Below are 115343 nucleotides of genomic sequence, written 5' to 3'. Positions count from 1 at the left end.
ACACGGTAGAAGCGTTCGGTTAAACGGGGCAGGTGCTTAGGATCAATGCCGATACCAGTATCTTCCACAGTAAAATAAGCCTGCTCACCATTGTCATGCCAACCCATGGTCACCGTTCCGCCTTTCGGCGTGTATTTGATGGCATTGGTAATCAGATTACTAAAAGCGCTGGCCAACTCCATATCTGAACCGATTAAGTCACAGTGACTGTCGATATCGAGATTGAGCGTATGCCCATAATCAATATTATAGGCATGTGCATCGTCATAAAGTTGGTTCATTAAGCTAGGCATGTCAATGATTTGATTTTTAGCAATTTGCTTGTCATTTTCTAGGCGTGACAGTAACAACAAATCATTCACCAAGGCATTCATGCGTTTGGCTTGTGCCTGCATTTGGTCAAAGGCCCGCTTCCAACGTGGGTTGAGGTCTTCTTGGTCGGTAAAGGTCTCAATATAACCACTGAGTACTGTGAGTGGTGTGCGTAGTTCATGTGAAATGTTATCGACAAAGTCTTTACGCATTTGTTCGAGATTGTGCATGCGGGTCACGTCATAGGCGACTAGTAAGCGACTTTCACCACCAAATCGAGTCATTTTGACTTGAACATAATGTTCATCAAAACTGGATGACTTCATTTTTAAGCCATCTGGTGCAGCATCAATATTATTGTAATAATCCACAAAACTCGGTTGGCGTAATAAAGTCAAAATATTACGGCCACGGTCATTTTGTTCGATGCCTAATAACCGTTCTGCAGCAGGGTTCCACCATTCAATTTGTTGCATGTCATCGATCAGCACCACTGCTTCTTGCAAAGCGACCAAGGATGACTGCGCCCGATCAATCAACCCGACCATTTCCGCTTGTACAATACGTTCTTGGCGCTGTGCACGATAGACATTGAACAATAATGCTCCCCAAATGCCCCCAAGGTTGGGTGGAACTTCGTAGGGACGATTGGAAATCCAGTCATTGACTAAATACAAAGAGCGCATTTGCAGAATAAAAAAAACGGCAAAAGCAAAGGAAATACACGTCCAAAAATAACCGACGCCAAAGCCAATCAAGCTTGCAATCAGCAAGAAAAAGGCAAGGAGACGTAAGTCCTGTTTGGCAAAGCCCCATAAACTGCTGTATCGCGTTTTTTTATGCTCGCGTGCAAGTTCAGGGACCGGGTAGGGTTCATACATAAAACAAAATTAACCTAGGGCGATATCCGCACGTGTAGAGAATCGATAGCCTGTACCCCGAACTGTTTGCACAAAGCGATCTGCCGCATAAGGCTCAAGCACTTTACGTAAGCGGCGAATATGCACGTCGATGGTACGGTCTTCAATATACACGTTTCCGCCCCAGACTTGGTCAAGAAGTTGTGCACGGGTGTAGGCACGCTCAGGATGAGTCATGAAGAAGGCCAATAAACGATACTCGGTTGGCCCCATGTCGAGGAAATTATTGCCAAAGCTGACCCGTTGGCTGACAGGGTCTAAGATTAAGCCATTGGCATCAATCGATTTTTCACCACTGAGCGCGTTAGCGCGGCGTAAAACCGCTTTAATACGTGAAACCAATTCGCGGGTCGAAAACGGTTTAGTCATGTAGTCATCTGCACCAGCATCTAGACCTTGCACTTTATGGTCTTCTTCGCCACGTGCCGTGAGCATAATCACTGGAATTTCAGAGAGATTTTCATCGCGCTTGAGACGACGACATAAGTCTACACCACTGACGCCACCAGGCATCATCCAGTCGAGCAAGATCAAAGCAGGACGCTGATCCACAATCATTTGGTGGGCTTGTTTTGCATCTTCTGCTTGTAAGCATTGAAAGCCTGCCATATCCAACGAGGTGTGAATCATTTCTCGAATGGGAAGTTCATCATCGACGATTAAAATGTAGTCATCTTTCACAACGCAATATCCTATTGTAGGTAACGGCAGGCCGTTTTAATTTTATGACAGGCTTATTACAAAGATTAATTATGACAGTATCATTGCAAAAAACAGACGATTGATGAAATTTGCAAAAAAATGTGACAAAAAATCGTCATATTGGGATTCAAAATTAATGGAAGTTTAATCTAAATTGCATTCGGAAATGCTGACTGCATCCAAATGAAAAGTCTTAGACATCCAATTTTGCCCGTGTATTCGGGTCTGAAAAAGTTTCTAGAAGTGAAATAAACACAATACGGCTGGAGGTTAAAACTTCTTCAAAGGATTGTTTAAACCCACTGACCACCCAACGGATCGCAATTTGCGTAACATAGCCATTGAGGCCTGTGGCGACCAGCGAAATTTCTCGTTCGGAACGATTAATTTGCGGCATCATTAGCATCACAAAGGCTTGAATCATTCGGTCAAAACGGGTCATGGTTTCATGAATGGTGGCTTGGTTATGTAATTCTTGGACCAACATCGCATCGATATAAATAATACGCGCCATGCGGGGATTGTCTTTTAAGGTGGTAAGCAGGGCACGTAGTCCAGCATCAATCATTTTATGTGGATCTGAAGAGGCTTGCATGATGGCTTGCATGACATTGTGCTGTAACTCATCGATCAGCTTTAAAAAAATGGTTTGAAACAGTTGCTCACTTTTTTTAAATGACTCATAAAAATAACGTTCAGTAAGTTTGGCTTCATTACAAATATCTTTCACCGTCACGGCAAAAAAGCCGTGAGTGCCGTAGGCTTCAATGCCAGCTTCAATGAGTTTTTCACGACGCAGCTGTTTACGTTCAGAAAGCGATAAGCCCTTGAATTGTCTTTCTTTGGTTTTATTGTTATCGCTGTTTTGTTGTACTGGTTCAGATGCCGTCATCAGATTTCATCGCCCTATTTTAAAGCCAAGGTTTTGCATAGTTTAGCAATAAACCACGACTCTACCTATGCGTAGGCTTTAATCTCTAGCTGGTTTTCATGGACTTGACACTTTTGGCTATTAAATTTATGACAATTTATATTGTCAATTATAAAAAAAGCATCTACAGTCGATGTACAAAGATAAAGGACAACCACAATCTCATGAAGAATTTTAAAAATAAAGTTGCGGCAATTACAGGTGCAGGATCGGGTATTGGCCAACAATTGGCACTTTTATTGGCCAAGGCGGGCTGTCATGTGTCATTGAGTGATGTCAATGAACAAGGGTTGGCGAAAACGGTTGAACTGCTACAAGGCAGCAATGTACGTGTCACCACGAAAAAATTAGATGTTTCGGACCGTTTAGCGATGCAAGCGTGGGCTGAAGAAACTGTACAAAATCATGGTTCTGTGAATATGATTTTTAATAATGCTGGTGTTGCTTTGGGTTCAACCGTAGAAGGTGCATCCTATGAAGAGTTGGAATGGATCGTGGGAATTAATTTCTGGGGCGTGGTCTATGGCACCAAAGAGTTTTTGCCTTATATTAAGAAAACAGGCGATGGGCATATCATCAATATTTCCAGCTTATTTGGCCTAACCGCTCAACCGACTCAGTCTGCTTACAATGCCACTAAGTTTGCGGTGCGTGGCTTTACGGAGTCATTACGCCAAGAGTTAGATATGGAAAACTGTGGCGTGAGCGCATTGTGCGTGCATCCGGGTGGGATTCGAACCAATATTGCCAATGCAGCCAAAGTGAACGATAGCTTGCGTAGTATCGGGATGAACCCTGAGAAGTCTGCACAGACCTTTAATAAATTATTACGCTGTCCACCTGAAGAAGCAGCGCGTCAAATTTTAGAGGCGGTACAAAAAGATAAGCGTCGTTTATTGATTGGCAATGATGCGAAAACGTTAGATTTGATTCAGCGTATCCTACCAACGGGCTACCAAAAAGTGACGGCTTTTGCGACCAAATTAAGCCAAAGAAAGTCTTAATGTTGTGATGTAAAAAACCCGCTTTGGCGGGTTCTTTTATGCTTAATTTTAATGAGTGTCATGATCAAAAAACTGTTTTATTAAATATCCGTTTAACTTTAAATGAGCGTTTCAATGGTCTTTTTCTTCCAAACATATTGATAATAAAGCCCTTGCATGATGCATAAGCTGACAAAGGCTAGTGCATAAGCATACCAAATCCCTTGCAGTCCCCACCATTCACTAAATAAGTAGGCACAGGGCACTTCAATCGCAATAATCGCAACGATATTGATGATCATGGGCATGGTGACTGTACCACTGGCCCGCATAATGGAGGCAAAAATGGCACTGGCACCAAAGAATAAAATGGACCACAGCACAATAAATAACAGCTGCTGCCCCAGCTCAACCACCGCATGGTCCGTGATAAAGAGTGCCATGAGGTATTTGGAGAAAAGATAAGCCAAGACCACCAAGGAACCTGTAATGATGATGTTCATGCCGAGCGCGGTACGTGTGACTTTGGCCAACAGCTCAGACTTGCCTGCGCCAATGGCTTGTGCACCAAAAATCGATGCAGCAATGGCAATCGATAGAGCAGGGAATTGAATATAATTCAGAACCTGATTGACCGCACCATAAGCTGCGGTCGCATCGGCCCCGTGGCGGTTGACTAGGCCCACAATCACAAGACCCGCGACGGAGGTGGTGATCATTTGAATACCTGTTGGAACCCCTAAGCGCAGAATGATTTTACTCAGCTGGCGGTCAAAGCGAATATGACGTAGCAGTTGTGCATCGAGTCGGAGTGGGTGCTGTTTATAGTTCAAATAGAAATACAAAAAGGTCAGCACAGAAACAAAGCCTAAAATGGTCGCAATGGCAGGCGCAACAATCCCCAGTTTTGGAAAGCCAAAATAACCCGCAATCAGAACGGGTGTGACACAAAGCCCAATCAAGATGGTCATGCCAGAAGCAATTAGAGGTGTCGTGCTGTCTCCGACACCGCGTAAAATTGAGGTATAAATAATATATACAAACAGTAAAGGGCTACCTGCCAACATCCATTGCACATAAGGTAACGAGAGATGCATGACGTCTTCATCGATACCCAAAGCCGATAAAATTGGTCGCGCAAAAACTACCCCTAAAAATGCAATAAAGCTGCCACCAATGAGAGTCATAAAAATAGTGGAGCCGACCACCGCACGGACTTTTTCAATATTCTGTGCGCCCCATGCTTGACCAACCAAGACGGTCGATCCCGCGGATAGTCCAATTACGAAGGCCATTAAGCAAAACAGGATGGGGAAGAACACTGCAACCGCTGCAATCGCCTGCACACCCATCATCTGTCCGACAAAGATGGTATTAATCGTACCCGACAGATTTTGCAGAATATTGGTGGCAATCAAAGGCATCAGGAAAATAAAAAAGGCTTTCCATAGCTTTTGCTGTTGCACCAATGGGGTGTGTGCTGACATAAGTCATCCTGAGGTTATTTTTATTACATTTCTAAGGCTTACCCTAGCATAGTTCGGTGCTGAAAAGCCGATGTATTTCAGTAAGCGAAGCCTGTTCTTGTGCAAAAGCAAAGCTGAAAAAGATTTAAACGCTTTGCAAAATTTCTGCTGCCTGAGCCAAGGTTTGATCGGTCTTAGCAAAGCAAAAACGAATCATGCGCAAAGCCTCTGGCGCCTGCTGATAAAACACCGAAACAGGAATGCCAACAATGCCATGCTGCTCTGCTAGAAAGCGGCAAAATTCAACATCGTTTAAATCGGGACGAATGCGGCTGTAGTCGACATTTTGAAAGTAAGTGCCTTGCGAAGGCAGCCATTGAAAGTGTGAACCAGTTAAACCCTCAATAAAACGATCGCGTTTTGCTTGATAAAAGCCCGCTAAGTTTTGAATATGCTCAGGATGTTGCTGCATATAATTGGCCAAAGCCAGTTGTACAGGGGTGACTCCGCAGAAGTTGGCAAACTGATAGACCTGTCGGAACAGTTGCATCAGCGTAGGTGTAGCAACGCAGTATCCGGTTTTCCAACCGGTCACATGAAAGGTTTTGCCAAAGGAACCCACCACCACACTGCGTTCACGCAGTTCAGGAAAAGACAAAGCCGAATAGTGACGTTGACCATCAAATACCAGATGTTCATAGACTTCATCAGACAGGACTAAAATATTGCTGTCGCGAATCAGTTCAATCAGCGTCAACCAATCTTGCTTGCTCCAAATGGCACCACTCGGGTTATGTGGTGTGTTGATAATGATCAGTTTGGTTTTGGCCGTAATGGCTGATTTGACCTGCTCCCAATCGACTGAAAAATGTGGGGGTTGGAGCGCAATATGAATGGCTTTACCACCAACTAACGCAACACTTGGCGCATAGCTGTCATAACTGGGGTCAAAAATGAGGACTTCATCATCCGCATGGACTACGGCTTGAATAGTGGCAAAAAGGCCAATGGTTGCGCCCGGAGTGATGGTAATTTCAGTCATCGGGTCGAGCTGAATCTGATCGCGTTGTGCAAATTGCTGCGCCAGTTGCTCGCGTAATAACCAGACCCCATCGCCTGGAGCATACTGATTGAAACCACTTTGAGTGGCCTGTGCTAAAGCATCTAGCAGTTCAGCGGGGGCTTCGAAGTCTGGAAAACCTTGGGATAGATTTAGGGCATTTAAGCGCTGTGCCATGGCAGTCATGGTGCTGAAAATAGTGACGCCTTGTGCAGGCAGTTTAGATGAAGGCAACTGAATCATGAATGCTTAAAAGTGTCTAAATATCAGCCCAAAATAGCATATTCATCCCCTTTTACTTATGCAAATTTTGCATGTAGGGCAGGGGTAAAGCATACATTTTTGTGGATTGCTTTTATAAGAGCTGTTCAACTGCCGCGCGAATAATCCCCAGTGCTAAGCCAATAAATGCACCGACTACCACACCATTGACCCGAATCATATGCAAGTCGCCACCGACTTCATTTTCGATCTTATCAATCATCACACTGGAGTCCCATTCGTGAATACGTTCACTGATAAAACGAATGACTTTTTCACTGTATTGGTCGCTGAGATTGACCGCAATGCCGCTGAGGCGTTGATTAAGCAAGTCTCTGACGGCTTGATTGGAGATGATGTTTTCCCCGATTTGTTGAATGGATACACGGATGTTGTGAGCAATGCCAGAGTCTGGTTTTTGTAGGTCTTGTTTAATGGCATCACATAAAATGACCACTGCACCGCTAATAAAATTCAGCACTTGTGGGCTATCTAGCAGGGCATCTTTGGTTTGGTTTAAACGCTGGCTGGCTTTACTGTCTGTGTCTGCCAGTTCGAGCATGAGCGCGTGCCCTATCGCTTCAATCTTTTGACGCCACGGATGCTCAGGATCGGCCAACATTGACTCGACTCGTTGAATGAGTGAGTCGATGGTTCTTTGCTGCACATCGATGCCAATCCAACTGGCCCCTTTGGCCAGTTTCCAGACCCCGAGTTCTTTGAACAAGGTTCGGGTCAACTCACGACTTTGTTCAGGATGTTGGGTCATCCAGTCATGTGCCAAGTCGAGTCCGCGTTGTAATACATCTTGATGGAAATCATTTTCCAGTACTGCACGCAGCATTTCACTGGCCAAATGATTGACTTGAGTGTTGCGCACCCACTGCACGCTGTTACTTTGAATAAAGCGTCCGATTTGTTCTTGGCCCACAAATTCAAAGACTTTAGGCACCGTTTGTTGAATGACTTGGGTGACTTGCAGATTGTTTTGTGGGTTGGCAAGCCATTGGCCAACCGCCAAAGACAGGTCGGTACTTTGCAGGCTTTTTTCCACCACTTGTGGAGAAAGAAAGTTTTCTTGTACAAAGCGGCCCATAGACTCTGCAATACGGTCTTTGTTACGAGGAATAATTTCGGTGTGATCGCGTAAAAACTTTGGAATTGGCATTTTCCCAAAGGGATTACGGAACAGCACAGTAATGGCATACCAGTCAGCCAAGCCGCCGACCACACCTGCTTCGGCGGATAACATTAAAATATGAATGATCCAGACTTTGTCTGTGGGGACAAACTTGGCCACGACCATCAGCAGCAGCCATGTCACCACTGCCGTGATTAGGGCAATGGTGGCAAAACGTTTGCTGCGTTTCAGACTCGATGGGACGGCTTGAAGTTCATTCATAGGCAGGCTCTATGCTTTATTTACTGGTCGACGCGGGGCTGCTGGGTTCAGGCGGTGGGAGCACTTCACCGGTTGGGCTCAAACCGTATTTTCCACCCAGCGATTTTAAAATCAGCGTGGCATCAAAGGCATCGCTTGGTGCCGATTTTTGGTCTTTAAAGCATTGAATGCTGTATGACACTTGCACAGGATCAATGTCGACTACACGTGGGACATCGTAGAACGGGTCAGGCCAAAAGGCTGGATGGCGAGAATAATAACCATATGGGTAATAAGGCATTGGGTTTGAATACACCACGGCTTGTCGGGGCGGTTGGTTTTGGTTGCTCGGGTCATTCAGTACTTTAAAGAAACGATAACCATTTTGCACTGTGGTTTGCGCGGCTTTGACCAGGGTAATTTCTTCAGCCGTGCCATAGCTCATATTTGGGCGCGCTTGGAAACTGATGCGATAAGTCGAGGTGTTTAATGGCGTATTACTAAACCGACCTAACTGGTCGAAGGTTAAGGGCTTTGAGGGGGTAGAGGCACAGCCTACTAAACTCAGACCCGTCGCCAGTGCACAGGCGATTAAAATTTTCTTCATGAGATAGACTCCTTAGCACAGAGGGAGAAGCCGAACAGTTAAAAATGGCTGTTGGGCTGAGTCAAAAAATCCAGTTCTTCTTGGCTTGAGTTGCGGCCAAGGACTTGGTTCCGATGCGGATAGCGTCCAAAACGATCGATAATCACTTTGTGACGCTGTTCAAAATCGAGGTTAATCGGATTGCCTAAGTCTTGGAACAATTTTAAAGCATATTGATGAATAAGTTTCGATTCACTATGCATAAAGGGCATATATAAAAAACTGCGTTGTATGGGTGGCAGCGCTGCATCCAGTTGTAGCGTGATGGCTTCTTGCGCCAAAGCCAAGGCCAAAGCGTCCTGAGCAAAGGCCAAAGAACTGTTGCGATACAGGTTTCTCGACAGTTGGTCGAGCACAATAATTTCAGCCAAACGCCCTTCAGCACTACTGCGCCAAGACCATAGCTCAGCATGCGCCGCTTGTTGATGAATTGTCTTAAATTTTTCTTCGATGAGTGCATCGAACGCATCATTTTGGCTAAACCACCAGCTTTGGTTTTTGGGATCGAACCAAAAATCTAAAATTTCTTGATAATTCATAAAGTTTACAATTCTTTAGCATTTATTCTTCAATACAATCACACTTTTGACATGTCTAATAGCGTAACTTTGTGATAAATATTTTCCGAAAAAATAGAACAGATGGTTTACTTGAAAATAGGACTGGGTGTAATGTGCCGAATTAAAATCACGTTATACTGATATAAACTGATGATTTTATTTTATTCGTCGTTGTAATTGTTTCTTCCAAAAAGTGAGATTGTAATGGGTCAACCCGCATCTAAATCTACAGCTGTGTTACCGACTTGGGTCAATTCATCACTTTTGCAAGGGATGTTACGCGGGATTGAGCGCGAAAGTTTGCGCATGCAAAGTGATGGCTTTTTATCACAAGCCGATCATCCGCAAGCTTTGGGTTCAGCGCTGACTCATCCGCATATTACGACGGATTATTCGGAAGCTTTATTAGAATTTATTACACCACCCCAGCCCAGCATTACGGAGGCGTTGCATTATTTAAAAGACATTCATAGTGTGGCGCATCGTCATTTGGAACATGGTGAAAAGCTCTGGCCGCTGTCGATGCCATGTATGTTGGATGACAATGACGATAAAATTCGCTTAGCCCAATATGGCAGCTCAAATATCGGGAAGTTCAAGACCTTGTACCGTCATGGTTTAGGGGTACGTTATGGTCGCCGTATGCAAACCATTTCAGGTTTACACTATAACTTATCTTTTCCAGATCAACTGTTTGAACAATTACAACAACATGAAACAGATGAGGCACTAAAAGCCTTATCTGCACAAGACTATCGTAGTCACCGCTATTTTGGATTGATCCGCAATTTTATTCGCCTTACGCCGTTGGTCATGTTTTTGGTCGGGGCAAGCCCATCGGTCTGCCAGTGTTTTATGACAGGGCGTGAACATCATCTGTTGCCATTGCTGCGCGGGACCTTGTATTTACCCTATGCAACTGCTTTGCGCATGGGACGTTTTGGTTATCAAAACTCAGCACAAAAGCAGCTCGGGATTCATTACAACAATATCGATGGTTATCTCGAAGGCCTACAAAAGGCAGTCAAAACCGCTTATGCGCCGTTTAGTCGCTTAGGCCTCAACGATGCGCAGGGCGAACCGATTCAGATTAATGATCATGTCTTGCAAATTGAAAATGAGTACTACAGTTTGGTACGTCCAAAGCAAGTACCGCAAGCAGGTGAAACGCCATCACAAGCGCTGAGCAATCGTGGTGTCGGTTATGTAGAACTGCGTGCGGTGGATGTGAACCCATATAGCCCAATTGGGATCAATGAAGATACCGCAGGTTTCTTAGAAGTGTTGGCGCTGTATTGCTTACTGTTGGATAGTCCAGATTTATTAGCTGAAGAGCAAGATCAAATCGAGAAAAACCAAGCGGAAGTGGTCAATCGTGGTCGCGCACCGAATGCTGCAATTGCTGTAGGTGAGCAGTCATTCCCGATTGAAGAATGGAGTCAGTCTCATTTAGAGGCTATGCAAGAACTGGTTGTATTGTTAGATCAGTGCTATGACACCACACTGTATAGTAAAGCGATGACAGTCATGCAACAGAGAGTTGCTGAAGTTGATGATACTTTGTCGGCGCAGATGATCGAAGATACTCTGGAAGCGGGTGGGACATGGGGCTTTGGTAGCCAAATGGCTGCACAACATGCATCGAGTTATGAGCGTCATCAGTTGAGTGCAGAGACATGGGCTTATTTTGACGATTTAGCTACGCAATCACTGCAACAACAACAGCAATTAGAGCAAGACAGTCAACTGAGTTTTGAACAGTACCTTGCACAATTTAGATAAAAAACTAAGAGGATTGACCATGCAATGGAGTTATCGCTTCGTGAGTGGTGTTTTGGTTCTAGCCAGTATCATCGGGATGGCCTTTGCCTTGTATTTAGAGCACGGCCCGCTACAGTTAAACCCATGCCCACTCTGCGTGTTCCAACGTGTGGGGCTGATTGGACTGGGGATTATTTCGCTGATTGCCTTTTTGCATAACCCAGCATCGAATGGTTTTAAACGCGTTTATGCATTTTTAGGCAGCCTCTCGATCTTATGGTCCGCAGGTGTGGCAGCACGTCACGTGTGGTTACAGAGCTTACCGCCTGATCAAGTGCCGAGCTGTGGCCCAGGCTTGGATTATTGGTTAGACACGTTGCCGCTGCGTGCTGTGTTTGAGCAAGTCTTAACAGGTTCAGGTGAATGTGCACTGGTAGATTGGACTTTCTTAGGTCAGTCTTTACCTGTGTGGTCTTTGGTGTTTTTTGTGGCACTGGCGTTGATTAGTCTGTGGCAACTGTTGCGTAAATATCCAAGCCACGCACAGAAAAAATAATAAAGATAAAAAAAGCCAACGTCATGTTGGCTTTTTTATGAGGTGAATGAGGGGGGCCTAGGTGAGCGCAATGCCCTCTAAGTCATCCAACCCGATCATGTATTCATGCACTTGACCATATTCCGTTTCGGTTGGATTTGGATAGAACCAATTTACGATTTGTTCGGCAACACTGGCATGGGTGTGTAGCTCAAAATGGTTTAAGCCGTAGAAAATGGCTTTATGTGAATCGGGGACTTTCAGTTGAAAGCGCGGATTCATATGCTCGCCTAAGGCACTTTTCACACTGACCAAGTAATCCCCAATCACATTGAGCGCACGATATTTGCGATGTTCAAACTCAATGGTACCTGCCACTAAGAAGGTATTGATATGGGAGGGCAAAGGGGCTGGCTTACGGTTGTCATCAACATGACCAATACGCGCTTCATTATGTTCCCAGTCATCGTCCCGCACACTGCCATGACGTAAGTCTAAAATACCGTTGCTGCGAATGTTGACGATATGCCCAATAATTTTGACAAAAGGGAAACGTCCCAGTTTGTCCTGCAAATGAAAGCCAAAACGTTCTAAAGCCGCACCATGATGCGGAGAACCAATACAGACCATGTTTTCCACCACATGAATCCAGCTTTGCATATTTTGTTTGCCGTAGAACAGCGCACTGCGCGAAACCAGTCCACCCATACTGTGTCCAATCAGATCAATCGAGCTAATTCGTGGGTTGCGGTTGAGTAAGTCTTGTAGTGAGTTGGCAAAGCTACGCCCATTGGCTGAAATACGACGACCCGTGTTGTAGTTGAGATATAGCATGGTATTTTGTGCACGTTGCGCCAGCAGTTTTTCCCCTATACCGCCATAACGCGCCGTGCTCCAGTACAAATGGTTCATGCATAGACCATGGACCATAATCACCACGCGACCAGACAACTCGCCTTGCTGGATGGCACCATAATGATCATAAAACACCATCGGTAGTGCCACAGGGTTGTGATATTTCAGTAAATAGTCGCCCAAAACGCCGTTGATTGCACCGACTAAATAATGCATGGTTGGGGTTAAGGGTTTGCGATGCAAATTTGGAAATTTTTCAATGATATGACGCAAACTTGGCGCCAATAAATAGCTACCGTAGTTTTGCAAGGTATTGAAGGAAAATTGGTAAATTTTTTCAATTGACCGTGTCGACAGAAACTTCTTGGAACTGGTTTCATTCATTCCAAATAAACTGATTAAAATTTCACGCTGAATGGCCTGAATTAAATCGTGGACGACATCGCCTAAGCGGGTTGTCACCAACTGAGCAATCCCTTCAAGCAGGTCGGCTTGGCTGGGAGGAGTACGATCCCATTTACAATAGGTCTCGTGCAGAGGCGTTAAACTTGGCATTTTTTCTACCCTTGTGTTTCTGTGTCCAAAGGGACTTTATTTTTTTCAACGATCACGGTATAAATTCTTAGCACTCTAGCTTATCTAATTCATCTCGAACAACTTTTACAATAGCGATGAATACACAGATGACCTTATTTTTTTGTCTGACAATTTTTATATCCATACAAAATAATACAGTCGGCTGAAGCCATCTCTTTTGAGCTCAATAAAAATGATGTAGAAGAGTAAATGTACAGCATGAATATTATTTATTTACATGGCTTTCAAAGCAGTTCTTTATCGATTAAAGGTCAATTGCTGAAACGCTATTGCGAATCTCGTCCACAGTGGCATGTGCGTTTGCCAGACTTGAACATGCCGCCACATTTGGCCTTAGAAAAATTGGCCGCCTTGATTCAGGAGTTGGATCAGGTGGTGCTGGTGGGCAGTAGTTTAGGCGGGTTTTATGCGACACAACTGGTCGCGAAGTTGGCAGTACCGGCTGTGCTGATCAATCCGGCTATGCAACCATGGCATTTGTTCCGAGATCTATTTGGTGCGACGCAACTGCCCTATAAAGTCAATGAACATTGGACGCTCGATGATGCGCAATTGGACTATTTAGAACAGATTGAACTGCCATTTGTGCAAGATGCAGACAAAATTTTAGTGTTATTGCAACAAGGCGATGAAGTTTTGGATTATCGTGAAGCACAGCGCTATTATAATGGCGCAGCGCTCGTGATCTCGGAAACGCAAGGCAATCATGCGATGGAAGATTTCGCAGACAAAATACCGATGGCATTACAGTTTTTATCGGACTGCTTAAAATAAGGAAACAGTACAACGTGTCTCAATATACGGCTCAATCGCTTGAAGTATTATCTGGTTTAGATCCGGTACGTCGTCGTCCCGGCATGTATACCGATACCACACGCCCAAACCATTTGGCGCAAGAGGTTATTGATAATGCAGTCGATGAGGCACTGGCCGGTCATGCCAATAAAATTACCGTCACTGTTTATAAAGATGGTTCACTCTCAGTCGAAGACAATGGTCGCGGTATGCCTGTCGATATTCACCCCGAATACGGTCAAAGCGGGATCGAGATCATCCTGACCAAGCTACATGCTGGTGGTAAATTCAGTACCGACAACTACCAGTTCTCAGGTGGTTTGCATGGCGTAGGTATTTCTGTGGTAAATGCCTTATCTAGCCGAGTCGAAGTAGAAGTTCAGCGTCAAGGCAACCTTTACCAAATGGCGTTTGAGCAGGGTGAACCGACTGCGCCCTTGACGGTGCTAGAAGGCAAAGCTCCGAAGCGTGCCACAGGGACCACCGTTCACTTTTGGCCTGAAGCCAAATATTTTGATTCACCGAAATTTGCCCTGAAAGCGCTGAAGCACAACTTAAAAGCCAAAGCCGTTTTGGCGGCAGGTTTACAAATCAATTACGTCGACCAAATCAATGACGAAAAAATCGTTTGGCAGTTTGAAAATGGCCTCGTCGATTATTTGATGGATGAAATTGAAGATCGTGAGATTCTGCCTCATCCAGCCTTTGTGGCAACAGGAGATGCTGAGCGTGCCAGTGCGGAATTTGCCATTTGTTGGAATGTCGATGGCGGCGAGTTGGTCCAAGAAAGCTATGTGAACTTGATTCCAACGGCGCAAGGCGGAACTCATGTAAATGGCCTACGTTCAGGTGTGACCGATGCGATGCGTGAGTTTTGTGAACTGCGTAATTTGCTGCCACGCAATATGAAGCTGTCGGCTGAAGATGTTTGGGATGGTGTGAACTATATTTTGTCGTTGAAGTTCCAAGAGCCACAGTTTTCAGGCCAAACCAAAGAGCGTTTATCTAGCCGTGAAGCATCGGGCATTGTCCAGAACATTGCCAAAGATGCTTTTGCACTGTGGTTGAACCAAAACTCCGATATTGCCATGCAGTTGGCGGAAATGGCGATCTCGAAAGCAGGTCGTCGTCTGAAAGCTGCGAAAAAGGTTGAACGGAAGAAAATTGTGGCAGGGCCGACGTTACCCGGCAAACTGTCAGACTGCGTTGGACATACCTTAGAAGAGTCTGAACTGTTCATTGTGGAAGGGGATTCTGCGGGTGGTTCAGCCAAGCAGGCGCGTGATAAAAACTTCCAAGCGATCATGCCTATTCGTGGGAAAATCTTAAATACTTGGGAAGTCTCTTCTGATGAAGTCTTGGCTTCGCAAGAAGTGCATAACATTGCCATTGCGATCGGGGTCGATCCGGGGTCGGATGATTTATCCGAATTACGTTATGGCAAGATCTGTATTTTGGCCGATGCTGACTCGGATGGTCTACACATTGCGACGCTGCTGTGTGCTTTGTTTGTGAAACATTTTCCGATCTTGGTTGAAGAGGGACATCTGTATGTGGCGATGCCACCGCTGTATCGAATTGATGATGCAAAAGATGTGCACTATGCCTTGGACGATGACGAGCTCGAAAGCATGTTGAAAAAATGCAAAACCAAGAACCCACAAATTACTCGATTTAAAGGTTTAGGTGAAATGAATGCCAGTCAACTGCGTGAAACAACACTGGATCCAAACACCCGCCGTTTGGTGCAGTTAGATTTGGATGATAGTCACTTCACCGCAGGTTTATTGGACAAATTACTGGCAAAAAAACGCTCCAGTGACCGTAAAGAATGGTTAGAGCAGAAAGGTAACTTGGCCGAATTGGTGGTTTAAGTACCGCTAAGGATAAAATAAAAAGCCCGCACATTGCGGGCTTTTTGCTGCGCAGATGAGCAATAAAATTGCGCCTAATCTGTGCACAATTTTCCAGATCAATCGACTGAATTAGGCGAAATGAATTGATTTGGAACACATGATGTATACAAGTTTGTATGCAGAAAAGTAGCCATTTGAGCGCAAATCTACCTAAAATACAGTGCATTTAAAAATTAATAAATAATTGATAAATATTGAAATAATTAAAATTTTTACAATGATTTTCACATCATAAAACCCTGCTTGGCATAGAAATTGAATTGGCACTCATAGCGCGAATAACAATCATGCATTGCAAAATGCACCCTAAGTTTCAAGTTTGGAGAAAATCAAGATGTTCCAACAAAAATTACTCACTAAAACATTCCTTGCAACTGCAATGATGGGGACTATTGCTTTGACAGGTTGTTCAAAACCTGCGGAGAAAGCGGAAACAGCAACGTCTGAGCCAACAGCGGCAGTGAGCAGCGGTGACACCATCAAAGTCGGAATTTTGCACTCGCTATCAGGCACCATGGCAATTTCTGAAACCTCACTCAAAGATACGGCCTTGATGACTATCAATGAAATTAATGCCAATGGTGGGGTGCTGGGTAAAAAATTAGAACCTGTAGTGGTCGATCCAGCATCTGATTGGCCTTTATTTGCTGAAAAAGCACGACAACTCATTACCCAAGATAAAGTCGCGGTGATTTTTGGTTCATGGACATCGGTATCACGTAAGTCAGTGTTACCTGTGGTAGAAGAGTTGAATGGTTTATTGTTCTATCCAGTGCAGTATGAGGGGCAGGAACAGTCGAAAAATATTTTCTATACAGGCGCCGCACCGAACCAACAGGCGATTCCTGCGGTGGAATATTTGATGAGCGAAGAGGGCGGTAAAGCAGAGCGCTTTGTTCTACTCGGTACGGACTATGTCTACCCACGCACCACCAATAAAATTTTACGTGCGTTTTTGAAGTCCAAAGGTGTGGCCGATGCGGACATCATGGAAGAGTACACTCCCTTCGGTCATAGTAACTATCAAACCATTGTCGGTAATGTGAAGAAATTTGCTGCGGGTAAGAAAACCGCGGTCATTTCAACAATCAATGGCGATTCTAACGTACCGTTCTATCGAGAGCTGGGTAACCAAGGCATTAAAGCTTCAGATATTCCTGTCATGGCCTTCTCTGTGGGCGAAGAAGAACTCCGTGGTATTGATACCAAACCATTGGTTGGACATTTGGCTGCTTGGAACTATTTCATGTCGGTGAAAAACCCGACTAACACCGAATTTGTGAATAAAATGAAGCAGTATGCGGTGCAGTATAAGCTGCCGAATGCTGACAAAATCGTGACCAATGACCCGATGGAAGCTACTTATGTGGGCATCAATATGTGGAAGCAAGCGGTTGAAAAAGCAGGCAGTACCGATGTTGATAAAGTTCGCGTTGCGATGGCTGGTCAAGAATTCAAAGCACCTTCAGGCTATAACTTAAAAATGGATGCTGAAAATCATCATCTACAAAAACCTGTGATGATTGGTGAAATCCGTGGTGATGGTCAGTTTGATGTGGTCTATAAAACACCAAATGTGATTAAGGCGGAACCTTGGAGTCCGTACATTCCTAAATAATTTTCTTAAGCGTTGAGCCTGCTGCGATCGCTGTGGGCTTTTCAGTAAGCACATCCCGATGTGGGGTGTTTTAAACAAGCTTAAGGAAGTCATATTATGAATCTTAAATTTTTTTGTGCCGCACTGCTGTGCGCAATGGCACAGCTCGTGAGTAGCAGTATTTGGGCTGAAGAGGCTCAACTTTCTGCTCAGACCCAAAGCGTATCAGCATCGAATGATACGATTCAACGTTTTGTCAAAGCTGAGTTTGCTGAGCGCCGCGCCATGCTCAACCAATGGCCGGGGACGATTGAAGAATTTGATCGATTGGTGGCACTGATCGACAGTGATGAGCTGTATCGGGACAGTGTAGGCACGACGTATATTTTAAAAAATAATGAAAAATTATTACGTTATCCCGATGAGCAAGTAATTGAAACTTGGCCGGGGGATTTGTCTCAGGTGACTTTGGTCAACACTTTACGTAAAGCCTTAAATTTTGGGCAGGCACAGGCCAAATTAGAATCTGAAGAATCTGCCCAACGTTTAGCAGCCATTGATATTTTAGAAAATAATCTGTCTGAACTGAATGTTGCGCAGATTAATCAGCTCTATCTGTATGAACAAAATAATAAAGTTAAACAGCGCTTGGCACAGCTCAAAGCGCGCCTCGACTTTGAAAGTCCAGATGTTTTAGTCCAAATTCAGGCTGCTAAAGTCCTTACCGATTCCAACCGTCCCGAGGTGCTGGCACTGGTTGAGCAAGCTTTAATTCAATCAAACTTGAACCCAGAACTCAAAGCTGTTTTGGCGGATGCCAAAAGTCAGATTAAAACCCGCATCCAAGCCAGTGAATGGGCAGGGCATGTGTTTTCAGGTTTCAGTACAGCCAGCATTTTACTGCTAGCAGCACTCGGGTTGGCCATCACTTATGGTCTGCTTGGTGTGATTAATATGGCGCATGGTGAGTTGATTATGATTGGGGCTTATACCACCTATGTGGTGCAAAGCCTGTTTAAGACTTATGTAGGCAGTTATGTCGATTGGTATTTAATTGCTGCTATTCCTGCAGCCTTTTTGGTGAGCGCCTTAATTGGCATGTTGATTGAACGGACGGTGATTCGTCCACTGTACGGTCGTCAGCTTGAAACCTTGTTGGCCACTTTTGGGGTCAGTCTGATTTTGATGCAATTGGTGCGGATGATTTTTGGCGCGCAAAACGTTGAAGTCTCGAATATTTCTTGGTTATCGGGTGGGATTGCCTTAAGCCCAAGTTTAATGCTGCCGTATAACCGGATTGCCATTATTGTGTTTACGGTTGCGGTGCTACTGCTGTTGGTTTACCTGCTTAATAAAACTCGCTTTGGTCTGTTTGTTCGTGCCGTGACACAAAACCGTCAAATGGCACGTGCTGTTGGTATTCGCTCTAGCCGTATCGATATGTTGGCCTTTGGGCTGGGTTCTGGGCTGGCTGGTCTAGCGGGCTGTGCCTTAGCGCAAGTGGGTAATGTTGGGCCTGATTTGGGTCAGAATTATATTATCGATGCTTTCTTGGTTGTTGTGGTAGGTGGTGTCGGGCAAGTTTGGGGGGCGGTACTGGCAGCACTTGGTTTAGGGATCAGCGGTACGGTCCTTGAAATTGGGATGGGGGCTGTTCTTGCAAAAATTATTCTACTGGTTCTTGTGATTTTGTTTATTCAAAAACGTCCACAAGGTTTGTTTGCCATCAAAGGCCGTTTTGTGGAGTAAACGCATGAAAATCACTTCTTTATTTTCCGATAAACCTTATAGTGCGTTCGCTATTGCGGTCTGCTTTACGGTGATGTTGATCCTGCCTTGGTTACATTTGCTACCGGCAGATTCTGCCTTTCATCTCTCTGCGTATTGGGTCACCTTGATTGGCAAAATCATGTGTTTGGCTCTGGTGGCTTTGGCGCTGGACTTGGTTTGGGGTTATGCAGGCATTTTAAGCCTAGGCCATGGCTTGTACTTTGCCCTTGGTGGTTATGCCTTCGGCATGTATCTGATGCGTCAGACAGCGGGTGACAGCCTGCCTGACTTTATGCGGTTTTTAAGTTGGACTGAACTGCCGTGGTATTGGGTGGGCAGCAATCATTTCTTATGGGCTTTGGCTTTGGTGGTGTTGGTTCCTGGTGTGGTGGCCTTCATCTTTGGTTTCTTTGCCTTTCGCTCCAAAATTAAAGGCGTGTATTTCTCGATTATTACGCAGGCCATGACATTTGCTGCGGCACTGTTATTTTTCCGCAATGAAACAGGTTTTGGCGGAAACAATGGATTTACTGGCTTTAAGACTATTTTAGGCATGGACATCACGTCTGCGCCCATGCGTGCCACCTTATGTTCTTTAACGGCTTTGGTGTTGATGCTTTGCTTTGTGGGGTTGCGTCATCTCATGAATAAACCCTACGGTCGTGTGCTGGGGGCGATTCGGGACAGTGAAAACCGCTTGCAGTACTTGGGCTATCGTACGCTGTGGTACAAGCTTTCTGCATGGGTACTGTCCGCAGTGATTGCAGGTATCGCAGGAGCTTTGTATGTGCCTCAGGCTGGCATTATTAACCCGAGTGAAATGAACCCTGTCAATTCGATTGAAATGGCGGTATGGGTGGCTGCAGGTGGGCGTGGCACCTTGATTGGCCCAATTTTGGGTGCAGGGTTAATTAATGGCGTGAAAACCTATTTCACCGTGGCTTATCCAGAAGCATGGTTATTGATCTTGGGTGCTCTATTTATTGTGGTCACCATTTTTTTACCCAAAGGTGTCATTGGTCTGTTTGACCGTTTTAAAAAGGAGCGTAGCGAATGAGTGAGCTAATACAACCTCATGGTGGCCATGCTTCAGACGGCTATGGACGTCCCAAAGAACAAGGCGCCGACTTCAGTCATGGGATTGCACTGTACTTGGAAAAAGTTAGTGTTTGGTTTGATGCTTTTCGTGCCTTAAATGATTTATCGCTATACATCCAAGAGGGGGAGCTACGCTGCATCATTGGGCCCAATGGGGCAGGTAAAACCACACTAATGGATGTGATTACGGGCAAAACCCGACCGACCGAAGGCTCCGCCTTTTTTGGGCAAAACTATGATTTGGCCAAGATGAGTACCGAGCAAATTGCGGAAGCAGGCATTGGCCGTAAATTTCAAAAACCAACGGTATTTGAAAACTTTACAGTGATGGAAAACCTACTACTAGCTGCACCAAAAGATAAGCGGGTGAAGAAAAGCTTTTTTTGCAAACTAGATCCAGATGCACAGCTGGCTTTGGACGAATCCTTAGCGCAAATTCGCCTAGAAGAATGGGTACACAAACCTGCGGGGCTGTTGTCACATGGACAAAAGCAATGGTTGGAAATCGGTATGTTGCTTATGCAACGTCCTAAGCTGATCCTACTCGATGAACCTGTGGCCGGTATGACCGATGCCGAAACGGAACGAACCGCTGAGCTATGTTTAGAGTTGAAGAAAAATCACACCTTGGTGGTGGTTGAACATGACATGAGTTTTATCGACACCATCAGTGAAAAAGTGACGGTACTGGCTCAAGGGGCGATCTTAGCCGAAGGTACATTGGCTGAGGTACAGGCCAATGAGGATGTGATTGAGAAATATTTAGGACGTTAAGGAGCCGACCATGTTAGAAGTCAAAGACGTCAATCAGTTTTACGGTGGCAGTCATATTTTAAGAGATGTTTCATTTCAAGCACCTGTGGGAGAGTGCTCCGTGGTGCTTGGGCGGAATGGCGTTGGGAAAACCACCTTACTGAAATGTTTAATGGGGATTTTACCGATTAAGTCCGGACAGATTTTACTTGATGGTCAGGACATCTCAAAAATGAGCCCCGAGCAACGCGTGTGTGCGGGTTTGGCTTATGTGCCGCAAGGCCGTGATATTTTTTCAACCTTAACCGTTGAAGAAAATATCCTGATTGGCATGGCCAAGTTTAAGGGGGCGAAAACTCGAAAAGTGCCTGAGCATTTGTATGAAATTTTCCCAATTTTAGATGAAATGAAGCACCGCCGCGGCGGGGATTTATCAGGGGGGCAGCAGCAGCAACTGGCGATTGCGCGTGCTTTAGCATCAGAGCCTCGGGTGTTAATTTTGGATGAGCCTACAGAAGGCATTCAACCTTCTATTATCAAAGACATTGGCCGAGTGATTCGTAAACTGGCGGATGGCGGCGACATGGCGGTGGTTTTGGTCGAGCAGTTTTATGATTTTGCCGAGGAGCTGGCCGATGCATATACCGTCATGGCCCGTGGACAAGTGATTGCGCAAGGTGCAGGTTATGAAATGCCTGCAAAAGGTATTCGAGAATTGGTAGCGATTTAATTCTTCACTTCTTCCCACTCCTTTTGGGAGAGGGGAAGCCTCCCTTTTAAAAGGGAGGTTTGGAGGGATTTATTGTTTTTAAATCTCAGTATTTTCATCCCATAAAAAATAAATACCATACTGACCAGTTCGGAACTCACCACCAATAGCTTTTCCCGAATCGGTAAGAAAATGTTTTCCATTTTCTGTAAGGTTTAAATAGCCTTTATTGACTAATTTTTCTAATAAGTCTGGGGTTTTAATTCCAACTTTTGCTGCGAGTTTTGCAGTTGTTAATTTGGTAAAAATTATTTCTTCTTCGCTTTCTTTCATCTCTGAAACTGGAGAAGCTTCAGCTTTTACTTCATCTAGAGTAATACGTACTTCATCACTAATACGGATAATCCGTTGAGCTTCCTCATAAGCATCTTTGAAGACTTCATTATCTTCATACTTACGGACTAAGATTCCCATTTCATTGTTATTGACTTGGCTGAACTCATAAAGGTTTAGACTTGAAATAATACATTCACTTTCATTGATATAGCATTTTGCATGTAAGTTTTTGCAAAAGCTAACGCGAACATAATCCAATTTTTGCATCCATTTAATTTCGTCTGGGTGTAAATCACTTTTTCCATAAACAATACGGATATCAATTTTTAGGCGATCTTTATCTTCTAAAAGTTCTTTGATTCGGTCATTTAAACGTAGATAAGGACTAATTAAAATGAGGCGTTCTTTGGCATTTTTGATGAGTTCTTCAAGAAAAAAATTAGTACCACTCGTATTTAAAAATTTTGCCATTTATCCCTCTGATTATTTTGAATAATTAAATGAGATATTAACGCATAAATACTTGGTTAGGGATGATCTAGACGTGTAATTTGAATTTTTTCATCAAGCTGAAAAATATCACAATGATGTTCTGTCCTCATCCAATCAAAACCGAAAACTCCCTTGAGGGATTCGATTGTTTGAGTCTCAATATATACATCTGCTAAGAGTGGTAAGTTGTAGTCTGTGTTGGTTGGCCTTTTGTTTTGAAGGAAAGGTTGGTCGTCTTTCACTTTGTAAGAAAAATTACTCATACAAATTGTTTGAGCAGTGTGCTTTTAGACGCGTTAAGCTAATGCAAAGCAACAACAATAAGAGCAGCCATATGGACACATTATTATTAAGTATTCCGCCCAATGCTTTGGAAACGTTGATTTTAGAATCTATTTCTGTCGACGATGTGCTGAATTCGGAGCACATCGAGTCACATCTGCTTTTAGGTAAAAACTGGAAAATCTTACAGACCTTATTACAAGGCAGTTTTAAGTCTGGCACTTCATTACTGGCTTTGAGTGTACAAGCCGAGCATCACTTGGCAGAGCGCCAAAAACAACTTACAGAGGTACGTTATAACACCGCGGTGCGTGTGGTTGAAGTCCAGGAAGCTTTAGAAAAACTGGATATCGAAGACTTTAAAAAGCATATGCAAACCAATTGTTTGAAACGCTTAGAACAGGAACATGGCATCCAGACCGAATCGATTGAATTGCAATTTGCCGAGTTGAGTTTAGTCTTTGCTCAGCTCAGAAACTTTTATGAACATGCGGCCAAGCATACATATGCCGTGATCAGCGTCACCAGTGACAATTTAGTCCCGACCTCACTGATTTAACAGCAGTTGCATCAACACCAGATCACGCCATTGCCCAAACTTTTGTCCGACTTGGGGCATATAGCCAGTTTGTACAAAGCCAAACTTTTCATGTAAAGCAATTGAAGCTAGATTGGCATGGTCAATCCCTGCAACCATGACATGCATGTGCTGCATTTTTGCTTGTTCAATCAAATACGCTAAAAGCTGTTGACCTAAGCCCTGACGGGCATAGTTGGGTGAAATATAAATCGAGTGCTCAACGGTATAACGATAGCCTGAAAAATTACGGAAGGTGGCATAGTCTGCAAAGCCTGCAATGGCCTGCGTTTCTTGGTCTTCCACCACGCAAAATGGAAATTGGTTTTGTTGAAAGTGTAGTAGTTGTTTTTGGAAATGCGCTAAATCATAGGCATGTTCATTCCAAGTGGCCATGCCATGTAAGACTTCTGCATTATAAATATTTTGGATCGCGGGCAGATCGTGTTCAGTCGCTGGACGAATGAGAAAAGACATGAAGGCAAGGTTGTATGCGTTGGGGGCTTTATCATGCTGCTTTTGCATAAAAAAAAGCAAGACAGAAGTCTTGCTTTTGGATATTCACAAAAGTGAATTAGAAGTGGTATTTGATTAATGCACTTACGTCATTTTGGTCTAAACCTTTGATGGCGTATTTGTTGTTCCAAACTGAGTGCTCAACACCCACATAAAGACGTGTATCTGGAGAAATGTGTTTACCCACATTCCATTTCCATTGAGTTGTCCAGTTTAACTCACTTGCATGATTTGCATTTTCACCTGTTGACCAGTCAAGGAAGCCGTCAATAAGAAAATCTTCTGAACCAAGTTTAACTGGGATACCGTAGGCAGCAGTCATTTGGTAGTCATCAGTCATCCCTTTTTCATTGTCTGCTTTGTAGAAGTTAAGCTGAGCATATTGGAAATAAGGAATAGCAAGATCAAAACCAATACCATAGAGGTAGTTATTGAAGTCTGCACCTGGGTAGTTAGAGCTGTTCGCTTCCCATGTTCCTGCAATTAAAATATCTTTGATCGGACCAGCTTCTAATTTAGTCCCTGTCACTGCGCTTAAGCTTAAACGAGGAGAAAGCTCGAAATATGTGCTGTTTTCAAAGTCATTGTGAGCACGGTCAGCAAAGCCGAAAAAATCACCATATTTTAACTTAGCAGTATATTCTACAGTTGCAGTCGTTTGCTGGTTGTTGTCATCCATATTTACAGGATGAGCATAGTTTTCACCATATAAACCAGTGATGCTAAAGTCTTGCCAAATCGGCGCAGCTTGAGAAATTGCCGCAGCAGAAGATAATGCTACGAAAGCAGCAATTTGAGTCAGTTTCATGAATATTTCCCCAAAAAATCGGATACAGGATACCGATTATTAAGCAAAAATAAAGCCAAATTTGACGAACGTCATGGAAAATAGATATCAAAATGAGCCATTTTTTATACTTTTTTTACCAAATGGTTTAATGTTGCCTTTCAGGCATGACACTTAATTTGATATGGACCTTCTTGGAAAAAATGTTAGGTGATTGAATAATAAATTTAGCAATATCGACATGATACAGCTCGGGAAAATCCTAGAATGGAACAGGGTTTGCACTTATTTGGGGATGTTTGCAAAGAATGAATGATCGATGTTTGCAGTCATTCCTGCCGTAATTGAAGTTGTCATAATTATTAGATTTTTTTGTTCATTCTAGCCAATGAGGTCACGTGAATAGTAAGAAGATGGAATCAAATCCATCTGTTTTTAGCCATGCAAGTAAGGGCTTGTCACAATAAGTATCCTTTTCATATTTTTTTAAAAATATCACTTGCATAATTTTCAGTTAGGCCCGATATTCAAAGGAGAAGGACACAGATCTGCAGACTCAAAAGTGTTCATCATTCAATCGATGGAGGTTACATTCCAAAGCAATTGAAGATGGTCGAATACTGTTAAAACAGTAAGTTACAAGTGTGCCAAGAGATAAAAATCTTCGTACAAAAAAAAGAGTCGAATAAAGAAAGAGAGAGGATGTTATTTTATGAACATAGAAATCCGTACAGATAAAAACATTCAAAATAGTGACCGTTTAATTAGTTATATACGCGAAGAGCTGAATCAAGAATTTCAACGTCACAGTGAGCGCATTACTCATTTTTCAGTGCATCTAAGTGATGCCAATAGCCATAAAGGCGGAGATGACGACATTCAATGTATGATTGAAGCGCGTCCAGCAGGTTTAAAACCCGTGGTTGTAAATCATAAAGGTCATAATGTCGATACCGCGATTCATGGCGCGATCGATCGCCTTAAACGTAGTTTAGAACATACCTTTGAAAAAAATGATAAACCACGTGCTGGCCAACCTGTATATGCAGATCAGGATGATGGCCTAGTTGATGATGAGGAAGATTAAACCTCACCGAATTTAAAAAAAGCCCCTCAATTAGGGGCTTTTTTAATGCTGGGCACTCACTTTTATCCAACATTACGGATAACAAATGTCCCGTTTATTCGGCATAATAGAATAAACTGAATTGAAGAGCGTCATCTCCATGTTAACCGCGCAACAACAAGCTTTCGTGCAAGCACTTGAAGAATTAGATCTTCAACAAGTTCAACGTCTATTGACCGATGGGTTAAGTCTCAATTTTATCGATCCTGAAAAAGGACCTGTGATTTCTGTCTGGTCAGATGGCTTATTCAAATGGTGGGAAGCGATTTGCGAAGCGTATGAAGCAGGCGCACCGCTGTCAGAACAAGAAAAACAACAGACTCTAGCGGTACATTTAGACATTTTAGAACAACTGATTCATGGCAAAGCAAACTTGCATTTGTGGGATACAGAAGAAATTTATGGCCCACTTTGGGATGCTGCAAGTGCTGCATGTGCGCCCGCGGTCAAACGTTTATTGGATGAAAAAGTTGATCCAAACACCAAAGATGAAGATGGCTTAACTATTTTATCTTCAATTAGCGATTTATTCTTTGATTGTGAATTTGACGAAATTAATTGGGCCGAAGCATTGGCTGAAGAAAAGCAAACTTTAGAGTTGCTTCGTCAGCATGGTGCAAAAATGACAAAAGAATTAGCTTAAACAGCGAGATCATCATGATGCAATTAAAACATTTAGGTTTATGTGTAGCCGCTGGGTTCAGTATGAATGCGATGGCTGCAGATTTTTCCTTTGACCGCCCAGGTTCGGGCATAGGGACAGGGATTACGCCTGTGGGACAGTTGGCTTGGGAGCAGGGCTTGGCCAATGCGCACTATGCTGAATCGACCACGGCTGATGGTGAAAAAGTCAAAACCACCAGCTTAAATGCAGATATGTTATTGCGCACAGGTTTAGCTGAAAACATCGAATTGCAATTGGGTTGGGCTGGGCCCTCTTGGCAACAAATGAAAGTGGCAGGCAATAAGTCTGAAACAGATGGTTTGGGGGATGTCAGTGTGGGTGTGAAAGCGGCGATTCCTTTGGATGATGAACGCTTGAGTATGGCGGTACTGGCTGAAGCGATTATTGCCACAGGTAATGATGGTTTCACCAATGAAGATGATATTTATAGTCTGTCATCTGTGGTTGCATACGATTATAGCGACCTCGTGTCGACATCCATCACTATGCGTTATGAAGTGCAAAATAGTGATTGGGCCATTTCTGCAATTCCGACTTTAGAATATCAATTTACCGATAAACTCAGCGGTTTTTCTGAATTGGTTTATCGTAAAGCAGAAAGTCAAGACAATGAATATGCGCTCGGTACAGGTGTCATGTATGCGGTGAATAATCGGATGCAGTTGGACGCAAGTGTTGGTGTCGACTTAAATGGTGCAGATAAAAGTTATTATTCAGGCCTTGGCGTTTCATACTTATTTTAATTAGAAAAAAGAACATATTATGAAAAAGCATCTTCATCTGAAACAGGGGATGAGCGGCAAAACGTGGTATCTGGCGCTGTCAGTATTGATCATCAATCTGTGTATCTGGGCCAGTATCCTAAACGTTCATGCAGAAACTCCACTTCTTTCAGCTGAAGATGCTTTTCCATTTACAGTGGAATCCACGACTGAGCATACCGCTCAACTGCACTGGAATATCCCTGAACAGTATTATCTGTATCAGCACAAATTTGAAGTACAGCAGGCGGGTCAGCCCCTTAAGCTTGAGCTGCCGCCTGCGCATGATTTGTATGATGAAAACTATGGACACACCCAAGTTTATTATCAACAAGTGCAATTTGACTTAGACACACAGGCTTCACAAACTTATAAGGTGACTTGGCAAGGCTGTGCCAAAGATCGCATTTGCTACCCACCGCAAAGTATTGAGTTTAAAACCGATGTCAACGGTTTGGTCAGTCTACAAGACCAAGCAGGTGGCTCAAAACGACTGTTAGATTTAGCCGCGCAGTCGAATCCGCAATTTGAGCCGATCAATCCAACGGTCACTGCTGAACCCGTCGTAACAGCTTCCGATGCGATGGCTGCGCAAGATCAAATTTGGTCTGAAGAGTTAGCCAAAAGCTCATTGGCTTATGGTTTATTGCTGTTCTTTGGCCTCGGGATATTACTTGCGTTTACGCCGTGTTCTTTGCCGATGTTGCCGATTTTAACCTCATTAATTATTCGCGATAGCAAAGGCCTCAAAGCATGGATGATTGCCTTGGTCTTTGTGTGCAGTATGGCCATGGTCTATGCCATTTTGGGCTTGGTGGCCTCATCTGCAGGTTTGAACTTCCAGCGTTGGTTACAACAGCCATCCACCCTGATTGCTTTTAGCATTCTTTTTGTTTTATTCGCGCTCAATCTATTTGGTTTGTTTGAACTTAAACTGCCGCAAGCCGTGGTGAATAAACTTGATCATATCCAGTCTATGCAAAAGGGTGGAAGCCTGATCAGTGCTGCGATTATGGGCATGATCTCTGCGCTGTTGGTTGGACCGTGTATGACTGCGCCTTTGGCAGGCGCTTTACTGTTTATTTCACAGACACAAAGCCAGTGGCAAGGGGCCATTTTGTTGTTCACCTTAGGGTTTGGTATGGGTACACCGCTGTTAGTGGCAAGCGTACTGGGTGCTAAGGTATTGCCTCGTGCTGGGCTGTGGATGAATCAGGTTCGGGTATTCTTTGCTTTCATCATGTTGGCTTTAGCGCTGTATTTTGTACGTCCTTTGCTTTCTGAAACATGGATGCAAGCACTGAGTCTGCTGCTAGGCTTGAGCTTTATTATTTATGTGTTGTATCGTTTGATGTGGCATAAAACTCAGTTGCGTATGCTGTACATCGTGGCTCTAGTCATTGGCGGGACGTACATTGCCTATAGCCAATATCAGCAGAGTCAGCGTTTCTTTGAAGCGCCAGTGGCTGCATCTGCGCGTTGGCATGTGGCAGCGACGGCAGCGGAGTTTAAGCAGCTCTTGGCACAAGCACCAAAAGGTCAAAAGATCATTATCGATGTCTATGCTGATTGGTGTGTCGCCTGTCAGCCGATTGAACACCGTATATTAAAGTCTGCAACGGTACAGCAAGCGCTTGTGCCGTATTATTTGATTAAATTGGATTTGAGCCATTACGATGCAACCCATCAAGTGCTTTTAAACCAGTGGGATATTTTGGGACCACCGACCTATTTATTCTTAGATGCCTCACAACAAGAAATTCGTGGTTTACGTTTAACCGGTGCATTTACTGAGGCTGAACTTTTAGCTCAATTACAACGTTTTTAAACCTGAGGGAGAAGGGTGATGCAACGTTTATATATTGCCAATAAAAATTACTCCAGTTGGTCGATGCGAGCGTGGTTGGTCTTGACTGCATTTGATCTGGATTTTGAAGAGGTACTGGTTCGCTTTGATGCGACAAACCCCAGTTTTAAAGAGCAACTGTCCCACATTCATGCTAATGCTAAAGTGCCCGTATTGGATGTGGGTGAATTTAAAATTTGGGATTCTTTAGCCATCTGTGAATATTTGGCCGAGCAAAATCCAGATTTAGCCCTGTGGCCCAAGCTTGACTATTTGAGAGCAGAAGCACGGAGTATCAGTGGTGAGATGCACAGTAGTTTTATGGCACTACGCCAATTATGCCCCATGAATATTCAGGCGCAGTACAGCATAGCTGAGGGGCTAGCTTTGTGTGCGCAGCATGCTGAATTAAGAGCAGATGTCGAACGAATTGAACAAATTTGGGCACAGCGTTCGGATGAGCATACCTTTTTATTTGGTGATTTTTCTATAGCCGATGCCTTCTATGCCCCTGTAGTGATGCGTTTCAAGAGTTATGCACTACCTGTATCTGAGCGCAGCCAGCAGTATATGCAACACATTATGCAGCATCCTGCGGTCATACAATGGGTCGACGCGGCACGGGCAGAAGCCGTTTAGTTAGGTGAAATGTGCTGTGTGTCACCACATGCAGCGCTATATTTGAGTTCACCGGGATTGATTTCTAAATAGCATTTGATTTGATTACGTCCACTGGCTTTAGCGGCATAGAGTGCTTTGTCTGCTTGACTCAAAACTTGCTGAGGTCTGAGTCCATGGTGAGATTGTGCAATACCAAAACTAGCTGTGACATGGATAGATTGGCCTTCATCATTGTTAATGACTAAAGCCTCGATGGCTGAACGACAACGTTCCGCAATTTGATGGGCTTTAGAGAGTGAAGCATGTTTTAAAATAAGGATAAACTCCTCTCCGCCAAAGCGCCCCACTAGGTCATGGTCTTGTATCTGGTTATTTAATTGTTGGCTCACAGCGATGAGCACGTTATCTCCGATATGATGTCCAAATTGGTCATTGATGCTTTTAAAATGATCGAGATCTAAGAGGATAACCGCATAGGGATTCTGCGGATCTTGCTGATGCAAATACTCCAAACTTTGGCTAATACGACGACGGTTAAATGTATTGGTTAGTGGGTCGATCTGACTTAAATGTTGAATGAGTCGTTCACGATGTCGCCATTGGCTAAGTAAAATTTCAAATAAAATTAGACAAGTGATTAGAATGGGAATAACGAAATACAGCATCGATAGGAGCCAAAACCCATTGAGAAAGAGTTGGCCATCAATCTGAAAAATTGGAGCATAAGGAATCACATCAATAAAACTGAGGCAGCCTGAGACGGTTAAGAAGCCTGTCGCAGGAATTAGCATCGCATACACGATCTTTCGCTCAAACAATACCAAACCGACAGCGATCAGACAAATATAGACCACCATAGTGACAGGGCTAAACACCCCAATCATATAACCGTTATAGCAAAGTGAGATGATTAAAATTCCAATCGCAATATAAGGGAGGAATCGTTGTACCCAAGCTTGTTTTTGTAGGGCATAGCAAGGGTAAATCAAACCCAATAACGTGATGAAAAAAATGGAATTAATAACCAATTTATGGCGCAAAAGCTGAACATTAACGACATGCCAATATTCTGAGTTGAACAGTACAAAAGTCTCCCAAACTAACCAGATCATATTGACACAACAGCCGAGAACAAGGATTAAAATACACTTTTTCAAGGTATCCCAGTTCATAATCACTTCCTCTTCAAGTAGATAATGAGAAAGTTTGCTGTTGCTTAGCTGTTTAGATATTGAGAACCATGAACTCATTCAATCGTTTCATCCTTGATATATCCGCTTTATTTTTTAAATAATGTGATTGATTTCTTATACATTGCTTTCAACATATCACAATCTTATAAAAAGACGGTATCAAAGGTGACGAACTGAGTATGTAGCTCAGAAGGGAAAGACCATTCTATTTTTAGAACATAGTGTTTTGAATAGGCCTATTATTCTAAGGATAATCTTATTTTAAAATGCAACTATTCAATAAAGATTATGTTGGAACATCCCATGAAAGTTTTACATATTGATTCAAGTATTATGGCGGATGCTTCTGTGTCTCGTCAGTTGAGCCAAGCGATTGTTTCGCAACTCAGCGAAAAGCATGCGCAAGTTGAGGTTGAATATTTGGATTTGGCAACGCAACCGATTCCACATTTAGACGCAGAAATTTTAATGGGTCAAAATGCAGAACAATCGGCTCTGGGCGAACGTATTATTCAACAGTACTTAGATGCGGACGTTGTGGTGATTGGTGCAGCGATGTATAACTTCGGGATTACTTCGACTTTAAAAGCATGGATTGACCGCATTAGTGTTGCAGGTCGTACTTTCAAATATACTGAAAATGGCCCGGTCGGTTTGGCTGGTGACAAGAAAGCCTATATTGCCAGTAGTCGCGGTGGTGTCTATGGTGAAAATAGTCCTGTTGACTTCCAAGAAGGCTTCTTAAAAACCGTCTTTAATTTTACCGGTGTGACCGATGTTGAAATCATTCGTGCTGAAGGCGTGAATATGGGGCCAGAGCTGAAAGATAAAGCCATTGCAGCAGCTTTAGCACAGGTGCAAGCGATTTAAACAATAACTGTAGTTCCATGATTCCTCATTTGGTCAGCGTTAAGCTGACCTTTTTTTATGCAGGATGTGTCTAGTCTTGGTCGAGCGCTTGAGCAAACGTTGCGATATCATCCAATGCCATTTTAGCTTCTGGAAACCATGCATTAAACATTTGAAAGTTATGCCACATGCCTGTGTATAGTTTAAATGTTACGTCTACGCCGGCCTTGGTTGCTTTATCTCTAAACCGCTGGGCATCGTCCAAGAGAATTTCTTTCGAACCGACTTGTACAAGGGTCGGTGGGAGGTCTGCTAAATCATCAAATAAAGGTGAAACAAGTGGGTCGGCGGGGTCGATTTGTTCTGGAACATAATAGTCGATGCCTGTTTCAAGGGCTTCGATGGATAACAGTGCATCGAGCTTGCTGTTATAGCGAATAGATTCACTGGTTAAGCTTAAATCCAAAAATGGCGAAAGCAGAATCAGCCCACTGACTTGAGGGCGTTGCTCATCACGAATGCGCAGCGCCAAGGCTAGCGCTAAATTTGCACCACATGAATCTCCCGATAAAATAATATCTTTGGCTTGTATCCCTTGCTCCAATAACAGCAGATAAACATCAAACAGCGCATCAATGGCTTCAGGATAGGGGTGTTCGGGTGACAACGGATAGTCAAGGTGAATGACTTGCATTTGTGTACTGGCTGCAAGGTCTGAGACAAACGCACGGTGGGTATTCATTGAACCTAAAAAGAAAGCTCCACCATGAATATGCAAAATGAGCTGAGTGGCTTCAGTTTCAGGTTTTAACTCTTCCGCACGCAGGCCTGCAAGACGTAGAGGACGAATCTGGATCGACTTATTGAGCGGAAATGCACGACACATTTGTTCAAGAAGAAAACGCTGACTACTGGGTGGGAGACTAAAGCGACTTGGGGTTCGAATCGTGGTTTTTAAAAACTGCTCTGTAATGATTTGTTTCCATGGATCGGCAATCTTCATAGTTATTCCATTTTGTTATTTGTTTTACCTTGAGTTTGTGTATTTACCAACATAATTTACAAGGTTACACTAATTGGTCACATTGAAAAATTGAAAAATTGTTGTGACTTTTTAATAATGATAGTCGTCTATACTAGACTAGGGAAATGACAAAAATGAAAAAAATTGCACTTGCGTTAAGCGTACTAGGATTAACCGCTCTAGCTCATGCAGCAGATCCGCTGAATGGCACTGTTTGGAAAACGATTGATGACAAAACTAAACAAGCGAAAGCCTTGGTTAAATTCACTGAGCAAAAAAATGGAACTTTAACTGCGAGTATTCAAGGTATTTTGACGCCAGGTGAAGAAAATGCATGTACCAAGTGTGAAGGCCCGTATAAAAATAAATCTTTGAAAGGTTTAACGATTGTACATGGTCTGAAAAATGTGGGTGGTACAAGCTATGACGGTGGATCAATTTTAGATCCGCAAACTGGTAAAACCTATAAATTAAAAGGCAACATTGCTGCTGGTGGTAAAAAACTAGAGCTTCGTGGTTATATTGGCGTGGCTGCATTAGGCCGTAACCAAACTTGGATTCGCGCGAACTAATCCCATCCAACAAAAAAAGCCGAGCAATTGCTCGGCTTTTTTGTTTTGTTATGCTTTTAGGGCACGAATTGCATCTTCATTGAAACCCACAATAAAACCTTTCGGGGTTGCAATTACGGGACGCTTAATGAGACTGTTATGTGTGGTGAGGGCATCAATTAGTCCTTGCTCTGAAGCTAAAGCAGTGTCTTGTTCTGTTTCAGTCAACTTACGCCAAGTGGTACCTTTTTTATTCAGGACCACATCTGCCCCAATCTGATCGAGCCATGTTTTGACAGTCGCAGCATCAATGCCTTGTTTTTTATAATCATGAAACTCATACGCTAAACCTAACTCATTCAGTAGGTCGAATGCTTTTTTCATTGAATTACAATTTTTAATGCCATACACGTTTAACATGGAAAACCCTTCTGAATTTTAAGCTGGGTTTAGAGTAACGGAAAAAACAGAGGAGCTCTAGTGTGTCGATCTAAGCTTAAAGCGTCATCGTCTTGTCATAAAAGCGATTTAGAATCAAATCAAAGAAAAATAGAATCTAAAAAGAAGAAGCATTAAAAAAGGCAGAGACTAAAAAAGAGAAAACCCGCATTTAATCATCCTGATCATGCGGGTCTCATTACAACGTCCATTGTCACATCCTTGAAAACCAACTATTTCCATAGTTCGTTTTAATTTCATCCTACGGCGTCCTGTCCTTGTGCTGTCATCCTGACATCGTCCCTTTGCCGTGGAAACATAATGCACTGATTGATTGATCAGAAAAAGACTCAAAAAACGGCAGATAATGTAGGTTAAAAACTCATATTCAGTAAACAGTTGTTCACTTAATATGAGCTAAATACTTAAATTTTTCTAGATTTTGTAGTCAATAATGACAGGTGCATGGTCGCTAAACCATGTTTCTTTATAGACCCAAGCATTGACTGTACGGGCTTTCCAGTCAGGTGAGCACGCTTGATAGTCAATGCGCCAGCCTACGTTCTTCGCACGAGCTTGTCCTCGGTTTGACCACCAAGAATAAAGCTCAGCTTCTGGACGCACTTCACGGAAAGTATCGACATAGCCGAGTTCATCATAAATATGATCGAGCCAAGCGCGTTCGTGTGGTAAGCAGCCTGAGGCTTTTTGGTTGCCTGACCAGTTTTTAATGTCGATGCGTTTATGCACGATGTTGTAGTCACCACAGACAATCACGGATTTATTTTCATCACGCCATTGTTTCAAAATTTGTTTGTATTCTTCTAAGAAGTGGTCTTTACGTACTTGTGCCTCTTCACCAGAAGAACCCGATGGTAAATAGAGTGAACAAATATGCACGTTTTGGTCTAAGCCTAAGTCAAACTCAGCCGAAATAAAGCGGCCTTGAGAATCGGCCAATTCAAAACCAAGTCCATCCGTGACTGAAACAAACGGTAAACGGCTATAAATAGCAGTGCCAGCATACCCTGGACGTTCAGCAGGGAACAGGTGAGTATGCCAACCTTCAGGTTTAAATTTATCGGTCCATTGTTCGTGGGTGATGCGAGATTCTTGCATGCAAATCACATCAGCATCTGATGTGGCAATCCAATCAAAAATCCCTTTTTTTTCTGCAGAACGTAGACCATTTACGTTAATTGAAACTACACGTAAAATTTTTTGATCACTTGGATAGCTACTCTTTGGTATCATGCGCAAGTCTTACCTCAATTTGAAAATACGGAGCACCGCATGACAACGCAAGCGACATTTAACCCTCAAGCTTTTATCGAACTCGCATTATCACGTGGCGTGCTTAAATTTGGTGAGTTTACTTTAAAATCGGGTCGTGTGAGTCCTTATTTTTTTAATGCAGGTCTACTCAATGACGGTGAAGCCTTGTCATTACTGGCGTCTGGCTATGCAGCCAAACTGACAGAATGCAACAATGTTGAGGTCATCTTTGGTCCTGCGTACAAAGGGATTCCTTTTGTTGCTGCAACAGCTGTGGCTTTGTCACAAAATCATGGGGTGAGTGTACCTTGGGGGTTTAACCGTAAAGAAGCCAAAGATCATGGTGAAGGCGGGGTTTTGGTTGGTGCATCCGTTACAGGCAAAAAAGTCTGGATTATTGATGATGTGATTACTGCGGGGACAGCGATCCGTGAAGTAGTCACCATTTTGAAAAATGCAGGTGCGCAGATTGCAGGTGTGTTGGTGGCATTAGACCGCCAAGAAAAAGGTCAAGGTGAACTGTCTGCGATTCAAGAAGTCCAAAAAGAATTGGAAATTCCTGTGCATGCATTGGTGACCATGAAAGATTTGATGAATTATTTAGAGGCTAAAGGTGAGACAGAGGCTTTAGCAAAAATGGAAGCCTATCGCGTGAAATATGGCGTTTAAGCGTTGAAACAAAAAAGGGAAGCTTCGGCTTCCTTTTTTATTCGCTCTCTCTTTCGGTTGGCGTTTGGCTATGCGCACCTTCCCAACCAATCATCGCGGTTTTACGTGTCGTCCCCCACATATAGCCGCCACGTTGTCCTGAAGACTGAATGACCCGATGGCATGGGATTAAAAAGGCAACGGGATTACTGCCAATTGCTGTTCCGACTGCTCGTGAGGCACGCTCTTGCCCAATCTCTTGGGCAATATGCGCATAACTGCTGAGCTGCCCCATGGGAATTTTAAGCAGACTTTGCCACACCTTGAGCTGAAAGTCGGTGCCTTTCAGATGCAGTTTAATCTCTGATAGGCTGTTTTGATCGTGCTGAAAAATTGCGAGCGCTTTGCGTTGTAATTCATCCTGATCTTCAATAAATGTCGCACGTGGGAACTGTTTTTTCAGATAGACCAATGCATCCCGATCTACTTCGGTAAAGGCCATATGACAAATCCCTTTAGGGGTCGAGGCAATAATGACGGAGCCAAAAATGGTTTCGGCAAAACTATAGTGAATGTGGAGTGCTTCACCGCCCTGTTTATATTCTGCGGGCGTCATACCTTCGATTTGGACAAATAAATCATGCAATCGGCTGGTACTGGAAAGGCCAGTGTCAAAAGTTGCTGCAAAAATATTATTTTCTGTGTGATTTTTCAAAACCGACTTTGCATATTCCACACTAATATATTGTAGAAATTTCTTCGGGCTAATGCCTGCCCATTCGCTAAAGATACGCTGAAAATGTGTAGGACTTAAATGAACGTGTTCTGCAATCTCAGCCAAACTGGGTTGCTGTTTGAAGTTTTGTTCAATGTATTCAATTGCCTTTGCCACACGTGCGTAATTGCTATGTTCTGTCATGATTACTCGCGGAAATCATTTAACTTAAGAAAACACTAACAAATCCAGCGAGGCCTGAAAATCCGTTTCTTGCGCTTTATAACAAAAGGCTCAAAGCATTTATTGATTGGCATAGTCGGCCCTTGGTAAGCAGAAAAAAGCGGAACAGTGACCTGTTCCGCTTGAGATGGTGTTTTAACTAAAGGGGGTTTAGAACTGGTAGTTCAAACGTATGAGGAAGCTACGTGGTGTGCCTGGCATGGAGTCCGAACGCCAGTATTCTTTATTGGTCAAGTTGCTGACAGCTAAAGTCACGTTCCATGGATCAGCACTATAACCAATGGCTGCATCGACACGATTGAAACCATCCATCTTGGTCAAGTTATTGATGTTTGGATAGTAAGAGCCGACATAAGTTACGCCAACTTCACCGTAGAGTTTTTCTGTAGGTAAGTAGCGCACAAACAGGTTGCCTGTGTTTTTAGAGGCATTTGCTAATGCATTCCCTACATTCTCTGGTTTTTCCTTATCCTTTTTCACTTCAGTATCGGTATAACCATAACCACCACGGACAAATACGTTGTCCAGTACACGACCGATGAAGCTGAACTCTAAACCTTTGGCTTGATGTTCACCACCTACGGACCAAAGGAAAGGTTGTTCTTTTGAATCAGGTTGATAACGAATATTCTTTTTACGAATGTCATAAACAGAAAGTTGTGTGTTTAAGCGTTGGTCTAACCAATCACTCTTAACCCCAATTTCATATTGTTCATTGTATTGAGGTTCAGCATCATAGTATTTAGGATCAGTATTAACATCAACAGAAATATTGCCACGACCTCCATAAGGGGCGAAGCTTTTATTGTATGAAGTATAAAAACTGTGTTGTTCTGATGGTTGCCATACAAAGCCAATATTAGGGCTGAAGGTCGTATCATCATATTGTTTTGAAAGGTTCTGGATATGATTGGTCGATTTGAAATTGTACTGATCATAGCGCATACCTAACATCATTTTAAGTTTAGGTGTCAGGCTAATTAAATCTTGAGCAAAGAACCCCATTGACTCACCTACGTGATGATTATCAGAGGTTACAGGGAGACGTTCTGAGCTTGGTAACGTATTATATTGGTCTGCTGGATTGTAAGGGTTAATAAAACCATAGTAGCGAGGAACACCTGTACCACTTGAGTAATTTCCTAGTTTTGGTGAACGGTCTTCACGGCTGACATCTGCACCGACGAGGAGTTGATGTTCTATAGCTCCAGTTTTGAATGAGCCAGAAATATCAAAAGTATTGGTAATGGTCTTATTCATGGTTTCTTGCCATGCATAGCTTTGACGTATGTAACCATTCCAAGTACATGCTTTTGGTGTTGCTTCTAAAGTGAGATTGTTATTGCAATAGGTACCACCAAAGAAGTTGTCAAAGTTCTGATAAGCTTGGCGATAACTGAGCGCCCAGTGGAAATTCCAATTTGGCGCATATTGATATTTCACATCAGTACGAATAACTTGTAATTCATCTTCAATAAAATCGCCTTCTTGAGCAAAGCCAGTCTTGATTGAAACACCCGCGGGTAAGTTACTATAAGAAGGCCCGCGGTCAGGGGTTCGATTTAATTTGTCATAAGTATATTGTGTGGTCCACGTGAGGGTTTCATCATCATTTTTATAAGTGAAACTTGGCGAGATCATTTCAATTTTACTATCAATGCCTGAACGGAAACTATCCGCTTCACCGTATTCACCTGTTAAACGGACAGCCCAATTGTCATTCAACACTTGGTTAATATCTGCTGTTGCACCGTAGTTATCATATGAGCCTACGTAAGTACCGACGGAACTTTTCGAGTCAAAGTTGGCGTATTTACTCACCATATTGATCACACCACCGCCAGCACTACGACCGTAAAGTACCGAGGCAGGGCCTTTTAAAATTTCGATCCGTTCAATGTTGGATGTGCTGCGACGTACTTGGCCACTTTCACGAATACCATCACGGTAAATATCACCCGAGTCGGCAGAGAAACCACGGAGGGTGATGCCATCACCACGCGTATCGTAGCTGGTGGATACTCCCGGTGTGCCTTGTAGCATCACACTGAGGTCGTTAGAGCCATAGATTTTATATTTCTGTACATCGATGGTATCGATGGTTTGAGGAATATCTTTTTTCTTTAACCCATTTCGTGTGACATTGGCCTGATCATAATCGACATAGCTTTTGATTGGATCAAGTTCACTCATTGCCTCAATTTTCAAGGTAGGCAGAACTGCTGTTGTGTTCGATTTGTTTGTCGTCGCTTGAGAGGAGGGGTTCTCATTATTTTGTAGTGTCGCTTCATCCGCATAGGCTGCATGCGCATTTAAAATCATAAAGCTGAGAAGGCTATATTTGAATAGGTTAGAACCACAAAGCGGCTGTGGTGAAAATTTCATCATGATTTAAGGCTCGGAGAGAGTGAATTGCCAATAAAAATGAGAAGTATAATCATTTACCAAAAATGAACAAGACTTACGGTAATATTCATTTTTTTTACATAGTTTTACTGGGTTGAAAAGTACAGCTGTACAGGCTTTTTAATTTTTCTAAAAAATTGATAAATAAGCATTAAAATTTGAAGAAAATGTAAAAGAATTATTTTTGTGCATTTTCCATGCATTTTTTACAGCTTAAAAGAATGCCTATTTTTTCTTGGCGTCCTTGCTCAGTTTGTACCCAAGGGCGGTTTTGCCACGGTGGAGTATGGCGGACATGTTGTGTGTGGCCACAGGCAAGCTCCGCCACCCAATGATGTTCTGCATCGAGATGAAAACCGACAATCGCTTGTTGCACTTAAGTATCTCGACTGACGTGTTGAGGCTGTTCTAAGCCGTTTAAAAAACGCTGACACAGTTGATGGATGGCTACCAAATCATCGGGATCTAGACCTAAATAACACGCCAGCTCAAATGGAATGGCCATAATTTTATCTTTGGCTAAGAGTGCTTTTTCCAGCAGAACGACTTTTTTCATACGTTCATCTTCTTTGACAGCAACACGCTTTAAAAACTGTTTTTCTTCTAGTTTTTTAATAATCGGGGTTAAGGTGCCTGAGTCAAAAAAAGTTTTTTGTCCAATCTCGGTCAGCGTCACATTGTCCTGCTCGTATAAAGCCAACAAAACAATAAATTGCGGATAGGTCAGATCGTAAACCTGTAAGCGTGGACGGTATTGACGAACCATGGCATTCGTTGCGGAATACATGGCAAAACACACGCGGTTTTCTAAAAGTGGGGTGTCCGCCATATTGCATGTCCTTGGGTGTTAATGTCTGTAAAGCAGTATAAATGAAATAGGGATGAAAGTATATTGCGCATAATAATATTGTGCACAAGTTAATTGTGTGCGATATTATTTTTCGGATGAAGTCGGTTCAGTGCTTGAAGCGACTTTAATTAATGACATTTTGATAAATGGAAGAGATGTAATGAACACAATTTATGATTTTCAGGCTGAACTGTTAGAAGGCGAGCAAAAAAATCTGGCCGATTATCAGGGCAAGGTTTTATTGGTGGTGAATACCGCCAGCCAATGTGGTTTAACCCCGCAATTTGAAGGCTTGGAAAAGTTATATCAGGACTATCAACAGCAAGGTCTGTTGGTTTTAGGCTTTCCCTGCAACCAATTTGCGCAGCAAGACCCTGCGAGTAATGAAGAGATCGGCAGCTTTTGTCAGCGTAACTATGGAGTCTCTTTCCCAATGTTTGCCAAAGTTGACGTGAATGGGCCTACAGCGCATCCGCTGTATCAGTATTTAACCACTGAAGCTAAAGGCATTTTAGGTAGCCAAAGCATCAAATGGAATTTCACTAAGTTTCTCATTAACCAAAAAGGGCAGGTGGTGAAACGCTATGCGCCAATTGTTAAACCTGAAAAAATTGCTAAGGATATTCAACGTCTTTTGGCTTAATAGAGAAGGTGTGGAAAGGAGCTGCCGTGTGGTAATAGGCGCATACTTCCTTTGTTGTATCGAGCAGTTAGCATCTGATTTATTACTGTAATGTGTTGTAGTTATTTGAATAAAATAGATTTTTTGATCTTTAATTATTACACAACTTGTTGCACCCAAACCTGAAAACTTCGTTATACTTTTTGCCAAGTTTAAAAAATATGAGCGTGAGAATTATGCGTGTACTGGTAGTGATGGACCCGATTGAAACGGTGAATCTGAAAAAAGATTCCACCATGGCCATGTTATGGGCCGCAAGCCGTCGCGGACATGAGTTGGGTTATGCATTACAACACGATTTATATATTGATCAAGGCAAAGCCTTTGGTTTGATTTCTCCCTTAAAAGTGTTTGAAGACTACGATCATTATTTTGAGTTGGGCGAACAGCAAAAAGAGTCCTTGGCTGATTACGATGTGATCTTGATGCGTAAAGATCCACCGTTCGACATGAACTTTGTCTACACCACCTATATTTTGGAACAAGCGGAACGTGAAGGTGCGTGGATTATCAACAAACCACAGTCCTTACGTGATTGTAATGAAAAACTGTTTGCCACGCAGTTCCCCGAACTCCAAGTGCCTACATTGGTGACTTCACAACAAAGCCTCATTCGTGAATTTATCAAAGAACATGGTGATGTGATTGTGAAGCCGCTTGATGGTATGGGGGGTATGGGAATTTTCCGTTTATATCAAGATGGTGTGAACATTGGCTCAACTTTGGAAATGTTGACGGAGATGGGCACACGTCCGATTATGGCGCAGCGTTATATTCCTGAAATTGTGGAAGGGGATAAGCGTATTTTGCTGGTCAATGGTGAACCGATTCCGTATTGCTTGGCGCGTATTCCACAAAACGGTGAAGTGCGTGGGAATTTGGCCGCAGGTGGTTTGGGTCAAGCACGTCCTTTGACTGAGAATGACAAGGCCATTGCTGCAAAAGTGGGACCCTTCTTACGTGAAAAAGGTTTGGTTTTTGTCGGACTTGATGTGATTGGCAATTATGTGACCGAGATTAATGTCACCAGTCCAACCTGTATTCGTGAGATTGATGCGCAATTTGGTACCTCGATTGCCGATGATTTATTTGATGTCTTGGAAGCAGGCAAAGCTAGCTAAAACGACAGAAAAGGAACCTGAAATGGTTCCTTTTTTACTTCATGGAGGTGGTCGGTTTTGACATAGAAGTGTACTTTGCTGCAAAGTGTATAAATTTGGTTGAAAATAAAGCGGATTATGTTGCTAGACACTACAAATTTTCATCCTACTCAAATGTATGCACTCAGATTGTATTTCTAGGTGCTAAAATGAAGCGGATTGGGCTTTGGAATGATGTTAAATAATTGATTCGAATCAGCTTCATTGTTTTATTTTTAAATATAGCCAATTGCGCTGTCGAGCCTGATTGTGTGCTGTAGTTTGAGTAAAAATGCACATCTGATAACAAATCTAGTTTAAACTTGAAAATCAGTAGAAAAAAACAATCAAATGCCTGTTGAAAAAAAGTAAATAATCTTTCGCGGTTATGCGTTTGTGATTACAATTGATCGCTTAAAATTGAATTTTGTTTCCATATTTTTAGAATTGAAGAATTAGACTGTGACCGAAGCAACACAAACAAAGCCGAAACATGTAATGATGATGGCTGCCGGAACGGGCGGGCATGTTTTTCCAGCACTTGCTGTGGCTAAGGAATTACAGCAACAAGGCTGCCAAGTCTCGTGGCTTGCTACGCCTACAGGTATGGAAAATCGCCTGCTTAAAAATCATGATATCCCAATTTATCAAATTGATATTCAAGGTGTGCGCGGCAATGGCTTAGTCCGCAAAGTATTGGCACCCTTTAAAATTTTAAAAGCCACTTTAAGTGCAATGCGTTACATGAGGAAGCTCAAAATCGATGCCGTCGCGGGCTTTGGGGGTTATGTCGCTGGGCCAGGTGGATTGGCTGCGCGCGCACTGGGTATTCCTGTGATTATTCATGAGCAGAATGCGATTGCTGGATTTACCAATACGCAGTTATCACGTATTGCCAAAACAGTGTGTCAGGCTTTTCCAAACACCTTTGTGGCACAAGATAAAATTGTGACCACGGGTAATCCCGTCCGCAAAGAGATTACGGAAATTTTAAATCCGTCTTGGCGTTATCAAGAACGTGAAAAAGCTGGAGCTACGCTTCGAGTTTTAATTGTGGGTGGCTCGTTGGGTGCACAAGCGTTAAATGAGCGTGTTCCTGAAGCATTGAAGCAATTGAATGTGCCGTTAAGCGTTTATCATCAGTGTGGTCAAAACCATGCAGATGCGACCCAAGCGCGTTATGCCAATGCCCCTGAACAGCTTCAGGTTGAAGTCCACCCTTTTATTGAAGATATGGCCCAAGCTTATAGCGATGCCGATTTAATTATTTGCCGTGCTGGGGCGTTAACCGTGACCGAGATTGCGACTGCGGGTGTGGCTGCGGTTTTTGTTCCACTGCCAAGTGCAGTAGATGATCACCAAACGGCCAATGCAAGGTTTTTAGCCAATATTGGTGCAGCCAAAATTTGCCCGCAAGCAAGCATGACGCCCGAGAGTTTAAAAGCATTATTATTACCCTTGATGAACCGTCAGTTATTGTCTGAAATGGCAGTGAAAGCACGTCAGCAAGCACAACCCGATGCAACCCAACATGTGGTTCGTTTAATTCAAGCATTGTAAACCGAGTATTTTATGTCGCCATCTACGCCTGCTGATCAAGCAAAAAAGTTAATTAAAGTGCCAGAAATGCGCCGTATTAAGCACATCCATTTTATTGGGATTGGTGGTGCAGGTATGTGTGGTATTGCCGAAGTGTTAAAGAACCAAGGTTACAAAGTCTCAGGTTCAGATATCAAGGCATCAAAAACCACGGCTCAGCTTGAAGAAAACGGCATCAAAGTCTATATCGGGCATACGGCTGAAAATATTCAAGGGGCAAACGTGATTGTGGTGTCGACTGCAATTGATGCAGAAAACCCAGAAATTAAAGCGGCTATTGAAACGCGTACACCTGTGGTGCGCCGTGCAGAAATGCTCGGTGAGCTGATGCGCTACCGTCATGGGATTGCAGTTGCGGGAACACATGGTAAAACCACGACCACAAGTCTAGTCACGTGCATGTTGGCAGAAGAAAATCTCGATCCAACTTATGTGATTGGTGGGTTGCTGAACCGTACCGGTGTGAATGCTGCGCTGGGTGCGAGTCGTTTTATCGTGGCAGAGGCAGATGAGTCAGATGCATCATTCCTGCATTTGCAACCGATGGCTACCATCGTGACCAATATTGATGCAGACCATATGGACACCTATGGTGGTAGTTTCGATGTCTTAAAAGATACCTTTGTGCAGTTCTTACAAAAACTACCATTTTACGGCTTGGCTGTGGTATGTGGAGATGATGCTAACATTCGTGAAATCATGCCGCGCATTGGTCGTCCATTGATCACGTATGGTTTTAACGAAGACAATGACATTCGTGCAGTGGATATTGAACAAGAAGGTATGCAGTCGCACTTTACCGTATTGCGTAAAGATCGTGAGCCTTTGCGTTTAACCATTAATTTGCCGGGTTTGCATAATATTTTAAATGCACTTGCAGCGATCGGTATTGCAACTGATGAAGGTGTGTCTGATGCTGCGATTGCACGTGCGTTGGAAAGTTTCAGCGGTGTAGGTCGTCGTTTCCAAGTCCAAGGTGAATTTGACATCGAAGGCGGCAATGTAAAATTGGTGGATGACTATGGTCACCATCCTAAAGAAGTTGAAGCGACCATTAAAGCTGCACGTGCAAGCCATCCAGACCGTCGTTTAGTGATGATGTTTCAGCCGCACCGTTTTAGCCGTACCCGTGACTGTTTCGATGACTTTGTGGATGTATTGTCACATGTCGATCAGTTGTTGCTGCTTGAAGTCTATCCTGCGGGCGAAAAGCCGATTGTGGGTGCAGACAGCCGTTCATTGGCGCGTAGTATTCGTTTACGTGGCGATGTAGAGCCGATTTTGATCGATCCGGTCGAAGGTAATTTGCAGCATGCGTTGAAAAAAGTGTTACAAGCGGATGACTTGTTATTGACGCAAGGCGCAGGTAATGTGGGGGCTATCTCGGTTGAGCTTGCAAGCAATCATTTATATTTAAAATAATCACGTTTTGTGATTACTCAATGAATAAAACAGTCATAAAGTTTAAGGATATCAACGTGTCAAATGCTTCAAAATTCGGCAAAGTAGCGGTGTTGCTTGGTGGTAAGTCTGCTGAGCGTGAGGTTTCTCTAGATAGTGGTGCAGCTGTACTTGAAGCATTGGTTCGTTCGGGTGTAAATGCAGAAGCTTTTGACCCGCAAGAGCGTAGTGTGACGGAATTGGTCGGTTATGACCGTGCGTTTATTGTGTTACATGGTCGCGGTGGGGAAGATGGTCAAATCCAAGGGGTCTTAGAGTGGCTCAATATCCCGTATACCGGAACAGGCGTACAGGGTTCTGCTATTGGGATGGATAAAGTTAAAACCAAGCAAGTTTGGCAGGGTTCAGACTTACCGACAGCACCCTATCGCATCATTAGCCAAGAGTCAGATTTAGCTGAAGTGGTGGCGAATTTGGGTCTTCCACTGATTATCAAGCCGGTACACGAAGGTTCAAGTGTCGGCATGAGTAAAGTCGAAAAAGCAGAAGACTTGGCAGCGGCAATTGCCAAAGCGACCCAACACGATGCTGTGGTAATGGCTGAAAAATGGATTACGGGACGTGAATTCACGATTTCATTTTTAAATGGTCAACCGCTACCTGTGATTCGCCTACAACCGCCTGCAGATGTGGCTTTTTATGATTATGAAGCGAAATATCAACGTAATGATGTGGAATACGGAATTCCGTGTGGCTTAAGCGCTGAAGAAGAGCAAAAGTTGCAAGCGCTTTGCCTCCGTGCATTCCAAGCGGTGGGTGCAAGTGGTTGGGGCCGTATAGATGCGATGCAAGATGAGCAAGGCAATTTCTGGTTGCTAGAGGTGAACACCGTACCTGGGATGACCAGTCACTCTTTGGTACCAAAAGCAGCAAATGCAGTGGGTTATAGCTTTGATGCGCTTTGTGTCCAAATTTTAGAGCAAACACTGACAGGTGCGGCTCACTAAATGGCGCAATTACCCGCTTCTATGCGCCGTAAACGCGCAGCGATTACTTCGATACATGATAAACCACCGACGCGTAAGGAAAAGCTTGCCAACTTCGGTGGTTGGGTGATGTTGGTCGTTGCTGTGGCGGTGCTGTTGGTTGGTATTTATGGCTTATATCAAGTCATGACAGATGCACGTGTGGCCGAACTTGATGTGGTAGGTGTACGTTCTGAGGCGGAAAAAAATCAGGTGATGGAACATGTTTCACCAGCCATTGCTCATAATTATTTCACCTCAGATTTAGAAGAAATTCGTGATCGTACTTTAGAGCTGGCTTGGGTCGATCGTGTGGTGGTTTCGCGGGCATGGCCGAATGCGATTCGCGTTCGCGTCATGCCTCGGCATGCAATTGCACGTTGGGGGACAGGGCGTCTCTTAAGTGACAGTGGTGACGTATTTAGCGAAGTGACACCGAAAAATAATCAGAATTTGCCTTTATTACACGGCCCAATCAGTCAGTCTAAAATGATGATGCGCCGTTATAATGAAATTAATCAATTATTCCAGCCAGTCAATCTCCGTTTAAAAGAATTATATTTAACGGAGCGTATGACTTGGTTTATGCAGTTCGATTCAGGTTTACGTGTTATCGTAGATCAGGATCAAACCATGAGTAAGCTGCAACGTTTGAGTTATTTGGCTCAAAGTGATTTGAAGCCAGTTTGGGCCAAAGTATCTGCCATTGATTTGCGTTATCGAAATGGCTTGGCCATCCAATGGAAGAATGCTGCCGCACCAAAGATAGCAAATGGTCATTTTGTTGTAACGATTGATGACACAAGCATTGCAGGTGGAGCAGCAGCAAAGCCATAATACTTGGCTTTAAAACAGAGGCATAAAGCCATAAATTAAACAAACATGTGATGGTAGTAGTAAATAATGAATGAAGCGGTTCCCTCAGTTGTTGCGATTGACATTGGGACGCACAAAGTTTCAGTTTTGATTGGTAAGGTACATGCGCCAGACAATATCCAAGTGATAGGAATGGCAACTGCTCGTAACCGAGGCATGAATAAAGGAAAAATTGTAAGTCTTGATAAAGTCATTACAGCGATAAAAAATGCCGTGCAAGAAGCAGAAGATATGGCTGAATGCCGTGTCCATTCCGCGTGGGTCTCAATCCCAAGTGCCGAGTTAAAAAGCTTTTATGCATCTGGACGAACGCCAGTTGAGAATACTGACCATACAATTACAACAAGTGAAGTGGTTCGTGCATTAGAGTTGGCCAAAGCCAGCCACATGACCTCGGATCATTATTTGGTTAGTGCTGTTCCACTGGGCTTTGAGTTGGATGACTCCACTGAGTGGGTACAAAACCCAATACGGATGTCTGCACACAGCATGATTGGTCATTATCAGTTGATGATGTTACCAATTAGTACCATGCAAAACCTTGATCGGGCCTTAAAAGGCGCGAACATCGGGGTGGAGAAACTGGTGGTGTCTTGTCTGGCAACGGCAGAAGCGAGCCTACTCAAAGATGAAAAAGAGTATGGCGTCTGTTTAGTCGATATTGGTGCAGGTACCACCAACATTGCGGTGTATTTGGATGGTCGTTTGGCGTTGACACATACTTTGCAGCGTGGTGGCGAGCATGTCACCCGTGATATTGCTGCTGTGTTACAAACCACCACTGAAGAAGCGGAACGAATTAAATTACTCTATGGGTGTGTCGACATTAAGTCGGTTAAACCGGACCATATGATTCAGATCCAAGGGATTGATGGTCCGCAAACGATTAGTCGTATTGAGCTGACTGAAATCGTGATTGCGCGTTATGAAGAAATCTTAGGCCAAGTTCGCCAAGAGCTAGAGCGTAATGGTGCGATTCATGGTTTGTATCATGGTGTGGTGTTAACTGGTGATGCCAGTCAAATCGAAGGTATGGTGACGCTGACTCGTCGTATGTTGGGTGTGTCTGCACATTTGGGTAATCCACCTGTGCAAGTGACAGCAGATGAGCAAAATATTGCCGCACTGCGTCGCTCTCAGTATGCCACTGCTGCAGGTTTGTTGATGTTTAGTCAGAGCGAAACACAAGAAACCATAGTGGAACCAGAAGATACAGAAAAACTGTCTCTGATTAAACGCGTTGGACGTGCTTGGTCTGGACTCAATGAAAAGCTGAAATCTGTTTTTTAAGTTGAATTTTTTTGGAATATTGTTAAGAAGTTGTACAACGCATCGCTTAAACTTGACAAGCTATGGCTTGCACAGCATGCTTAAAAGCAATTTTGTTTATTAAGATCAAGGCAGTATACGGGCTTAAGTGACTGCCAATAACGAATTAGGAAATCTATAGGTCATGGCCTCATTTGAATTTTTAGAAGATGATCAAACCGATAGCAACGGTCAAGCCCGTTTTACTGTGTTTGGTGTTGGTGGTGCAGGTGGTAACGCCGTACAACACATGCTTGAGTCAGATATTCAAGGTGTAAAATTTGTATGTGCCAATACGGACAAGCAAGCGCTAGACCGTATGAATGCACAATTCAAAATCCAGTTGGGTGAGCAAAGTACCCGTGGCTTGGGTGCGGGCGCCAATCCAAATGTAGGTCAAGCAGCGGCTGAAGAAAGTCGTGACTTGATTCGTCAGCACCTTGAAGGTACTGACATGGTGTTTGTCACTGCTGGTATGGGCGGTGGTACAGGTACAGGTGCTGCGCCAGTGGTTGCTGAAATTGCCAAAGAAATGGGCATTTTAACCGTAGGCGTAGTAACGACACCGTTTAACTTTGAAGGTAAACGTCGTCTTCAGTCTGCTGAGCAAGGCATTGAAGCATTAGAAGCGCATGTAGATTCTTTAATCATCATTCCAAACCAACGTTTGTTAAAAGTTTTCCGTGACATCTCAATGAAAGATGCTTACAAAAAAGCGGATGATGTCTTATTAAATGCGGTCCGTAGTATCTTTGATTTGGTGGTGCGCCCAGGTCATATTAACCTTGACTTTGCTGACTTGAAAACTGCGATGAGCACACGTGGTTATGCCATGATGGGTGCGGGTTTAGGTCGTGGTGAAAACCGTGCACGCCAAGCGGCTGAGCAAGCGATCCGTAGTCCATTGCTGGATAACGTCACCATTATGAATGCCAAAGGGATTCTGATTAATGTGACGGGTGGTGATGACGTTACGTTTGGTGAAATCGAAGAAATTACCGACGTTGTGAACCAAATTGTCGATCTAGATGAAGGCCAAGTCTTCTATGGCACCGTATTTGATCCAGATGCGCGCGATGAAATCAGTGTCACTGTCATTGCAACAGGTTTGACTCGAAATTCAGCAGATTCTGCTGAGCCAGTGAAGCGTCCAAATACACATGTGCAGGTAGCACAACATGGGCATGCAACGCAAGCGGTTGTTGAAGATGATGATGTGCCTGCAATCCAGCGTCAGAACCAAGACGTGGCTGCTGCAGCAAGCTCTGCATCGACAGTGAGTGCTGCACGTCCAACACCAATGAGTATTCAAGATTACTTGAAAAATCAACAACGTAAGTAGTATTTGTCTATGTGGTTAAGCCACATGTGATGAAGAAAAGGTAGTCTATGACTACCTTTTTGTTTTTTATCAATGGCTAAATATGCTAACGTATAGCGGTTTAGTGGTGAGATGATATGAAACATGTTGAAACAAAGAACTCTACAACGTGTCGTAAAAGCAAGCGGCATTGGTTTGCATAGTGGTCAAAAAGTCTTAATTAACTTTGTGCCACATCATGCGGACGGAGGAATTGTGTTTCGTCGTATCGATCTCAATCCACCCGTCGACATTCGTGCAAATGCGATGTTGATCCAAGAAGCCTTCATGTGTTCCAACCTAGTTCAAGAAGATGCCAAAGTCGGTACGATTGAACATGTTATGAGTGCAATTGCAGGTCTAGGTATTGATAACTTGATCATTGAAGTGTCTGCCTCTGAAGTCCCAATTATGGATGGCAGTGCAGGTCCGTTTATTTACTTACTGATGCAAGGTGGCCTCAAAGAATTGGATGCCCCTAAAAAATTTATAAAAATACTCAAACCTGTAGAAGCTCTCATCGACGACAAACGCGCCATTTTCCGCCCGCATGAAGGTTTTCAACTCAATTTCACCATTGACTTCGATCATCCTGCTTTTAAGAAAGAATATCAGTCTGCCACGATCGATTTTTCAACCGAAACCTTTGTTTATGAAGTCAGCGAAGCCCGTACTTTTGGTTTTATGAAAGATTTGGACTACCTCAAAGCCAATAATCTCGCTTTGGGGGCAAGTTTAGACAATGCCATTGGCGTCGATGAAACCGGTGTGGTGAATGAAGAAGGTTTACGCTTCTCAGATGAATTTGTTCGTCACAAAATATTAGATGCGGTGGGGGATCTTTACTTGCTCGGTCACCAAATTATTGCCAAATTTGATGGATATAAGTCTGGGCATGCTTTGAATAATCAATTATTGCGCAATGTCCAAAGTGATCCAAGCAGCTATGAAATTGTAACATTTAATGACGAAGATCAGTGTCCAATTCCTTATGTGAGTGTGACTTAAGTCATTGTCTTTATTATGTGATGTTATATTGTAACAATAATAAATGTGATGAATTTATCATTTTAAAAACGCAATTCTGAAGCGGGTCGAGACGAGGTTACTTTTTTTTGCTTGCCAAACGGCGCATTGCTTGGCTAAGCTTAGGGTCGCTCACAAAGTCAGCAGCACCTCGAATTAAGTCTTGAGTTTCTGTGCTTAACGATCTTGAAATAGATTGTATCTTTGCGGGTGTTTGAGAGGGGATTCTCAAACGAACTTGGAGTTTTTGTAGGTCTTTAAACTCATCAAGTTCCGATAGTTGTGCAATATATTGTTTTTGAAGGTAACCAAGTTGACTAATCATCGCTTGATTTTCGCCGGTAATCGTCAAAATACCATATTGATAACAAACAACTTGCCACTGCTCTGGTTGCGGTAGGATAGGTTGAATCAGTTTTGTAAGTTTCTGCCATGCAGTCACTTGCTTTGAGAGAAACGTTAAGTTTCCTGTTTTTATGTGTTTTCTGGTTTGTTGAAAGAGATTCACTGGTTCGGACATACATATTTCCTTCATGTTAATGTCTTAATCTTATGCGCTTCTTTCGGTAGATATCAAGGACGAGATCACGCAAGAAACATTCGTAAGAACAGTTTTAAGAGGTTTTTTATGCATATGCGACGTATTTTGTTGGCTTTTTCTTTTGCGGCATCGGCTGCTTCAGTAGCCTTCGCTGATTTGGTAGAACTCAATACAAATAATGCTTCTTCGGATCGAATTGAGCAATTGACACGCACTTTATCGGAAGGCGCTTATACCGAATCGAATGATATTGATATCCCTGCCGAAACGAAAATGTCCGTGAAACTACGTGAGAAAACGGTTGAGCTCAACAACGCTTCACTGGCGAAAAAATACGGTTCGGAATCCTCTGCAAAAAGTTTTTCAAATAATCCATATTCGTGGTTAGTGACACACCCGCTTCCAAGTGCACGTGTTAGCTCAAGTTACGGTGGCCGTACAATGAATGGTCGTGCTGAGCGCCACTCAGGTCTAGATCTTGCTGCGCCAAGCGGTACACCGATTTATGCGACAGGCCCAGGGATTGTGACCAAGTCAGGTTGGGGTACGGGCTATGGTCAATATGTTGAAATTAACCATGGCAATGGTTATATCACGCGCTATGCTCATGCATCACGTTTAATCGCTCGTGTTGGCGACCGTGTAGACGCGGGTGAACATATTGCTAATGTTGGTTGTACAGGTCGTTGTACTGGCCCACATTTACACTATGAAGTAGTTAAAGATGGTCAACGCAAAAACCCATCGACTTATCTAGCCATGTTGCCTTAATCCCGATTTGATCGATGATCCGAACTTACCGTTGGTCTGATGCTTGAAAAAGGAATACAGCTCTGACGAAATCTAAGTTAGCATCAAAAAATAGCATTAAATGTATAAAAAACCGCCTAAATTGGCGGTTTTTTGTTATCTTGGGTAACGAATGGTCAATGACTATTTAGTTGCTAAATAGTATGGCTCAGCCATATTCAGCTGTGGCGATACTCTTATAGGACGAAAGTATGATACATATTAACGTATAAGATTAGGATATCGAAATAGGTGAATTATGGCGTTTTATGGTGATACTGACGCGCAAGAAACGCAAGAATGGCAAGATGCGTTTGACTCCGTTTTACAACACATGGGGACTGAGCGTGCAGCTTTTCTATTGGAAAAACTGTATCAACAAGCCATCGCTAAACATGTCCCTATTCAGCGTTTAAACACGCCTTATTTAAATACAATTTCAGTGGCTGAAGAACCTGCAATGCCAGGCGATCAAGACATGGAGCGTCGTATCCGTGCATTGATTCGTTGGAATGCGCTAGCGATGGTACTTCGTGCCAATAAAACGGGTGATGATTTAGGTGGTCACTTGGCCAGCTTTGCATCTTCAGCAACTTTATATGATGTTGGCTTTAACCACTTTTTCCGTGCCAATAACGACAATTTTGGCGGGGATATGATCTATTATCAAGGTCACTGTGCACCGGGCATCTATGCACGTTCATTCCTTGAAGGTCGTTTAACTGAAGAGCATTTGAATAACTTCCGCCGCGAAGTCGGGGGGATTGGTTTACCTTCGTATCCGCACCCGTATTTAATGCCTGACTATTGGCAGTTCCCGACCGTATCGATGGGTCTAGGGCCAATCATGTCGATTTATCAAGCACATATTCAAAAGTATTTGATGAACCGTGGTTTGATTAAAGAAGAAGACCGTAAAGTCTGGGCGTATCTAGGCGATGGTGAGATGGACGAGCCTGAAAGTACAGGTGCAATCTCACTGGCTGGACGTGAAAAACTCGATAACTTGATCTGGGTGGTGAACTGTAACTTACAACGTCTGGATGGCCCAGTACGTGGTAACGGCAAAATCATTCAAGAATTAGAATCTCTATTCCGTGGTGCAGGCTGGCGTGTCATTAAAGTGGTATGGGGTCGTCATTGGGATCCACTACTAGCTAAAGATAGCACTGGCGCTTTAAAAGCAGTAATGGAAGAAGCGGTGGATGGTGATTACCAACGCTACCAAGTGAAAGGCGGTGCGTACACGCGTGAGAAATTCTTTGGTAAATATCCTGAAGCGAAAGAATTAATCAAAGACCTTAGTGATGAGGATATTGATAACCTAAACCGTGGTGGTCATGACCCGTATAAAGTCTTTGCAGCCTATGCGGAAGCCATGAAAGCCAAAGGTCAGCCGACGGTCATCCTTGCGAAAACAGTCAAAGGTTATGGCTTATCTGAAGAAATTGAAGCGGTCAACAAAACGCATCAAATCAAGAAAATGCAAATTGATTCGTTGAAGTATGTGCGTAACCGTTTCAACTTGCCGTTTACCGATGCGCAACTTGAAGAAGTTCCATTCTATCGTCCAAGTGAAAACTCGCCAGAATTGAAATACATGAAGGCGCGTCGCGAGGCTTTGGGTGGTTACTTGCCTGCACGTCGTAAAGAAAGCGAGCAGCTGGCGATTCCTGAGTTATCGGTATTCGATGCGGTACTCAAAGGTTCTGCAGGTAAAGAGCAATCGACCACCATGGTCATGGTGCGTTTAATTTCTTCGTTATTGAAAGAAAAAGCGATTAAAGACCGTGTGGTGCCAATTGTTCCTGATGAAGCGCGTACGTTTGGTTTAGAAGGTATGTTCCGTCAGTTGGGTATTTATGCTGCGCATGGTCAGAAATATACCCCAGAAGACCAAGAACAATTGATGCATTACCGTGAAGCCAAAGACGGTCACATGTTACAAGAAGGGATTAACGAAGCTGGTGCGATGAGCGCATGGGCAGCGTTGGCAACCAGTTATTCAACCAATAACTTGCCAATGATTCCAATGTACATGTACTACTCGATGTTTGGTTTCCAACGTATTGGTGATATTGCATGGGCAGCAGGTGATGCTCAAGCGCAGGGCTTCTTGCTAGGTGCAACTGCTGGTCGTACCACACTGAACGGTGAAGGCTTACAACACCAAGACGGCCACTCACACATCCTTGCGAACACCATTCCAAACTGCGTGTCTTATGACCCATGTTTCGGTTATGAATTGGCGGTGATCGTGCATGACGGTTTACAACGTATGTATGTGAACCAAGAGCGTGTGTTCTATTACTTAACCGTAATGAACGAAAACTATGAGCACCCTGAAATGCCAGTAGGCGCTGAGGAAGGCATCAAACGTGGTATGTATCTGTTCCAAGAAGATGAAAAAGCTACTGTTCAGCTGTTGGGTTCAGGTGTAATTCTGCGTGAAGTGATTAAAGCTGCGAAAATTTTACGTGATGAATACCAAATTCACTCAAACGTGTGGAGCGTGACTAGCTTTAACGAATTAGCACGTGATGGTATGGCATGTGAAGAATACAACCGCTTACACCCTGTAACTGAAGATGTGAAAGAAGCTTGGGTATCTCAGCAGTTGCGTAGCAAAGCTGGTATTGTTGTTTCTGCAACAGATCATATGCGTGCTTATAGCGAACAAATCCGTGCGTATCTGCCAGATGGTCGCCCATTTGTTGCATTGGGTACAGATGGTTATGGTCGCTCAGATACTCGTGCCAACCTGCGTAGTTACTTCGGTGTTGATGCTGCACATATTGTGGTTGCAACCTTGAAAAAATTAGCAGATGAAGGTGAAGTGGATGCACGCTTAGTCAAAGATGCCATTTCTAATTTTGAATTAGATACCGATCGTCCTGTGGCGTGGGCACCGCAAGCAACACCTGAAGTGCATGCTGTTGCAGACTACAAAGAGGAGAAATAATCATGCAAATTACGACTCCTGATATTGGTGTAGATAAGGCGACCGTCGCTGAAATCTTAGTAAAAGTCGGTGATCGCATTAGTGTCGATGACAGCATTATTTTACTTGAATCCGACAAAGCTTCTGTTGAAGTGCCAAGCACTTCAGCTGGGGTGGTGAAAAGTATTTTGGTGAGCTTGGGTGACTCGGTTGCCGAAGGTGCAGCGCTCATTGAGCTAGAAGCTGAGGGGCAAACTGAAGCGTCAGCGGCACAAGTACAGGCTGAAGCTGTTCAAGTTGAAGAAAAGCCTGCATCCGCTGCTGTTGCTGAAACGGTTGCACCCGCTGCGACTACAGCATCACAAGTGATTGATGTGCAAGTGCCAGATATTGGTGTGGAAAAAGCAACCGTTGGTGAAATTTTGGTGTCAGTTGGCGATCAAATTGACGTTGATCAAAGCATCCTTGTGGTTGAGTCAGACAAAGCGACTGTGGAAGTCCCGAGTACGATTTCAGGCACAGTGGAATCGATTAGCGTTCACGTCGGCGACAGTGTTAAAGAAGGCGTAGTGATCCTTACTGTAAAAACAGCAGTGTCAGTTGCACCAGTGACTGCTGAGCCTACGCCAGTTGCAGCACCTCAAGCCATTGAAGCTCAGCCTGCTGAAGCGGCGCCACAAGCCGCTGCTGCGCCTGCAGGTGCAGTTGAAATTGCAGTGCCTGACTTGGGCGTAGACAAAGCGGCTGTTGCTGAAATTTTAGTGTCAGTAGGTGATACGGTTGAAAAAGACCAAAGTATCATCGTGGTTGAATCAGACAAAGCAACGGTTGAAGTTCCAAGTACAACAGCGGGTGTGATTAAAGCCATTCATGTTGCATTGGGACAAAATGTATCGGAAGGTGTGGCTTTGGTGACCATTGAAGCGGAGGGTCAAGCCCCTGCACCAACGACTCAAGCTGTTGCTCAGACACCAACGAAACCTACAGCGGCTCCAGCTGTAACTACACCAGTGGTGGCATCTACTGTACCAGCAGTTCAAGGTGCAGATAAGCTGACCAAAGAGCAAAATGCAGCCAATGCTAAAGTCTACGCGGGTCCTGCGGTACGTAAACTGGCGCGTGAATTGGGCGTGGTGCTGGCAGAAGTAAAAGCCTCTGGGCCGCATGCACGTTTAATGAAAGATGACATTTTTGCTTATGTGAAAGGTCGCTTAACAGCACCGCAAACTGCATCTGCTGCGACGGTTGTTGCTGCCGCGGGCTTACCGAAACTGCCTGACTTTAGTGCGTTTGGTGGTGTAGAAGAGAAAGTGCTGACACGTCTGCAACAAGTCTCTATTCCGCAGTTATCTTTAAACAACTATATTCCACAAGTGACTCAGTTCGATTCGGCTGATATTACTGAGCTTGAAGCATGGCGTAATGACCTGAAAGGCAACTTTAAGAAAGAAGGCATCAGTCTGACGATTATGGCGTTCATCATCAAAGCGGTTGCGCACTTGTTGAAAGAAGAGCGTGAGTTTGCAGGTCACCTGTCGGACGATGGTAAGTCAGTACTGTTACGTAATGAAATCCATATGGGGATTGCTGTGGCAACCCCTGATGGCTTGACGGTTCCAGTGTTACGTAACCCAGATCAGAAAACCATTAAGCAAATTGCGGTGGAATTGGGTGTGTTGGGTCAAAAAGCCCGTGATAAGAAACTTTCACCGAAAGACTTGCAAGGTGCGAATTTCACGATTACGAGCTTAGGCAGTATTGGTGGTACAGCGTTCACGCCATTGGTAAACTGGCCTCAGGTGGCCATTTTAGGTATTTCACCAGCAACCATGCAGCCAGTATGGAATGGTCAAGGTTTTGATCCACGTCTGATGTTGCCGTTGTCTTTGTCTTATGACCACCGTGTGATTAATGGGGCTGATGCAGCGCGCTTTACCAATAAGCTGACCAAGTTGTTGAAAGACATCCGTACTTTGCTGATCTGATGATCTAGCTTTTAGCCCTGCTATTCTCTCTTCTCACAAGAGAAAAATAGCGGCTGGAAGCACTGCAAAAATACCTCAATAAAGACCCTGCTTCGGCAGGGTCTTTTGTATTTATAGATTGCCAAAAAACATATTTTCGCCTAACATGGTGTTACTTCATTGGGGAGTAGCCGCTGTTCCTAAGAACAGGTGATGATCAACATATTTGCTCTAAAACGAGCATGGTCATCATAGCAAAGAACCAAATGAGCTTCTAAAGAGCTTTCTTTTGTTGGCAAGACCTTTGATTTACCACTCTGCAGATTTTTGGCTAGCAGGAGCGGTGAGTCATTGGTATTTGTTATGCTAGCCAGAGAAAGACATCATGTATGAATTCCTCCTCTCCACAGCCATCGTGGCTTTAGCTGAAATGGGCGATAAGACCCAACTGCTTGCATTGTTACTTGCTGCACGTTTCCGTAAACCCGTCCCAATTCTATTGGCTATTTTGCTGGCGACCATTATTAACCATGGTGTCTCTGCTGTTTTAGGCCAATGGATCACCACAGTTTTAAGCCCTGATGCGCTGATCTGGATTCTCTCGATTGGTTTCATTGCTATGGCAGGTTGGATGTTGATTCCTGATCAGTTGGATGATGAGTCAGGCAGCATTAAGAAATGGCAGAAACTAGGGGTATTTGGCGCAACGTTTGTGTTGTTCTTTTTGGCCGAAATTGGTGATAAAACCCAAATTGCGACAGTGGCTTTAGCGGCACGTTTTGACAGTATAGTTTGGGTGATGTTGGGTACGACTTTAGGGATGATGTTGGCTAATGCGCCAGCGGTCTTTATTGGCGATAAGTTGGCGACCAGGTTGCCAATTGCCTTAATTCATAAAATTGGTGCGGCCATTTTCTTGGTCATTGGTATTGCGACACTTGTACAGCATTATTTCTTCTAATTTACCGTAGAAAATAAGAATCCCGACTTAAAAAATCGGGATTTTTTATTGAAAAATGATCTTCAATTTATTGATATATCAAATGATATTGGTCGCAAATGCATTGTAAGTTTGTGTAAATCCATATATGTTGTAGGTATTAAAAAGTCTTTTAAGAAAAACAGCATTTTGAGGGGATGGGCATGGCATTTGACCGCACAACGTCACAGGTTTTATATGATGATGGCACACACAAGTGTATTAGCTTTACCAGCTTGGTCAAAGGCGAGGGTGTACAGGCAAATCAGTTTTTAATTATTGACCATGAGCGTGCTGCGGTCTTAGATCCGGGTGGTGATTTAACCTATGTGCCGCTGACCATGGAGTTGAATAAATATACGCGTTTGACCAATCTTGATTTTGTGATGGCCTCACACCAAGACCCCGACATTATTACCTCAATGCCGCGTTGGTTGGTCTATACCGAAGCGAAAGTGGTGGCTTCTAAACTTTGGGCACGCTTTTTACCTCACTTGAACTCTGCCTTTATGAGTGAGCGGATGAAAGGTAACTGGCTGGATCGTTTAGTGGAGCTACCAGACCACGGTCAGGTGATTACGTTGGGGCAGTCTTCGATTATTGCTGTGCCTGCCCATTTTCTACATTCGGTAGGTAATTTTCAGTTTTATGACCCGATTGCCAAGATTCTATTTTCAGGCGATATGGGGGCATCGATGGTGGATGATGCCTCAAAACCTTTGGAAAACTTTGCTGCGCATATTCCTAAAATGAAAGGGTTTCATCAGCGCTATATGTGCAATAACAAAGTGATTCGTTTATGGGTCAATATGGTCCGCACCATGGATGTTGAAATGATTGTACCGCAGCATGGGACACCGTTTATTGGGCACGAGCAGATTCATCAATTTTTAGATTGGATTGAGACTTTGGAGTGCGGTACAGACTTGATGGATGAGAGTGTTTTTACCTGTCCAACTTAAGTGACAAAATAGTCGTAAATTTTGCTTGTTTGGCAACCACAATTTTTTTAATATTTTCTTCCAAAAAAGTTTTTGAAAATGAGAATATAAAGGATGTTGTCTCAAGTTCCAACGGAAGATGCCTGTTTAAGCTGCGGGGCATGTTGTGCCTTTTTTAGAGTCTCATTTTACTGGGCTGAAGGCATCTCCATGCCTGAACATTACACAGAGCCAGTGACGGCTGTGTATTCATGTATGGTTGGAACCAATCAAGCCAGCCCACGCTGTATCGCACTGCAAGGCACCATTGGTGAGCAGGTGAGTTGTGGGATGTATGAACAACGTAGCTCTTCATGTAAAGAAGTGCAAATCGCTGATGATCAATGCAACAAAGCGCGACGTGCGCACAATATGATTCCATTTGTGCAATTGGAAGCGAGCATTGCCGTCAACGATGAAGGTTTTGATCAAGTCTGTTAATCGTTAGAAGCAGAGTTAAGGCTCTGCTTTTTTGAGTTTTTTTAAAGTAAATAAAATCCATCTCAAAACAAGAAATAAAAAAATAAAGGTGAAAATGAAGAGTTCAAATAAAATATAGGTTTTATCACTTTATTTTCTAAGATAAAAAAATAAATTTTCAATTGAAATGAAATTTAAGTTCATATTTGTTTATAATAGCGCACGGAAATTACCAGTGAGACTGCCATGTTGACCATCGTTCAAGACGCGTTAACTTTTGATGATGTCCTATTACTCCCTGCCTATTCTACTGTTCTCCCAAAAGATGTCTCATTAAAGACACGATTCACGCGCGGCATTAATTTAAATATCCCCCTTGTTTCAGCAGCAATGGATACGGTGACTGAATCACGTATGGCGATTGCGATGGCGCAAAACGGTGGTATTGGTATTTTGCACAAGAACATGGATATTGCTGCACAAGCTGCAGAAGTCCGTCGTGTGAAAAAATTTGAAGCAGGGATGGTGAAAGATCCAATCACTGTGACACCTGAAACCACAGTACGCGAATTGATCTCGATTACTCAAGCCAACAACATCAGCGGTGTGCCTGTTGTGAAAGATGGCAAAGTGGTCGGTATTGTCACAGGTCGCGATACACGCTTTGAAACGAACCTTGAGCAACCTGTAAGCAACATCATGACTGGTCAAGACCGCCTTGTGACTGTTCGTGAAGGTGAATCGAAAGAAAATATTCAAGCTTTACTGCAAAAGCACCGCATTGAAAAAGTTTTGGTCGTTGGAGAACACAACGAACTTAAAGGCTTAATTACAGTCACTGATTTTCGTAAAGCGGAAAGCTATCCAAGTAGCTGTAAAGATGACCTTGGTCGCTTACGCGTAGGTGCTGCAGTCGGTACAGGTGTAGAAACACCAAGCCGTGTAGAAGCTTTGGTTGATGCGGGTGTAGATGCGATTGTCGTAGATACGGCGCATGGTCACTCTGCGGGTGTGATCGAGCGTGTGCGTTGGGTGAAAGCGAATTACCCACAAGTCCAAGTGATTGGCGGTAATATTGCAACTGGGGATGCTGCATTGGCACTTCTTGATGCAGGTGCAGATGCGGTCAAAGTCGGTATCGGCCCAGGTTCAATTTGTACCACGCGTATTGTGGCGGGTATTGGTATGCCGCAGATTTCTGCAATTGATAGCGTTGCCAATGCACTGAAAGATCAAATTCCATTGATCGCCGATGGTGGTATTCGTTTCTCTGGTGACATGGCGAAAGCGATTGGCGCGGGTGCGAGTACGATTATGGTTGGTTCACTCCTTGCTGGGACTGAAGAAGCGCCAGGTGAAGTGGAATTCTTCCAAGGTCGTTACTATAAAGCGTATCGTGGTATGGGTTCATTGGGCGCGATGGCAGGAGCAACAGGTTCTGCGGATCGTTATTTCCAAGACTCTAAAGCAGGTGCTGAGAAACTTGTTCCTGAAGGGATCGAAGGTCGTGTGCCATACAAAGGGCCAATGGGTAACATCGTGCACCAAATGATGGGCGGTTTACGTTCTTCTATGGGTTATACGGGTTCATCTGTGATTGAAGATCTTCGTCAAAATGCGAAGTTTGTGAAAATTACTTCGGCAGGTATGTCTGAGTCACATGTTCATGACGTAACGATTACCAAAGAAGCACCAAACTATCGCGTTGGCTAATAAAGTTATACGAATTGTTGAATGTAAAAGCCGTCATTTTTATGACGGCTTTTTCGTTTTGGTGTAAAGTGTCGTGAGTAAAAAAGTGATGATTTAGATCACCATTAAGAAGTGAGTAGAACATGAGTTATTTTGGTACCGATGGTATTCGCGGTAAGTTTGGCGTCCTCCCTATTACCCCTGAATTTGCCCTTAAATTAGGCTTTGCCGCAGGGAAAGTTTTAAAGCGCCACAGTAAAAAATCAAAACCATTGGTAGTACTCGGAAAAGATACACGTTTATCCGGTTATATTTTAGAGTCGGCATTGCAAGCAGGTTTAAATGCGGCAGGGGTTTATGTACATTTATTGGGCCCATTACCAACCCCAGCGATTGCACATTTGACCCGTGCTTTACATGCAAGTTTGGGCATTGTGATTTCAGCATCACATAATCCTTATTTTGATAATGGGATCAAGTTCTTTTCCAGTGAAGGTAAGAAACTACCAGATGCTATTCAAGAAGAAATTAATCAAGAACTTGAAAAAGAATTAGTGATTGAAGACACGGCAAACTTGGGTAAAAGTGTTCGCGTAAAAGATGCCAATGGTCGCTATATTGAATTTTGTAAATCCACATTTCCATACCATTTAGACTTGAACGATTTAACCATTGTGGTGGATTGTGCCAATGGTGCTGCATATAACGTGGGCCCATCGGTCTTTCGTGAGCTTGGCGCCAAAGTCATTGCCATTCATAATGAGCCTAACGGTGTAAATATCAATGAGCAATGTGGTTCGACCCATCCTGAGCATTTGCAGCAACTCGTACTGAAACACAAAGCTGATCTGGGGATTGCCTTTGATGGGGATGCAGACCGCGTTATTTTAGTAGATAAAAATGGCAAGCTGATTGATGGTGACCATATTTTATATATCTTGGCGACACAGAGCGCTAAAAAGCCTGCTGGAATAGTGGGTACCTTGATGTCAAACATGGCTTTAGAGTTGGCTTTGGAAAGAGCCGGTGTAGCGTTATTACGTGCGAATGTGGGTGATCGCTATGTCCTACAAGGCCTAGAAGAAAAAGGCTGGGTCATTGGTGGTGAGCCATCAGGGCATATTTTAACCTTGGATAAAAGTACCACAGGTGATGCCATTATTGCCGCCCTACAAGTCCTTACCGTGATGATCGAGCAGAAGAAAGCACTTCATGAATTGGTTGCTGACTTTAAGCTTCTACCGAATGTGCTGGTGAATGTACGTTTAGAGGCGATGTTTGACCCTTATGCGGTGCCTGCTTTGGTGGCTGAATTTGATAAAGCCGAGCAACAACTCAAAGGTCGTGGTCGTTTGTTGATTCGTAAATCAGGTACTGAACCTGTGATTCGTGTCATGGTGGAAGGGGATGACCTCGATGAAGTCAACACTTTAGCCAATACATTGGCTGATGCTGTACGTGCGAATGCAGCTTAATAAGGAGTGAAAAATGAGTGATTTAATTAAAGATCTCAGCGAGCTTCGTTTAAGTTATCAAAAAGGCGAGCTGCGAGAAGATCGTGTAGAAACCCATCCACATGCTCAGTTCTTGCTTTGGTTTAATCATGCTTTAGAAGCACAACTGCACGAACCCTATGCTATGTCACTGGCGACAGCAAGTGTCCAGGGTCGTCCGCATGTACGAACGGTATTGCTGCGCGGTGCAACTGAAGCAGGTTATGATTTTTATACCAATTATGACAGTCAAAAAGGCAATGATTTGGCTGAAAACCCATATGCAGAGTTACTGTTTTATTGGCAAGAGCAGGAACGTCAGATTCGCATTGGTGGTAAAGTGGTTAAAATTTCTGAAGCAGAATCGACGGACTACTATCATAAGCGCCCACGAGATAGCCAAATTGCGGCACATATCAGTACACCACAAAGTGGCGTGATTGAAAGCCGTGAAGTCTTGCAACAACGTTTTGAGCAATTGCAGAACCAAGTTGAAGGTAAATCAGAACTCAATAAACCCCTCTTTTGGGGTGGCTACCGTCTCGAGCCCGACTACTATGAGTTTTGGCAAGGGCGTCCGAACCGTTTACATGACCGTTTAAGTTATGAAAAACAGCAAGATGTCTGGATGCTGAAACGTTTGATGCCATAAATGTCAGCCATTCAAATTAAGCAAAGACCCTTTATTACCTGTCCTGAATTATTTCAGGACATTCCTGCGTTTATTGCAGAAATTTTAGCCCGCCGTGGGGTGGCGTCAACGCAGGAGCTGGAGTTAAAGCTCAAGCATTTACTGGCCCCTAGTCTGAAAGGCTTAAATGAAGCGGTTCAGTTGATGGATGCTGCAATTGATCAGCAACACAAAATTGTCATTGTGGGTGATTATGATGCAGATGGTGCAACCAGCACCGCTTTAATGATCTTGGCTTTGCGAGAAATGGGGGCGCAGGTAGAGTATCTGGTTCCAGATCGCTTTAAATATGGTTATGGCTTAACGCCTGCGATTGCGGATTTAGCATTTACCAGCTTTACACCTGATTTATTGATTACCGTTGATAATGGTATTTCCAGTCATGACGGCGTGAAACAAGCGCAAGATCATGGTATGCAGGTGATTATTACCGATCACCATTTGACCACCAAACCGACTCCCAGTGCCCAAGCGGTAGTGAATCCGAACCAGTTGGGGTGTGATTTTCCAAGTAAAGCCTTAGCTGGGGTGGGTGTGGCCTTTTATGTCTTGGCTAACTTATCGACCTATCGTAAAAAACTAAATAAGTCTTCGACACTCATGAGTCAGTATTTGGATTTGGTGGCCTTGGGGACTTATGCCGATGTTGCCAGTCTTGACTATAACAATCGCATCTTGGTCGATGTTGGCCTGAAGCGCATTCAACAGCATTTATGCCGCCCTGGTATCAGTGCTCTACTGGAGATTGCAGGTCGAGAGGCTGCAACTTTAAAAGCGCAAGATTTGGGGTTTGTACTGGGACCACGTATTAATGCGGCAGGTCGCATGGAAACCATGGATATCGGGATTGAATGTCTATTAGCACAGGACTTTGCCTCTGCCTATCCATTGGCAGAACAACTGAATCAGTTGAATGTGGAACGTCGTCAAGTTGAAACCACGATGAAACAAGAGGCCTTAATAGCCTTGGATCAAATTCAACTAGATGATACGGTCTTACCCGCGGCTTTAATTATGTTCGAGCCGCATTGGCATCAAGGGGTGATTGGCATTGTTGCAGGGCGCTTAAAAGAACAGTTTCATCGTCCGAGTATTGTGTTTGCTGCAGATGAAGATGGGATACATATCAAAGGTTCAGCACGCTCGATTGAAGGAGTGCATATTCGCGATGCCATTGAGTGTGTTGCTGAGCAACATCCACATTTGATCAGCCACTTTGGTGGGCATGCTGCGGCAGCGGGTTTAACCATTCAAAAAGTCCATTTTGAAGATTTTAAGCAGGCCTTTGAAGTACTGATGGCAGCTCAGGATGAAGGTTTATTTACGGCGACTTTATGGACCGATGGCGAGTTAGCTGCACAGAATATTCAAGTTGAAACGGTCGATCTTCTGCAGCAGATTAGCCCATGGGGGCAAAAGTTTCCAGCGCCTATTTTTGAAGGAAATTTTCAAATTTTAGATTTTCGCTGGCTGAAAGAAGTGCATTTAAAATTACGTGTTGCTTTAGACAATGGACAGGTCGTGGATGCCATTGCTTTTAATGCGGCGGACAAATACCAGTTCAATGAGATGAACCATCAAATTCGTTTGGTCTATGAGCTGGATAAAAATGAATTTCGTGGCAATGTCAGCGTACAACTTCGCATTTTGCATTTAGAACAACACTAAAAAACCGCTCTATAGAGCGGTTTTTTTAATACATTTTAGTTGCAATTAGAAGCGGTAAGCACCACGTAGGCCAAACACATTGCCATCATCAGCAAAGTCAATTGCACCTTCTACGCTGACTTGTTGCGTGAAGAACTTTTTCGCGCGGATGGTAAATACATCAGCATCTTTCCCATCTGTATCAGAGAAACCAAGACCCAAACTTAGGGTTTTATCTAAATATAGGTCAGCTCCAAAGCTGTAGGCATCAATATCACCAAAAGATGCACCACCTTCAAAGTTCATGTCATAAGCACCGACTTGAGTGACATATTTAGCACGTAAGGTTGGATCGACATCATCACCATAATCATTATCGTAACCAAGTAGGCCCGCCGCAATCAATAAACCAGGGACAGGTAGGTAACCTACTTCAGCAGAATAAATGGTGGTATCTAGGTCTTCAACACCGTCCGCTTCATGTTTAGTTTGCCCAATATTACCGTTCAGGTAAAAATCAGAATTTGGAATAAAATACTCAAGTCCAACATTAAATGCAGTGACTTCGTATACGTCATAATCAATATATGAAACTTCGCCATTGAGATTACTTGAGCGGTTTAAGAACGCAGCCTCATTCAGCGGATTATTTTTGACTTGAACAGGATTGAAATAATATGTGCCATCTAAGGCAAAACCTGTTGAAGTATCCCCATGATCAGGATCAGCCACAGCAATGGTGCCACCAATTTCCGCTTGGTAAGCATGTGCAGTCCCGAAGCTTGCGATTAGTGCTGTGGTCAGCGCAATTTTTTTAAGCATTTTAGAGGTTCTCTCTTTGTTATAAAAATATGACTGTTCTATGACAGTTGTAACGAAGTGTACAAAAAAGTAGCAGGGAGTCAATCTTTATTTATAACAATGCTTTATGAGAGGGCAAAAAGCCCATTCGAAAATGGGCTTTTTGTATGTAAGGTTTTATTGACTGGTCTTAGAAACGGTATTTCGCAGCTACACCGAATTTGTTGTAGTCGTTGTTGCCAACTTCACCAAAGCCAACACGGCCTTCAAGGCTGACTTGTGGAGTAAAGAATTTACGGGCATTGATACCAAATTCGCTAGTATCACTTAAGTCATTGCTGTAATAGTCAGCACCTAAGCTTAAAGTTTTATCGATGAAGTAATCGCCTTTAAGATTGTATTCATCAAGATCACCAAAAGCTGCGCCTGCTTCTAAGTTAATGTCTTTACCATTGCTCAGTGTGGTCACATATTTAGCACGTAAAGTTGGATCGACACCGTCGTTATAGTCGTTGTCATAACCTTTTAAACCCGCAGCAATTAATAAGCCTGGTGCAGGTAAATAACCGACTTCAGCGCTATAAACGGTGGTATCAAAGTCACCGCCATTGTCAAAAGAATAATCATCACGACCCACTTTACCACCTAGGTAAAAGTCTGAGTTCGGGATGAAAACTTCAGCACCGACACCATATTGATGACGCTCATCATCACCGACTTCGTCGTATTGGTATTTTGCGTTAACGTTACTTGCACGGTCTAAGAAAGCTGCTTCTGCAAGTGGCGCATTACGTGTTTGAACTGGATTGAAATAGTATGTGCCATCTACGCCAAAAGAGCCACTTGAACTACCGTTGTCTGGATCAATTAGGCCAGCTGAAGCACCCACCTCTGCTTGGTATGCATGTGCAGTACCTGTGATCGCTAGAGCGGAAAGTAATGCTGAAGCAATTGCTAATTTTTTCATGGTATGTACCCCTCGTAAGTGGAACTGTATTTCATTAATTTTTTGTTACAACTTCAGTCTAGGGCAAAATAAAAAAGCGTCAACCAAAGGAAAGTTAATGCTCTGTATCTACGGTTACATCGTGTAATTTTTTAAATTTAAATGATTGATAATAAATTATAAATTTATAATGTTTTGTTTTATTAAAATTGTGTAGATTCTGTGGATTTCATAATTTTTGACGCTATTTTAATCAATTTTAACTCAAAATGTTTAGTCCGTTTGTCTGTTGAGATCACTTCTCCGGTATGTATTTTATGGGATGGTTCGCATTTATATGCAGCTTGATTGCGGTTCAAGAGAATGCTTTTTTGGAGGCTAAACAGTTTTAATCTCTAGAAAGAAGGGTGTGTTTTTGTCGAATTTGAGATGAATAATCCTAGCCGTCGACTGTGATATAATCAGCGGCTATTTTTCGCTTTATATTGATTGAGAGTAATTCACGTGGAAATTAATCCGTATCTAAACCAATTAAAAGACTTAAACGACCGTGGTCTCACATTACGGGGGTATCTTTGACTACGATCTGAAAAAAGAGCGTTTAGAAGAGGTTCTCCGTGAATTAGAAGACCCAGCGATTTGGAATGATCAAAACCGTGCACAAGCCATGGCCAAAGAAAAAGGCGAACTTGAAAACGTCTTAAATGTGTTAGATGGTTTGGCAACGCAGCTTGAAGATGCGCAAGCGATGCTTGATTTGGCAGTCGAAGCCGATGATGAAAGTCTGTTGGCTGATGTCCAAGCTGAATTGACCTCTGCAGAAGAAGAGTTAGCGAAGCTTGAATTCCGCCGTATGTTCAGTAATCCAATGGACCCAAATCCATGTTATGTGGAAATTCAAGCTGGTTCAGGTGGTACAGAAGCGCAGGATTGGGCGTCAATGCTACTGCGTATGTATATGCGTTGGATTGAACGTCACGGATTTAAAGCTGAATTGATGGAAGAATCAGACGGCGACGTGGCTGGGATTAAGTCAGCAACGATTCGTGTTGAAGGTGAATATGCCTATGGTTGGTTGCGTACCGAATCGGGCGTGCATCGCTTAGTACGTAAATCGCCATTTGACTCGGGTAACCGCCGTCATACGTCGTTCTCTGCTGTGTTTGTCTCGCCAGAAGTCGATGACAACATTGAAATTGATATCAACCCATCTGACGTGCGTACCGATACCTATCGTGCTTCGGGTGCAGGTGGTCAGCACATTAACAAAACAGACTCTGCGGTACGTTTAACCCACGCGCCAACAGGCATTGTGGTGGCGTGTCAGAACCAACGTTCACAACATGCCAACCGTGACCATGCGTGGAAACAGTTACGTGCGAAGTTGTATGAGTTGGAAATGAGCAAACGTAACGAAGCGGCTCAAGCACTTGAAGATTCGAAGTCGGATATTGGTTGGGGCAGTCAGATTCGTTCTTATGTATTGGATGACTCGCGTATTAAAGACTTACGTACAGGTGTTGAAAACTCCAACACAGGTGCAGTACTAGATGGTGACCTTGATAAGTTTATTGAAGCAAGCTTAAAACAAGGTTTGTAATTTAAATGATGAATGAAAGCAAAGTGTTATCAGTTATTTCACAATATATCTAAAAAAATCGATATTAAAATCGAAAAAATGCGATATATTAGGTAAAACAAGCTGACAACGCTTTGCTGCCCATTAAACGTGTCTTGAGTATGGATATAGATTTAATTTTTAAAGCCTTGGCTAATCCAACGCGTCGCCAAATTTTGGAATGGTTAAAAAAACCGGAACAATTTTTATCGAGTGACGAATGTGGTGACTTTAGACGCGGCGTATGTGCAGGTCATATCGAACGGTTGGGAAATGTATCGCAATCGACGATGTCGAATCATTTGTCTGTGCTACAGCAGGCTGGTTTAATTCAAGTGGAAAAATATGGACAATGGTCTTATTTTTCGCGCAATGAAGCGTTGATTCAGCAATATATCGAACATTTGCAACGTTCACTTTAATTGAAAAAAGTGACGATCGAGGCGACTATGGCTGAACTGAATACTCCTTTAACTTTAGGTGATCTACACTTAAAAAACCGTGTCATTATGGCTCCTTTAACACGAAGTCGTGCAACGGCAGACCGTGTGCCAACAGCCATGATGGCGGAGTATTATGCACAGCGTGCAAGTGCAGGTTTGATCATTTCTGAAGCGACCGTGATTTCTGAAGAAGCCAATGGCTATTTGAATACCCCGGGGCTATTTAATGAAGCTCAAGTTGAAGGCTGGAAACAAGTCACTCAAGCTGTACATGACCAAGCGGGCTTAATTGTGGCGCAGTTGTGGCATGTTGGTCGTGTATCGCATCCTGATTTATTGGATGGTGAAACCCCAGTTTCAGCAAGTCGTGTACAACAAAAAGGCTATGTCAGCTTATTGCGTCCGAAACGTGAATATGTGGTGCCTCGTGCATTAGAGGTTGCTGAAATTCAGAGCATTGTTGAACAGTATAAACAGGCTGCGATTCATGCCAAAGCTGCGGGCTTTGATGGGGTTGAATTGCACGCAGCCAATGGCTATTTGATTGACCAGTTCTTGCAAAGTTCAACTAACTTACGTGATGACCAATATGGTGGCAGCGTAGAAAATCGTGCACGTTTGTTGTTAGAAGTGGTCGATGCACTGATTGAAGTGTGGGGTGCAGGTCGTGTTGGTGTGCATTTGGCACCACGCGGTGATGAGCATGACATGGGCGATGATGATCCACGTGAAACCTTTGGTTATGCACTGGAGCAACTGGGTCAACGTCAGATTGCGTTCTTCTTTACCCGTGAATATTTGGCAGACGACAGTATCAGTACTTACCTGAAACAACGTTCGGGTGGTGTGCCATTGATTGCCAATATGCGTTTAAGCCGTGAAGATGCGATTGATCTATTGGAATCGGGTCAGGCTGATGCAGTGTCTTGGGGTAAGGATTATATTGCCAATCCAGACCTGTATGAGCGTCTACTACAAGATGCGCCACTGAATGAATTGAAACTGGAAAACATGATTGGAACAGATGTCGCGGCAGGCTATGTGGACTATCCGACTTTAGCTGAAATGGAAACTGCTGCGGTTTAAATTGCTTTTCCGTTAAATTCGCGACAAGATAACAGCGCAATTCATGGGATAATATGAGTTGCGCTGTTTTATTTTTGCATTGATTTTTGGAGCACGTATTTGGCTACTCCTTTTTGGTATAACGCAGCACTTGCGCTGATCAAACCGCTGTATAAGTCTAAAATAAAAAAACGTGCAGAGACTACAGAACAATTTCAACAAGAATGTCTCGAACGTTTCGGGCCGTTTCAACCGGTTAAAAATCGCCAAGCGATTTGGTTCCATGTGGTGTCGGTGGGTGAAACCAATGCAGCGCAGCCTCTCATCGAGCATTATTTAAAAGCGGGTCATCCAGTCTTGGTGACCAATACCACCAAAACGGGTCAGGCGCGGGCCAAATCACTATTTTTAAAAGCACCTTATCTAGATCTGTTCCAAGCTGTATATTTACCTGCGGATCAAAAACCTTTAGTTCGCCAGTTTTTCGCATTGTATCAGCCCAAACTTTTGGCTTTGGTTGAAACTGAACTCTGGCCGAATTTAATTGCCCAAGCGGGGCAGAGTCAGGTGCCATGTATCTTGATTAATGCACGTCTTTCTGAAAAATCAGCCAAAGGCTATGCCAAAGTGTCTAGCCTGACGCAGCCGATGTTACACGGAATAGATCAGCTCTTGGCACAAGATCAGGCAGCTGCAGAGCGCTTTATTCAGCTCGGTGCAGCGCCATCGGTAACACAGGTGGTGGGGAGTATTAAGTTTGATATTCATGCGCCAGAATCTTTTGTCAAACAAGCAGTTCAGCTCAAGAAAGAATGGTCGCTCGTTGGGCGTAAGATCATTACTATTGCCAGTACTCATGCACCTGAAGAACAAAAACTGTTAAGTGCGCTTAAGCCATATTTGGATACACAGCCTGAAATGTTGTGTATTGCTGTGCCGCGTCACCCAGAGCGTTTTGATGAGGTCTTTAACATCACGCAAAGTTTAAATTTAAACACCACTCGCAGAAGTACGGGACAAAGAATAGAGGCGGAAACCCAAGTCTATTTAGCCGATTCGATGGGGGAGATGTGGTTATGGTATGCCTTATCGAACGCTTGTTTTGTCGGGGGATCACTAAATGAACCGGGTGGCGGACATAATATTTTAGAGCCAATTGCGTTACATGTGCCGACGGTTTTGGGCAAAAACTATTTTAATTTCCAAACTATTGTCGATGAATTTGTACAAGCCAATGCAGTGAAAGTTGTTGAGGATGCTGAACAAGCTGCCGTGGTGTTGATGACACTGTTAGAGGATGCCGAGCAGGCCAATACACTGAATCAATCTGCACAAAAGATTATGCAGTTAAATACGGGCTCTTTGAAAAAGCATATTCAAGTGATTGATGCTTATTTATAGACTATTCACAATAAATAGGAACGGTGAGGTGGCAGGGATGCCACCGTTAGGCTGTGGTATAGGGATGTACTATCAGCCTAACAAAGAGTTTTGCCTACTTTTGCTCTTTCAAAAGTAGGGTCATGCCTACACAGGGGCTTTAAATTTATATTGTTATTTGTGGCTATGAGTGATTAAGCTGCTGAATATCACGAGTTCGCACAGTTTAAAGTAGTTTTTTCAAATTATGAATATCGTTCTCTTAGACCCGCGACAAACTGAATCTGAACTCTGGTCCATTAGTGCCAAGCGCCAGCTTGAACATTTGCATCGTCATTTAGAGCTGAAAGCCGGTGATACGTTAAAAGTCGGGATACAAAACGGAAAGCGTCATCTTACGCAAGTGGTTGAGGTTTCCGAAACAGCTGTACGCATAAAACCCTTATATGAAGAACCTGTACCAGCCAAACTACCCGTGACTTTAATTGTCGCGATGCCACGCCCTAAAGTTCTGCGTCGTTTGATTATGGATGCGGTGACTTTAGGGGTTGAAAAAATCATTTTGCTGCACAGCTATCGGGTCGATAAAAGTTATTGGCAAACCCCGTTCTTACAACAGTTGGACCAATATGTGACTTTGGGGCTAGAGCAGGCAGGTGATACGGTTGCACCCAAAATTGAAATTTATAAACGCTTTAAGCCTTTTGTTGAAGATCAATTGCCAAGTCTGATTTCAGCCGATTGTCCTGCTTATGTGGCACATCCTTATAGCGATGCCAAAATGCCTTTTGCGATTCAGCATCCCTGTACGGTTGTGATCGGACCGGAAGGTGGATTTATCCCTTACGAAGTTGACCTACTTGTAAAAAACGGCTGCCAAGTGATGAGCTTAGGCAACCGTATTATTCGGACTGAAACCGTGATCCCTTATGTTTTAGGACGCTTATTTAGCGGTTGAGGCTTCTGTTGGGTAGCTGTCATTTTTTGCGACGCGAACTTCTTGGACTGGGTATGGAATAGAAATTCCTTGCTCAGCAAAGGCCTGAACCACATATTCTTGTACCGAACTGATCGAGCCAGATACCGTAGTTTCTGTGGTGTTGACCCACCATTGGACTTTGAGATTCACCGAAAAATCTGCAAGTGCAGCGACGTTCACGCTAAAACCTGGTTGACTTAAAATAGTCGTGTCTCGGTCTAAAATGCCTAAAATAATATCTTTGGCTTTTTTGATGTCATCTTCATAACCAATACCGACCAAGAATTCGCAGCGACGACGTGGATAGGCAGTGTTGACAGTGACTGCACTGGTATACACAGTCGCATTCGGAATCACGATACGGCGACCATCTGGCGCACGTAAGTAAGTGGCACGAATTTGAATATCTTCAACGTTGCCTTCCATACCCGAGACGATGATGTCATCGCCAATCTTAAACGGTTCACCCAGTAAAATCAGGATCCCTGAAAGAAGGTTTTGGAAGATATCTTTAAATGCAAAACCAATGGCAACAGAACCAATCCCCAAAGCACTCATCAACTGACCGGGTGTGAAACCTGGAATTGCAATCACCATGGCAATCAGGAAGCCAATAAAGACGATGGCTGAACTGCCGACACGATTCAGGACTAGAACAAGGTTTTGCTTGGTATAAGAACGATCAGACAGTGCTTTACGAACAAAAAGCTTAAACAGTTTGGAGAGCAAATAAAAAATGACGAAGGTAATCAGTGCAATACAAAAATAAGGCATACGCTCCCAAAAACCATCGATAAATTTGTCGATGGTGGAATAGGCATCATTATATTTTGCAGTATGTGCAATCACACTTTGCGTGGTTTTTGCTGTCGCGTCATGTAGCATCTCTGACGTACCTTGAGCAACCTCGCTCAAGCTATGATTTTGTTCTGACACTGGTGCTCCAATCGCTGAAAATTTGGCATATTTTGCCTGAAAAATGTGTGCGTTTAATAGAGAAATACGTATGAAATTATCGCATTCTGGGTGATTGATAGACGGATAAAAACCCATATTTATGTTTTTTAAACGCTTTAGTTTTGAATTGAAGGCACTAAGTCATGCTCCTTGTGCATGAAATAGTACCGACTGAAGTGTAACAATATGCTTAAAAAAGCCTAGCTGGAGCGACTTTACTGAGTTCAGCTTTGTTCATGTTACGGATTAAACACAGGATCTCCTTGAATGATCACTATAAAATGTGTTTTAAATTGTAGAAATAATATACGACCAAAGCCGTGTTGATCTGTTTAAAAAACAATCGTCATACTGTGGTTATGCAGTCCAATAATAAACTAATAACTGTGGCATGAACTCTCGCGATGAGAGTCAGAATATAAGGAAGTATGATATGAAAGAAGTCTATCCTGTACCTGCTGAATTTGAAAAAACTGCGCGCACCAATGAACAAGAATATTTTGAACGTTATCAAAAATCGATAGAACAACCTGATGAATATTGGGCTGAACAAGCTTTGAAGCTAGATTGGATCAAGCCTTTTAGCCAAGTTAAAAACACCAGTTATGACAAAGATAATTTTAAAATTGAATGGTTTGCCGATGGGCAGTTAAACCTAAGTGCTAACTGCCTTGATCGCCACTTAAAAGAGCATCCGTATAAACCTGCCATTATTTGGGAAGGTGACCATCCGTCACGCCATAAAATCATTTCCTTTGCTGAACTGTATGACGAAGTGTGTCGTTTTGCCAATGTCCTAAAAAAGCATGGTGTGGTGAAAGGCGATCGTGTGGTGCTGTATATGCCCATGATTTCAGAAGCAGCCATTTCGATGTTGGCCTGTGCCCGAATCGGTGCCGTGCATTGTGTGGTGTTTGGTGGTTTCTCGCCTGATTCATTGGCAAGCCGAATTGATGACAGTCAAGCCAAAATTGTGATTACCGCAGACTCTGGAATGCGCGGGGGGAAACCGATTCCGCTGAAAGAAAATGTAGATGCAGCATTGAATCTACCCGGGACAGACTCAGTACAGAACGTGATTGTGGTGCACCGTACAGGCAATCCAATCACGCTTAAAGAAGAGCGTGATTTGTGGTATCACATGGAGATCATGACCGTCAACGAGATTTGTCCACCTGAACCGATGAATGCCGAAGATCCCCTATTTATTTTATATACCTCAGGTTCAACGGGTAAGCCCAAAGGGGTGCTGCATACCACAGGCGGTTATTTAACTTATGTGAATAGTACCTTCCGTGAAGTGTTCGACTTAAAACAAGATGATGTTTTTTGGTGTACCGCCGATGTGGGCTGGATTACAGGGCACTCTTATGTGCTGTATGGCCCCTTGTCGAATGGAACCACAACGGTGATGTTTGAAGGAATCCCACAGTATCCAAGTTGGGCACGTACAGGGCATATTGTCGACAAACACAATGTGACGATTTTATACACGGCACCGACAGCGATCCGCGCCATGATGCGTGAAGGGGATGCCTTTGTCCGTGAGAGTGATCGTAGCAGTTTGCGTTTAATTGGTTCCGTCGGAGAGCCGATCAACCCTGAAGCATGGAATTGGTACTACACAGTGGTGGGGGAAAGCCGTTGCCCAGTGGTGGATACTTGGTGGCAAACTGAAACAGGCGGAATTTTAATTTCTCCACTTCCGGGTGCGACACCACTTAAACCAGGCTCTGCAACGCGTCCTTTATTTGGGATTCAACCCGCTTTGGTTGATGCTGAAGGCAAAGAGTTAGAAGGTGAGGCCGAAGGCAATCTGGTGATTAAGGATTCATGGCCGGGACAAATGCGAACCATTTGGGGGGATCCTGAGCGGTTTATCGAAGCGTATTTTGCAACTTATCCGGGAACGTATTTCACGGGCGATGGTGCACGCCGTGATAAAGATGGTTACTACTGGATCACAGGTCGAGTCGATGATGTACTAAATGTGTCAGGGCACCGCTTAGGCACGGCCGAAGTGGAAAGTGCTTTGGTGGCACATGAGGCGGTGGCTGAGGCTGCCGTAGTAGGAATGCCACATGACATCAAAGGGCAAGGAATTTGTTCCTTTGTCACTTTACAAGCGGGCACTGCACAAACGGAAGAACTCCGTGCAGAGCTGATTCAGTGGGTACGAAAGGTACTCGGTCCTGTGGCGACACCAGATGCCTTACATTGGGCACCATCTTTACCGAAAACACGTTCAGGTAAAATTATGCGCCGTATTTTAAGAAAAATTGCGGCGAACGAGTTAGATAGTTTGGGCGATACATCGACGCTGGCTGAACCACAAGTGGTCGAAGTGTTGATTAAAGAAGTTTATCCAAACGGATAAATGTTGGCTGAAGCCAAAAAGCCCATGTCTTAAATTTCAGACATGGGTTTTGTCTTTGTGGACGAACAGCTATTCAAGTATTTAGTTTTTATGTTTGGAGAATTTATAGCCTTGATCGCAAAAAGCAGTTACGACCACAAATAAACCTGCTAGCGCTAAAATTAGAATCACGCCTGTCGTGGAATGGGTTGGTGAAGCGGCTACCAATGACAAGGCACCTAAAGGTGCTAAGCCCCCTGCAATTGCTGTTCCAATTTCGCGGCCTGTACTTACTCCAGTAGAACGGTTCTCCACGGCAAACTGACGACTGAGGAAAGATCCCTGTGGTGCGAACATCATTGGAGCAAGAATACCTGTCCCAATCGCTAAAGCGATGTAGATTGAAGTGTTGTTTCCTGTTTCCAGTAATTTCATAAATGGATAGGCAAACAGGATTGAGAGAAAACCACCTAAGATCAGAACATTTCTACTGTTCCATTTGTCACACAACCAACCGAAGAATGGTACAGTGAAGATGGCGACCAAACTTGCAATGGTCACGGATAATGAAGTGACATGTGCCGTAACACCTTGGAATTGAGTTAAATAAGCCAAAGAGAAGGTTTTAAAAATATAGCTCAAGGCGTTATAGCCAATTGCAATCAGAAAGACCACGCTTAGACCTTTCATATTGGTTTTTAAGATCTGTTTAAATGGATTTTCAGTCGATTTTTCGACGTGTGCTTCAGCATAATCAGGCGTTTCAGGCAAACTCTTACGTACCCATAAACCAATAATCACCAGCACAAAACTGAGAATAAATGGAATACGCCAACCACCATTAATTAAGAACTCATCACCATTTAAGGTTAATAAAAAGACCGTAAGTGAAGAGAGTAGGAGTCCTAGGTTTAGACCTAGGGCAGGCCATGCACCTTGACTACCGCGTTTATCTTCAGAGGCATGTTCATACGAGGTAATCGCAGCCCCTGCAAATTCAGCCCCTGCACCGAGACCCTGAATAATACGGAAGGTCACCAACAACACTGCTGCCCAGATACCGATGGATTCATAGGTAGGAATTAGACCAATGGCCGTGGTACATAATCCCATCAACAAGAAGGTGACAAACAGCATCTTCTTACGACCATATTTATCGCCAAAATAGCCAAAGAACAGCCCCCCTAGAGGGCGTGCGATAAAGCCAATCGCGAAAGTAGCAAAGGCTTTCAGACTGGCACTACCTGGGTCTGAAGTGTCAAAAAACACTTTAGCAAAGACAATCGAGGCCATGGTGGCATACAGATAGAAGTCATACCACTCTAACATGGAGCCGACAATGGTTGCGGTTGCTACTTTTTTGAGTCGCTTCTTTTTTTCTAATTCTGTTTCATGAGTATTGCTCATTTGATATTCCTTTATGAGAGTCAGTTTTTTATTAGTGGTGAGACATGACTTCGCGCACAATATATTCGGCAATCGCTAAAGAGGAGGTCGCACCCGGAGACGGGGCATTACGAATATGGGTGATATTGCCTTGTTTGCGAATGACAAAGTCATCGACCAATGAGCCATCAGCTTCCATAGCTTGAGCTCGAATGCCACGTGTTGCAGGTTCAACAGAGACGTCAGCAAGAGATGGCACATATTTGGCTGCTTCTGCGACAAAATTGGTTTGGCTGAGCACCGTTCTCAGCTCTCGTACCGCTGCTGGCATGTTTTTAGATGAGAATTTCCAGAAACCTTTGTAAGTGAGGAAGTCGTAAATATCGGTGAGGTTAAATTTATTACCTGTATAGTTTTCACGGCCAAACGAAATAAACGCATTTGGTCCAATGGTCATCTGACCATCAATTCGTTTGGTGAAATGCACCCCTAAAAATGGATATTTAGGATCGGGTACAGGATAAATCAGACCTTTGACATGATTTTTGAATTGTTCATCAATCACATAGTATTGACCAAAGAATGGGACAATTTTTGGCGTGGCAATATCGCCTGAATTGCTCGCAAGTCGGTCAGACTGTAAACCTGCACAGGTTACGACGTAGTCAAACTGGGTTGGATAGACCTCATGATCATCAAAATGTATGCTGACTTTATTATTTTTTTCCGTCAAATTAATGACTTTTCGACCCAATACCAAGGTGCCATTTTTCTGTTTAATTTCTTCTGCAATTTTTTTGGCAATTGCACCGTAGCTGACAATTGCGGTACGTGGGGAATAGAGGGCTTTGGTCCCAATACAATTCGGCTCGACGTCTTGAATTTCGCCAGCTTGCAGAATACGGACATCAGGAACTTGGTTGGCCATTGATTTTTTGTAGATTGCGTCGAGACGGCCTTCTTCATCTTTAGAGAGTGCAACCACGACTTTGCCACATTCATCATAGGGAATTTGGTTTTCAGTACAGTATTGTTGAACCAGTGTCGCACCACGACGGCATAAGCGGGCTTTTAAGCCACCTGGTTCATAATATAGTCCAGCATGTACTACACCTGAATTATGGCTAGATTGATGCATGGCAACATCAGTTTCTTTTTCAAATACCGTGACACGGGCATCTGGATAGTCCAACAGAAGTTGGCGGGCAACAGCCAATCCATTGATTCCCCCCCCGATGATGGCATAATGTTTATTCAGCATATTGATTCCCTTTGTAAAACCTCATGAAACTGATCCAAAAACCAAAAACATTAACTGAAGAAGCTTTTGAAATTTTGCAGGATGCAATTATCAATAATCACTTACAGTTCAATGTCTTGTACTCAGCAACAGAATTGGGTCAGATGCTTGGCGGCATTTCACGCACACCTGTACGTGAAGCAGCACAAATGCTTGAAAAGATTGGTATTGTGAAAATTGAGAAAAATAAAGGGATACGTATTATTCCGACAACATTCACCACAATGATTGAATCCTTTCAAATCCGATTGATGCTGGAGGTTCCTCTGGTCTACCGTGCAACTAAGGTCAGAACAGAGCAAGATATTGAACATTTGAATGCTATTTTTGAGGAGTTCAAACTGAAGGCGGCCTCAAATGACATTACAGGGACTCTAAAAGCTGACCGGGATTACCATTTAGCGTTGTTACAAATTGTGGGCAATCAGAAAGCGATTGATATTATTAGCAATACCCGTAACCAAGTGTTAATCGCGGGTTCTGCAACCATTCCGCATTCGCGAAATTGTATACAGACCTTTGATGACCATTTAAAGTTACATCATGCATTTGTGAGTGGAGATGCTCAACAAGCCGCTAACTTGATGAAAGCTCACATAATCAATACCGCTACGCTACTGATAAACCAAGAATCGGAAAAACGTGAAAACTGGTCAGATTACAGTACCAATGACTATCTCAACTGGATCTAAAATTGATAGTAGCATGTTGCATGCAACATGTAAATTTTGAACAATCTCTCCTGTGCGGAAATTTTATACGACTTTAGTCGTAGTTTTTGGCAGCGATTATTGATGTGAAATATGAAGCTCAACCCTTAGAGATTTGAACTGAGAAGAGTCGAAAAGGGGGATGAGTATCGGTAAGTTGATTGATGCTTAATATTGAAATTATACGTATATCATTTTGATAAATAACATTTTTAAAATACAGAAAACGCCTGAGTTAGGCGCTTTTGTACAGCTGTAATGTCAAAAAACGCAGTTTAACGCTGATGGATGCTTTCTAAGGTATCCACCATCGTCCGTGTCATCTGATCAATTTCATAATTGACTGCATCGCCGATTTGTACCGATGCCCACGTGGTTAGACGCAAGGTTTCAGGAATCAAATCAACTGAAATTTCATGGTTGTTACGATCAACATGGTTGACGGTGAGGCTACAACCATTCAGACCAATAAAACCTTTTAAGAAAAAGTATTTAATATTGCCTTCTGGAATGTGAAGATCCAAATGCAGAGTCTCGCCGTGACGGCTCAGCTGCTTTACTGTAGCCGTTCCTTCGATATGTCCATACAAGTTATGCCCCCCATTTTCCATTCCGACTTTGGCTGAACGTTCAATATTCACCTCATCACCTGCCTGTAAAGTGCCTAAAGTGGTCAGGCGTCGAGTCAAATCTGAGACATCAAAATGGACTTGATTGGCGGTCAGATCGATGTGCGTTGCAGTTAAGCAGGTGCCATTGATAGCTACACTTGCACCGATGAAGACATCGTGAAAAAAGTTGTGTGTATTTGAAACGACAAGGGTGCTAAAACCGTCGCCTTGACGGACATCTAGAATTTTCTCTAAGCCTTGTACAATACCTGTGTACATCAGAAGTCTTCCTAATTCGGGGGTTATGTTTAATGTAAATGATCTACAACTTGATGTGGTATTATTTTGAGTTGAGATGCGCTAAAGCTGTATCTTTAATGGGATTTCGACGCCAATAATAGGGCCGCAAAAATCGGAGCAACAGCCGTAAGGGCGTCATCCATACGATTCGAGTATGGCGACGTTTATTCTCTAAAATACGTTGGGCCAAATAGCGGCAGACCACCTCAGGAGGATCGATAATAAACAAAAAAAGCCGTTTCATTTTGTTCCAGTGCTGAACATTGCCATTTTGCCAAGAGGATACCAGTAGGTCAGTTGCTACCATTCCGGGACTGAGTGTACCGACTTGAATGTGGGTCTGTTTGGTTTCTTTAAACAGGGCTTGACTAAAGTACCCTATGGCACGTTTGGTGGTGGCATAGGCGGTCATGCCTGCACTCCATTCGCCTCGAGTACCCCAACCTTCCATATTGAAAATTTGACCATAGCCTTGTGCCAGCATGCCGTTTAAGGCCACTTGTGAGCCGAACATACTGCCTAGAATATTGGTTTGCACCACTGTCTGTATTTCTGCTGCTGCGAGATCTTTAAAGTCTAGTGTCGCAGTACAACTGCCTGCATTATTAATCCAAATCTGAACAGCACCAAATTGTTGAATGGCTTCATCCCAAAGCATTTGTACTTCATGGATCTGCGTGACATCACAAGTGACAGCATGAATCAGCGCAGCGGGAAAACGATGCCGTAGCTGTTGCAGGGTGCGCTGTAAATCTGTGCTATTTCGCCCAGAAATCACAACGGCTTGTTGCTGTTCCAAGAAGGCTTGAGCTAAACCCAAGCCGATACCTTTAGAACTGCCTGTAATGACGATGCAACCTGATTTTGAATTCATATGAATCCTTTACTTTGTGAACTAAAGGAAGTCGCTTGTTGACTGTGAAGCATACAATAACAAATGGATAGACTGATCATTGCAAGGTTCATGACCACAGGATTAAAAGCACGAATGAGACTGTCTGGTATTAGAAAAGCGACCAGTGCGAATAAAAACACTAAGCTAAAGATACTGAGGTAATGCAGATATTTACTGGAATTAAAGAGGAACAATAAAGCAAAAACACACTCAAGCACACCTGAGCCCTGACCTGCCAGTTGGGCCTGTGTGTAGGAAAGCCCAAAAGTTTGCCAAATGGCAATCTCATCGGGATTGATAAAAAGGATTTTAGGAACTAAACCTTGATAGCCCCATAAAAAGGCCAAAGAAAGATTAATGAATTTAGAGGGTTGGCTGTTGTTCATATAAAATGGTTATTTTTTACTTTGTGCGGATTATACACCAATAAAAAAACCCTCAAGCCGAGCCCTGAGGGAAGAATAGAGTCACCTATCATTATTATTTTTTAGTTCGTGTCTGTTGCTTACCGAGCTAAGCAGATTTGGCAGTCTCAACGGATTGCTGTTGAGCTTCCAACTCACGAACCAATGGCAACACTTTGGCACCGAAGTATTCAACCTCTTCGATAAAATGTAAAAAACCTGAAAGGATTAAATCTACACCGACGGCTTTTAATTCCACAATACGTTCCGCAATTTGGCGTGGTGTACCAATCAAATTGGTTTTAAAGCCATCATTGTATTGAACCAAATCTTCAAAGCTCGATTTGGCCCAGTTGCCTTCACCTTCCAGTGTTGCTGCACCCGCTTCACGGGTGGCCTCGCCAAAGGCGTGTACTGCTTGAATATTGGCTTTATCAATAATTTCTTGCAGAACCGTTTTCGCTTCTTCCTCGGTATCTCGGGCAATGATAAAAGCATTTACCCCAATTTTGACCTGATGGCCATTCTGTTGGGCTTTTACACGAATATCATCAATCTGTTTTTTGAGTTCATCAGGGGTATTGCCATTGGTAAAATACCAGTCTGAAACTCGTGCAGCCATATCCCGTGCAGCACGAGAGCTGCCGCCTTGGAAAATTTCAATATGCGGCTTTTGCATAGGTTTGGGGGACAAGGTGTAGTCTTTGAACTGGTAGTATTTTCCATCAAAACTATAGTTGTCTTGGGTCCAAACACCTTTTAATGCACGAATAAATTCTTCTGAGCGAGCATAGCGTTGGTCATGTTCAGGCCATACTTCACCAATAGCATCAAATTCGCCACGGAACCAACCACTAACCACATTAATCGCAATACGCCCTTGGGTTAAGTGGTCGATGGTTGCAAGCTGTTTTGCGGCAAGTACGGGTTTCCACGGGCCAGGTAAAATAGCGGCAATGACTTTGAGTTTGCTGGTTTTGGCTAAAATACCGTGACTAAAACTGACCGACTCATGTTGGTTTTCTGCGTTATAACCCGCAGTAAAACGAATCTGAGTCAGGGCATAGTCAAAGCCATTTTTTTCCGCAGCCTGCGCTAAACGGACGTTATAGTCATAACTCCAGTCTGTGCGCTGCTCAATATTACTCACCACTAAGCCACCGCTGACATTGGGAACCCAATAAGCAAACGTAATATTTTTATTCTGTTGTGACATGTGAAAACCCTCTCAATGCTTTTTGCGTTAAGCGACCTGTGGTTTGGCTTTTTTCTGATGCAAGCGAGACTCGGCTGCATCTAAATTCGGAACTGCGGCTGAAGGCAGTACATCGTCTTGTTCGATTTGTGTGTTGATACCCAAGTTCTGATTGGCAAGTTGGGTTTTTTCTTTCACCACTTCTGCACGCTGACCTTTGGCAGGTGCCCATTCTAGAATGGGTAAAGCACGGGCCACAGCAAGGGTGATGCGATCTCGTAATAATTCACTGTGGATGGTATACGCTGGGGTAAAGTCTTTGTCTGTGGCATAGACTCCAATAGGTAAAGTTTGCGCTTGGAAGAAACTAAATAGTGGGCGAAGTTGATGCTCCAGTACCAACGCATGACGCTCACTGCCGCCTGAAGCTGCAAGCAGTACTGGTACATCGACCAGCGCCGTTTGCTCAACAAAGTCGAAAAAGTGTTTGAATAAACCAGTAAATGAAGCACGGTAAACTGGTGTTCCAACAATCAACGCATCGGCAGCTTCGACCGCGGCTAAGTCATCTTGCACACGTTGTGGCAGTTGGTTGCGGTAAATCGCACCACCGAGTAAATGGCCAATTTCGCTGAATTTAATGAAATGTACATGGATTGGGGTTGCATCGCCCAGTTCATTTAATATTTCTTGTACCAATGCCTCAGTTTTAGACGGAGTATTTAAACCGCCTGACACAGCGACAATATTGAGTGGTTTTTGCAGTAAAGTAGACATAAGGACAGCCCTAAAGTGTTGTATCTCGGAATGGGCTTATTTATCTAATATCTGCATTTGGTCTGTAAAATAAAGAAATAGCGTTAAGTTATCTGATTTTCAGATATATCTGTTGATGCCGAAAAAGACTATCTAAATTTTTATTAAATGGTTGTATTTTTTATATATATTTAAATTAAATAACCTTTTTCAATGTGCTGATAAATTTTATATCAAAATGTGATTAGTTATTTATATTTCAATATCGACTTGGAATTGAGGCTATTTTCCTGCTGAAAGCGTGATAAAGTGAAAAAAAGTTAGACTTTGCATATCCTTATCGGCACTTGTATGGTTAGAATAGTCAAGACTAGTGCACTCGAAATCTCTCGTTGCTTATGAATATATTAATCGTTGATGACCATCCGCTGTTTCGCCATGCGTTAATCCAAGCTGTTCGTTATAGCTTACCGCAAGCTCAAATTCATGAAACAGCCGCAGTAAACGAGTTTTATGAACGCCTTGAAAAAGGTCCTGAACCTGATTTGGTGCTATTGGACTTAAACTTACCAGGTGCTTCGGGTTTTTCTGCATTGGTACACGTTCGTGCCCAGTATCCATCATTACCGATTATCGTGGTTTCAGCGCATGAAGAGACGTCGATCATTCAGCGTTCAATTGCGCATGGTGCGATGGGGTATATTCCAAAGTCGGCACATCCAAGTCATATTGGCGAAGCAATTCGCGAAGTCTTAGATGGTGAAATTTGGTTGCCGCCAAATTTACCTGCTAACATGAACTTTGACCCACGTGCTGCCGATGAAACTGCACTGGCTGAGCGAATTCAATCCTTAACACCACAGCAGTTCCGTGTTTTGATGATGGTGGCAGAAGGTTTGCTGAATAAGCAGATTGCCTATGAACTCGATGTTTCAGAAGCGACGATTAAAGCGCACGTGACTGCGATTTTCCGTAAGCTCGGGGTACAAAACCGAACTCAAGCGGTCCTCGCGATCAATGCTTTAAATATTGAAGAAAAACGAATGTAAGCTGATCTATTGAATTAAAAAGCGCTGAATCATCAGCGCTTTTTTTCGGTTTTGAGTTTAAGCCAGGCAGTTTTGTTTGCTGGTGACATCGGTACAAAATAAAGGATTTAAAGCACATTGTAAGTCATCAATTTGCTCTTCAGAGACATAGCCCTGTTGTTTCAAATAAGCGGCAACACGGTCATCACGCAGACTTAAAAAGGCCGCATCATACACGCCAAGATCGACAAATAAAGCCGCCGTTTCCAAGCTGTTGAAACGGTCTAAGTAGATTTCGTTGTCATACATGAGGAAAATATGGTCTTGTGTTCCTTGCGCATCAATACTTAAGCGATCCGCCAAGACTTGCGGTGGTGTTTTAATAAAGAGCAGATCCGACAATTGGTCAAACTGGGTGGTGTCGAGTTGATCCTGATCGGTTTTGACTTTACCGAGCCATGCTTTAAACACCAAAACTGCACCGCCGCGAAGGAGCATGCTCCAAATTTGATGGCGCACATCTGCACTGAGTCCGCTGGATTCGGCTTCCAATGCCAGCAAGAACGGGTCTTCTTGTTGCTGAAGTTTTTCAAATAGACCTAAACCTTGCGGTTGGTAAGCCGCGGGGCGAAACACATCAAAGTCGAGTTGTTCAAACACTTGTAATGCGAGGGGAATAGCGGTGTGATACAGCGTATCTAAGGCCTGAACATGAGTCTCATTGAGTCTACTTTGTTTAAAGAGTTCGACCCAGTCAATACTGGGTAAAAAGGCATTGGCACTATACTGGCGCAAAAATTGTTGTGATTGATCTGAGCCATGTGGCATTGCTTTAGAAATGTTCATCATAAAACTCCAAGAGAAGGATGATCAGTTTCTTCAGCGAAGGAAGAGGTATATAGGTAGAAAAACTGATCTTTTCTTAGTCCTAGTTATCTGCCAATCCCCTGTGGAGATGAATACGACTAAAGTCGTAGTTTGTGTTTTTATACATATTTAGTTTAAATAAAACAAATACTTGAAAAATTGTAACTAAGTATACAAGTGTTCACTAATGTAAGTGGTGTATTTTGCCATAGTAAAAATGGATGTGTAATTTTTAGTCAATATTATTGGGCTTCAACGTGCTGAAAATGAGCACTTTGGTCGAAATCCTTAAAACTTTAGTCAGTTTGCCGTATATACAGGGCCTAAACAGGACAAAACCCAAGTCAGATGACTTGGGTTTTGTGAGCGAATGTAGTGAATTTATTCAGGATTTGAAATTTTTAAACCCGATAACCATGCCCGCAAAGAAGCAGGTTTTAAAGGCTTTTTCAACAGCACGATATTCATATCTTTGACCCGTTGTGGCAGTTCAGGATCTGAGTCTGCGGTAATCAAAGCGACCGGGACATTTTCTTGACGATTGGCCAAAATAAAGTCCAAACCAATTTTGTCATGATTTAAGTGCTGATCGACTAACCAGACCTGAATGTTTTCTTGTTGAATCATCTCAAAAGCTTGCTCAGGCTCGGTTGCCTTAAACACTTGATAGCCCCATTTGGTGAGTAAAGTCGACATCCCTTCTAAAATGGTTTCGTCATTGTCCAAGCACAAAATCTTATAGGCTTTGGTTTTGAGTGGTACCGCTTGTACAGGCGCTGCTACGACTTTTGGTGGGGCAATGATTGGTACTTCAATCATAAAGCATGACCCTTTGCCATACTCTGAATAGACATGCACTGGGTAGTCGAGCAGGCTGGTCATCCGCTGTACGATGGCCAAGCCCAAGCCAAGCCCTTGCTCACCCCATGGTGAGGTATGACCACAGCGCTCAAACTCTTGGAATAGTTTAATCCGTTGTTCTTCTGCAATCCCGGGTCCTGTATCCCACACTCCAATTCGAATATGGCGTGGTTTGTCCGTGGAGCGGAGTACACCCACCACCACTTTGCCTTTGGCGGTATAGCGTAGGGCATTACTGACAAAGTTTTGAATAATACGGCGAATCCATTGTGGGTCGGTATCTATCCAGAACTGAGCATCATGTACGCTGAAACGAATACCGCGCTGTGCTGCAATGGATTTAAACTGCAATTCGAGGTCACTGAGTAAATCATGCAGCGGATAAGCCTGACGGTTGGGTTGAATGGTGCCACCTTCAAGACGGGCAATATCCAGTAGGGCAGACAACATACTTTCTGCACCGTGTAAGGCACGATCAAGTTGTTGTAAGGTTTTACGGTCTTCTTCACTTTGTACGCTTTGTTCTAAAGCCGTACTGAACAGACGCGCGGCATGCATTGGTTGCAATAAGTCATGACTGGCCGCGGCAATAAAGCGGCTTTTCGACATATTGGCTTTGTCGGCTTGTTCACGTGCCAGTTGTTGCTCAGATAATGCATCTGCTAACTGTTGAGTTCGGTCTTGGACACGCGCCTCCAGCATGGCTTCATTTTCACGGAAGGCGGTAATGTCGGCGAAGGTGGTGACAAAGCCGCCGCCTTCAATTGGATTGCCACGCATTTGAATGACACGACCATCTTTACGAATGCGTTCAAACTCGTGCGCACTACCGACTTGCATCCAGTGCATCCGTTTCCGTACATGTTCTTCGACCGAACCCGGGCCACATTCGCCGCGCTCTGCGTTATACCGAATCAAATCCGAAATCGGACAACCGACATAGACAATGTCTTTTGGATAATCAAACAGTTTTAAATATTGGTTATTCCATGCCACCAAACACATATTTTCATCGACCACACTCACCCCTTGGGTCATGTGGTCAATCATGGTCATGATCAGGTTTTGATTAAAACGTTGCCACTGTGAGGCTTGGTCTAGAATGTTTGCCACTTGCCCCAAAGCGAGGCCATTGTTGACCATTGCGGTGGTGAGCAGGGTACGCGCCGATGCAGCACCAATAGTGCCTGCCAAATATTGTTCGGTAAAACGCCACCACATGCCGTTGGCATTGCTGTTTTCATTCAGCACTACATTGTTCTGGGCACAGAACTGTTGGAAAGCGCGCATAGTTGCGCCATCACCAGTAATCCGTTTGGCTAAGGTGATTAAATCACCAACTTTTAAACGTGCAACATCGTGATGAATGTAGTTGATGTCTGTAGACGTGCTCTGTGTCGGCAGTGGCTTAGTTTCATAATAGAAAAAGCTTTCTGCTTGAATTTGTTCGGCCACGCTGGGGCGGAAAACGCGGGAAATCCAAATGTATAAAATAATATTCAGACCGAGTGCCCATACCACCCCATGAGTGAGTGCGGCAAAGGATTCAAAACCGAGCAGGGCTTCAGGACGTAACCAGTTAATGCCCATGGGCCCGACATTAAGAAAACTTTCGGTAAAGTGTGAATATTCAGCAGGCAAACTGCGCAGCACAGTCGGTAACAACAGGGTGTAGGCCCACATGCCAAAACCAGCCAATAAACCTGCATAGACGCCTTGTTTACTGCCGCCACGCCAGTATAGACCACCAATGAGGGCAGGTGAGAACTGAGCCACCGCACTAAAGGCCAACAAGCCAAAGACTGAAAGTTGGTCAATGTCATTAAAAAAATGGAAGAACAAAAAGCCCAGTAGCATGACGGCTAAAATACAGACCCGGCGGGTAAATTTAAGCACCAAGGGTAAGCGTTTATCATGGCGGGACAGTAAATTGGTACGCCATAAGGCAGGCATGATCAAGTCATTACTGAGCATGATCGACAGGGCCACTGAAGACACCAACAGCATACCCGTAGAGGCAGAGAAGCCGCCTAAAAAGGCCAATAGGGTTAACCAGTCTTGGCCATAACTTAAAGGCAAAGACAAAACCGCGACATCGGGGATCGCTAAGTAACCTGGCGTTGCATGCAGTGCCCAACTGGCAATCGGGATAATAGCAATGATGGTTAAAACTAAATAAACTGCGAACCAGCGCCGTGCCCCACGAATATGTTTTTCATCACGTAATTCGACCACAGCGACGTGGAACTGACGCGGTAAGCAAATGATCGCGAGTCCAGCCAACAAGGTTTGAATCCAAAACGTATCGGGTACACCAATGAGTTGTACTTGATGGAAAGTCTCTGCGACATCCTTAGAAATTTGATGGATGTTTTCAGGTGCAGCAAACACGAAAAAGAGCGCGACACACAGCAAAGCAAACAGTTTGACAAAAGACTCGAAGGCTACCGCCAACATCAGACCGCCATGTTGTTCTGTATTGGCAATCTGTCTGGTCCCGAAAATCATGGCTAAAATCGCCAAAATACCGGTGAGGAATAGCACACCGTTGGTGGTTGAGGCGATACTGCCTGCGGTGGGCTCTAAAATCACCGCAGCACTAAGTGCAATAGCGCGTAACTGCAGGGCTAAGTAAGGAATAATCGCAATAACGGCGAGGATGGTCACCATCGAGGCCAAAGGCCCACTTTTACCATAACGTGCAGCAACAAAATCGGCAATTGATGAAATAGCATGGTGCTGACGGACGCGGCCTAAACGACGCCAAATGTCATAGCCCAGTGCGACGAAAAGTAGTGGGCCAAGGTAGATCGGCAGAAAGATAATGCCTTCACGAACCGCTGCACCTGTTGCGCCATAAAAGGTCCAAGATGAACAGTAGACCCCTAAAGTTAAACTAAACAATAGCATGCGCCCACGCGTGCTCAAGCGACTGGCGTGTTTCTCACCAAAAAAGGCGCAGATAAAGAGTAAGACGATATAGAGGGCCAATACCCCGATAATGAGCCAGCTGTTCATTTTACCTAAAGTTTTTCCTTCATCTCGGCCATCATAGCGCATCTGGGATAGAGGCTGCTGAGCTTGTTTAAAATTTACAGACCAAAGTCTAAATTACAACCAATACAGAAGCTTGCTACTTTAGCAAATGTAATAATTCGAATTAAAAAATTGTATCTACGGTTGGATACAGACAGGAGTATGGTTATGGATGAGAGACAAGTAGAACAGATTCTACAAAATCCCAAATTCAAGGAAATGGTTAGTCGTAAAAGTAAACTGAGCTGGACACTGACAACTATTATGTTGGTTGTATACGTTGGTTTCATGTTGTTGGTCGGCTACAACAAAGAATTTTTAATGACTTCAGTCAGTGGTGGGGTGACCACGATTGGAATGCCATTGGGTCTAAGCATTATTGTATTGTCTTTTGTTTTGTGTGGTGTGTATTCGTATATCTCGAATAACAAGCTCGACGCATTAAATGAAGAAGCAATGCGTGAAGTCGAAGCCATTGCGCAAGAGAAAGGACAGCACTAATGAAATGGAATTCATTGAAAGCGCTTACAGTCGCTGCTATCGCACTGTTGACTTCGAGCCTAGCACTTGCAGGCCCAGATTTGGGTGAGGCTCAACAACAAGCGACAAACTGGCATGCAATTATCATGTTCGGTATCTTTGTCGGATTTACTTTGCTCATCACCAAATGGGCAGCAAAACAAACCACCAACACTGCTGACTTCTACACAGCAGGTGGCGGGATTTCAGGTTTCCAAAATGGTTTAGCGATTGCGGGTGACTATATGTCCGCAGCGTCATTCTTGGGAATTTCCGCAATGGTTTTCAGTTCAGGCTTCGACGGCTTGCTGTATTCATTGGGTTTCATGGTTGGTTGGCCAATCGTATTGTTCTTGGTGGCTGAACGTCTACGTAACTTAGGTAAGTTCAACTTATCTGACGTAGTGTCATTCCGTTTAGCGGAAAAACCAGTGCGTACGCTTGCAGCAGTGAGTTCATTGGTTGTCGTTGCATTCTATCTGATCGCTCAGATGGTGGGTGCAGGTCAGCTGATCAAACTCTTATTTGGTTTGAACTACAACATTGCTGTAGTGATTGTCGGCCTTCTGATGATGGCTTACGTGATCTTCGGTGGGATGTTGGCAACGACTTGGGTACAGATTATTAAAGCTGTGATGCTTTTGTCTGGCGCGACATTCATGGCTTTCATGGTGATGAAAGGCGTGGGCTTCAGCTTCTCTGAAATGTTCACCCAGTCAATTCAAGTTTTCTCTAAAGTACATGACATTTCTTTAGCAGAAGCGGGCAATATCATGGGCCCAGGTAAACTTGCAGCGAACCCAATTGATGCCATTTCTTTAGGTTTGGCTTTAATGTTCGGTACAGCGGGTTTACCACACATCTTAATGCGTTTCTTTACCGTTAAAGATGCTAAAGAAGCACGTAAATCAGTGGTTGTTGCAACAGGTTTCATTGGTTACTTCTACCTTCTAACCTTCATCATTGGTTTTGGTGCGATCCTTTATGTATCGAACAACCCGCAGTTCCTTGATGTCGCGAAAATGGCAGTAACTGGCAAGCTAGAGCTTGTTGGTGGTAACAACATGGCAGCGGTTCACTTGTCTGATGCATTGGGCGGTGACTTGTTCATGGGCTTCATTTCAGCAGTAGCGTTCGCAACGATTCTTGCTGTTGTTGCAGGTCTGACCTTGTCAGGTGCTTCAGCAATCTCGCATGACTTGTACGCAAACGTATTCAAGAAAGGTCAAACGACTCCTGAATCTGAACTTCGTATGTCTAAAATCGCGACTTTAGGTCTTGCTATTTTTGCAATGATTTTAGGGATTCTGTTCGAGAAACAAAACGTTGCTTTCATGGTCGGATTAGCATTCTCTGTAGCAGCATGTGCGAACTTCCCAGTTCTTGTACTTTCAATGTTCTGGAAAGGTTTAACCACGCGTGGTGCGGTGATTGGTGGTGTAGTGGGTCTAGCGACTGCAGTAGTACTTATTGTCTTGTCTAAAGCCGTTTGGGTAGATACATTCGCAATCTCTGAAACGCCAGTAAATCCATTCAATGGTCCAGCGATCTTTGCAATGCCATTGGCGTTCTTCTGCTGCTGGTTGTTCTCTGTGACTGATAACTCAGCACGTGCACAAGCAGAACGTAAAGCATTTGATGCGCAGTATGTACGTTCACAAACAGGTATTGGTATCTCAGGCGCTTCAGATCACTAATCTGAACCTGAACTAAAAAAAGCCCCATTGATTGGGGCTTTTTTTATGGTGTTGAATACCTAATTTTGTTGGCATTGAATGCTGAAATGCAAGATCGTGATATACAGTCTGTACTCAAGTTGTAATCAAAATGAATTGAATCACGTGAATAAAAAGCATCGGTTTCAGTGGCTATTCGTGCTAAGTTTAAAAGCGAGAACAAGAACCAATCAAACTTGGCTTTAAAAACAACAGGCTGCATATGCAAGTATTTGTCGAATTTTGGAAAGGCTTCCGTTTACTGCCATCAGCATGGTTACTGCTGTTGCAATTTATTATGCTGATTTTGGCGCTGTTGAGCGGTCATAGTTTGTCCTTACGTGTATTGGTTTGGGGCTTAGGTGTTTTGGTCCTGTTACTCATTGCCAAGGTCATTCGCCAAACCCCCGTGTTCACCATTCTCGGCTTGAGCTTTGTTGGTGGGGCATTGTTCTTTTCGTTACTGATTTTGCTCGGTGCGCGAGATCCAATGCTTTTGGTGATTAGTCATGCCTTTGAAGCGATGGCCTATTTTATTGCGGCCTATGGCTTGCTGCGCTATATGTTTGCAGACCGTTATTTGACCAAAGATGAGCTATTTGCTGCAGGGGCAGTGTTTACCCTTATTGCATGGGGTTTTGCCTTTTTATATAGCATTTGCCAGATTTTAGAACCCAATAGCTTTTTAAATCCCAATGTGGCGGGCGCACAGTCATGGCTCGATTTACTTTTTTTAAGCTTTAGTTTGCAGTCGGCGACAGGTTTGTCCGATTTAATGCCATTAACACCGCTGGCTCGTATGATTGCAATGTTGCAGATGTTTTGTGGGGTGATGTATTTGGCTTTAGTCGTTTCACGCTTGATTGCCTTGCAGTATATTCAGCATCGGCCCAATGATCATAAAGAAAATTAAACTGTTACAGGATTCGCACTGCCTTATTTTCCAACATAAATTATGATGGAACAGAATCGTTAAATTTTAAGCTATTCATTCTTCACTCTTTATTAGACTCGTCTAATTAACCATTTTGGTTATATCTTTGTACTAAAAATAATTTTCTGGGGGAATTATGCCTTCCATAAAGCCATCGCTGTTTGCAAACATCAAACGGAATGTATTTCTCAGCACTGTCGTGATTCTAGTGCTTTTTCTGGCCTTGATTCTTTTTGACCCAAGTGGTTTTGAGGCTTTAACCAAACATTTAAATCAATGGATTATTGATTCATTTAGCTGGTTTTATGTTTTATCTGTCGCGTTATTTCTGATCTTGCTGATCTTTATTGCGCTCTCCGATATGGGGAAAATCAAACTCGGTCCTGATCATAGTCTGCCTGAATATAGCAGTGGTTCTTGGTTTGCTATGCTGTTTACCGCAGGGATGGGAATTGGTTTGATGTTCTTCGGTGTCGCTGAACCGGTGATGCACTATGTCAACCCACCCACGGGAGACGGGCAAACCGTAGATGCCGCACAACAAGCGATGCGAATCACCTTTTTCCACTGGGGATTACATGCATGGGCCATTTATGCGCTTGTGGGATTGTCACTGGCCTATTTCTCTTTCCGACATAATTTGCCTTTAAAAGTTCGCTCTGCTTTATATCCTTTGGTGGGCAAAAAAATCTATGGTGCAACGGGAGATGCGGTTGATACCTTTGCAACCTTAGGCACCATTTTCGGGGTTGCGACCACACTTGGTTTTGGGGTGACCCAAATTAATTCGGGACTGAATTATCTTTTTGGCATTCAGCAAAGTATTGGCATTCAGGTCGGGCTAATCATTTTTGTCATTTTTTTAGCTTCGCTCTCAGTCGGTTTTGGTTTGGACAAAGGCATTAAACGGCTTTCTGAATTGAACTTGGTGCTGGCAGTGGTTTTACTGTTATTTGTGTTTTTTGCCAGTTCTTCCATTTATATCTTACAAACCAGTATTCAAAATGCAGGGCAATATGTATCTAATCTGTTCACGATGACCTTCAACCTATATGCCTACCAACCCAATGGTTGGATTGGTGGTTGGACCATTATGTATTGGGCTTGGTGGATTTCGTGGTCGCCTTTTGTTGGAATGTTTATTGCCCGAGTGTCTAAAGGTCGAACCATTCGCGAGTTCATTGTCGGGGTGTTGTTCATTCCTACAGGTTTTACCCTGATTTGGATGGGCTTCATGGGGAATGCAGCGCTGTTCAGTATTATTCAAGATGGGCACACTTCGTTAATCTCAGCGGTACAACAAGATTCATCCGTCGCACTGTTTGAATTTTTGACCCATTTACCTTTCTCTCAAATATCGAGCCTGATTGCGACCGTTCTGGTGGTGCTATTCTTTGTGACTTCTGCCGACTCAGGCTCATTGGTGATTGATTACTTAACTGCTGAAACAGAAAATTCACCCTTATGGCAACGGCTATTTTGGACCATTTTGATTGCGTTACTGTCGATTATCTTACTGATGGCAGGCGGACTTTCAGCCTTACAATCGGCTACCATTATGAGTGCCTTACCCTTTACTCTGATTATGTTACTGGTCTGTTGGGGCTTACTGAAAGCACTGCGTTTGGATGTCACCAAAATGCGTGCACTACAAGATGCGCGAATCACGCCACGTGCGATTCAAAATCCACGCAGTTGGCAACAGCGTCTAGGTCTGATTATGCATTATCCACATACCCAATCTGAGGTTGAAGAATTCATTGGCCAGCAAGTACAACATGCATTTTCATCGGTACAAAAGGAATTTCAGCGCCGTCAGCTAGACGTGACTATTCAACCGATTGAGCATGGCTTGCAGTTACGCGTGGATCACCATAATGAAATTAACTTCATCTATCAGGTGGTTGCCCGTGAAACCCAGCCACCCAGTTTTATGGCAGATCGACTCGAAGAACAGCAGTTTTATCAAGCTGAAGTCTTCTTAAGAGAAGGTGGGCAGAATTATGATGTGATGGATTGGACTTTAGATGATCTATTACAAGATATTATTGACCAATATGAGCGTCATTTACATTTCTTAAATTTAGTCAGAGCCACAAACTAAAAAAAGGACGCTTTAAGCGTCCTTTTTTCTATTCAGTTTCTAAATTGAATTAGAAACGGAATTTAGCGTTTACGCCAACAGATTGTGTATCAAGGTTTGCATTTTCAGCATTAGCATTTACATAACTAGCACCTACAGCAATCGCTGGAGTGATGAAGTAGTTTACGTTCGCGCCCCAAGCTTTGTTTGGTAAGTCATCAAAGCTAGACTCTGCATAAGAAGCACCAACACTTAACGCAGGTGTTAAGTAAAGGTCAGTTTTTAATTGGTAAGCAGTGTCTTCACCATAAACAAGACCAGCTTCTAAGCCAAGCGCCATGTTTGTACCGTCGATGTTACCTACGTATTTAGTACGTGCAGTAATCGCATCTTGGTCGTCAGCAATAGTCGCTGCTTCGCCAAAAGTTTTAACTACACCATTGTTCATGATACCGAACGCATCAAGAGCAGTTTGGTCAGCAACGCTAGTATAACCTACAGCAACCAAGAAGTTAGGAGCTACTACAGCACCAAGTTCTAATGCATAACGGTCGCCATTATCATCACGAGTTACTGAATTTTTGCCATCAGTGTGAGTGTGGCTGTAAGACGCGCTTGCATAAGCAGGAACGAATTTAGTTGGTACATAAGCTTCAGCTTTAGCACCGTAAACATGAGATTCGATGTCAGAACGACCTTCATCTTCAGGAGCATCATACTGACCATATTGGTAAGCTAAAGATACATTTGATGCTTGGTTTAAGAAAGCAGCTTCAGCTAAAGGACCTTTAGATGAATCAACGTTTTTGAAATAGTAAGTACCTTGTACAGCACCAGTGAAGTTTTTGTCGTTTTCAGTTGTATCTACATACTCTGACTGACCTTGTACTTCGAATTGGTATGCTTGAGCACCGGTCATGGCTAATAATAAAGCAGTGGCTAAACCGAGTTTTTTCATGATATTTACCAGATTGTTAACATTGGATTAAACTAAGGCTATTCTATTGTAACAATTTATTAAGTCAATGAACTCTAATGGTATTACATTATTGAGTAATTACTTTAACTGTGCTAAAGGTTAAAAAGTGCTCAATTGAGCATATTCATGTCAACCAAAAAAAACTTACAGCAGAACAATAGGGTATATCTATTTAGAAAACAGAGAATGCGCGATATTGAATTGTACTGAACTTGATTTATGATTGATAAATTAGATTAAAATAATAAAAACAAACGGTAAAAAAGTTAAATGAAGTGCCTCAAACATAGCCGTTTTTGTGTCCTAAGTCTAAAAAATGCCTAAAATTAGCGCAGAAAACACGGTTTTTGATTGCATAATGTACATATCTTCTCTGGATTTGTGATGATTCTCACAATAATTATGCAATTATATTAATCCATAGTGCTTTGGTTGGCTTTACAATAGAGCAGATTTATTTCATAATAATTTTAGCGAATCATTTAACAATATTGTTGTTTTCTGAGAAGCTAATTCTCCTCAAACAGTTTTTGTTTATCTGCCCAACTTTCCCCAAGGTTGGGCTTTTTTTTATTTAAATTTTCGAGATCTTCTTTTTTCTGAATAAAAATATATTGGAATTTAATGCACCATGATAGTGCAATAATAAATCTGTATTTTTCATTAAAAACTTTTATTCGGGCAAAAAAAAACCAACTTCTAAAAGAAGTTGGTTTTTTCCGCCAAAACTTGTGGGAAAACTAGAATATCTGCTGAGGATATACTTTAATTCGCCCCAATACTGTGCATTATGCACCTAAATGTTGCATATGTAAATATAGGTACTTTAAAAAATGGGAAAACTAGAAAATATTGAATGAAATTCACACTAAACATGAATATTATTAAGGATTGATTTACTTAGTTTCCATAGGTGAGTGAAAGTTTAGCCGTGATCATTTGGGGCTGATGAAATCTTAAAATGATGCAAAACAAAGAATTAATCACTTAAATACACGATATACTGTTCATATAATGAACAGTTAATTTGGTTTTCTTTTATTTTGGAATGGGGGCGTGGTTGAAGTATGCGAGAAATACGCTCTGAGTATTTGAGTCAAAAGTTGTACATTGCAATGAGCATTATTATTTTGTCATTGTGCAGCTTATCCATTCCGTTGATGGTCAAAAGTTATCGCGATTACATCAAAACCAACCAAGCTTTAACTGAAATACAAGCCCTACAAGCTGTTGCAGACTTGGCCAATAAGATTTCACGAGAGCGTGCGCCAGCCAACAAGCTCATGTCGAGTAATCAGCAAGACTTTGCCAAACATGTGCTTGAATTAAAACTGTATCGACTCACGGTAGATGAGCAGATGCAAAAGACCTTAGAGGTTTTAAAGCATTCGAACCTCCCAAATTTAGATTTAAGTTTATTTGACCGTTTAGATGAAGCTTTAATGCAAGGCAGACAACAGGTAGATGCCTATGCAGCTCTACCACGTGAGCAACGTAATGCCGAGACCATGGATCAAGCCATCCTAAAAATGTTTAGTGCTTGGGATCGTAGTCATGATGTTTTAAAAGATGTGATCGCTGTATCTGAAGGCAAAGACACCGCTGTTTCAAACTTCTATGTCCAAATTTTATTATTAGCGGACTTACGCGATCAGGCTGGTCGTGCTGCATCCAATGTGATGGCGCATGTAGCTTTTAAACAACCGATTCCTGAAACCAATTTAGCGCGTTCTTTACAGACTCGGAAGCAAGTGATGTATTTGTGGGAACTCATTGATACCTTACAGCCCGAGCGTGATAAAACTGAAGAATTTAAAGTGCTGCATCAAGCGGTTTATAACGAGTTTTTAGCCAAAGGGCTATTGATTGTTGAACGCTTGATGAATGAAAGTATTTACCATCGACCATATTACTTAACTGGCACACAGTTAACTGAAGCAATCGTTGATAAATTTTCGACCGTGGTGGAATTGCAAAATTATTTACTCAAATATAGCGTTGAAAAAGCCATCATTGAAAAGCATAAAGCACAAAATATTTTGCTCACAACGGTGGGGATTTCACTTATTTCAATTTTTGCGGCACTGTTTACCATGATCTATGCACGCAAGAGAGTGTTTAGTCCACTTATTCAAGCGCGTGAAATTCTTTTTGATTTATCCCATTCCAGTCTTCGCCCCAACCCGATGGATACCAAAGACCAACCCGCCAATGTTTATTCTTTATTTGCAGCGATTCAGCAGTTAAAACAGACGCTTCAGCAGCGAGATGCGTTGGAGTTTCGACTCAAGAATATTGCGCATTTGGATTCATTAACCGGGGTTGCAAACCGTTATGCGTTGAATGAATACATTAAACTTTTGGAAAATCAGCCGACTCAGTTTTCGGAGACTTGTTTAATGGTGATCGACATTGATCATTTTAAACAGGTCAACGATGTATATGGACACCTGATGGGGGATCAGGTGATTCAGTTTGTGGCTGAAAAATTAAAAGAAAATATTCGGACATCTGACTTGTTGGTACGTTACGGTGGTGACGAATTTATTGTGCTGATTGAAAATGTTGGAATGGAGCGCGCTTTAAAAATTGCGGAAAAGATTCGTTCTGAGATTTATGAAGCGAAGCCACTTGATAATGTACGTTGCCCTGATTTGAAAGTTAGTATTAGTATTGGGGTCGCAATTGGTGCGACCAGTTGGATGGCACTGTTAGAAAAAGCCGATCGTGCTTTGTTTCAAGCCAAAGAGCAGGGGAAAAATAAGGTTGTGGCTTATTCAGTCGGTGAAGTGAATGAATCATATTATATTTGAAATAATTAGCCCTAAATGAATAAATTTAAATAACAGTACAAAAGAATAGATGAGGGGCAAATGAGAACAGACTGTATTTTTTGTCAGATGACACGAAATGAAATACCTTGCCATATTATTGATAGCAATAACGACTACATGGCTTTTTTAACAATTTTTCCGAATACGTTAGGTGCAGCTGTTGTAATCCCCAAAAAACATTACACAAGTTATGCTTTTGATTTGGATGATGATGATGTTCTCACCGGATTGATACTTTACACCAAGAAAATTGCGAAAAAGTTAGACGGATTCTTTGAAGACGTTGGGCGGACTGCAATGGTATTTGAAGGTTTTGGCGTCGATCATATACATGCAAAATTGTTCCCTATGCATGGAACCAAGCAAATGCATGAAAACTGGAAAGCTGTAAACTCTAATGTTGATAAATATTTTGAGCAGTACGAAGGCTATATTTCATCACATGATTTTCAGCGGGCAAATGATGAAGAGTTGGCTTTGCTTGCTGAGCAGATTCGAGCTTTTGAATAATAAGTTGAACGATTGGTATTAATGACTATCGTTTTAGAGCATCTTCGTACTGGATTGCTGGCATAATTGCTATTGTGTAGCGTTATCTCATTTTTACTGGGCAAAAGTGACAAAACCCACTTGTTTAACTAATGTTCAGTCCCTTGAGCATAGTCAAACAGGCGACATTCATGTCGCGCCTGTTATGTGGAAGGAGGAAATCCCCCCTCTTAAAGTGGGAGAATCCCAGAATCACTTCAACAACGGTTTCAAAAACTTCGCAGTATGCGAAACTTTAGATTTCACCACATGCTCAGGTGTACCTTCCGCAATAATCATCCCGCCACCTGCACCACCTTCAGGGCCCAAATCAATCACCCAGTCAGCAGTTTTGATCACATCCAAATTATGCTCAATCACCACAATGGTATTGCCCTTATTGCGTAGCTCATGAAGGATATCTAACAGTTTAGCAATGTCATGGAAATGTAGACCTGTAGTGGGTTCATCCAAGATATATAACGTTTTACCTGTATCACGTTTTGCCAATTCACGTGCCAATTTCACACGCTGCGCTTCACCACCTGATAGTGTCGTTGCAGACTGACCTAAACGGATATAGCCCAAACCCACTTGATTCAGTGTTTCTAAACGACGATGAATGACAGGAATCGCATCAAAGAAATGCATGGCATCTTCAACCGTCATATTCAGTACATCTGAAATATTTTTGCCCTTATAACCGACTTCTAAAGTTTCACGGTTATAACGTTCACCATGACAGTTATCACAAGGCACATACATATCAGGTAAGAAGTGCATTGCCACTTTGATCATGCCGTCACCTTCACAGGCTTCACAACGACCACCTTTCACGTTAAACGAGAAACGTCCCGCAGCATAACCACGTGCTTTGGCTTCTGGTGTTTGCGCAAATAATTCACGAATCGGAGTAAATAAACCTGTATACGTTGCAGGGTTAGAGCGAGGTGTACGACCAATTGGGCTTTGATCAATATCAACAACTTTATCAAGGAATTGCAGACCATCAATCGAGTCAAACTTCTCAGCCGTTAATGTCGTTGCGCCATTCAGCTGTGTTGCTGCTAAAGGCAATAAAGTACGGTTAATCAGCGTAGATTTACCTGAACCAGACACACCAGTCACACAGGTCATCACACCCAAAGGAATGGTTAAATCCACATTCTGTAGGTTATGACCCGCAGCACCCATCAATTTAATTTGTTCTTCAGGCTTTGGCGGTTCAGTACGTTTTTTCGGTACTTCAATTTTTAGTTTGCCTGATAAATATTGACCCGTGAGAGATTCACTATTCGCAAGGATTTCATCATAAGTCCCTTCAGCAATCACATGACCACCATGAATACCAGCACCAGGACCAATATCGATAATATGATCTGCTGCACGAATCGCATCTTCATCATGCTCAACGACTAAAACAGTATTCCCCAAATCACGTAAGCGGACTAAGGTTTCTAATAGACGATCATTATCACGTTGATGTAGACCAATCGACGGTTCATCGAGGACATACATCACACCCATCAAACCTGCGCCGATTTGCGAAGCCAAACGAATACGTTGCGCTTCACCACCAGACAAGGTTTCTGCTGAACGAGAAAGACTTAAATAATTCAAACCAACAGAGACTAGAAAGTGCAGGCGCTCACGAATTTCTTTAAAGATTTTATCGGCAATTTCGCCTTTTGCGCCATCAAGATTTAAGTCTTGATAATAACTTTCCGCATCACCGATCGACATTTTGGTAATTTGGGCAATGGTTTTGTCTTTCACTCGAACATGGCGTGAAATTTCATTCAGACGTGATCCACCGCAGGCATCACATGCTGCATTAGACAGATATTGTGCCAAATCATCACGAACATAGTTACTCTCAGTTTCACGATAGCGACGTTCTAAATGTGGCAAAATTCCTTCAAAAGGTTGTACACGATTATGTTTACGACCACGTTCATCGATATAACTTAAATCAACTTTTTCTTTGCCTGTACCGTATAAAAATTTCTTTTTGGTGTCGGCATCCAGTTCATTCCAAGGCGTATCCAAAGAAAAGCCAAAATGCTCAGCCACTTTTTCAATCATGCTGTAGTAGTACGGGCGTTGTCTGTCCCAACCACGAATCGCGCCTTGGCTAATGGAAACCTCAGGGCTTGGAATGAGTTTTTCGGCACTAAAATGGCTACGAGTCCCTAAACCATCACAGGTTGGGCAGGCACCAAAGGGATTGTTAAATGAAAATAAACGGGGCTCAAGTTCTGCAACAGCGCGGTCACATTCTGGACATGAGTGTTTAGCTGAAAAGACCCGATCTGGGTGTTCACCGTTCATCCACGAAAGAATCGCAATATCACCGCCCAAACGTAGAGCCGTTTCAAAAGACTCTGCAATGCGGTTGCCGAGGTCATCACGGACTTTAAAACGATCCACCACCACTTCAATGGTGTGTTTTTTCTTTTTATCGAGTTCTGGAATTGGGTCTAGATCAACAATATCACCATCGACGCGCGCCCTTACAAAACCTTGACTTTGTAGCTGTTCAAACAGGTTGGAATATTCACCTTTACGCTCACGCACCACAGGTGCAAGCAGCATCAGCGCTGTTCCTTCATCCAATCCTTTTACGGCATCGACCATTTCCGATACGGTCTGTGCCACCATCGGCAAATCATGCTCTGGGCAAAATGGCGTACCGACACGTGCGTAGAGTAGTCGTAAATAGTCATAAATTTCGGTGATGGTGCCCACCGTAGAACGTGGGTTATGGCTGGTTGACTTCTGTTCAATCGCAATGGCAGGGCTTAAACCTTCAATTGAGTCAACTTCAGGTTTTTCCATTTGTGACAAGAACTGGCGCGCATAGGCCGAAAGCGATTCGACATAACGACGCTGACCTTCGGCATAGAGTGTATCAAATGCAAGCGATGACTTACCTGAACCAGAAAGTCCCGTGATCACCACGAACTTATCGCGGGGAATATCAAGGTTCACATTTTTTAAGTTATGGGTACGTGCGCCTCGAATACGGATATGACTTTGGCTCATAAAACTATCTCGAAATTGTGCAGATGAAGGAGGTATATGATAACGACTTATGCTTTATTCAAGTGTTAAACATGATTTTATAGCGACAAATCATGTCGGCCAAAAGAAAATTGATGCTGCTAGACTGTAGCTAGATTTCAGTGTTGAAACAAGTCTCAAGCTATCGATATTGGCTGCGACTGAAGATAGAAAGGTGTTTACGTATTGCGTAAAAAAGAGTGAATCTCCCATTCGGCGTAGTGCAAAAGTTGCATCATGGTTGTGCTATTTTTGGTTTGCCATACGCCTTCAGGGATAGAGTGTTGTTGTGGTTGCAGCATTTAGCATGCTAGTGCATAAGGACGTTCAAAGATTGAATCGACCGTCTCAAAAGCAAAGGGACGGATAATGTCATGATGGAGACGGGCATAGAAATTGACTTCATGCTCAAGAGTTTGTAAGAAGGCGTCGTAGTCATCTTCAAAGTCTGGCAGGTCGAGTAAGTCTTGTTCTCGACTTAAAATGCAATGATATTTTTTAATAAACGCCAACATCAGTTTTTGAATGTGTGGATTGGTATAGTAAATGAGATAGGTCGCGGCAGAACCGCAGTGTAAACAGCCTTTTTCAAGGTAAATTTCTTCGTTATTTAGCCAGCAACATTGTACGGTAAAAAATGCACGAATGGCTTCAGTACCTAGAGTATCCGGATGCATGAGAACGGCCCTCGAAAGTTAATTATGCAAATGATAATTATTATCATTACTAGAGTTTAGTTTTAAATGCTTAAAATAGCAATCGCGCCTTCTGAAAAAATACGATATTCGGTCAATAAAAAGCCCTGAAGGTTTCAGGGCTTTTTGGATCATTTTCGCTTTTAAGCGTGGTCTAAACCGAGCCATTGCTGCTGTTTATAAGCGCTGTCCCAGAACAACCATTCCAGTTCAGCCCCTTTACGGTAGGCTTTATGCATTTTCTCAATAGTGTCTGCATCGCAACGCGCAGCCACTTTATCGATGGTTGCAATTACATTACGTACTGCTTGGTTGAATTCTTCACCTGCGTAAGTATCAATCCACGCTTGGTACGGGTTGTTGGCGATAGAGTTACCCACAATGTCTTTACCGACTTCAGCATAAATCCAAAAACAAGGTAAGAGTGCTGCTAACACCACAGGGTAGCTTTCAGACCATGCTGTTGCCGTTAGAAATGAAGTGTAATGGTGACATGCTAAAGTCAGCGGGGTTTCTTCAAACTGCTGCTTTGAAATATCAAAATTTTTCATAAAGCCATCATGCAAACTGCGTTCCACCACAATCGCTTCTTTAGCCCCTTGGCTAAACTGGATAATGTCATCGGCCTCATACGCTTTGGCACCACACACCGCTAAAGCACGACCATAAGCCACCAAGTAGTGCGCATCTTGAATCACATAATGACAAAATGCTTCTTTATTAAGTGTGCCTGAAGCCAATTCTTGGTTAAAAGGTAAAGCCAGTGTTTTTTGATATAAGTCGACATTACGTTGCCAAACGTCTTGAGAAAAAGCCATGATTAGATCCTGAGGGAAGCCAAAATATGGGCAAGACTATAACAACAGTTTGCTCGGAACAACAATCCATCTCCGTACATCGGTGAGATAAGTAAAAATTAACGAAGATGTTTTGGTTTCAGGCGTAAAAAGCGTCATAATTGCGGCCATAAAACTCAACCTGTTTTTTAGTTTTCGTTCATCTCCAAATTTTTTATAGGTCGATCTGTCATGATGAAACATTTTGGTTTCTCTATCATTTTTACGATCGTGTGTCTTGCGTTGTCTGCGTACTGGGGTTTTACCCATGGACCAGAAGCGGGCTTAAAGACCATGTTTACTGCTTTGACCATTACTGCAATTTTAGCGGTGATGGAGGTCTCGTTATCTTTTGATAATGCCGTTGTCAATGCATCTGTGTTACGTGGTTGGGATCATTTCTGGAAAACGTTGTTCCTGACTGTGGGTATTTTAGTCGCTGTATTTGGTATGCGTTTAATCTTCCCTGTCGCAATTGTGGCGGTAACTGCTGATATGGGCTTTGTTGAAGTCGTACAACTGGCTTTGAATGATCCAAAAACCTACTCGCAACGTCTGATGGATCACCACCCTGAAATTGCTGCGTTTGGTGGTGCATTCTTGTTACTCGTGTTCTTAAACTTCTTTTTAGATGAAGAGAAAGATACACACTGGTTCCGCTGGTTAGAACGCCGTTTGACTAACTTAGCCAATGTTCCTGCAATGTCGGTCTTCCTTGCACTGATTGCACTTTTGGTAATGGCGGCCAATGTCGATGAAGCCAAACGTCTGGTGGTGACCATGGCGGGAATCTGGGGCATCGTGGTTTATATTGGCGTACAAGTTTTGAGTCATTTGTTGGGTGGTGAACCTGAAGTTGATGAAGATGGCAATGCGGTTACACATGATGCCAATGGCGCAACCACAGGTGTGGTCAAAGCAGGTATTGGTGGTTTCTTATACCTAGAAGTACTTGATGCATCGTTCAGTTTTGATGGTGTAATTGGTGCGTTTGCTATTACTTCCGATGTCGTAATTATTATGCTGGGTCTCGCGATTGGTGCGATTTTCGTGCGTTCGATGACTATTTACTTGGTCGAAAAAGGCACCTTGGATGCCTATGTCTTCCTTGAGCATGGCGCACACTACGCGATTGGTGCTTTAGCATTTATTATGCTGGCAAGTGGTACAGGTCTACATGTACCAGAAGTCGTCACAGGTTTAATTGGTGTGGCCTTTATTGTTTGGGCTGTTATTGCTTCTATTCAATACAAAAAACATCAAGCCGCTTAAAGCAGATTGCTTTAAACCGAAGAAAAGCGCAGCTCAGACTGCGCTTTTTGTTTTTCAGATCAGGAAGGCTTTTATTAAACATAAAATTCATGCCGCTAGTCGGATTGAATAGCCTATAATCTTGATCCAAGATTAATTCAATACAGTCTGTCCTCGTTTATGATGAATGCTTTAGAACGTCGTTCAACTTTTGCCTTAAGCAGTATTTTTGCCTTACGCATGTTGGGTTTGTTCATGATCATCCCTGTATTTTCTGTGGCAGGGCAGACCTATGAATATGCAACGCCTGCGTTGCTCGGTTTGGCTGTGGGGATTTATGGCTTAACACAGGCCATTTTACAGATTCCTTTCAGCTTAATTGCCGACCGTTATAGCCGTAAGCCTTTGGTGGTTTTTGGGCTGCTTCTGTTTGCTTTGGGTGGTGCAATTGCAGCGATGTCAGACACCATTTATGGGGTGATTATTGGTCGTGCCATTGCGGGTGGGGGAGCAGTGTCTGCCGTGGTGATGGCACTACTGGCGGATGTGACCCGTGAAGAAAACCGTATGAAAGCCATGGCAACCATGGGCATGAGTATCGGGGTTTCTTTTGCTGTGGCTTTTAGTTTGGGGCCGTGGCTTACCGGTTTAGTAGGAATTTCAGGATTATTTTGGGTGACCACCATCATGGGTTTGGCGGCCATTTCGATGTTATTTTTGGTGCCAAAAGTCACCCGCCATCATCGTAATTATCAACAAGGTTATTTGGCCCAGCTCAAACAAGTCTTAAAAATGGGTGATCTGAACCGTCTGCATGTGTCGGTGTTTAGCTTACATTTATTGCTGACAGCAATGTTTATTTATGTTCCCTCACAGCTCATCGATTTTGCAAAAATTCCACTAAATTCGCATGGCTGGGTGTATTTACCACTGTTGGTGATTAGCCTATTTTTTGCCTTTCCAAGTATTGTGTTGGCTGAAAAATATCGCAAGATGCGAGGCATCTTTTTAACGGCTATTGGCGGCATTATTTTAGGCTTAGGCATCCTAATTTTTGGCTTTGAGTCGAAGTATATTTTGCTGACAGGTTTGGGCTTATTCTTTATTGCTTTTAATGTCATGGAAGCGCTGTTGCCGTCATGGTTATCGAAAGCTGCGCCGATTCAGTCTAAAGCCACCGCGATGGGCGTTAATGCCAGTAGCCAGTTTTTAGGCGCATTCTTTGGTGGTGTCACAGGTGGTCAGTTGTTGCTGTTAAACAATACAGCCTTGGGTTGGAGCATCCTGACTGGACTAGCGATTGTTTGGTTATTGATTAGTTTTGGCTTGGCACAACCGCGCTATTTGTCTTCGATGGTATTGCGTTTACCTGAACATAAACAAACGGACGAATGGACTTCACAGCTTTTAGCGATTCGTGGTATTGAAGAGGTCGTGGTGATGTCTGATCAGCAAGTAGCGTATGTAAAAGTCGATAAGCAGCAAATAGATGATGCTACGCGACAAGATTTAACGCAGTTGTTGGGGAAAGAGGTAGCCATTTAAGCATAACTCTTATAAAGTAAATAATAGAAATAGATAGGAAGTAAACATCAGATGCGCGGTGTAAATAAAGTTATTTTAGTGGGCACATTAGGCCGAGATCCAGAGACGAAAACTTTTCCAAACGGTGGTTCGTTGACCCAGTTTTCAATTGCAACGAGCGACTCTTGGACAGACAAAAGCACAGGTGAGCGTAAAGAGCAAACCGAATGGCACCGTATTGTGTTACACAACCGTCTAGGTGAAATTGCGCAACAATACCTACGTAAAGGTTCGAAAGTTTATATTGAAGGTTCACTGCGTACTCGTCAGTGGACAGATCAAAATGGTCAAGAACGCTACACCACAGAAATTCGTGGTGAGCAAATGCAGATGCTCGACAACAACCGTCAGCAAGGTGAGCAAATGCAAGGCGGAAATGATGGTTATGCACAACCACGTTTCAACAATAACCAAGGTGGTGGTTATAACAATAACAACAACCAAGGCGGTTATGCCGGCAATCCTGCAGCGGGCAATAGCAACAACCAACAAAGTGGTTATGCGAACAATAACCCAAGCGGTTTTGCACCAAAGGCGGCTCCTCAGTCAGCGCCTGCGGCAGCACCAGCAGATATGGATGATGATCTTCCATTCTGATTTGTATAATATCTAAATATTGTATGAAGTAAAAAAGAACTTGATTTATATCAAGTTCTTTTTTTTATGGTAGGCAAATTTGGTATTTAAAAAAGAGCTTTATGGCATCAAAATGTTCAGCTAATACGAGTGACAGAGCATACTATTCCTCTATAAAAAAGGGACCTCCGATGAGATCCCTTTTTAAAAAGACTAAATGCTAATAAATCATGATAAAGATTGCTGAGGATGAACCATATTTTTGATCGATAGCACATCAGCCAAAATTTGATCGGACAATAGGTTTTCAGCTTTAATTAAAGCCAATACACTTTGACCAGTTTCATTGGCTTGTTTTGCAATACGAGTCGTTGTTTCATAGCCCAAATAGGGGTTGAGTGCAGTAATAATGCCGATTGAATTATTGACATTGGCCTGACAGTGTTCAGCATTGGCACGGATGTTTTCAATACATTTATGTTGGAACATTTGCATAGCTTTACCCAACAAATCGATCGATTCGAACAGTTTAAAAGCAATTAACGGCTCCATCGCATTGAGCTGCAGTTGACCTGCTTCGGCCGCCAAAGTAATAGCCAAATCATTTGCAATGACTTGAAAACACACTAAATTCATGGCTTCTGGAATAACAGGATTCACTTTGCCTGGCATAATTGAGCTGCCCGGTTGACGCGGTTCTAAATGGATTTCATTCAGACCAGTACGAGGGCCACTAGAAAGCAAACGCAGGTCATTGGCAATTTTTGAGAGTTTAGTCGCGGTACGTTTTAAGAAGCTCGATAATAAAACGAAATCGCCCATATCTGAGGTTGCTTCGATTAAATCAGGTGAACTGCTGATCTGCTTTTGCGTAATTTCAGACAATGCTGCGATGGCATATTCACGATATTTAACTTCGGTATTGATGCCTGTTCCAATTGCTGTTCCACCCAAATTTACAACACTTAAAGCAGACGGCATGATGTCATTGAGCTTGTTTAAATCATTTTGTAAGGTATTTGCAAATGCGCCAAATTCTTGACCTAAGGTCATTGGAACGGCATCTTGCAATTGGGTACGACCCATTTTTAAGATATGCGAAAACTCATCGGACTTGTTCTTAAAACTTTGAATTAAATTTTGAAACGGGCTGTTCAATTGCTCAATTGCAAAAATTAAACCCACTTTAATGGCAGTTGGATAGACATCATTGGTTGACTGAGACATATTAATATCATTATTTGGATGTAAATATTGATATTCGCCTTTTAAATGATCTAAATGTTCTAAGCCAATATTAGCCAGAACTTCATTGATATTCATATTGGTGGATGTTCCTGCACCACCTTGAATCATATCAATTGGAAATTGGTCATGATACTTATAATTAAGAACTTGTTCACATGCATACTGAATAGCATTGTATTTATTTTCTTCAAGTTTATTGAGTTTAAAATTGGCTTCTGCACATGCAGCTTTAACCATTGCAAGGGCATTAATAAAAACAGGGAATTGATTGAGTTTATTTGGACTTAAATTAAAGTTCTCTAAAGCTCTTAAAGTTTGTACACCATAATAGCAATGAGCAGGAATTTCTTTATGTCCTAATAAATCCTTTTCAACGCGTGTGTTAATCTTAATGTTCATTTAAATAGACTCTAATCTCGAATAAATCGATATTAAAGTGCGCACGGGTTTTTTTCTAATGTAAAAATATATTACTACATGCATTTTTTGCATAATAGATTATAATTGATCAAAGGATGAGTGAAGAATGAGTTATGACTTTAGAAATTCGATGGATTGAAGATTTACTTGCATTAGAGCAAGAAAAATCGATATCTCAAGCAGCAGCTCTACGACATGTCACACAGTCTGCCTTTACGCGCAGAATTCAGAATATTGAAAACTCATTGGGTTTCCAAATTTTGAAAAGATATAGTAAAAACATTGATTTCACAGAAGCAGGTCAAGTTTTACTGGCTTCGGCAAAAAACATACAAAATCAACTCACTACAACAATAAAATATTTAGAAAAGAATGTGAAACATGATGAGTTAACCGTCAAGTTTGCAGTGTCACACTCGCTCATTACCCAGTTTTTCCCCCGCTTTATTCATGAGTTATCGATGGATATGACGGACTTAAAATTGGAAATTATTGCCTCAAATTTCAAACAGGGGATGCGCTTATTAAAAGATGGTTCGTGTGATTTTTTAATCAGCTATTGCGATCAAAAAACATTGGAACAATTCGATCGTTCTTTGTTCGAATTTCATAAAATTGTTGAAATGGAAATACTCCCGGTGACGGCCTTAGATCATGACGGGACGGCCAAATATTCACTCGATCAGTCTTTTCCTTTGTTGTCTTATAGTAAACAAGCATATTTAAGAAACTGTGTGGATGAAGCGATTGAAAATAAATTGGATTATAGAACTTTATATGAGACTGATAATGCAGGTGATTTAAAAGAGTTGGTATTACAAGGTTTAGGTGTGGCATGGCTGCCTAAATTATTGGTTGAAAGAGAAATCCAAGAAAATAAATTAAAAGTACTGGACGGTAAGCAGTACTATTTATTTCAAGATGTCTATCTGGTTAAACGAGAAATGTCATTTTCAAATCGAATTAATTATATTTGGAATATTTTAATTCAGAAAAATAAATAATTGGATTTTATGAGTTATTTTAGTTAATCGTTGTTAATAATAAATATGGTGATTTTATGAATAGTAAATAAAGGACTTTACTTACTATTTAAAAATCACCTTTTATTTTCTCTATAAATAGTTCTAACTATTATCGGCCAATTGGTTTACGGGAGGAATGTTGTTCACCATGATACCTTCTTGCTCCGTAAGCTCATCTTTATTGCCCTCAGTACGTGCAATCACGGCAGTTGCAATACTATTTCCAATCACATTGGTTGCCGTACGGCCCATATCTAAAAACTGATCAATCGCTAAAATTAATAGAATACCGGCTTCAGGAAGTTTGAACATGGCCAGAGTGGAGGCAATCACCACAATGGATGCTCGTGAAACACCTGCAATCCCTTTACTCGTAATCATGAGGGTAAAGAGTATGAGTGCTTGCTGGGAAAAACTTAAATCAATGTTGTAGGCTTGTGCAATAAATAACACGGCAAATGCCATATACATCATCGAGCCGTCGAGGTTGAAAGAATAACCTAAAGGGAGCACGAAACTGGTAATGCGTTTAGGTACACCGAATTTCTCCAAAGCTTCCATAGTTTTTGGATAAGCCGATTCACTACTTGCGGTCGCAAAGGCCAACATGGTGGGTTCACGTACGATTCGCATCAATCTAAAAATATCTTTTTTCAAGAAGATATAGCCGAAAGCAATCAGGAGAGTCCAAAGCGCCAGTAGTCCCACATAGAACTGTCCAATGAAAATACTATAATCAATAATCAGCTTAGGGCCTTGGATGGTAATCGCGGAAGCAATCGCTGCAAAAACGGCAATAGGTGCAAACGCCATGACATAATCTGTAATTCGGAACATCACCTTACAGAGTTCATCAATTATTTTGCCAATGACGGTCGCTTCATTTTGATGTTGAACATAGGCCAGTGCGGAACCAAAGAAAATTGAGAAAACCAAAATTTGTAATATCTCATTATTGGCCATGGCTTCAGCAAAACTACGCGGGAAAATATGCGTAATGAACGTTTCTAAGCTCAGACTTGTCGCACTGACACCGATATCAACCGCTGTTTGAGGGACGGTGAGATTCATCCCAGCGCCAGGTTGGAATAAATTGGCTAAGCCCATGCCCAGTAAAAGTGAAATAAATGATGCACCAATGAACCAACTCATGGCCTTTAAGGTAATTGATCCCAGCGATGAGGATTTTCCCATCGAGAGCAGACCAGAAACGATTGTTGCAAACACTAGGGGGGCAATAATCATTTTAATTAATCTTAAGAATACATCGGTCACTATTTTAAAATAGGCGGCAAGTTCTGTGGTTTGTGCGGTCGTTAACGTGCTATGAAAAGCCCAACCAATCAGTATTCCAGAGATCATGGCAATCAGAATATATTTCAGTAATTTCTTCTGCTTCATACTTATCGTTCCTTCTTTTAATCTTCTTTTCATCAACTTTTAGCCTGATGTAGCAAGGCATTGATGACATTCCATGTTGATAAATTTATATAGGCATTGCTTTAGATATTGAGTGCTAAATCGTCGATTGGGGATTTAGCTGTGGCAAGTGTTACTTTTTTTTAAAAAAAACGACAATGCAATTTTTAATTCAGTTATGCAAAAAATGCATGAGATGATTCTTTAGTTTTACTTGATATAGGTGAGCTGTTCTTGGACTTAAGACTGAATGTTTGTTTTTTTAATTCTGATTGATGAGAGGACAGATACCAAATTTGCTGACCCTGTGAGGAAGAGCGAAGATCTGAAAGCGAAGCCAAAGTTAATGAATACAAGAACTCAAAACCAAGCTTGCACTCATCATTTTCCCACAGACAAAACCATTGAATTGCCTGTTTTATCTAATATTTTAATAATCAGCTCATGATTTTAAGTTGCTGATATAAATAGATAATTAAAAAAGAGATGTAGCGTGTTGATGACGTTGATTTAGCAATATCATGACTTTTCACAGCTTACGCACAAGGGCTTGATGTTTTCATTGTTTCCTTTCGTACATCCACAAAAAATTATCTATGCGCAATTCATTGTTAAAGCGACAGAATTTCCAAACATGAATTTAGTTCACTTTGGTGTGAGATTAAATCATTTTTATTCATGTGATCATTCAGGTATAAATTAAACCACGCTCTTAACGATAGATCATATTCATCGTTGCTTCTTAGCCTGATGCTCAGAAAAATCTGAGAAGGTTGGAAAGACGATTTGCTAGAAAGATCCAAAAAGAAAATTGGACAGTCTAGAAAGAGCATGAAAGAAATTCAGTTTTATCGCAGAAATATAGGGTAACAGATCGCCATGAGTACAGAGTTTGCATGTTCAATTAAACGCATTCGTTTTGATGAAAACTATCAACCAGCAGATAACACACGTCTAACGACGAACTTTGCTAACTTGGCGCGTGGTGAAAGCCGTGAGCAGAACCTTCGTAATACACTTCGTATGATTAATAATCGTTTCAATGCCTTAGCACAAACAGATAACCCGAATGGTGATCGTTATTCGCTTGAAATCGATATTATTTCTGCAAATTTAGACATTGAAGGGAATGGTCAAACTTTCCCAATTATTGAAATGCTGAAAAGCACGATTAATGATCACCACACCCATCAACGTATTGAAGGCATGATTGGCAATAGCTTCTCGTCTTATGTACGTGACTACGATTTTAGCGTGGTGCTGAAAGAACATAATAAAGAGAATTCGACGTCGTATGCACCTGAAGGTTTTGGCGATCTACATGGCAAACTGTATCAATACTTGGTGAATTCAGAGACTTTTAAAGCAGAGTTTAATCAACAGCCTGTGATTTGTTTGAGTGTTTCAACGGCGAAGAAGTACCACCGTACTGCCAATGAGCATCCTGTTTTAGGCGTTGAGTATAAACAAGATGAATATTCACGTACCGATGAGTATTTCCATAAAATGGGCTTAAGGGTTCGCTTCTTTATGCCAAAAGGGAGCGCTGCGCCTTTAGCATTCTATTTTGCGGGTGATTTACTGCGTGATTACACCGATCTTGAATTGATCAGTGCGATTAGCACCATGGAAACCTTCCAAAAGATTTATCGCCCTGAAATTTACAATGCAAATTCATCAGCAGCTCAAGTCTATCAAGCCAGCTTAGAGTATCCAGATTACTCATTAACACAAATTGTCTATGACCGTGTTGAGCGTGGTCAGCTCGCGGTCAAGCAAGGTAAATGGACGGAAGAGAACTTTATTAAGCCTTATCAAGACATCCTTGAACAATGGGCTGCGAATTATACCGTAAACAGCAACGCTGCTTAATTTAACTGAAATAGAATATTGAAATAGAGATTTAAAATGGCCATTTTATTACCAACATCAACTGCGGGCAGTTTACCGAAACCTTCTTGGCTTGCTGAGCCTGAAAAACTTTGGTCACCTTGGAAACTCGAAGGTGAGGCATTACTCGAAGCGAAACAAGATGCCTTACGTTTGTCATTGCAAGAACAAATCCATGCAGGCATTGATATCGTTAGTGATGGCGAACAAACCCGCCAACATTTTGTGACGACGTTTATTGAACATCTGGATGGCGTTGATTTTGAGAAACGCGAAACGGTTCGTATCCGTAATCGTTATGATGCGAGTGTACCTTCAGTGGTAGGTGCTGTAAGCCGTCAAAAACCAGTATTTGTAGAAGATGCTAAGTTTTTACGTAGCCAAACAAATCAGCCGATTAAGTGGGCGCTTCCTGGTCCAATGACTATGATTGATACGCTGTATGATGGTCACTATAAAAGCCGTGAAAAACTGGCTTGGGAATTTGCCAAAATTTTGAATCAAGAAGCACGTGAGTTAGAAGCTGCTGGCGTGGATATCATTCAGTTCGATGAACCTGCATTTAATGTGTTCTTTGATGAAGTGAATGACTGGGGTGTTGCAACGCTTGAACGAGCACTTGAAGGTCTGAAATGTGAAACTGCTGTACATATTTGCTATGGCTATGGCATCAAAGCCAATACCGATTGGAAAAAGACCTTGGGTTCAGAGTGGCGTCAATACGAAGAAGCTTTTCCTAAACTGCAACAATCTAAAATCGATATCATCTCACTTGAATGTCAAAACTCGCGTGTGCCGATGGATCTGATCGAGCTGATTCGCGGTAAAAAAGTCATGGTGGGTGCGATTGATGTCGCAACCAACACCGTTGAAACACCTGAAGAAGTTGCGAATACACTACGTAAAGCACTTCAGTTTGTCGATGCAGATAAGCTTTATCCATCGACCAACTGTGGCATGGCCCCTTTAGCACGTGAAGTCGCACGTGGTAAGCTGAATGCGTTAAGCGCAGGTGCAGAAATTATTCGTAAAGAACTTTCGGCTTCATACGCAGCAAGCGCGTGATGTGAAAGGGCTACCTGTTTGATAAAATGGGTAGCTTTTATCTGAGTCAAAGCATGTGTCCGTTCTACTGAGGAATAAAATGATGATTGAAGCAACAGACTTTAGAGATGCAATGTCTTTGTTAACCAGCGCAGTGAGTGTCGTAACTACGGCAGGCATGGCTGATCGTCATGGATTCACAGCATCTGCCGTATGCAGTGTGACGGATACACCACCGACATTATTGGTCTGTATGAATAAAGCATCGCGTTCACATGCACATTTTGTCGACAATAAAATTTTAACTGTGAATGTGTTAGGTGCACAACATCAGCATATTTCGAATGTCTTCGCATCTAAAATGACGTCTGAAGAGCGTTTTAAACATGGTGTGTGGACCGAGCTAGAAACGGGCGCACCTGTTTTAAAGGATGCTTTGGTCAATTTTGATTGTGAAATTGATGATATTCAAGAAGTGGGAACACATACGGTTTTTATGTGCCGTATTGTCGCGATTCAACAAAGCCAACATGAGCAAAGTTTAGTGTATTTTAATCGTGCTTATCATCAGGTCGGGCAGACCGAAACGGCTTAATTTCACTTTTTATTGAACATCAAAGCTTTGAAATGACCTCCCAAATCATAGATTTTCCACTGCTTGACTCTAGATTTGACTGTATTGAGCCCATTTCAAAAATCGAAAGGTTTTCATTTAGACTACAAGATGGTGAAAATCGGGCAACAGTGTCGGAAAATAATGAATCTAAAAATCCGATAAAAATAATAAAAACTTACTGTTTTACCAATTTTTGGTTTGTGCGTATTCTTGCTTCATCACTTAAGCACTCTCACAAATCTTTTGAGGACGAATACATGAGTTTAATCAATACTGAAGTTAAGGCGTTTAATGCAACAGCTTACCAAAATGGTGAGTTCATTGAGTTGTCTGAGCAAAACTTAAAAGGCCGATGGTCTGTCGTATTTTTCTATCCTGCTGATTTCACCTTTGTGTGTCCAACAGAATTGGGCGATTTAGCCGATCACTATGCTGAATTTCAAAAACTCGGTGTGGAAATTTATGGTGCATCGACTGATACCCACTTTACTCATAAAGCATGGCACGACACGTCAGATGTGATTGGTAAAATTCAGTATCCATTGATTGGTGATCCAACGTGGACTTTGTCTAAAAACTTTGACGTGCTGATTGAAACAGAAGGTCTAGCAGACCGAGGTACTTTTGTGATTGATCCTGAAGGTAAAATCCAAATTATTGAAATTAATGCCGGCGGTATTGGTCGCGATGCGTCTGAACTATTACGCAAAGTAAAAGCAGCACAATATGTGCATGCGCACCCAGGCGAAGTATGTCCTGCAAAATGGAAAGAAGGTGAAGCAACGCTTGCGCCGTCAATCGACTTGGTTGGTAAAATCTAAGCTGACCTCGATGGTTGCATTGTGCTGAGTCATGAGCATGATGCCTGTAAAAAAATCAGCCCAAGTGGCTGATTTTTTTATGCAGGGTTCTTTTAGCTTTTACAGATGGTAACCCTTGCTGGTGCTGGCAAAGCCTCTTAAACCCTGAATCAAATGCTCAATCAGTTTTTCCATGACCAAACGTTGTCCTTTACGTGAAGCATAGACCAACTGTACGGTTCCAATATTGGAACACCAGTCAGGCAAAATGTGAACTAGGCGACCTGAAGCAATATCTGCCTCTACCGTTAAGTAAGGCAAGTTGGCAATGCCGAGTCCATCCAGAGCTGAGTAATACACGCCTGCGACATCATTACTTTTGACCCGTGGTTCTAAAGGAATCACGATCTGTTCATCACTCTGGGTATGATGCAATAACCATTGATAATTGGACTTTTGTACCCCCAGTGCGAGCGTTGGAAAATCATTCAGCTCGGTGGCAAATTGAATTTCACGGCCCTGTAGCAGATCAGGACTGGCCACCAAACAATGCGTGGTTTTGACCACATCACGGACCACAATGCTCGAGTCTTCATTGGCGCTAAAATTGGTACGAATGGCAAGATCAATGTCATCATGCAAGACATCGACACGACGGCTGGTCAGTTCCATTTCCACTTGAACTTTGGGATATTGTTTTAAAAAATGATTGAGTAAACTTCGCACTTGATAGCGCATCATCACAGAAGGGCAGCTGATCTTGATTAAACCTTGCGGTTCACTTTTCTGTTTCAGTAAAACATTGTGTGCACTTTCGACTTGCTGAATGATTTGACGACATTCTTCAAACAGCTCTTGTCCCAAAGGTGTGACTTTAAAATGTCGTGTTGAACGCTGAATCAGGGTCACATTGTACTTGGCTTCAAGGTCTAAAATGCGGCGACTAAGTTTAGACTTGGTGATGTTCGAGGCATCGCTTGCAGCACTGAAACCGCCGTGCTTGACCAC

The 115343-nt window shown here is 42.9% G+C and carries 101 protein-coding genes, 1 pseudogene and 1 riboswitch (2 of these 103 running past the window's edge); of the genes and pseudogenes, 60 read left to right on the top strand and 42 right to left on the bottom strand.

The annotated features are described in order from the left end of the window. The 3 genes from phoR to PTT44_RS15320 form a co-directional block, all read right to left on the bottom strand. Positions 1-1193, bottom strand: partial view of a phosphate regulon sensor histidine kinase PhoR gene (gene phoR / locus PTT44_RS15330; protein WP_004691795.1) — the 5' portion only. 166 nt of this gene lie to the left of the window's left edge; the window shows 1193 of its 1359 coding nt (coding positions 1-1193); its start codon is at positions 1191-1193; its stop codon lies beyond the left edge, outside the window. Positions 1194-1202: 9 nt separating this feature from the next. Next, entirely contained in the window at positions 1203-1913 is a 711-nt protein-coding gene (gene phoB / locus PTT44_RS15325) for a phosphate regulon transcriptional regulator PhoB (protein WP_004691794.1), read from the bottom strand. A 214-nt stretch (positions 1914-2127) separates the two neighbouring features. Further along, entirely contained in the window at positions 2128-2826 is a 699-nt protein-coding gene (locus tag PTT44_RS15320) for a TetR/AcrR family transcriptional regulator (protein ID WP_151835583.1), read from the bottom strand. A gap of 203 nt (positions 2827-3029) precedes the next feature. Here PTT44_RS15320 and PTT44_RS15315 point away from each other — a divergent pair, with 203 nt between their 5' ends. Then, the gene (locus PTT44_RS15315) at positions 3030-3869 is read left to right on the top strand and encodes an SDR family NAD(P)-dependent oxidoreductase (protein ID WP_087011941.1); all 840 of its coding nucleotides are present in this window, start codon (positions 3030-3032) and stop codon (positions 3867-3869) included. A 98-nt stretch (positions 3870-3967) separates the two neighbouring features. Here PTT44_RS15315 and PTT44_RS15310 read toward each other — a convergent pair whose 3' ends face one another. From PTT44_RS15310 to PTT44_RS15290, 5 genes are all read right to left on the bottom strand, one after another. After that, complete coding sequence (locus tag PTT44_RS15310; protein ID WP_168158753.1) at positions 3968-5335, bottom strand: MATE family efflux transporter; 1368 nt, start codon at positions 5333-5335, stop codon at positions 3968-3970. Positions 5336-5459: 124 nt separating this feature from the next. Then, positions 5460-6617, bottom strand: coding sequence for a methionine aminotransferase (locus PTT44_RS15305; protein ID WP_168158752.1), 1158 nt, complete (start codon positions 6615-6617; stop codon positions 5460-5462). Between the two features lie 112 nt (positions 6618-6729). After that, the gene (locus PTT44_RS15300; protein WP_168158751.1) at positions 6730-8037 is read right to left on the bottom strand and encodes a DUF445 domain-containing protein; all 1308 of its coding nucleotides are present in this window, start codon (positions 8035-8037) and stop codon (positions 6730-6732) included. A gap of 16 nt (positions 8038-8053) precedes the next feature. Further along, a complete protein-coding gene (locus PTT44_RS15295; RefSeq protein WP_058951504.1) occupies positions 8054-8623 on the bottom strand; it encodes a CC0125/CC1285 family lipoprotein in 570 nt (189 codons plus the stop codon). 38 nt (positions 8624-8661) lie between these two features. Then, positions 8662-9201, bottom strand: a complete 540-nt coding sequence (locus tag PTT44_RS15290) for a DUF924 family protein (protein ID WP_168158750.1) — start codon at positions 9199-9201, stop codon at positions 8662-8664. Positions 9202-9426: 225 nt separating this feature from the next. Between PTT44_RS15290 and gshA the strand changes: the two genes are divergently transcribed. Beyond that, on the top strand, positions 9427-11004 hold the full coding sequence (gshA, locus tag PTT44_RS15285) for a glutamate--cysteine ligase (protein WP_168158749.1): 1578 nt from the start codon (positions 9427-9429) through the stop codon (positions 11002-11004). Between the two features lie 19 nt (positions 11005-11023). Continuing rightward, positions 11024-11539, top strand: coding sequence for a disulfide bond formation protein B (locus tag PTT44_RS15280; protein ID WP_168158748.1), 516 nt, complete (start codon positions 11024-11026; stop codon positions 11537-11539). A gap of 57 nt (positions 11540-11596) precedes the next feature. Here PTT44_RS15280 and PTT44_RS15275 read toward each other — a convergent pair whose 3' ends face one another. Continuing rightward, complete coding sequence (locus PTT44_RS15275) at positions 11597-12928, bottom strand: PGAP1-like alpha/beta domain-containing protein (protein WP_062031880.1); 1332 nt, start codon at positions 12926-12928, stop codon at positions 11597-11599. A 240-nt stretch (positions 12929-13168) separates the two neighbouring features. Here PTT44_RS15275 and PTT44_RS15270 point away from each other — a divergent pair, with 240 nt between their 5' ends. The 7 genes from PTT44_RS15270 (at position 13169) to urtE (ending at position 21629) form a co-directional block, all read left to right on the top strand. Next, a complete protein-coding gene (locus PTT44_RS15270) occupies positions 13169-13744 on the top strand; it encodes a YqiA/YcfP family alpha/beta fold hydrolase (protein ID WP_168158795.1) in 576 nt (191 codons plus the stop codon). Between the two features lie 14 nt (positions 13745-13758). Further along, positions 13759-15639, top strand: coding sequence for a DNA topoisomerase IV subunit B (parE, locus tag PTT44_RS15265; protein ID WP_130235480.1), 1881 nt, complete (start codon positions 13759-13761; stop codon positions 15637-15639). A gap of 376 nt (positions 15640-16015) precedes the next feature. After that, positions 16016-17299, top strand: a complete 1284-nt coding sequence (gene urtA, locus PTT44_RS15260) for an urea ABC transporter substrate-binding protein (protein WP_168158747.1) — start codon at positions 16016-16018, stop codon at positions 17297-17299. Between the two features lie 96 nt (positions 17300-17395). Further along, positions 17396-19027 (top strand): urea ABC transporter permease subunit UrtB, encoded by a 1632-nt coding sequence (urtB, locus tag PTT44_RS15255; protein ID WP_168158746.1) that lies wholly within the window; start codon positions 17396-17398, stop codon positions 19025-19027. Between the two features lie 4 nt (positions 19028-19031). Continuing rightward, positions 19032-20105 (top strand): urea ABC transporter permease subunit UrtC, encoded by a 1074-nt coding sequence (gene urtC, locus PTT44_RS15250; RefSeq protein ID WP_168158745.1) that lies wholly within the window; start codon positions 19032-19034, stop codon positions 20103-20105. Then, complete coding sequence (urtD, locus tag PTT44_RS15245) at positions 20102-20920, top strand: urea ABC transporter ATP-binding protein UrtD (protein WP_168158744.1); 819 nt, start codon at positions 20102-20104, stop codon at positions 20918-20920. The genes urtC and urtD overlap by 4 nt, the downstream gene beginning before the upstream one ends. A gap of 10 nt (positions 20921-20930) precedes the next feature. Beyond that, complete coding sequence (gene urtE, locus PTT44_RS15240) at positions 20931-21629, top strand: urea ABC transporter ATP-binding subunit UrtE (protein WP_168158743.1); 699 nt, start codon at positions 20931-20933, stop codon at positions 21627-21629. Positions 21630-21707: 78 nt separating this feature from the next. Here the strand turns inward: urtE and PTT44_RS15235 are convergent, their stop codons facing one another. Next, positions 21708-22415 (bottom strand): phospholipase D family protein, encoded by a 708-nt coding sequence (locus tag PTT44_RS15235; protein WP_058870529.1) that lies wholly within the window; start codon positions 22413-22415, stop codon positions 21708-21710. Between the two features lie 355 nt (positions 22416-22770). On the opposite strand from PTT44_RS15235, the gene PTT44_RS15230 reads away from it, so the two are divergent. Further along, on the top strand, positions 22771-23277 hold the full coding sequence (locus PTT44_RS15230) for a DUF1877 family protein (protein ID WP_148825309.1): 507 nt from the start codon (positions 22771-22773) through the stop codon (positions 23275-23277). Here PTT44_RS15230 and PTT44_RS15225 read toward each other — a convergent pair. The 3 genes and pseudogenes from PTT44_RS15225 to PTT44_RS15215 form a co-directional block, all read right to left on the bottom strand. Beyond that, a complete protein-coding gene (locus PTT44_RS15225; protein ID WP_168158742.1) occupies positions 23266-23820 on the bottom strand; it encodes a GNAT family N-acetyltransferase in 555 nt (184 codons plus the stop codon). The two genes, PTT44_RS15230 and PTT44_RS15225, sit on opposite strands and share 12 nt — an antisense overlap. A 49-nt stretch (positions 23821-23869) precedes the next feature. Then, positions 23870-24619: an outer membrane protein OmpK gene (locus tag PTT44_RS15220; protein ID WP_168158741.1), complete on the bottom strand. Its 750-nt coding sequence runs from the start codon at positions 24617-24619 to the stop codon at positions 23870-23872. Positions 24620-24772: 153 nt separating this feature from the next. Then, positions 24773-24979: pseudogene (locus PTT44_RS15215) on the bottom strand (purine permease); the annotation flags it as partial. Positions 24980-25310: 331 nt separating this feature from the next. Between PTT44_RS15215 and PTT44_RS15210 the strand changes: the two are divergent. From PTT44_RS15210 to PTT44_RS15190, 5 genes are all read left to right on the top strand, one after another. Beyond that, positions 25311-25685 carry an HPF/RaiA family ribosome-associated protein gene (locus PTT44_RS15210; protein ID WP_004691760.1) on the top strand — a complete coding sequence of 125 codons (375 nt, stop codon included), beginning with the start codon at positions 25311-25313 and terminating at the stop codon, positions 25683-25685. 139 nt (positions 25686-25824) lie between these two features. Continuing rightward, positions 25825-26367 carry a hypothetical protein gene (locus PTT44_RS15205; protein WP_004978318.1) on the top strand — a complete coding sequence of 181 codons (543 nt, stop codon included), beginning with the start codon at positions 25825-25827 and terminating at the stop codon, positions 26365-26367. Between the two features lie 14 nt (positions 26368-26381). Then, complete coding sequence (locus PTT44_RS15200; protein ID WP_168158740.1) at positions 26382-27152, top strand: transporter; 771 nt, start codon at positions 26382-26384, stop codon at positions 27150-27152. Between the two features lie 19 nt (positions 27153-27171). Continuing rightward, complete coding sequence (gene dsbD, locus PTT44_RS15195; protein WP_168158739.1) at positions 27172-28998, top strand: protein-disulfide reductase DsbD; 1827 nt, start codon at positions 27172-27174, stop codon at positions 28996-28998. A gap of 18 nt (positions 28999-29016) precedes the next feature. Next, on the top strand, positions 29017-29655 hold the full coding sequence (locus tag PTT44_RS15190) for a glutathione S-transferase family protein (RefSeq protein ID WP_168158738.1): 639 nt from the start codon (positions 29017-29019) through the stop codon (positions 29653-29655). On the opposite strand, the gene PTT44_RS15185 is transcribed toward PTT44_RS15190, so the two are convergent. Further along, positions 29652-30887, bottom strand: a complete 1236-nt coding sequence (locus PTT44_RS15185) for a GGDEF domain-containing protein (RefSeq protein WP_171527520.1) — start codon at positions 30885-30887, stop codon at positions 29652-29654. The genes PTT44_RS15190 and PTT44_RS15185 overlap by 4 nt on opposite strands. A gap of 246 nt (positions 30888-31133) precedes the next feature. Between PTT44_RS15185 and PTT44_RS15180 the strand changes: the two genes are divergently transcribed. Then, positions 31134-31700: an FMN-dependent NADH-azoreductase gene (locus PTT44_RS15180; protein WP_039890677.1), complete on the top strand. Its 567-nt coding sequence runs from the start codon at positions 31134-31136 to the stop codon at positions 31698-31700. A 70-nt stretch (positions 31701-31770) separates the two neighbouring features. Here the strand turns inward: PTT44_RS15180 and PTT44_RS15175 are convergent, their stop codons facing one another. Further along, positions 31771-32682, bottom strand: coding sequence for an alpha/beta hydrolase (locus tag PTT44_RS15175; RefSeq protein ID WP_062031922.1), 912 nt, complete (start codon positions 32680-32682; stop codon positions 31771-31773). Between the two features lie 155 nt (positions 32683-32837). Here PTT44_RS15175 and PTT44_RS15170 point away from each other — a divergent pair, with 155 nt between their 5' ends. Then, positions 32838-33275: a DUF2147 domain-containing protein gene (locus PTT44_RS15170; RefSeq protein ID WP_005401494.1), complete on the top strand. Its 438-nt coding sequence runs from the start codon at positions 32838-32840 to the stop codon at positions 33273-33275. Between the two features lie 48 nt (positions 33276-33323). Here the strand turns inward: PTT44_RS15170 and PTT44_RS15165 are convergent, their stop codons facing one another. Together PTT44_RS15165 and PTT44_RS15160 are read right to left on the bottom strand one after the other, a co-directional pair. Further along, positions 33324-33674, bottom strand: coding sequence for a Spx/MgsR family RNA polymerase-binding regulatory protein (locus tag PTT44_RS15165; protein ID WP_078388305.1), 351 nt, complete (start codon positions 33672-33674; stop codon positions 33324-33326). A gap of 453 nt (positions 33675-34127) precedes the next feature. Then, positions 34128-34946: an exodeoxyribonuclease III gene (locus PTT44_RS15160; RefSeq protein ID WP_062031929.1), complete on the bottom strand. Its 819-nt coding sequence runs from the start codon at positions 34944-34946 to the stop codon at positions 34128-34130. Between the two features lie 39 nt (positions 34947-34985). On the opposite strand from PTT44_RS15160, the gene pyrE reads away from it, so the two are divergent. Next, positions 34986-35636 carry an orotate phosphoribosyltransferase gene (pyrE, locus tag PTT44_RS15155; RefSeq protein ID WP_159128640.1) on the top strand — a complete coding sequence of 217 codons (651 nt, stop codon included), beginning with the start codon at positions 34986-34988 and terminating at the stop codon, positions 35634-35636. Between the two features lie 37 nt (positions 35637-35673). On the opposite strand, the gene PTT44_RS15150 is transcribed toward pyrE, so the two are convergent. The 4 genes from PTT44_RS15150 to PTT44_RS15135 form a co-directional block, all read right to left on the bottom strand. Further along, positions 35674-36534 carry a methylated-DNA--[protein]-cysteine S-methyltransferase gene (locus PTT44_RS15150; protein WP_168158737.1) on the bottom strand — a complete coding sequence of 287 codons (861 nt, stop codon included), beginning with the start codon at positions 36532-36534 and terminating at the stop codon, positions 35674-35676. 189 nt (positions 36535-36723) lie between these two features. Next, entirely contained in the window at positions 36724-38958 is a 2235-nt protein-coding gene (locus tag PTT44_RS15145) for a TonB-dependent receptor (RefSeq protein ID WP_435781932.1), read from the bottom strand. 199 nt (positions 38959-39157) lie between these two features. Continuing rightward, entirely contained in the window at positions 39158-39355 is a 198-nt protein-coding gene (locus PTT44_RS15140) for a DUF3565 domain-containing protein (RefSeq protein ID WP_168158735.1), read from the bottom strand. Continuing rightward, positions 39356-39808: a MarR family winged helix-turn-helix transcriptional regulator gene (locus PTT44_RS15135; RefSeq protein WP_168158734.1), complete on the bottom strand. Its 453-nt coding sequence runs from the start codon at positions 39806-39808 to the stop codon at positions 39356-39358. A gap of 181 nt (positions 39809-39989) precedes the next feature. Between PTT44_RS15135 and PTT44_RS15130 the strand changes: the two genes are divergently transcribed. The 9 genes from PTT44_RS15130 (at position 39990) to lpxC (ending at position 50227) form a co-directional block, all read left to right on the top strand. Then, positions 39990-40472: a glutathione peroxidase gene (locus tag PTT44_RS15130; protein WP_114392646.1), complete on the top strand. Its 483-nt coding sequence runs from the start codon at positions 39990-39992 to the stop codon at positions 40470-40472. Positions 40473-40687: 215 nt separating this feature from the next. After that, on the top strand, positions 40688-41632 hold the full coding sequence (gene gshB / locus PTT44_RS15125; RefSeq protein WP_058870511.1) for a glutathione synthase: 945 nt from the start codon (positions 40688-40690) through the stop codon (positions 41630-41632). A gap of 480 nt (positions 41633-42112) precedes the next feature. Beyond that, positions 42113-43210: an undecaprenyldiphospho-muramoylpentapeptide beta-N-acetylglucosaminyltransferase gene (gene murG, locus PTT44_RS15120; protein WP_168158733.1), complete on the top strand. Its 1098-nt coding sequence runs from the start codon at positions 42113-42115 to the stop codon at positions 43208-43210. Between the two features lie 12 nt (positions 43211-43222). Then, positions 43223-44671 carry a UDP-N-acetylmuramate--L-alanine ligase gene (gene murC / locus PTT44_RS15115; protein WP_004691731.1) on the top strand — a complete coding sequence of 483 codons (1449 nt, stop codon included), beginning with the start codon at positions 43223-43225 and terminating at the stop codon, positions 44669-44671. 56 nt (positions 44672-44727) lie between these two features. Next, positions 44728-45657, top strand: a complete 930-nt coding sequence (locus tag PTT44_RS15110) for a D-alanine--D-alanine ligase (RefSeq protein WP_004978280.1) — start codon at positions 44728-44730, stop codon at positions 45655-45657. Next, positions 45658-46512: a cell division protein FtsQ/DivIB gene (locus PTT44_RS15105; RefSeq protein ID WP_168158732.1), complete on the top strand. Its 855-nt coding sequence runs from the start codon at positions 45658-45660 to the stop codon at positions 46510-46512. 66 nt (positions 46513-46578) lie between these two features. Further along, positions 46579-47841 (top strand): cell division protein FtsA, encoded by a 1263-nt coding sequence (gene ftsA, locus PTT44_RS15100; protein ID WP_004691727.1) that lies wholly within the window; start codon positions 46579-46581, stop codon positions 47839-47841. Between the two features lie 163 nt (positions 47842-48004). Further along, positions 48005-49201 (top strand): cell division protein FtsZ, encoded by a 1197-nt coding sequence (gene ftsZ / locus PTT44_RS15095; RefSeq protein ID WP_168158731.1) that lies wholly within the window; start codon positions 48005-48007, stop codon positions 49199-49201. Between the two features lie 123 nt (positions 49202-49324). Then, complete coding sequence (lpxC, locus tag PTT44_RS15090; RefSeq protein WP_062031958.1) at positions 49325-50227, top strand: UDP-3-O-acyl-N-acetylglucosamine deacetylase; 903 nt, start codon at positions 49325-49327, stop codon at positions 50225-50227. Positions 50228-50324: 97 nt separating this feature from the next. Here lpxC and PTT44_RS15085 read toward each other — a convergent pair whose 3' ends face one another. After that, positions 50325-50765 carry a hypothetical protein gene (locus PTT44_RS15085; RefSeq protein ID WP_058870506.1) on the bottom strand — a complete coding sequence of 147 codons (441 nt, stop codon included), beginning with the start codon at positions 50763-50765 and terminating at the stop codon, positions 50325-50327. 108 nt (positions 50766-50873) lie between these two features. Here PTT44_RS15085 and PTT44_RS15080 point away from each other — a divergent pair, with 108 nt between their 5' ends. The 10 genes from PTT44_RS15080 to recJ all read left to right on the top strand — a co-directional run bounded on the left by PTT44_RS15080 (position 50874) and on the right by recJ (position 64403). Beyond that, positions 50874-51557 (top strand): M23 family metallopeptidase, encoded by a 684-nt coding sequence (locus PTT44_RS15080; RefSeq protein ID WP_125280667.1) that lies wholly within the window; start codon positions 50874-50876, stop codon positions 51555-51557. Between the two features lie 277 nt (positions 51558-51834). Then, positions 51835-54537, top strand: a complete 2703-nt coding sequence (gene aceE / locus PTT44_RS15075; RefSeq protein ID WP_168158730.1) for a pyruvate dehydrogenase (acetyl-transferring), homodimeric type — start codon at positions 51835-51837, stop codon at positions 54535-54537. A 2-nt stretch (positions 54538-54539) separates the two neighbouring features. Continuing rightward, positions 54540-56501 (top strand): 2-oxo acid dehydrogenase subunit E2, encoded by a 1962-nt coding sequence (locus PTT44_RS15070; protein ID WP_168158729.1) that lies wholly within the window; start codon positions 54540-54542, stop codon positions 56499-56501. 139 nt (positions 56502-56640) lie between these two features. Beyond that, a riboswitch (yybP-ykoY riboswitch) is annotated at positions 56641-56790 on the top strand. A 75-nt stretch (positions 56791-56865) separates the two neighbouring features. Then, positions 56866-57441, top strand: coding sequence for a TMEM165/GDT1 family protein (locus tag PTT44_RS15065; RefSeq protein ID WP_168158728.1), 576 nt, complete (start codon positions 56866-56868; stop codon positions 57439-57441). Positions 57442-57623: 182 nt separating this feature from the next. Next, positions 57624-58421, top strand: a complete 798-nt coding sequence (locus PTT44_RS15060; protein ID WP_062031972.1) for an MBL fold metallo-hydrolase — start codon at positions 57624-57626, stop codon at positions 58419-58421. A 93-nt stretch (positions 58422-58514) separates the two neighbouring features. Continuing rightward, positions 58515-58880, top strand: a complete 366-nt coding sequence (locus PTT44_RS15055; protein ID WP_168158727.1) for a YkgJ family cysteine cluster protein — start codon at positions 58515-58517, stop codon at positions 58878-58880. Between the two features lie 225 nt (positions 58881-59105). Then, positions 59106-60572 (top strand): IMP dehydrogenase, encoded by a 1467-nt coding sequence (gene guaB / locus PTT44_RS15050; RefSeq protein WP_168158726.1) that lies wholly within the window; start codon positions 59106-59108, stop codon positions 60570-60572. A gap of 122 nt (positions 60573-60694) precedes the next feature. Next, positions 60695-62026, top strand: a complete 1332-nt coding sequence (gene glmM, locus PTT44_RS15045; RefSeq protein WP_168158725.1) for a phosphoglucosamine mutase — start codon at positions 60695-60697, stop codon at positions 62024-62026. 13 nt (positions 62027-62039) lie between these two features. Further along, on the top strand, positions 62040-62696 hold the full coding sequence (gene pdxH / locus PTT44_RS15040; RefSeq protein ID WP_005401514.1) for a pyridoxamine 5'-phosphate oxidase: 657 nt from the start codon (positions 62040-62042) through the stop codon (positions 62694-62696). Beyond that, positions 62697-64403, top strand: coding sequence for a single-stranded-DNA-specific exonuclease RecJ (recJ, locus tag PTT44_RS15035; RefSeq protein ID WP_168158724.1), 1707 nt, complete (start codon positions 62697-62699; stop codon positions 64401-64403). Positions 64404-64448: 45 nt separating this feature from the next. Here recJ and PTT44_RS15030 read toward each other — a convergent pair whose 3' ends face one another. Both PTT44_RS15030 and PTT44_RS15025 read right to left on the bottom strand, forming a co-directional pair. Continuing rightward, positions 64449-65204, bottom strand: coding sequence for a putative porin (locus PTT44_RS15030; RefSeq protein WP_168158723.1), 756 nt, complete (start codon positions 65202-65204; stop codon positions 64449-64451). Between the two features lie 169 nt (positions 65205-65373). Then, on the bottom strand, positions 65374-66150 hold the full coding sequence (locus PTT44_RS15025; RefSeq protein WP_005401517.1) for a putative porin: 777 nt from the start codon (positions 66148-66150) through the stop codon (positions 65374-65376). A gap of 483 nt (positions 66151-66633) precedes the next feature. Between PTT44_RS15025 and prfB the strand changes: the two genes are divergently transcribed. The 5 genes from prfB (at position 66634) to PTT44_RS15000 (ending at position 71593) form a co-directional block, all read left to right on the top strand. Further along, a protein-coding gene (gene prfB, locus PTT44_RS15020; RefSeq protein WP_155115836.1) for a peptide chain release factor 2 occupies positions 66634-67729 on the top strand; the annotation gives its coding sequence in 2 pieces (ribosomal slippage) (positions 66634-66705 and positions 66707-67729; 1095 coding nt in all). Between the two features lie 140 nt (positions 67730-67869). Beyond that, a complete protein-coding gene (locus PTT44_RS15015; protein WP_004691709.1) occupies positions 67870-68169 on the top strand; it encodes an ArsR/SmtB family transcription factor in 300 nt (99 codons plus the stop codon). Between the two features lie 27 nt (positions 68170-68196). After that, a complete protein-coding gene (locus PTT44_RS15010) occupies positions 68197-69276 on the top strand; it encodes an alkene reductase (RefSeq protein WP_168158722.1) in 1080 nt (359 codons plus the stop codon). 99 nt (positions 69277-69375) lie between these two features. Beyond that, positions 69376-70656 carry a 3-deoxy-D-manno-octulosonic acid transferase gene (locus PTT44_RS15005; RefSeq protein ID WP_168158721.1) on the top strand — a complete coding sequence of 427 codons (1281 nt, stop codon included), beginning with the start codon at positions 69376-69378 and terminating at the stop codon, positions 70654-70656. A gap of 226 nt (positions 70657-70882) precedes the next feature. Next, on the top strand, positions 70883-71593 hold the full coding sequence (locus PTT44_RS15000) for a 16S rRNA (uracil(1498)-N(3))-methyltransferase (RefSeq protein ID WP_168158720.1): 711 nt from the start codon (positions 70883-70885) through the stop codon (positions 71591-71593). Here the strand turns inward: PTT44_RS15000 and PTT44_RS14995 are convergent. Beyond that, entirely contained in the window at positions 71579-72550 is a 972-nt protein-coding gene (locus PTT44_RS14995) for a mechanosensitive ion channel family protein (RefSeq protein WP_168158719.1), read from the bottom strand. The genes PTT44_RS15000 and PTT44_RS14995 overlap by 15 nt on opposite strands. A 454-nt stretch (positions 72551-73004) precedes the next feature. Between PTT44_RS14995 and acs the strand changes: the two genes are divergently transcribed. Further along, positions 73005-74948, top strand: a complete 1944-nt coding sequence (gene acs / locus PTT44_RS14990) for an acetate--CoA ligase (RefSeq protein ID WP_168158718.1) — start codon at positions 73005-73007, stop codon at positions 74946-74948. Positions 74949-75029: 81 nt separating this feature from the next. Here the strand turns inward: acs and PTT44_RS14985 are convergent, their stop codons facing one another. Both PTT44_RS14985 and lhgO read right to left on the bottom strand, forming a co-directional pair. Continuing rightward, the gene (locus PTT44_RS14985) at positions 75030-76334 is read right to left on the bottom strand and encodes an MFS transporter (protein WP_168158717.1); all 1305 of its coding nucleotides are present in this window, start codon (positions 76332-76334) and stop codon (positions 75030-75032) included. A gap of 31 nt (positions 76335-76365) precedes the next feature. Then, positions 76366-77574 carry an L-2-hydroxyglutarate oxidase gene (gene lhgO, locus PTT44_RS14980; protein WP_168158716.1) on the bottom strand — a complete coding sequence of 403 codons (1209 nt, stop codon included), beginning with the start codon at positions 77572-77574 and terminating at the stop codon, positions 76366-76368. A gap of 23 nt (positions 77575-77597) precedes the next feature. Between lhgO and PTT44_RS14975 the strand changes: the two genes are divergently transcribed. Then, positions 77598-78305 (top strand): GntR family transcriptional regulator, encoded by a 708-nt coding sequence (locus tag PTT44_RS14975; RefSeq protein WP_004978238.1) that lies wholly within the window; start codon positions 77598-77600, stop codon positions 78303-78305. 293 nt (positions 78306-78598) lie between these two features. Here the strand turns inward: PTT44_RS14975 and PTT44_RS14970 are convergent, their stop codons facing one another. The 5 genes from PTT44_RS14970 to msuE form a co-directional block, all read right to left on the bottom strand. Continuing rightward, the gene (locus tag PTT44_RS14970; RefSeq protein WP_168158715.1) at positions 78599-79213 is read right to left on the bottom strand and encodes a riboflavin synthase subunit alpha; all 615 of its coding nucleotides are present in this window, start codon (positions 79211-79213) and stop codon (positions 78599-78601) included. 61 nt (positions 79214-79274) lie between these two features. Beyond that, positions 79275-80108, bottom strand: a complete 834-nt coding sequence (locus PTT44_RS14965; protein ID WP_168158714.1) for an SDR family NAD(P)-dependent oxidoreductase — start codon at positions 80106-80108, stop codon at positions 79275-79277. Next, positions 80105-80515, bottom strand: a complete 411-nt coding sequence (locus PTT44_RS14960) for a DoxX-like family protein (protein WP_168158713.1) — start codon at positions 80513-80515, stop codon at positions 80105-80107. Before PTT44_RS14960 ends, PTT44_RS14965 begins: the two co-directional genes overlap by 4 nt. A gap of 127 nt (positions 80516-80642) precedes the next feature. Continuing rightward, positions 80643-81749 carry a dimethylsulfone monooxygenase SfnG gene (gene sfnG, locus PTT44_RS14955; RefSeq protein ID WP_168158712.1) on the bottom strand — a complete coding sequence of 369 codons (1107 nt, stop codon included), beginning with the start codon at positions 81747-81749 and terminating at the stop codon, positions 80643-80645. 27 nt (positions 81750-81776) lie between these two features. Next, positions 81777-82505: an FMN reductase gene (gene msuE / locus PTT44_RS14950; RefSeq protein WP_078425075.1), complete on the bottom strand. Its 729-nt coding sequence runs from the start codon at positions 82503-82505 to the stop codon at positions 81777-81779. A 377-nt stretch (positions 82506-82882) separates the two neighbouring features. Here msuE and PTT44_RS14945 point away from each other — a divergent pair, with 377 nt between their 5' ends. Beyond that, positions 82883-83533, top strand: coding sequence for a response regulator (locus PTT44_RS14945; RefSeq protein WP_004691689.1), 651 nt, complete (start codon positions 82883-82885; stop codon positions 83531-83533). 57 nt (positions 83534-83590) lie between these two features. On the opposite strand, the gene PTT44_RS14940 is transcribed toward PTT44_RS14945, so the two are convergent. Together PTT44_RS14940 and PTT44_RS14935 are read right to left on the bottom strand one after the other, a co-directional pair. Beyond that, the gene (locus PTT44_RS14940) at positions 83591-84358 is read right to left on the bottom strand and encodes a hypothetical protein (protein ID WP_168158793.1); all 768 of its coding nucleotides are present in this window, start codon (positions 84356-84358) and stop codon (positions 83591-83593) included. Positions 84359-84760: 402 nt separating this feature from the next. After that, positions 84761-88258 (bottom strand): hybrid sensor histidine kinase/response regulator, encoded by a 3498-nt coding sequence (locus PTT44_RS14935; RefSeq protein ID WP_168158792.1) that lies wholly within the window; start codon positions 88256-88258, stop codon positions 84761-84763. Positions 88259-88444: 186 nt separating this feature from the next. On the opposite strand from PTT44_RS14935, the gene PTT44_RS14930 reads away from it, so the two are divergent. The 4 genes from PTT44_RS14930 to PTT44_RS14915 all read left to right on the top strand — a co-directional run bounded on the left by PTT44_RS14930 (position 88445) and on the right by PTT44_RS14915 (position 93548). After that, positions 88445-88777: a DUF485 domain-containing protein gene (locus PTT44_RS14930; protein ID WP_004691685.1), complete on the top strand. Its 333-nt coding sequence runs from the start codon at positions 88445-88447 to the stop codon at positions 88775-88777. Beyond that, positions 88777-90492: a cation acetate symporter gene (locus tag PTT44_RS14925; protein WP_168158711.1), complete on the top strand. Its 1716-nt coding sequence runs from the start codon at positions 88777-88779 to the stop codon at positions 90490-90492. The genes PTT44_RS14930 and PTT44_RS14925 overlap by 1 nt, the downstream gene beginning before the upstream one ends. A 241-nt stretch (positions 90493-90733) precedes the next feature. Continuing rightward, entirely contained in the window at positions 90734-91423 is a 690-nt protein-coding gene (locus tag PTT44_RS14920; protein ID WP_004691682.1) for an ion channel, read from the top strand. Positions 91424-91580: 157 nt separating this feature from the next. Beyond that, the gene (locus PTT44_RS14915; RefSeq protein ID WP_168158710.1) at positions 91581-93548 is read left to right on the top strand and encodes a BCCT family transporter; all 1968 of its coding nucleotides are present in this window, start codon (positions 91581-91583) and stop codon (positions 93546-93548) included. Between the two features lie 49 nt (positions 93549-93597). On the opposite strand, the gene omp33-36 is transcribed toward PTT44_RS14915, so the two are convergent. Beyond that, on the bottom strand, positions 93598-94485 hold the full coding sequence (gene omp33-36 / locus PTT44_RS14910; protein WP_168158709.1) for a porin Omp33-36: 888 nt from the start codon (positions 94483-94485) through the stop codon (positions 93598-93600). Positions 94486-95573: 1088 nt separating this feature from the next. On the opposite strand from omp33-36, the gene PTT44_RS14905 reads away from it, so the two are divergent. Both PTT44_RS14905 and PTT44_RS14900 read left to right on the top strand, forming a co-directional pair. Continuing rightward, positions 95574-97319 carry a GGDEF domain-containing protein gene (locus PTT44_RS14905; protein WP_168158708.1) on the top strand — a complete coding sequence of 582 codons (1746 nt, stop codon included), beginning with the start codon at positions 95574-95576 and terminating at the stop codon, positions 97317-97319. Positions 97320-97379: 60 nt separating this feature from the next. After that, positions 97380-97850 carry an HIT family protein gene (locus PTT44_RS14900; RefSeq protein WP_168158707.1) on the top strand — a complete coding sequence of 157 codons (471 nt, stop codon included), beginning with the start codon at positions 97380-97382 and terminating at the stop codon, positions 97848-97850. 231 nt (positions 97851-98081) lie between these two features. On the opposite strand, the gene uvrA is transcribed toward PTT44_RS14900, so the two are convergent. From uvrA to tenA, 4 genes are all read right to left on the bottom strand, one after another. Then, positions 98082-100913, bottom strand: coding sequence for an excinuclease ABC subunit UvrA (gene uvrA, locus PTT44_RS14895; RefSeq protein WP_168158706.1), 2832 nt, complete (start codon positions 100911-100913; stop codon positions 98082-98084). Between the two features lie 197 nt (positions 100914-101110). After that, entirely contained in the window at positions 101111-101233 is a 123-nt protein-coding gene (locus PTT44_RS14890; protein WP_273795693.1) for a hypothetical protein, read from the bottom strand. After that, positions 101234-101608: a hypothetical protein gene (locus PTT44_RS14885; protein ID WP_148825345.1), complete on the bottom strand. Its 375-nt coding sequence runs from the start codon at positions 101606-101608 to the stop codon at positions 101234-101236. A gap of 161 nt (positions 101609-101769) precedes the next feature. After that, the gene (gene tenA / locus PTT44_RS14880; RefSeq protein ID WP_004691671.1) at positions 101770-102444 is read right to left on the bottom strand and encodes a thiaminase II; all 675 of its coding nucleotides are present in this window, start codon (positions 102442-102444) and stop codon (positions 101770-101772) included. Between the two features lie 210 nt (positions 102445-102654). Here tenA and PTT44_RS14875 point away from each other — a divergent pair, with 210 nt between their 5' ends. The 3 genes from PTT44_RS14875 to ssb all read left to right on the top strand — a co-directional run bounded on the left by PTT44_RS14875 (position 102655) and on the right by ssb (position 105894). Then, on the top strand, positions 102655-103734 hold the full coding sequence (locus PTT44_RS14875; protein ID WP_058870674.1) for a DUF475 domain-containing protein: 1080 nt from the start codon (positions 102655-102657) through the stop codon (positions 103732-103734). 159 nt (positions 103735-103893) lie between these two features. Next, complete coding sequence (locus PTT44_RS14870) at positions 103894-105258, top strand: MFS transporter (RefSeq protein ID WP_004978200.1); 1365 nt, start codon at positions 103894-103896, stop codon at positions 105256-105258. 51 nt (positions 105259-105309) lie between these two features. Beyond that, the gene (ssb, locus tag PTT44_RS14865; protein ID WP_058870676.1) at positions 105310-105894 is read left to right on the top strand and encodes a single-stranded DNA-binding protein; all 585 of its coding nucleotides are present in this window, start codon (positions 105310-105312) and stop codon (positions 105892-105894) included. Positions 105895-106101: 207 nt separating this feature from the next. On the opposite strand, the gene PTT44_RS14860 is transcribed toward ssb, so the two are convergent. Then, complete coding sequence (locus PTT44_RS14860; RefSeq protein WP_168158705.1) at positions 106102-107520, bottom strand: aspartate ammonia-lyase; 1419 nt, start codon at positions 107518-107520, stop codon at positions 106102-106104. Positions 107521-107654: 134 nt separating this feature from the next. Here PTT44_RS14860 and PTT44_RS14855 point away from each other — a divergent pair, with 134 nt between their 5' ends. Then, complete coding sequence (locus PTT44_RS14855) at positions 107655-108545, top strand: LysR substrate-binding domain-containing protein (RefSeq protein WP_004691641.1); 891 nt, start codon at positions 107655-107657, stop codon at positions 108543-108545. A 123-nt stretch (positions 108546-108668) separates the two neighbouring features. Here PTT44_RS14855 and PTT44_RS14850 read toward each other — a convergent pair whose 3' ends face one another. Beyond that, a complete protein-coding gene (locus PTT44_RS14850) occupies positions 108669-109967 on the bottom strand; it encodes a dicarboxylate/amino acid:cation symporter (protein WP_168158704.1) in 1299 nt (432 codons plus the stop codon). 897 nt (positions 109968-110864) lie between these two features. Between PTT44_RS14850 and PTT44_RS14845 the strand changes: the two genes are divergently transcribed. The 4 genes from PTT44_RS14845 (at position 110865) to ahpC (ending at position 114356) form a co-directional block, all read left to right on the top strand. Continuing rightward, positions 110865-111857 carry a DUF1852 domain-containing protein gene (locus PTT44_RS14845; protein WP_168158703.1) on the top strand — a complete coding sequence of 331 codons (993 nt, stop codon included), beginning with the start codon at positions 110865-110867 and terminating at the stop codon, positions 111855-111857. A 36-nt stretch (positions 111858-111893) separates the two neighbouring features. Continuing rightward, a complete protein-coding gene (locus tag PTT44_RS14840) occupies positions 111894-112940 on the top strand; it encodes a methionine synthase (protein WP_126034897.1) in 1047 nt (348 codons plus the stop codon). An 82-nt stretch (positions 112941-113022) separates the two neighbouring features. Continuing rightward, positions 113023-113514, top strand: coding sequence for a flavin reductase (locus PTT44_RS14835; RefSeq protein ID WP_035326242.1), 492 nt, complete (start codon positions 113023-113025; stop codon positions 113512-113514). A gap of 278 nt (positions 113515-113792) precedes the next feature. Continuing rightward, on the top strand, positions 113793-114356 hold the full coding sequence (gene ahpC / locus PTT44_RS14830; RefSeq protein WP_168158702.1) for an alkyl hydroperoxide reductase subunit C: 564 nt from the start codon (positions 113793-113795) through the stop codon (positions 114354-114356). Between the two features lie 99 nt (positions 114357-114455). On the opposite strand, the gene PTT44_RS14825 is transcribed toward ahpC, so the two are convergent. After that, a protein-coding gene (locus tag PTT44_RS14825) for a LysR substrate-binding domain-containing protein (RefSeq protein ID WP_168158701.1) crosses the window boundary here: on the bottom strand, positions 114456-115343 show its 3' portion. The gene runs 36 nt beyond the window's last position; 888 of the gene's 924 nt are visible here — the last part of the coding sequence; its start codon lies beyond the right edge, outside the window — the gene reads right to left on this strand; the stop codon is at positions 114456-114458.

It is taken from the genome of Acinetobacter sp. Gutcm_16, assembly GCF_028649355.1.
In the GTDB taxonomy this organism is placed as follows: Bacteria; Pseudomonadota; Gammaproteobacteria; order Pseudomonadales; family Moraxellaceae; genus Acinetobacter; species Acinetobacter johnsonii.
This window is presented reverse-complemented; position numbering and strand designations above follow the sequence as displayed.

Coding starts and splice junctions, on each gene's coding strand:
- PTT44_RS15320 (WP_151835583.1), bottom strand. CDS start 2,826: ATGACGGCATCTGAACCAGTACAACAAAACAGCGATAACAATAAAACC.
- PTT44_RS15315 (WP_087011941.1), top strand. CDS start 3,030: ATGAAGAATTTTAAAAATAAAGTTGCGGCAATTACAGGTGCAGGATCG.
- PTT44_RS15310 (WP_168158753.1), bottom strand. CDS start 5,335: ATGTCAGCACACACCCCATTGGTGCAACAGCAAAAGCTATGGAAAGCC.
- PTT44_RS15305 (WP_168158752.1), bottom strand. CDS start 6,617: ATGATTCAGTTGCCTTCATCTAAACTGCCTGCACAAGGCGTCACTATT.
- PTT44_RS15300 (WP_168158751.1), bottom strand. CDS start 8,037: ATGAATGAACTTCAAGCCGTCCCATCGAGTCTGAAACGCAGCAAACGT.
- PTT44_RS15295 (WP_058951504.1), bottom strand. CDS start 8,623: ATGAAGAAAATTTTAATCGCCTGTGCACTGGCGACGGGTCTGAGTTTA.
- PTT44_RS15290 (WP_168158750.1), bottom strand. CDS start 9,201: ATGAATTATCAAGAAATTTTAGATTTTTGGTTCGATCCCAAAAACCAA.
- gshA (WP_168158749.1), top strand. CDS start 9,427: ATGGGTCAACCCGCATCTAAATCTACAGCTGTGTTACCGACTTGGGTC.
- PTT44_RS15280 (WP_168158748.1), top strand. CDS start 11,024: ATGCAATGGAGTTATCGCTTCGTGAGTGGTGTTTTGGTTCTAGCCAGT.
- PTT44_RS15275 (WP_062031880.1), bottom strand. CDS start 12,928: ATGCCAAGTTTAACGCCTCTGCACGAGACCTATTGTAAATGGGATCGT.
- PTT44_RS15270 (WP_168158795.1), top strand. CDS start 13,169: ATGAATATTATTTATTTACATGGCTTTCAAAGCAGTTCTTTATCGATT.
- urtA (WP_168158747.1), top strand. CDS start 16,016: ATGTTCCAACAAAAATTACTCACTAAAACATTCCTTGCAACTGCAATG.
- urtB (WP_168158746.1), top strand. CDS start 17,396: ATGAATCTTAAATTTTTTTGTGCCGCACTGCTGTGCGCAATGGCACAG.
- urtC (WP_168158745.1), top strand. CDS start 19,032: ATGAAAATCACTTCTTTATTTTCCGATAAACCTTATAGTGCGTTCGCT.
- urtD (WP_168158744.1), top strand. CDS start 20,102: ATGAGTGAGCTAATACAACCTCATGGTGGCCATGCTTCAGACGGCTAT.
- urtE (WP_168158743.1), top strand. CDS start 20,931: ATGTTAGAAGTCAAAGACGTCAATCAGTTTTACGGTGGCAGTCATATT.
- PTT44_RS15235 (WP_058870529.1), bottom strand. CDS start 22,415: ATGGCAAAATTTTTAAATACGAGTGGTACTAATTTTTTTCTTGAAGAA.
- PTT44_RS15230 (WP_148825309.1), top strand. CDS start 22,771: ATGGACACATTATTATTAAGTATTCCGCCCAATGCTTTGGAAACGTTG.
- PTT44_RS15225 (WP_168158742.1), bottom strand. CDS start 23,820: ATGCAAAAGCAGCATGATAAAGCCCCCAACGCATACAACCTTGCCTTC.
- PTT44_RS15220 (WP_168158741.1), bottom strand. CDS start 24,619: ATGAAACTGACTCAAATTGCTGCTTTCGTAGCATTATCTTCTGCTGCG.
- PTT44_RS15210 (WP_004691760.1), top strand. CDS start 25,311: ATGAACATAGAAATCCGTACAGATAAAAACATTCAAAATAGTGACCGT.
- PTT44_RS15205 (WP_004978318.1), top strand. CDS start 25,825: ATGTTAACCGCGCAACAACAAGCTTTCGTGCAAGCACTTGAAGAATTA.
- PTT44_RS15200 (WP_168158740.1), top strand. CDS start 26,382: ATGATGCAATTAAAACATTTAGGTTTATGTGTAGCCGCTGGGTTCAGT.
- dsbD (WP_168158739.1), top strand. CDS start 27,172: ATGAAAAAGCATCTTCATCTGAAACAGGGGATGAGCGGCAAAACGTGG.
- PTT44_RS15190 (WP_168158738.1), top strand. CDS start 29,017: ATGCAACGTTTATATATTGCCAATAAAAATTACTCCAGTTGGTCGATG.
- PTT44_RS15185 (WP_171527520.1), bottom strand. CDS start 30,887: ATGAGTTCATGGTTCTCAATATCTAAACAGCTAAGCAACAGCAAACTT.
- PTT44_RS15180 (WP_039890677.1), top strand. CDS start 31,134: ATGAAAGTTTTACATATTGATTCAAGTATTATGGCGGATGCTTCTGTG.
- PTT44_RS15175 (WP_062031922.1), bottom strand. CDS start 32,682: ATGAAGATTGCCGATCCATGGAAACAAATCATTACAGAGCAGTTTTTA.
- PTT44_RS15170 (WP_005401494.1), top strand. CDS start 32,838: ATGAAAAAAATTGCACTTGCGTTAAGCGTACTAGGATTAACCGCTCTA.
- PTT44_RS15165 (WP_078388305.1), bottom strand. CDS start 33,674: ATGTTAAACGTGTATGGCATTAAAAATTGTAATTCAATGAAAAAAGCA.
- PTT44_RS15160 (WP_062031929.1), bottom strand. CDS start 34,946: ATGATACCAAAGAGTAGCTATCCAAGTGATCAAAAAATTTTACGTGTA.
- pyrE (WP_159128640.1), top strand. CDS start 34,986: ATGACAACGCAAGCGACATTTAACCCTCAAGCTTTTATCGAACTCGCA.
- PTT44_RS15150 (WP_168158737.1), bottom strand. CDS start 36,534: ATGACAGAACATAGCAATTACGCACGTGTGGCAAAGGCAATTGAATAC.
- PTT44_RS15145 (WP_435781932.1), bottom strand. CDS start 38,958: ATGAAATTTTCACCACAGCCGCTTTGTGGTTCTAACCTATTCAAATAT.
- PTT44_RS15135 (WP_168158734.1), bottom strand. CDS start 39,808: ATGGCGGACACCCCACTTTTAGAAAACCGCGTGTGTTTTGCCATGTAT.
- PTT44_RS15130 (WP_114392646.1), top strand. CDS start 39,990: ATGAACACAATTTATGATTTTCAGGCTGAACTGTTAGAAGGCGAGCAA.
- gshB (WP_058870511.1), top strand. CDS start 40,688: ATGCGTGTACTGGTAGTGATGGACCCGATTGAAACGGTGAATCTGAAA.
- murC (WP_004691731.1), top strand. CDS start 43,223: ATGTCGCCATCTACGCCTGCTGATCAAGCAAAAAAGTTAATTAAAGTG.
- PTT44_RS15105 (WP_168158732.1), top strand. CDS start 45,658: ATGGCGCAATTACCCGCTTCTATGCGCCGTAAACGCGCAGCGATTACT.
- ftsA (WP_004691727.1), top strand. CDS start 46,579: ATGAATGAAGCGGTTCCCTCAGTTGTTGCGATTGACATTGGGACGCAC.
- ftsZ (WP_168158731.1), top strand. CDS start 48,005: ATGGCCTCATTTGAATTTTTAGAAGATGATCAAACCGATAGCAACGGT.
- lpxC (WP_062031958.1), top strand. CDS start 49,325: ATGTTGAAACAAAGAACTCTACAACGTGTCGTAAAAGCAAGCGGCATT.
- PTT44_RS15085 (WP_058870506.1), bottom strand. CDS start 50,765: ATGTCCGAACCAGTGAATCTCTTTCAACAAACCAGAAAACACATAAAA.
- PTT44_RS15080 (WP_125280667.1), top strand. CDS start 50,874: ATGCATATGCGACGTATTTTGTTGGCTTTTTCTTTTGCGGCATCGGCT.
- aceE (WP_168158730.1), top strand. CDS start 51,835: ATGGCGTTTTATGGTGATACTGACGCGCAAGAAACGCAAGAATGGCAA.
- PTT44_RS15070 (WP_168158729.1), top strand. CDS start 54,540: ATGCAAATTACGACTCCTGATATTGGTGTAGATAAGGCGACCGTCGCT.
- PTT44_RS15065 (WP_168158728.1), top strand. CDS start 56,866: ATGTATGAATTCCTCCTCTCCACAGCCATCGTGGCTTTAGCTGAAATG.
- PTT44_RS15060 (WP_062031972.1), top strand. CDS start 57,624: ATGGCATTTGACCGCACAACGTCACAGGTTTTATATGATGATGGCACA.
- PTT44_RS15055 (WP_168158727.1), top strand. CDS start 58,515: ATGTTGTCTCAAGTTCCAACGGAAGATGCCTGTTTAAGCTGCGGGGCA.
- guaB (WP_168158726.1), top strand. CDS start 59,106: ATGTTGACCATCGTTCAAGACGCGTTAACTTTTGATGATGTCCTATTA.
- glmM (WP_168158725.1), top strand. CDS start 60,695: ATGAGTTATTTTGGTACCGATGGTATTCGCGGTAAGTTTGGCGTCCTC.
- pdxH (WP_005401514.1), top strand. CDS start 62,040: ATGAGTGATTTAATTAAAGATCTCAGCGAGCTTCGTTTAAGTTATCAA.
- recJ (WP_168158724.1), top strand. CDS start 62,697: ATGTCAGCCATTCAAATTAAGCAAAGACCCTTTATTACCTGTCCTGAA.
- PTT44_RS15030 (WP_168158723.1), bottom strand. CDS start 65,204: ATGCTTAAAAAAATTGCGCTGACCACAGCACTAATCGCAAGCTTCGGG.
- PTT44_RS15025 (WP_005401517.1), bottom strand. CDS start 66,150: ATGAAAAAATTAGCAATTGCTTCAGCATTACTTTCCGCTCTAGCGATC.
- PTT44_RS15015 (WP_004691709.1), top strand. CDS start 67,870: ATGGATATAGATTTAATTTTTAAAGCCTTGGCTAATCCAACGCGTCGC.
- PTT44_RS15010 (WP_168158722.1), top strand. CDS start 68,197: ATGGCTGAACTGAATACTCCTTTAACTTTAGGTGATCTACACTTAAAA.
- PTT44_RS15000 (WP_168158720.1), top strand. CDS start 70,883: ATGAATATCGTTCTCTTAGACCCGCGACAAACTGAATCTGAACTCTGG.
- acs (WP_168158718.1), top strand. CDS start 73,005: ATGAAAGAAGTCTATCCTGTACCTGCTGAATTTGAAAAAACTGCGCGC.
- PTT44_RS14985 (WP_168158717.1), bottom strand. CDS start 76,334: ATGAGCAATACTCATGAAACAGAATTAGAAAAAAAGAAGCGACTCAAA.
- lhgO (WP_168158716.1), bottom strand. CDS start 77,574: ATGCTGAATAAACATTATGCCATCATCGGGGGGGGAATCAATGGATTG.
- PTT44_RS14975 (WP_004978238.1), top strand. CDS start 77,598: ATGAAACTGATCCAAAAACCAAAAACATTAACTGAAGAAGCTTTTGAA.
- PTT44_RS14970 (WP_168158715.1), bottom strand. CDS start 79,213: ATGTACACAGGTATTGTACAAGGCTTAGAGAAAATTCTAGATGTCCGT.
- PTT44_RS14965 (WP_168158714.1), bottom strand. CDS start 80,108: ATGAATTCAAAATCAGGTTGCATCGTCATTACAGGCAGTTCTAAAGGT.
- PTT44_RS14960 (WP_168158713.1), bottom strand. CDS start 80,515: ATGAACAACAGCCAACCCTCTAAATTCATTAATCTTTCTTTGGCCTTT.
- sfnG (WP_168158712.1), bottom strand. CDS start 81,749: ATGTCACAACAGAATAAAAATATTACGTTTGCTTATTGGGTTCCCAAT.
- msuE (WP_078425075.1), bottom strand. CDS start 82,505: ATGTCTACTTTACTGCAAAAACCACTCAATATTGTCGCTGTGTCAGGC.
- PTT44_RS14945 (WP_004691689.1), top strand. CDS start 82,883: ATGAATATATTAATCGTTGATGACCATCCGCTGTTTCGCCATGCGTTA.
- PTT44_RS14940 (WP_168158793.1), bottom strand. CDS start 84,358: ATGAACATTTCTAAAGCAATGCCACATGGCTCAGATCAATCACAACAA.
- PTT44_RS14935 (WP_168158792.1), bottom strand. CDS start 88,258: ATGAACAGCTGGCTCATTATCGGGGTATTGGCCCTCTATATCGTCTTA.
- PTT44_RS14930 (WP_004691685.1), top strand. CDS start 88,445: ATGGATGAGAGACAAGTAGAACAGATTCTACAAAATCCCAAATTCAAG.
- PTT44_RS14925 (WP_168158711.1), top strand. CDS start 88,777: ATGAAATGGAATTCATTGAAAGCGCTTACAGTCGCTGCTATCGCACTG.
- PTT44_RS14920 (WP_004691682.1), top strand. CDS start 90,734: ATGCAAGTATTTGTCGAATTTTGGAAAGGCTTCCGTTTACTGCCATCA.
- PTT44_RS14915 (WP_168158710.1), top strand. CDS start 91,581: ATGCCTTCCATAAAGCCATCGCTGTTTGCAAACATCAAACGGAATGTA.
- omp33-36 (WP_168158709.1), bottom strand. CDS start 94,485: ATGAAAAAACTCGGTTTAGCCACTGCTTTATTATTAGCCATGACCGGT.
- PTT44_RS14905 (WP_168158708.1), top strand. CDS start 95,574: ATGCGAGAAATACGCTCTGAGTATTTGAGTCAAAAGTTGTACATTGCA.
- PTT44_RS14900 (WP_168158707.1), top strand. CDS start 97,380: ATGAGAACAGACTGTATTTTTTGTCAGATGACACGAAATGAAATACCT.
- uvrA (WP_168158706.1), bottom strand. CDS start 100,913: ATGAGCCAAAGTCATATCCGTATTCGAGGCGCACGTACCCATAACTTA.
- PTT44_RS14890 (WP_273795693.1), bottom strand. CDS start 101,233: ATGCTGCAACCACAACAACACTCTATCCCTGAAGGCGTATGGCAAACC.
- PTT44_RS14885 (WP_148825345.1), bottom strand. CDS start 101,608: ATGCATCCGGATACTCTAGGTACTGAAGCCATTCGTGCATTTTTTACC.
- tenA (WP_004691671.1), bottom strand. CDS start 102,444: ATGGCTTTTTCTCAAGACGTTTGGCAACGTAATGTCGACTTATATCAA.
- PTT44_RS14875 (WP_058870674.1), top strand. CDS start 102,655: ATGATGAAACATTTTGGTTTCTCTATCATTTTTACGATCGTGTGTCTT.
- PTT44_RS14870 (WP_004978200.1), top strand. CDS start 103,894: ATGATGAATGCTTTAGAACGTCGTTCAACTTTTGCCTTAAGCAGTATT.
- ssb (WP_058870676.1), top strand. CDS start 105,310: ATGCGCGGTGTAAATAAAGTTATTTTAGTGGGCACATTAGGCCGAGAT.
- PTT44_RS14860 (WP_168158705.1), bottom strand. CDS start 107,520: ATGAACATTAAGATTAACACACGCGTTGAAAAGGATTTATTAGGACAT.
- PTT44_RS14855 (WP_004691641.1), top strand. CDS start 107,655: ATGACTTTAGAAATTCGATGGATTGAAGATTTACTTGCATTAGAGCAA.
- PTT44_RS14850 (WP_168158704.1), bottom strand. CDS start 109,967: ATGAAGCAGAAGAAATTACTGAAATATATTCTGATTGCCATGATCTCT.
- PTT44_RS14845 (WP_168158703.1), top strand. CDS start 110,865: ATGAGTACAGAGTTTGCATGTTCAATTAAACGCATTCGTTTTGATGAA.
- PTT44_RS14840 (WP_126034897.1), top strand. CDS start 111,894: ATGGCCATTTTATTACCAACATCAACTGCGGGCAGTTTACCGAAACCT.
- PTT44_RS14835 (WP_035326242.1), top strand. CDS start 113,023: ATGATTGAAGCAACAGACTTTAGAGATGCAATGTCTTTGTTAACCAGC.
- ahpC (WP_168158702.1), top strand. CDS start 113,793: ATGAGTTTAATCAATACTGAAGTTAAGGCGTTTAATGCAACAGCTTAC.